The 115,343-nt window shown below is 33.7% G+C and carries 89 protein-coding genes and 2 riboswitches (2 of these 91 cut by a window edge); of the genes, 54 read left to right on the top strand and 35 right to left on the bottom strand.

The features are described 5' to 3' along the window. Positions 1-189, bottom strand: partial view of a rod shape-determining protein gene (locus BUE10_RS06280; RefSeq protein ID WP_007804822.1) — the beginning only. 840 nt of this gene lie to the left of the window's left edge; only the first 189 of its 1,029 coding nucleotides appear in the window; the start codon lies at positions 187-189; the stop codon falls past the left edge of the window. A 57-nt stretch (positions 190-246) separates the two neighbouring features. Further along, positions 247-1,773: a bifunctional phosphoribosylaminoimidazolecarboxamide formyltransferase/IMP cyclohydrolase gene (gene purH / locus BUE10_RS06275; protein ID WP_073483393.1), complete on the bottom strand. Its 1,527-nt coding sequence runs from the start codon at positions 1,771-1,773 to the stop codon at positions 247-249. A 165-nt stretch (positions 1,774-1,938) separates the two neighbouring features. Between purH and BUE10_RS06270 the strand changes: the two genes are divergently transcribed. Together BUE10_RS06270 and BUE10_RS06265 are read left to right on the top strand one after the other, a co-directional pair. After that, positions 1,939-3,186 (top strand): ABC transporter permease, encoded by a 1,248-nt coding sequence (locus BUE10_RS06270; protein ID WP_073483391.1) that lies wholly within the window; start codon positions 1,939-1,941, stop codon positions 3,184-3,186. Between the two features lie 88 nt (positions 3,187-3,274). Beyond that, on the top strand, positions 3,275-4,162 hold the full coding sequence (locus tag BUE10_RS06265; protein ID WP_073483390.1) for a cupin-like domain-containing protein: 888 nt from the start codon (positions 3,275-3,277) through the stop codon (positions 4,160-4,162). 39 nt (positions 4,163-4,201) lie between these two features. Here the strand turns inward: BUE10_RS06265 and BUE10_RS06260 are convergent, their stop codons facing one another. From BUE10_RS06260 to BUE10_RS06235, 6 genes are all read right to left on the bottom strand, one after another. After that, complete coding sequence (locus tag BUE10_RS06260; protein WP_073483388.1) at positions 4,202-4,786, bottom strand: hypothetical protein; 585 nt, start codon at positions 4,784-4,786, stop codon at positions 4,202-4,204. Positions 4,787-4,873: 87 nt separating this feature from the next. Beyond that, positions 4,874-5,266: a helix-turn-helix domain-containing protein gene (locus BUE10_RS06255; protein WP_073483386.1), complete on the bottom strand. Its 393-nt coding sequence runs from the start codon at positions 5,264-5,266 to the stop codon at positions 4,874-4,876. A gap of 266 nt (positions 5,267-5,532) precedes the next feature. Beyond that, positions 5,533-6,147 (bottom strand): hypothetical protein, encoded by a 615-nt coding sequence (locus tag BUE10_RS06250; protein WP_073483383.1) that lies wholly within the window; start codon positions 6,145-6,147, stop codon positions 5,533-5,535. Positions 6,148-6,231: 84 nt separating this feature from the next. Continuing rightward, positions 6,232-7,086, bottom strand: coding sequence for an acetyl-CoA carboxylase, carboxyltransferase subunit beta (gene accD, locus BUE10_RS06245; protein WP_026728501.1), 855 nt, complete (start codon positions 7,084-7,086; stop codon positions 6,232-6,234). Between the two features lie 111 nt (positions 7,087-7,197). Then, the gene (fbaA, locus tag BUE10_RS06240) at positions 7,198-8,265 is read right to left on the bottom strand and encodes a class II fructose-bisphosphate aldolase (protein WP_035645669.1); all 1,068 of its coding nucleotides are present in this window, start codon (positions 8,263-8,265) and stop codon (positions 7,198-7,200) included. A gap of 60 nt (positions 8,266-8,325) precedes the next feature. Then, positions 8,326-10,899, bottom strand: a complete 2,574-nt coding sequence (locus BUE10_RS06235; RefSeq protein WP_083597982.1) for a translocation and assembly module lipoprotein TamL — start codon at positions 10,897-10,899, stop codon at positions 8,326-8,328. 38 nt (positions 10,900-10,937) lie between these two features. Here BUE10_RS06235 and BUE10_RS06230 point away from each other — a divergent pair, with 38 nt between their 5' ends. Then, complete coding sequence (locus BUE10_RS06230) at positions 10,938-11,666, top strand: TrmH family RNA methyltransferase (protein ID WP_073483382.1); 729 nt, start codon at positions 10,938-10,940, stop codon at positions 11,664-11,666. A gap of 9 nt (positions 11,667-11,675) precedes the next feature. On the opposite strand, the gene BUE10_RS06225 is transcribed toward BUE10_RS06230, so the two are convergent. From BUE10_RS06225 to BUE10_RS06210, 4 genes are all read right to left on the bottom strand, one after another. After that, positions 11,676-12,398: a type IX secretion/gliding motility protein PorT/SprT gene (locus BUE10_RS06225; RefSeq protein WP_073483380.1), complete on the bottom strand. Its 723-nt coding sequence runs from the start codon at positions 12,396-12,398 to the stop codon at positions 11,676-11,678. A 1-nt stretch (position 12,399) separates the two neighbouring features. Further along, positions 12,400-13,131: a bifunctional demethylmenaquinone methyltransferase/2-methoxy-6-polyprenyl-1,4-benzoquinol methylase UbiE gene (gene ubiE, locus BUE10_RS06220; RefSeq protein WP_073483378.1), complete on the bottom strand. Its 732-nt coding sequence runs from the start codon at positions 13,129-13,131 to the stop codon at positions 12,400-12,402. Between the two features lie 576 nt (positions 13,132-13,707). Then, complete coding sequence (locus BUE10_RS06215; protein WP_073483376.1) at positions 13,708-14,190, bottom strand: dihydrofolate reductase; 483 nt, start codon at positions 14,188-14,190, stop codon at positions 13,708-13,710. A gap of 12 nt (positions 14,191-14,202) precedes the next feature. Then, complete coding sequence (locus BUE10_RS06210) at positions 14,203-14,547, bottom strand: 2TM domain-containing protein (protein ID WP_073483374.1); 345 nt, start codon at positions 14,545-14,547, stop codon at positions 14,203-14,205. A 240-nt stretch (positions 14,548-14,787) separates the two neighbouring features. Between BUE10_RS06210 and BUE10_RS06205 the strand changes: the two genes are divergently transcribed. Beyond that, entirely contained in the window at positions 14,788-15,084 is a 297-nt protein-coding gene (locus tag BUE10_RS06205; RefSeq protein WP_056207766.1) for an isoamylase early set domain-containing protein, read from the top strand. A gap of 39 nt (positions 15,085-15,123) precedes the next feature. Here BUE10_RS06205 and BUE10_RS06200 read toward each other — a convergent pair whose 3' ends face one another. The 4 genes from BUE10_RS06200 to BUE10_RS06185 form a co-directional block, all read right to left on the bottom strand. Beyond that, positions 15,124-15,975: a thymidylate synthase gene (locus tag BUE10_RS06200; RefSeq protein WP_073483372.1), complete on the bottom strand. Its 852-nt coding sequence runs from the start codon at positions 15,973-15,975 to the stop codon at positions 15,124-15,126. Positions 15,976-16,092: 117 nt separating this feature from the next. Continuing rightward, on the bottom strand, positions 16,093-16,716 hold the full coding sequence (locus BUE10_RS06195) for a bifunctional nuclease family protein (protein WP_053470070.1): 624 nt from the start codon (positions 16,714-16,716) through the stop codon (positions 16,093-16,095). 162 nt (positions 16,717-16,878) lie between these two features. Then, entirely contained in the window at positions 16,879-17,847 is a 969-nt protein-coding gene (locus BUE10_RS06190) for an electron transfer flavoprotein subunit alpha/FixB family protein (RefSeq protein WP_073483369.1), read from the bottom strand. 152 nt (positions 17,848-17,999) lie between these two features. Beyond that, positions 18,000-18,746 (bottom strand): electron transfer flavoprotein subunit beta/FixA family protein, encoded by a 747-nt coding sequence (locus BUE10_RS06185; RefSeq protein WP_042566128.1) that lies wholly within the window; start codon positions 18,744-18,746, stop codon positions 18,000-18,002. Positions 18,747-19,249: 503 nt separating this feature from the next. Between BUE10_RS06185 and BUE10_RS06180 the strand changes: the two genes are divergently transcribed. From BUE10_RS06180 to BUE10_RS06160, 5 genes are all read left to right on the top strand, one after another. After that, entirely contained in the window at positions 19,250-20,227 is a 978-nt protein-coding gene (locus BUE10_RS06180; RefSeq protein WP_056207778.1) for a pyruvate dehydrogenase complex E1 component subunit beta, read from the top strand. A gap of 70 nt (positions 20,228-20,297) precedes the next feature. Continuing rightward, positions 20,298-22,799 carry a DUF5686 and carboxypeptidase-like regulatory domain-containing protein gene (locus BUE10_RS06175; protein WP_073483366.1) on the top strand — a complete coding sequence of 834 codons (2,502 nt, stop codon included), beginning with the start codon at positions 20,298-20,300 and terminating at the stop codon, positions 22,797-22,799. A gap of 252 nt (positions 22,800-23,051) precedes the next feature. After that, positions 23,052-23,651 carry a DNA-3-methyladenine glycosylase family protein gene (locus BUE10_RS06170; RefSeq protein ID WP_073483363.1) on the top strand — a complete coding sequence of 200 codons (600 nt, stop codon included), beginning with the start codon at positions 23,052-23,054 and terminating at the stop codon, positions 23,649-23,651. A 132-nt stretch (positions 23,652-23,783) separates the two neighbouring features. Beyond that, positions 23,784-24,314, top strand: coding sequence for an inorganic diphosphatase (locus BUE10_RS06165; RefSeq protein ID WP_053470077.1), 531 nt, complete (start codon positions 23,784-23,786; stop codon positions 24,312-24,314). A 113-nt stretch (positions 24,315-24,427) separates the two neighbouring features. Continuing rightward, a complete protein-coding gene (locus BUE10_RS06160; RefSeq protein WP_073483361.1) occupies positions 24,428-26,980 on the top strand; it encodes a sodium-translocating pyrophosphatase in 2,553 nt (850 codons plus the stop codon). A 665-nt stretch (positions 26,981-27,645) separates the two neighbouring features. On the opposite strand, the gene BUE10_RS06155 is transcribed toward BUE10_RS06160, so the two are convergent. After that, a complete protein-coding gene (locus BUE10_RS06155) occupies positions 27,646-28,260 on the bottom strand; it encodes a deoxynucleoside kinase (protein ID WP_053470079.1) in 615 nt (204 codons plus the stop codon). After that, positions 28,260-29,063, bottom strand: a complete 804-nt coding sequence (locus BUE10_RS06150) for a hypothetical protein (RefSeq protein ID WP_073483358.1) — start codon at positions 29,061-29,063, stop codon at positions 28,260-28,262. The genes BUE10_RS06155 and BUE10_RS06150 overlap by 1 nt, the downstream gene beginning before the upstream one ends. Positions 29,064-29,295: 232 nt before the next feature. Between BUE10_RS06150 and BUE10_RS06145 the strand changes: the two genes are divergently transcribed. The 3 genes from BUE10_RS06145 to BUE10_RS06135 all read left to right on the top strand — a co-directional run bounded on the left by BUE10_RS06145 (position 29,296) and on the right by BUE10_RS06135 (position 35,304). Continuing rightward, positions 29,296-30,183, top strand: coding sequence for a GLPGLI family protein (locus BUE10_RS06145; RefSeq protein WP_073483356.1), 888 nt, complete (start codon positions 29,296-29,298; stop codon positions 30,181-30,183). Between the two features lie 89 nt (positions 30,184-30,272). Then, positions 30,273-32,960 carry a carboxypeptidase-like regulatory domain-containing protein gene (locus tag BUE10_RS06140; protein ID WP_073483354.1) on the top strand — a complete coding sequence of 896 codons (2,688 nt, stop codon included), beginning with the start codon at positions 30,273-30,275 and terminating at the stop codon, positions 32,958-32,960. Positions 32,961-33,051: 91 nt separating this feature from the next. Next, positions 33,052-35,304, top strand: a complete 2,253-nt coding sequence (locus BUE10_RS06135) for a hypothetical protein (RefSeq protein ID WP_073483352.1) — start codon at positions 33,052-33,054, stop codon at positions 35,302-35,304. Positions 35,305-35,364: 60 nt separating this feature from the next. Here the strand turns inward: BUE10_RS06135 and BUE10_RS06130 are convergent, their stop codons facing one another. Together BUE10_RS06130 and metK are read right to left on the bottom strand one after the other, a co-directional pair. After that, positions 35,365-37,131: a DUF4153 domain-containing protein gene (locus BUE10_RS06130; protein ID WP_073483350.1), complete on the bottom strand. Its 1,767-nt coding sequence runs from the start codon at positions 37,129-37,131 to the stop codon at positions 35,365-35,367. Between the two features lie 136 nt (positions 37,132-37,267). Beyond that, positions 37,268-38,518 carry a methionine adenosyltransferase gene (gene metK, locus BUE10_RS06125; RefSeq protein ID WP_073483348.1) on the bottom strand — a complete coding sequence of 417 codons (1,251 nt, stop codon included), beginning with the start codon at positions 38,516-38,518 and terminating at the stop codon, positions 37,268-37,270. A 533-nt stretch (positions 38,519-39,051) separates the two neighbouring features. Between metK and BUE10_RS06120 the strand changes: the two genes are divergently transcribed. The 11 genes from BUE10_RS06120 (at position 39,052) to BUE10_RS06070 (ending at position 52,952) form a co-directional block, all read left to right on the top strand. Then, the gene (locus BUE10_RS06120; protein ID WP_073483346.1) at positions 39,052-41,898 is read left to right on the top strand and encodes a TonB-dependent receptor plug domain-containing protein; all 2,847 of its coding nucleotides are present in this window, start codon (positions 39,052-39,054) and stop codon (positions 41,896-41,898) included. Between the two features lie 569 nt (positions 41,899-42,467). Then, positions 42,468-42,656 carry a hypothetical protein gene (locus tag BUE10_RS06115; RefSeq protein WP_073483344.1) on the top strand — a complete coding sequence of 63 codons (189 nt, stop codon included), beginning with the start codon at positions 42,468-42,470 and terminating at the stop codon, positions 42,654-42,656. An 87-nt stretch (positions 42,657-42,743) separates the two neighbouring features. Beyond that, entirely contained in the window at positions 42,744-44,048 is a 1,305-nt protein-coding gene (locus BUE10_RS06110; RefSeq protein ID WP_073483342.1) for an O-acetylhomoserine aminocarboxypropyltransferase/cysteine synthase family protein, read from the top strand. Positions 44,049-44,325: 277 nt separating this feature from the next. After that, positions 44,326-45,414, top strand: a complete 1,089-nt coding sequence (locus tag BUE10_RS06105; protein WP_073483340.1) for a homoserine dehydrogenase family protein — start codon at positions 44,326-44,328, stop codon at positions 45,412-45,414. 543 nt (positions 45,415-45,957) lie between these two features. Further along, positions 45,958-46,158 (top strand): hypothetical protein, encoded by a 201-nt coding sequence (locus BUE10_RS06100; protein ID WP_073483338.1) that lies wholly within the window; start codon positions 45,958-45,960, stop codon positions 46,156-46,158. Positions 46,159-46,347: 189 nt separating this feature from the next. Beyond that, positions 46,348-46,456, top strand: a riboswitch (SAM riboswitch). Between the two features lie 78 nt (positions 46,457-46,534). Beyond that, the gene (locus BUE10_RS06095) at positions 46,535-47,518 is read left to right on the top strand and encodes an alpha/beta fold hydrolase (RefSeq protein ID WP_234984718.1); all 984 of its coding nucleotides are present in this window, start codon (positions 46,535-46,537) and stop codon (positions 47,516-47,518) included. Position 47,519: 1 nt separating this feature from the next. Beyond that, positions 47,520-49,934: a bifunctional aspartate kinase/homoserine dehydrogenase I gene (thrA, locus tag BUE10_RS06090; protein ID WP_073483334.1), complete on the top strand. Its 2,415-nt coding sequence runs from the start codon at positions 47,520-47,522 to the stop codon at positions 49,932-49,934. A 74-nt stretch (positions 49,935-50,008) separates the two neighbouring features. Then, positions 50,009-50,440 carry an OsmC family protein gene (locus BUE10_RS06085; protein WP_073483332.1) on the top strand — a complete coding sequence of 144 codons (432 nt, stop codon included), beginning with the start codon at positions 50,009-50,011 and terminating at the stop codon, positions 50,438-50,440. A gap of 119 nt (positions 50,441-50,559) precedes the next feature. Then, complete coding sequence (locus BUE10_RS06080) at positions 50,560-51,732, top strand: trans-sulfuration enzyme family protein (protein ID WP_073483330.1); 1,173 nt, start codon at positions 50,560-50,562, stop codon at positions 51,730-51,732. Between the two features lie 175 nt (positions 51,733-51,907). Further along, entirely contained in the window at positions 51,908-52,408 is a 501-nt protein-coding gene (locus BUE10_RS06075; RefSeq protein ID WP_073483328.1) for an RDD family protein, read from the top strand. A 133-nt stretch (positions 52,409-52,541) separates the two neighbouring features. Further along, positions 52,542-52,952 (top strand): RrF2 family transcriptional regulator, encoded by a 411-nt coding sequence (locus BUE10_RS06070; RefSeq protein ID WP_012023576.1) that lies wholly within the window; start codon positions 52,542-52,544, stop codon positions 52,950-52,952. 117 nt (positions 52,953-53,069) lie between these two features. On the opposite strand, the gene BUE10_RS06065 is transcribed toward BUE10_RS06070, so the two are convergent. Beyond that, positions 53,070-53,852, bottom strand: coding sequence for a sulfite exporter TauE/SafE family protein (locus BUE10_RS06065; RefSeq protein WP_073483326.1), 783 nt, complete (start codon positions 53,850-53,852; stop codon positions 53,070-53,072). 299 nt (positions 53,853-54,151) lie between these two features. Between BUE10_RS06065 and BUE10_RS06060 the strand changes: the two genes are divergently transcribed. The 17 genes from BUE10_RS06060 to BUE10_RS05980 all read left to right on the top strand — a co-directional run bounded on the left by BUE10_RS06060 (position 54,152) and on the right by BUE10_RS05980 (position 77,307). After that, a complete protein-coding gene (locus BUE10_RS06060; protein WP_073483324.1) occupies positions 54,152-55,039 on the top strand; it encodes a sulfite exporter TauE/SafE family protein in 888 nt (295 codons plus the stop codon). Between the two features lie 22 nt (positions 55,040-55,061). Continuing rightward, positions 55,062-55,775 carry a phosphoadenylyl-sulfate reductase gene (locus BUE10_RS06055; RefSeq protein ID WP_255369092.1) on the top strand — a complete coding sequence of 238 codons (714 nt, stop codon included), beginning with the start codon at positions 55,062-55,064 and terminating at the stop codon, positions 55,773-55,775. A 256-nt stretch (positions 55,776-56,031) separates the two neighbouring features. Then, positions 56,032-56,931 carry a sulfate adenylyltransferase subunit CysD gene (gene cysD / locus BUE10_RS06050; RefSeq protein WP_035645595.1) on the top strand — a complete coding sequence of 300 codons (900 nt, stop codon included), beginning with the start codon at positions 56,032-56,034 and terminating at the stop codon, positions 56,929-56,931. 126 nt (positions 56,932-57,057) lie between these two features. Further along, positions 57,058-58,302 (top strand): sulfate adenylyltransferase subunit 1, encoded by a 1,245-nt coding sequence (locus BUE10_RS06045; RefSeq protein WP_073483320.1) that lies wholly within the window; start codon positions 57,058-57,060, stop codon positions 58,300-58,302. Positions 58,303-58,466: 164 nt separating this feature from the next. Next, a complete protein-coding gene (locus BUE10_RS06040) occupies positions 58,467-60,557 on the top strand; it encodes a HEPN domain-containing protein (protein WP_073483318.1) in 2,091 nt (696 codons plus the stop codon). Continuing rightward, positions 60,550-61,323, top strand: coding sequence for a uroporphyrinogen-III C-methyltransferase (gene cobA, locus BUE10_RS06035; RefSeq protein ID WP_073483316.1), 774 nt, complete (start codon positions 60,550-60,552; stop codon positions 61,321-61,323). Before BUE10_RS06040 ends, cobA begins: the two co-directional genes overlap by 8 nt. Before the next feature lie 129 nt (positions 61,324-61,452). After that, complete coding sequence (locus BUE10_RS06030) at positions 61,453-62,034, top strand: precorrin-2 dehydrogenase/sirohydrochlorin ferrochelatase family protein (protein ID WP_073483315.1); 582 nt, start codon at positions 61,453-61,455, stop codon at positions 62,032-62,034. A 153-nt stretch (positions 62,035-62,187) separates the two neighbouring features. Beyond that, the gene (locus tag BUE10_RS06025; protein ID WP_073483313.1) at positions 62,188-63,240 is read left to right on the top strand and encodes an NAD(P)/FAD-dependent oxidoreductase; all 1,053 of its coding nucleotides are present in this window, start codon (positions 62,188-62,190) and stop codon (positions 63,238-63,240) included. Between the two features lie 317 nt (positions 63,241-63,557). Further along, positions 63,558-63,674, top strand: a riboswitch (SAM riboswitch). A 379-nt stretch (positions 63,675-64,053) separates the two neighbouring features. Then, positions 64,054-65,058, top strand: a complete 1,005-nt coding sequence (locus tag BUE10_RS06020; protein ID WP_073483311.1) for a homocysteine S-methyltransferase family protein — start codon at positions 64,054-64,056, stop codon at positions 65,056-65,058. Between the two features lie 149 nt (positions 65,059-65,207). Then, positions 65,208-65,642 carry a hypothetical protein gene (locus BUE10_RS06015; RefSeq protein ID WP_073483309.1) on the top strand — a complete coding sequence of 145 codons (435 nt, stop codon included), beginning with the start codon at positions 65,208-65,210 and terminating at the stop codon, positions 65,640-65,642. A gap of 236 nt (positions 65,643-65,878) precedes the next feature. Continuing rightward, positions 65,879-68,554, top strand: coding sequence for a methionine synthase (gene metH / locus BUE10_RS06010; protein ID WP_073483307.1), 2,676 nt, complete (start codon positions 65,879-65,881; stop codon positions 68,552-68,554). A 168-nt stretch (positions 68,555-68,722) separates the two neighbouring features. Continuing rightward, positions 68,723-69,679, top strand: a complete 957-nt coding sequence (gene metF / locus BUE10_RS06005) for a methylenetetrahydrofolate reductase [NAD(P)H] (protein WP_073483305.1) — start codon at positions 68,723-68,725, stop codon at positions 69,677-69,679. 127 nt (positions 69,680-69,806) lie between these two features. Then, positions 69,807-70,460 carry a class I SAM-dependent methyltransferase gene (locus BUE10_RS06000; RefSeq protein WP_073483303.1) on the top strand — a complete coding sequence of 218 codons (654 nt, stop codon included), beginning with the start codon at positions 69,807-69,809 and terminating at the stop codon, positions 70,458-70,460. 126 nt (positions 70,461-70,586) lie between these two features. Next, positions 70,587-71,810, top strand: coding sequence for a dicarboxylate/amino acid:cation symporter (locus BUE10_RS05995; RefSeq protein ID WP_073483301.1), 1,224 nt, complete (start codon positions 70,587-70,589; stop codon positions 71,808-71,810). A 117-nt stretch (positions 71,811-71,927) separates the two neighbouring features. Beyond that, positions 71,928-73,322 carry a pyridoxal phosphate-dependent decarboxylase family protein gene (locus tag BUE10_RS05990; protein WP_073483298.1) on the top strand — a complete coding sequence of 465 codons (1,395 nt, stop codon included), beginning with the start codon at positions 71,928-71,930 and terminating at the stop codon, positions 73,320-73,322. 296 nt (positions 73,323-73,618) lie between these two features. Next, on the top strand, positions 73,619-75,985 hold the full coding sequence (locus tag BUE10_RS05985; protein WP_073483295.1) for a TonB-dependent receptor: 2,367 nt from the start codon (positions 73,619-73,621) through the stop codon (positions 75,983-75,985). Positions 75,986-76,062: 77 nt separating this feature from the next. Then, positions 76,063-77,307, top strand: coding sequence for a DUF4374 domain-containing protein (locus BUE10_RS05980; protein ID WP_073483293.1), 1,245 nt, complete (start codon positions 76,063-76,065; stop codon positions 77,305-77,307). A 687-nt stretch (positions 77,308-77,994) separates the two neighbouring features. Here BUE10_RS05980 and gldA read toward each other — a convergent pair. Further along, the gene (gldA, locus tag BUE10_RS05975) at positions 77,995-78,891 is read right to left on the bottom strand and encodes a gliding motility-associated ABC transporter ATP-binding subunit GldA (protein ID WP_073483291.1); all 897 of its coding nucleotides are present in this window, start codon (positions 78,889-78,891) and stop codon (positions 77,995-77,997) included. Positions 78,892-79,038: 147 nt separating this feature from the next. On the opposite strand from gldA, the gene BUE10_RS05970 reads away from it, so the two are divergent. After that, positions 79,039-79,617 carry an outer membrane beta-barrel protein gene (locus BUE10_RS05970; protein WP_073483289.1) on the top strand — a complete coding sequence of 193 codons (579 nt, stop codon included), beginning with the start codon at positions 79,039-79,041 and terminating at the stop codon, positions 79,615-79,617. Between the two features lie 377 nt (positions 79,618-79,994). Here BUE10_RS05970 and metE read toward each other — a convergent pair whose 3' ends face one another. After that, entirely contained in the window at positions 79,995-82,316 is a 2,322-nt protein-coding gene (metE, locus tag BUE10_RS05965; protein ID WP_073483287.1) for a 5-methyltetrahydropteroyltriglutamate--homocysteine S-methyltransferase, read from the bottom strand. Between the two features lie 157 nt (positions 82,317-82,473). Here metE and BUE10_RS05960 point away from each other — a divergent pair, with 157 nt between their 5' ends. Both BUE10_RS05960 and BUE10_RS05955 read left to right on the top strand, forming a co-directional pair. Then, positions 82,474-82,935, top strand: a complete 462-nt coding sequence (locus BUE10_RS05960) for an Lrp/AsnC family transcriptional regulator (protein ID WP_029271860.1) — start codon at positions 82,474-82,476, stop codon at positions 82,933-82,935. A gap of 248 nt (positions 82,936-83,183) precedes the next feature. Continuing rightward, entirely contained in the window at positions 83,184-84,530 is a 1,347-nt protein-coding gene (locus BUE10_RS05955) for a deoxyguanosinetriphosphate triphosphohydrolase (RefSeq protein ID WP_073483284.1), read from the top strand. A gap of 71 nt (positions 84,531-84,601) precedes the next feature. Here the strand turns inward: BUE10_RS05955 and BUE10_RS05950 are convergent, their stop codons facing one another. From BUE10_RS05950 to BUE10_RS05935, 4 genes are read right to left on the bottom strand one after another with little or no spacing between them, the layout of a single operon-like run. Continuing rightward, complete coding sequence (locus BUE10_RS05950; RefSeq protein WP_073483282.1) at positions 84,602-85,603, bottom strand: DUF3078 domain-containing protein; 1,002 nt, start codon at positions 85,601-85,603, stop codon at positions 84,602-84,604. A 36-nt stretch (positions 85,604-85,639) separates the two neighbouring features. After that, on the bottom strand, positions 85,640-87,427 hold the full coding sequence (locus tag BUE10_RS05945) for a 1-deoxy-D-xylulose-5-phosphate synthase (protein ID WP_073483280.1): 1,788 nt from the start codon (positions 87,425-87,427) through the stop codon (positions 85,640-85,642). A gap of 52 nt (positions 87,428-87,479) precedes the next feature. Continuing rightward, entirely contained in the window at positions 87,480-88,127 is a 648-nt protein-coding gene (locus BUE10_RS05940) for a hypothetical protein (protein ID WP_073483277.1), read from the bottom strand. Further along, the gene (locus tag BUE10_RS05935; protein ID WP_073483275.1) at positions 88,127-88,960 is read right to left on the bottom strand and encodes an energy transducer TonB; all 834 of its coding nucleotides are present in this window, start codon (positions 88,958-88,960) and stop codon (positions 88,127-88,129) included. The genes BUE10_RS05940 and BUE10_RS05935 overlap by 1 nt, the downstream gene beginning before the upstream one ends. A gap of 61 nt (positions 88,961-89,021) precedes the next feature. Here BUE10_RS05935 and BUE10_RS05930 point away from each other — a divergent pair, with 61 nt between their 5' ends. From BUE10_RS05930 to pbpC, 3 genes are all read left to right on the top strand, one after another. Beyond that, positions 89,022-89,465: a nucleoside deaminase gene (locus tag BUE10_RS05930; RefSeq protein ID WP_073483273.1), complete on the top strand. Its 444-nt coding sequence runs from the start codon at positions 89,022-89,024 to the stop codon at positions 89,463-89,465. Between the two features lie 169 nt (positions 89,466-89,634). After that, positions 89,635-95,313 carry an alpha-2-macroglobulin family protein gene (locus tag BUE10_RS05925; protein ID WP_073483271.1) on the top strand — a complete coding sequence of 1,893 codons (5,679 nt, stop codon included), beginning with the start codon at positions 89,635-89,637 and terminating at the stop codon, positions 95,311-95,313. Positions 95,314-95,467: 154 nt separating this feature from the next. Further along, entirely contained in the window at positions 95,468-97,843 is a 2,376-nt protein-coding gene (gene pbpC / locus BUE10_RS05920; RefSeq protein WP_073483269.1) for a penicillin-binding protein 1C, read from the top strand. 310 nt (positions 97,844-98,153) lie between these two features. On the opposite strand, the gene BUE10_RS05915 is transcribed toward pbpC, so the two are convergent. Next, entirely contained in the window at positions 98,154-99,698 is a 1,545-nt protein-coding gene (locus tag BUE10_RS05915) for an Rne/Rng family ribonuclease (protein WP_053470125.1), read from the bottom strand. Positions 99,699-100,113: 415 nt separating this feature from the next. After that, positions 100,114-100,404 carry an HU family DNA-binding protein gene (locus tag BUE10_RS05910; protein WP_007805026.1) on the bottom strand — a complete coding sequence of 97 codons (291 nt, stop codon included), beginning with the start codon at positions 100,402-100,404 and terminating at the stop codon, positions 100,114-100,116. Positions 100,405-100,543: 139 nt separating this feature from the next. Between BUE10_RS05910 and mutY the strand changes: the two genes are divergently transcribed. The 4 genes from mutY to gldD are packed head-to-tail and all read left to right on the top strand — an operon-like array spanning position 100,544 to position 103,947. Further along, positions 100,544-101,590, top strand: coding sequence for an A/G-specific adenine glycosylase (gene mutY, locus BUE10_RS05905; protein ID WP_073483267.1), 1,047 nt, complete (start codon positions 100,544-100,546; stop codon positions 101,588-101,590). 36 nt (positions 101,591-101,626) lie between these two features. Next, positions 101,627-102,067 (top strand): single-stranded DNA-binding protein, encoded by a 441-nt coding sequence (locus BUE10_RS05900; protein WP_073483265.1) that lies wholly within the window; start codon positions 101,627-101,629, stop codon positions 102,065-102,067. 23 nt (positions 102,068-102,090) lie between these two features. Beyond that, complete coding sequence (locus tag BUE10_RS05895) at positions 102,091-103,386, top strand: gliding motility-associated protein GldE (RefSeq protein ID WP_073483263.1); 1,296 nt, start codon at positions 102,091-102,093, stop codon at positions 103,384-103,386. Further along, positions 103,387-103,947: a gliding motility lipoprotein GldD gene (gldD, locus tag BUE10_RS05890; protein ID WP_073483260.1), complete on the top strand. Its 561-nt coding sequence runs from the start codon at positions 103,387-103,389 to the stop codon at positions 103,945-103,947. A gap of 58 nt (positions 103,948-104,005) precedes the next feature. Here gldD and BUE10_RS05885 read toward each other — a convergent pair whose 3' ends face one another. Next, a complete protein-coding gene (locus BUE10_RS05885) occupies positions 104,006-104,383 on the bottom strand; it encodes a heavy-metal-associated domain-containing protein (RefSeq protein ID WP_073483258.1) in 378 nt (125 codons plus the stop codon). A gap of 101 nt (positions 104,384-104,484) precedes the next feature. Here BUE10_RS05885 and BUE10_RS05880 point away from each other — a divergent pair, with 101 nt between their 5' ends. Continuing rightward, a complete protein-coding gene (locus BUE10_RS05880) occupies positions 104,485-105,351 on the top strand; it encodes a DMT family transporter (protein ID WP_073483255.1) in 867 nt (288 codons plus the stop codon). Between the two features lie 283 nt (positions 105,352-105,634). On the opposite strand, the gene BUE10_RS05875 is transcribed toward BUE10_RS05880, so the two are convergent. Continuing rightward, positions 105,635-107,683 (bottom strand): M16 family metallopeptidase, encoded by a 2,049-nt coding sequence (locus BUE10_RS05875; RefSeq protein WP_073483252.1) that lies wholly within the window; start codon positions 107,681-107,683, stop codon positions 105,635-105,637. Between the two features lie 12 nt (positions 107,684-107,695). Then, positions 107,696-109,018 (bottom strand): M16 family metallopeptidase, encoded by a 1,323-nt coding sequence (locus BUE10_RS05870; protein WP_073483250.1) that lies wholly within the window; start codon positions 109,016-109,018, stop codon positions 107,696-107,698. A gap of 275 nt (positions 109,019-109,293) precedes the next feature. Here BUE10_RS05870 and rplU point away from each other — a divergent pair, with 275 nt between their 5' ends. Together rplU and rpmA are read left to right on the top strand one after the other, a co-directional pair. Beyond that, positions 109,294-109,734 (top strand): 50S ribosomal protein L21, encoded by a 441-nt coding sequence (rplU, locus tag BUE10_RS05865; protein WP_053472561.1) that lies wholly within the window; start codon positions 109,294-109,296, stop codon positions 109,732-109,734. A 24-nt stretch (positions 109,735-109,758) separates the two neighbouring features. Continuing rightward, complete coding sequence (rpmA, locus tag BUE10_RS05860; RefSeq protein ID WP_012023622.1) at positions 109,759-110,019, top strand: 50S ribosomal protein L27; 261 nt, start codon at positions 109,759-109,761, stop codon at positions 110,017-110,019. 392 nt (positions 110,020-110,411) lie between these two features. Here rpmA and BUE10_RS05855 read toward each other — a convergent pair whose 3' ends face one another. Further along, positions 110,412-113,168, bottom strand: a complete 2,757-nt coding sequence (locus tag BUE10_RS05855) for an AsmA family protein (protein ID WP_073483248.1) — start codon at positions 113,166-113,168, stop codon at positions 110,412-110,414. A 53-nt stretch (positions 113,169-113,221) separates the two neighbouring features. After that, the gene (locus tag BUE10_RS05850; RefSeq protein ID WP_053472563.1) at positions 113,222-113,803 is read right to left on the bottom strand and encodes a MiaE family protein; all 582 of its coding nucleotides are present in this window, start codon (positions 113,801-113,803) and stop codon (positions 113,222-113,224) included. A gap of 113 nt (positions 113,804-113,916) precedes the next feature. On the opposite strand from BUE10_RS05850, the gene BUE10_RS05845 reads away from it, so the two are divergent. Further along, a complete protein-coding gene (locus BUE10_RS05845; RefSeq protein WP_073483245.1) occupies positions 113,917-115,161 on the top strand; it encodes a glycosyltransferase in 1,245 nt (414 codons plus the stop codon). On the opposite strand, the gene BUE10_RS05840 is transcribed toward BUE10_RS05845, so the two are convergent. After that, positions 115,158-115,343: the 3' portion of a helix-turn-helix domain-containing protein gene (locus BUE10_RS05840; RefSeq protein WP_083597978.1), read on the bottom strand. It continues 690 nt past the right edge of the window; 186 of the gene's 876 nt are visible here — the last part of the coding sequence; its start codon lies beyond the right edge, outside the window — the gene reads right to left on this strand; its stop codon occupies positions 115,158-115,160. The two genes, BUE10_RS05845 and BUE10_RS05840, sit on opposite strands and share 4 nt — an antisense overlap.

Genomic DNA, 115,343 nt, shown 5'->3' with positions numbered 1-115,343 from the left:
GATGTTTTCATGCGTTTTACCTTGCATCATGTTGGCTTCCTTACCAACAGCAATGATTTTGCCTGATATTCTATCACGTGCAACGATTGACGGACTATCAATAACAACTTTATCATTATGAATGATTAAAGTGTTTGCGGTACCAAGGTCTATCGCAATATCCTCGGTCATGAAATCAAAAAATCCCATAAGTTTTTTAGGGGTTTAAAATGTTATAAAATAATTTATCGAACAAAGTTAAACAAATTAATGTTTAAAATGACGTGTTCCTGTAAATACCATTGCAAGATTATTTTCATTGCAATAATTTATGCTTAATTCATCTTTTATCGAACCTCCCGGCTGAATTACTGCGGTTATTCCTGCTTTTTTAGCTAATTCTACACAATCCGGAAATGGGAAAAATGCGTCACTTGCCATTGAAGCTCCAGTTAAATCAAATCCAAAAGCTTTTGCTTTGTCAACTGCTTGAACTAAAGCATCAACTCTTGAAGTCTGACCTGTACCAGATGAAATTAATGTTCCGTTTTTTGCAAAAACAATGGTATTTGATTTTGTATTCTTGCAAATTTTTGATGCAAAGATCAAATCTTCGATCTCCTGAGCAGTAGGTTCTGTTATTGTAACGGTTTTTAAATGCTCTTTATTATCTGTAATATTATTTCTGTCCTGAATTAACAAACCATTAAGACATGTTCTAACTTGTCTTGAAGGTAATTCAACTTCATTTTGAACTAAAATAATTCTGTTTTTCTTTTCTTGTAAAACAGTAATCGCTTCATCATCATAATTTGGAGCAATTACAACTTCGCAGAATAATTTGTTGATTTCCTGTGCTGTAGCTAAATCAATTTTAGTATTTGAGATCAAAACACCTCCAAAAGCAGATGTAGGATCACAAGCCAAAGCTGCTAAATAAGCTTCGCTGATGGTTTTTCTTGACGCTAAACCACAAGCATTATTATGTTTTAAAATAGCAAATGTTGGTCCGTCAGTTTTAAATTCAGCAATTAAGTTAACTGCAGCATCAACATCCAATAAGTTGTTGTAAGATAACTCTTTTCCGTGAACTTTTTTGAACATAGCGTCAAAATCTCCAAAGAAAAATCCTTTTTGATGTGGGTTTTCTCCATATCTTAAAACCTGTCCGTTATCAATACTTTCTTTGTAGATTGTTTCATCTGTATTGAAATAGTTAAAAATAGCACCGTCATAGTGAGATGAAACGTGGAACGCTTTAGTCGCTAACAATCTTCTGTTTTCAAGAGTTGTAGCACCATTTTGCTCTGTAATTAAATCTAAAAGTAAGCTGTATTCGTTAACCGAAGCAACAATTACAGTGTCTTTGAAGTTTTTTGCACCGGCACGGATTAAAGAAATTCCGCCAATGTCAATTTTTTCAATAATATCTTGTTCGCTTGCACCAGAAGCAACTGTTTTTTCAAAAGGATACAAATCAACAATTACTAAATCAATCTGAGGGATGTCAAATTCTTTCATTTGCTGCACATCACTTTCATTATCCTGACGATTTAAAATTCCGCCAAAAATTTTCGGATGTAAAGTTTTTACCCTTCCGCCAAGAATTTCAGGGAAAGAAGTAATGTCTTCAACAGGAACTACCGGAATTCCTAGGTTTTTAATAAAATCTTCTGTTCCTCCAGTTGAGTAAAGTGTTACGTTTTGTTCGTGTAATTTTCTAACGATTGGTTCTAATCCATCTTTCGAAAAAACAGATATTAACGCTGATTGTATTTTTTTAGTTGTGCTCATTGTGTAGTTATGATTTTCAGACTGCAAAAGTAGTTTTTTTATATATTATTTTAAAAGAAATTAATGTAACATTCTCTTAAAAAAATCTACTGATGAGTAAGTTAACTTTTATTAGGTTTTTGTTTTTAAATTATTGAATTTTACTTTATTGAAAAATACTATTATATGCTTCTTTATTTAAGATTATTAAAAGAAAGTCTGAGTTTTGCCATAAATGCTTTGCGAAATAATAAACTGCGTACATTATTGTCACTGCTTGGCGTTACAATTGGTATTTTTTCAATAATTGCCGTTCTGGCCGCAGTTGATTCTTTAGATAAAAAAATCTCTAAAGATTTGAGCAGCTTAGATAAAAATACGATTTATTTAATGAAATATTGCTTTGGTCCATCTGAAATTCCACAATGGAAGAGAGAACAGTTTCCAAATGTAAAATACGATGAATATGTAGGATTGAAAAATTCTATGAATAATACAGATCAGGTAGGTTATCAGCTTTTTGTAAATCATGAAACTTTAAAGTACGATTCAAAAACGGTTGCCGATGTAAATATTGTTCCGTCTTCATTTGAAATGGTAAATATTGACGGATTAAGTTTTGATAAAGGTAGATTTTACAATGAATCTGAATCAAATTCGGGAACCGCAGTTATAGTTTTAGGATATGAGATTGCTCAGGGTCTTTTTGGAGATATGGATCCAACGGGAAAAAATATTCGTCTTTACGGGCAGCGTTTTACTGTTATTGGAGTAATCGCAAAACAAGGAGCAGGATTTTTTGGAGACAGTAATGATACTTCGGTTTATTTACCCGCAAACTTTTTACGCCGAATGTATGGCGACAGCGATTCTATGACGCCGGTTATTGTTTTAAAACCAACAAAAGGTGTAGATATGGACGCTTACAAAGCAGAAGTTGCACAAAAACTGAGAGCCATTCGCGGAATGAAGGCGGGAGAAATGGATAACTTTTTTATAAATGTACTTTCTGGTTTTACTGATTTTATTGACGGTATTTTAGGTCAAATGAATGTAGTGGGATGGATTATCAGCGGATTTTCTCTTTTAGTCGGCGGTTTCGGAATTGCTAATATTATGTTCGTTTCGGTAAAAGAAAGAACGAATTTAATTGGGATTCAAAAATCATTGGGAGCAAAAAATCGTTTCATATTATTTCAGTTTTTATTTGAAGCCATAATTCTTTCTGTAATTGGTGGGATTATTGGTTTATTGATGGTGTGGGGAATTTCAATTATTCTAACAAAAGCGCTGGATTTTGAGTTTGTTTTAAGTTTAGGAAATATACTTTTAGGAACTGGTCTTGCGGCATTGATTGGATTGATTTCGGGAATTCTTCCAGCAATTTCTGCTGCTAATTTAGATCCGGTTGAGGCTATACGGACCGGGATGTAGTGTTATTTTTTGTAATATTTTACTTAAAATTTTGAAGGCGGGGATTATTTAAATATTTTTGGCAACATAGAATTTAAATGATAAAAAAATGAGCTTTATATTAAAACCCGTTGATGCTGTTGAGTCTATTTCCAGAGAAGATTTTAAAAAGAATTATTTAGGTAAAAGAAGGCCTCTTGTTATAAAAGGATTAACAAAAGACTGGCCTGCAAGAGACAAATGGTCAACTGATTATTTTAAGGAAATTGCGGGAGATATTGAAGTAAAGCTGGTTGACAATTCTAAAGCAGATCCAACTAAAGTAATTAATGCCTCTATCGCTAGTATGAAATTTGGCGATTATCTTGATTTGATAAAAAGAGAACCAACAGACTTACGTATTTTTTTCTTCAATCTTTTTAAACACAAACCCGAATTAGTTAATGATGTAAAAGTTCCAAAAGAATTAATGGGCGGCTTTATAGAAAGTATGCCGGCCATGTTTTTTGGCGGTTCTAAAGCGGTTACTTTTTTGCATTATGATATCGATCTGCCACATCTTTTTCATACTCATTTTGGCGGAAGAAAACATATTATCTTATTTGACAATAAATGGAAAAAGAGGCTTTATTGTATTCCAAATACAACTTATGCTTTAGAAGATTATGATGTTGCTAATCCTGATTTTGAAAAATTTCCTGCGTTAAAAGGAGTAGAAGGTTATGAAGTTTTTCTGGAACACGGAGATACTTTATTTATGCCAACCGGAATGTGGCATTGGATGCGTTATATTGATGGTTCTTTTTCGCTGAGTCTTCGTGCTTGGGATTCATCCATAACCAGAAAAATAGCCAGTGTTTGGAGTTTATTTATGCATGGAGCAGTTGATAGCGCTATAAAAATTGTTTTTAGAGAACGTTATGCGATATGGCGTGAAAAACTAGCTTTTAAAATTGCTGAGAAAGAATTGAAAAAGGATTTGAAAAAAGCGAGCTAATTTCGAAATTCATTATAAAAGAGAAATATTCTTTTTCTTTTATAATTTCGGTTTTTTGAATGGAAGTATTATTCTGTCTGGATTCCATTTAATATCTTCATAATTGTAAAATTCATTGTTTTTCTTGTATTTTAAAACCGTGTCTTCTTCTTGTGTTGTTCTTCTTGTAGAAAAAGATCTTAGTTGGTTTTCATTTAAATAAGAAAATAGAGTGTTATTTTTTATAGTATCATTTTGAGACGCAATTACAAGCATGCGTTTCATTTCATTTCTATTTGCAACATTTTGTTTTATAAAATCAACAATGCTATTATTTGGTACTTTAATTATTTCAATTGGTTTAATGTTGAAGAAATCTGGAATTGTATCTCTTTCAGATGGAATACAATGCCAAGGCGTATATTCTTTTTGATAAAAATAAAAATCGCCTTTTTGATCTATAATTATATTATTGTAAGAGTAAAATCCAGAAGGTGGAGGTGGAATATTTTTCTTTTTTAATTCATTTAATAATTTAATCTTTTCAATTGAAATTACATAGGGATTGTTTTCTTTCTCACTCTCTTTTGAATTGCAATTCAAAAGAAGCAAACAAACTGCAATACCAATAAAAATTCTCCTCATAAAACAGTATTTAAAATAAAGATATAAAAAAATCCCAAGAAGCAATTTCTTGGGATTTTTTATAGAATTTAATATGTTTTGAAAACCTTATTTTTCTTTTAATAATTTTTCTAAGTACTCAACTTTTTCTTTTTCTGCCTGAAGCATACGCTCTAAAAGTTCTACTACTTTATCTATTGGATTGAATGTACAATAATATGGACTCATTGTTCCATGTGCAAAACTATTGTCATAAAAACTATTAAAATAATTTATCATATTTTCTTCGGTAAAGTTTTTAATTGCTTCAACACTTACTCCAAGTGCTTTTGCTACTTCTGCAAGTTTTGCATCGTCTATGGTTTCGCTGTTTTCTATTGCAGAAACAGTTTGTTGTGATATTCCCAGAGCTTGAGCGAGAGCTTCCTGCTTCATATCTTTAAGTTCACGAATACGGCTTATTTTTCGTCCTATATGATTTGGTTTTGTTGCTGTGCTCATAGTTCAAAGATATTTATAATGCTTTAATAAAAATTGGTTTTGGTAAAAAACAAGTCCGTTTTAGTGCGATACATTTTTTAATAGTTCACTTGGGATAAAACTATTATTGCAAAACAAAAATACAATTTTTCAGACAAGTATTAATTAGTTGAGATTAAAATCGCAAGTCAAGAAAATTCCGTAGGAATTAAATATCGGTAGCAACGGAATTTATTCCGTTGGAAGTTGAAATGGTACATTTAGATGTTCCGTAGGAACTGTATATGTTATTTAGGTTTTTTTACAAATTTGACAAGTTCGGGAAATTTAATTTTTGTTTTATCCCATTTTATGTGTTCCGAGGAATAATAAGATTCGCTATCTCTCTTATATTTTAAAACAGTATCTTCTTCTTGAGTTGTTCTTCTGATGGCAATAAAATCTCGGTCTCTTTTGAAATAATTTAAAGATTTTTGTAAATCAAAAAACATCTTCGATTTCAATGTATCAGATTCTGATGCAATAAAAGTTGCATTTCGAAAGTTGTCTTTATAATTCAATTTTATAAATTCATAGAGGTTTTTATTTGAAATTTGAATTAAATCTTTGGGTTGTAAATTTATAAAATAAGGAATTGTGTCTGCATCTGGTGTTCCACATATAAATCCTATTCCTTTATTTTGAAAATAGTATGCTGTAGAGTCAGTGTTGATAATAAATGTATTTGTTCCATACACTAACCAACCAGGAATAGGAGGGGTTGGGGGAATGGTATCATTACCAGTAATTTTTCCTTTTCTGTCCTTAGGAATTATATAGGGAATATTTTCTCCTAAGCCTTCTTTCTTGGTACAATTCAAAAGAAGCAAACAAATCATAAACGCAATAAAAATTCTAGCCATAAAGAATGAGATTTAAAATAAAGATAAAAAAAAATCCCATCAGCCGAAGCAAATGGGATTTTATATGTTTTAGAAGTTTAAAAACTATCTAATATCATTATTCTGAATCAAATCGATATATAAATTGATTTTATCTTTTAATTCTTTTCTAGGCGTGATAAAGTCTAGGAAACCATGCTCTAAAAGAAACTCAGCCGTTTGGAAACCTTCCGGTAAATCTTTTCCTGTAGTATCACGTACAACACGAGGGCCAGCGAAACCAATCAAAGCGCCCGGTTCAGAAATATTGATGTCTCCTAACATTGCGTAAGATGCAGTTGTTCCACCCGTTGTTGGGTCTGTACAAAGAGAGATATAAGGTAATTTAGCTTCTGCTAATTGAGCTAGTTTTACAGAAGTTTTTGCTAATTGCATTAAAGAATAAGCAGCTTCCATCATACGAGCTCCACCAGATTTAGAAATCATAACAAAAGGCAGTTTGTTTTTGATCGCGTGATCAATACCTCTTGCGATTTTTTCACCTACAACTGCTCCCATAGATCCACCAATAAAGGCAAAATCCATACAGCAAATTACAAGTTCTCTTCCTTTAGATTTTCCTACTCCCGTACGTACAGCGTCTTTAAGATGAGTTTTTTCCATTACATCTTTCAATCTTTCTGCATATTTTTTTGTATCCACAAAATGCAGAGGATCTTTTGATGTCATGTTTTTATCTAACTCAACAAATTCGTTGTTGTCGAATAAAATTTCAAAATAGGTTGCGCTTCCAATTCGAACGTGAAAATCATCTTCTGGGCTTACGAATAAGTTTCTTGCTAATTCGTCTGCATCAATAATTTTTCCTGTTGGAGATTTGTACCACAATCCTTTCGGAACGTCCATCTTATCTTCTGTCGCGGTCGTAATCCCTTTTTCCTGTCTTTTAAACCAAGCCATTTTTTTAATTTTAGAATGTAGATTTTAAATTTTAGATTTTTCAATCTGAATTCAAAATTTAAATTTCAGGCTTCATTAGAAATCTGAAATCTAAATTCAAAAATCTAAAATTTAAAGTGTATTTACGTTATTTAAATCTGCAAAAGCTTGTTCAAGTCTTGCGTTGAATGTTACTTCGCTTTCACGAACCCATCTTCTTGGATCGTAATATTTTTTGTTTGGAGCATCAGCACCTTCTGGGTTACCAATTTGTGATTTTAAATAGTCAAGATTTTTAACCATATAATCACGAATTCCTTCAGTGTATGCAAACTGTAAATCAGTATCGATGTTCATTTTGATAACTCCGTAGCTAATTCCTTCTCTGATTTCTTCAAGTGTAGAACCTGAACCTCCGTGGAAAACGAAATCAACTGGGTTGTGTCCAGTGTTGAATTTGTTTTGAACGAAATCCTGAGAATTTTTTAAGATTTTTGGAGTTAATTTTACGTTTCCTGGTTTGTAAACACCGTGAACGTTTCCAAAAGCAGCTGCAATTGTAAATTTAGGACTTACTTTAGATAACTCTTCGTAAGCATAAGCTACTTCTTCTGGCTGAGTGTATAATTTTGAGCTGTCTACGTCAGAGTTGTCAACACCATCTTCTTCCCCACCTGTAATACCAAGCTCGATTTCTAATGTCATTCCCATTTTGCTCATTCTAGCCAAATATTCTTTACAGATTTCAATGTTCTCTTCGATTGGCTCCTCAGACAAATCGATCATATGAGAACTAAATAATGGTTTTCCTGTTTCTGCAAAATGTTTTTCAGAAGCATCTAATAAACCATCAATCCAAGGCAATAATTTTTTTGCACAGTGGTCAGTATGTAAAATTACAGTTGCTCCGTAAGCTTCTGCCAAAGTGTGAATATGTTTTGCTCCGGCGATACCACCAGCGATAGCTGCTTTTTCACCTGCGTTAGATAAACCTTTTCCAGCGTTAAATTGTGCTCCTCCGTTTGAAAATTGAATAATAACTGGCGCATTTAGTTTTGCTGCAGTTTCAAGAACTCCATTGATTGTGCTTGATCCAGTTACGTTAACTGCTGGTAAAGCAAAACCTTTTTCTTTTGCATAATTAAAAATCTCCTGAACCTGATCTCCTGTAGCTACTCCTGGTTTAATGTTGTGTGCCATTGTAATTTTTTTTATAGTTGTTTTTAGTTTTTAGGTTGCAAAAATAAGAATTAATTAGCATTAGAAAGGATAATTTATTCCAAAATTTAAAACCGAGTGCCCAAAATTGTATTCTTTAAACCATCTGTCGCCCTCGTCATGCGCCGGATTATAGGTCTTGAAGCCTAAATCTAAACGAATAACAAAAAAGCTTAAATCGTATCGTAAACCAAATCCTGAACCTAAAGCAATTTCATCTAAATCGTTTAAGTTGTTGAATCTTGCCTTGTCGTCAATCACATTATCGAACACATTCCAGATATTTCCGGCATCTGCAAAGAGCGCTCCTTTAACATCTCCAAAAATCTTAAAACGAAATTCGGCACTTAAAGCAATTTTCATATTGGCCTCGTTAAAATCGTTTAAAGCATTTGTACTTCCGGGACCAAGAGAGTAGGGCTGCCATGCACGATTATCATTTGATCCTCCTGAATAATAACTTCGTGAGAACGGAATATAATCTGAATTTCCAAACGGAACAGCGATTCCGAAAAAGCTTCTAACTGCCAGCACTTTTTCTTTTCCAAAATCCCAGTGTTTGATATAATCGAATTCGGTTTTTAAGTATTCAGAATATTCTAAATTAAAAATCGAATAATTCCCATTCGCATTTTTTTCCAATTTTGCAATGCTTGAAACGGCAGATAATAAGGTTCCTGCAGATTCTATTTTTGTTTTAAACTGATAAAAAGTATTATCGGCAAGGTCTTTTTTTGTTGTTTTGGTAAACGTATAACTTGTGGCAAGAATAAAATCATTCTCGGTCAAACGAACTCTTCTTTCCTCAATACTTTGCACATCTTTATATTCAGGGTCTCCTGGAACTAAAGCTGTGTTTCCTGTTAAAACGTCATTCGTAAAATTTGTAGTTCCAGTTGGGATCGTTAGGTTTTTTTGAGCTTGTTGCTCTGCTTCTTCTCCCCAGTTGGTAGGAACAGTGTTGTAATCCTTACCAATGCCATTTAATTCATCATAAGATGAGGTGTAAACATTAAAGTAATTATTCGGATTTAAATTTCGAACATATTGAGCGTTCAACAATTCTAGTTTAGCCGTATTATATCTTTTAGGTGACCAGTTGTACGAGATACCTCCGGTGAAATTTTCTTTATCTAAACCAATATTTTGCTGTTTCGAAAAACCAGATGTAATCGAAGTATAAGGAATCATCCTCTTCGGAATAATTTTTTCTGTTCCAAAAGGCAGTAAAATCCTTGGGAAATTAAGCTTTAAATCAAGTCCGTATTCTGAAACATTAAAAAAGTTATTGTTTGGATTCGCCATATCTTTTGATGAACCAATATTAGCTCTTGCCGAAATTTCTAATGTTTCAGCTCTGTTGAATACATTTCGAATAGTTTGAGAAATACTGGCCCCAATACCAAAATCCTGAATATTAGAGTGTGTTACATCCAGAGTTGCACCAAAACTGTATTTTTTCCTCGGAGTTAAATACACATTTGCAATTAAAGACTGTGCAGTCGAATCACGTTTGTCTACTTCATATTGTATAGATGGATAATTGAAAATTTTAAGATTGTTCAAATATCGAGAAGAAAGCGTTGTTCTTGTATCAGAATAAGTGCTTCCTTTATTAATAAAGATTGCATCTGTTATGGCACGAGGTTTATATTTTAGTTTTTTATAACTGTACAAGTTAAAATTATTGTACGTTGTGCTGTCGTTGATTTTGCTTTTTGAGTTGGCAGGAGAGTAATCAGTATAAATGTTTACATCGCTGATTTTGTATAATTTAAAAGGTTCTGTTCTGCTTGAATCTCTTTCCTGAATATTGTTGTTGTTGATTATTAAAGTTACATCGGCTTTATGTTTTTTACCAATCGTATCAATGTCAAAAGTTACGTATGTTGGCTGAAAAAAGTAAGCGCCGTGATTTCTGTAATAAGTTGTAATACGATTTTTTTCTTCCTCAAAATCAGTAGTTTTATATTGATTTCCTGATTTTAAAAATGAAGGATCAGTGTTTATTTTGTATAATGAATCGAGTGCAGGAGTCAATATTTTGGTTTTAATGGTATCCAAAATATAACCCGGTCCTGTTGTGATATTATAATTTATCTGCGCTTTTTTTCGGGCAATACTATCGATTGTATAATCTGTTGAAACATTAAAATAACCATTGTTGAAATAGTAAAATTTTAAACGCTGCAAAGATTTTTTAGTTCTGGCAGTGTCAATAATTACGGGTGGTTCACCAGTATTTTTTAAAAATTCGTGAATTCCTTTGTATAAAAAAGACTGACCAAGTCTGTCTACTTGTTTGGCCGATAATAGTTTCGCCTGGCGTTCGTATAAACCCGGATGATTTTTAAATTTTGCCTGATAAGTCGAATCCGGATTTAAGTTCGCTAGGTTGTATAAGTTTAAACGAAGTTTGTATCCTAATAAAGTACCGTTTGGTTTTTGGTACAATTGATTAGATGCATTTTCATCGTTTGTATTTTTTCCGTTTACAACAATATTATTTTTTACGAGAAGGTTTTTTCCATCTGGAACTCTTTTTACAGCATTACAAGCGCAAATAAGTATTGCTATTAGAATAAATGCTGTTATTTTTGTGGAATTATTTTTCAAGTGTTTTTTAATATTTAATTCAAAAGTACATTTATTTTATGGTTAGTAAAAACCAAATAAAGCTTATATCAGGCCTGCATCAAAAAAAACAGCGTTTTGCAAATCAATTGTTTTTTGCCGAAGGAGTAAAGGTAATTCAGGAATTGTTGCAATCCAATTTTGAATTAGAGCATTTATACACCACGCTAAATGATTTTGAAGAAGTTCAAACTGCAAAACGAACTCTTATTAATGAACAAGAACTGAAAAAAATAAGTGCTTTAACAACTCCAAATTCTTGTTTGGCAGTTTTTAAAATGCCTGTAGAAAATCAAATCATAAATTCTGGTTTAATTCTGGCGTTAGACGATATTCGTGATCCCGGAAATTTAGGGACAATAATGCGTCTTTGCGACTGGTTTGGAATCAAACAAATTGTCTGTTCAAAAGAAACAGTCGATATTTATAATCCAAAAGTAGTACAGGCCACAATGGGATCAATTGCCAGGGTAAACGTAAATTATGTTGATCTAAAAACTTTTATAAGTCAAACAAAACTTCCTGTTTTTGGAACTTTTATGGATGGAAACAATATTTATCAATCTAATTTACCACAAAACGGAATCATTATTATGGGTAATGAAGCCAATGGTATTTCGGCAGAAATTGAAAAAATAGTGACCAGCCGACTTACAATTCCAAGATTTGGAGAGCTGCAAAAAACCGAAAGTTTAAATGTAGCTACAGCAACAGCAATTATTTTAAGTGAATTTAAACGAAATAGTTAAGATTTTGTTTTAATGAAATGTGAAATTTATTAAAATAGCTCTCGATTTCATTGAATCTATATTATCCGTATATGGACTTACCGGATGTTCTGGAGTTACATTATCACGAATTAACTCGTCAGTAATACCAAACATGCCTCTAATAGAAGGAGAAAAGATAAAATACTCTGTAAAGAAATCAATTCCAAAACCTAATTCGTAAGCAGCTGTCCATTGTTTAACCCTGAATTTACCTTCAAAGTTATCATCGATAGAACTTGAGTTGCTGGATAAGTTCAAAGTTGTTGACATTCCGCCTACTAAATAAGGACGAATGTTTCCAGTTCTTAAAGATGAGAATTTTAATAATAACGGAAAGTGAATGTAAGTACTATTCACTTCTCGTAAATAATCTTTTTCCAAGCCTCCAACACCAGGGAAATATAAATCTCTTTTTGTATAGTATAAACCGGGTTCAAAACGCAAATTAATGTATTCCTGTAATCTTAAATCAGCAACAACACCCACGTTAAAACCAGTTGTTTTTTTTACCTGAATGTCTTCTTGAACTACATCTTTGTAATCAAATTTAAAATCAAAACTATTAAAGCCTAAATAATAACCGAAATAGACACGTTGTTTCTGCCAGTTTTCAAGGTTAATAATAGGATCTTTACTAAACATACTTTTAGCAAATTGAGAATATCCTTTTGTCGTTAAGACTAATAAAAATACGATTACAATTTTTTTCATACTATTTTTTAGATGCTGAATAAATGGTTGCTACACCAAAAGTTTGCGGCATTGCTACAACATCTATAAACCCAGTTTTTCTCAAAATATTGTTTAATGCTTCACCATAAGGAAAAGCCGCAGCAGATTCAGATAAATAACCGTAAGCTGAATTGTCTTTTGAAAACAATTTTCCAATAAGTGGAAGTATATTTTTGCTGTAAAATTTATATCCTTGTTTGTATGGTGTTTTATCCGGAACAGAAGTTTCCAGAATTACAAAAACGCCGTTTGGTTTTAAAACTCGTAAAATTTCGGCAAAGCCTTTTTCTAAATGTTCAAAATTACGTACGCCAAAACCTACCGTAATCGCATCAAAATAATTATCCTCAAAAGGGATATTTTCAGAATCGCCTAAAACTAAATCAATAACATTCGAAAGCTTTTTTTCTTCGACTTTCTTTTTTCCAACTTCAAGCATTCCGGCCGAAATATCAAGACCAATAATTTTTTCGGCATTAGTTTTAGCCATTAAAATAGCCAGATCGCCAGTTCCGGTAGCGATATCAAGGATAACGTTTGGTTTAGAGTCAGAAACTATTTTCAATACTTTTTTTCTCCATTTCGTATCAATACCAAATGAAATTACACGGTTCAGATTGTCGTAGTTCCCAGAGATGTTGTCAAACATTTGGGCAACCTGCTCTTTCTTACCTAAAGAAGAGTCTTTATATGGAGTTATTTTCTCAGACATTATTATAATTTACGCAAATATAAACAATCTAGTTTAACTGTAATTGAGTTTTTTAAATTGTCAATTAAATGTTTTAGAGGATGCATTCAATCCTTTTTTTGGACTTGCTTAAGCATCACCAAAAGTGGGTATTTTTAAAAAATCACCAAAAGTGGGTATTGTGTCCGGCTGATTTTATACCCAACTTTGTCAAAGTAAAAATGATGAAATTTTAATGATTGATAGTTTCACATTGACTTAATCAGATGGCCGCTTTTTTTGCACTGGCAGTCATTTGTTCAAGTGGTAGTTTTTAAAGTGTTGTTCTTGGGGGAATACTATTTTAAAAAGTGCGAAGTACGTTCTTAGGATTAAATTTGTTTTTGGAAATTTTAATTTTCTTGCCTTTAATATCTTAGTGGTATTTGTTATTAAAGGCGTTTTTGAGACTTGTTCTCAATTAACATTAAATGTTATTCATTATTTCAAATGTCTTTTTTCCATTTGAGATTTTTACAAAAACTATTTCTTGAGCGAGTCAAGACTAAAAGTCAATCGTTTTTAAAAAACATCCTCCAAAAGAGGGTGTTTTTTTATTTATTTTCGAATGTAAGTTTCATAAGTATAATCATAAAGATGTTTTTCATCTTTAAAATTTTCTTCAGATTCTACTAACTGCCATTCACTCTTACTGATTTTAGGAAAAAAAGTATCAGCCTCAAAAGTGTGGTGTACTTTAGTAATTTCAATTATATCCGTAAAAGGTAAACCCAGGTTGTAGATTTCTCCACCGCCAATGATATATGAATCTTCCTCTTCAGGACACAATGCAATAGCTTTTTCAATGCTGTCTACAACAATACATCCTTCCGGATTATAATCTGTTTGACGAGTTATGACAATATGTGTGCGGTTTGGTAAAGGTTTAGGGAAACTTTCAAAAGTTTTTCTCCCCATAATAATATGATGATTAGTTGTCAGTGATTTAAATCTTTTAAAATCATTGGGTAAATGCCAGACTAAATCATTGTTTTTTCCCAGAGCATTATTTTCGGCAACAGCCGCTATCATTATAATCATGTTGTGTTTTAACTAAATTTTATTCTCGGTGTCTTCGTTTATTTTCGATTCTAATTGGCTGATTCTCTTTTGCTGTAAAGCAACAAGACGGTCAATTTGCTCTCTTTCCCATTTTTTATTCATAAAACGATCTGTTATATAGACTTTTATGAAATGTAAAATAAAGATAAAGAGCCAGATCGTAATACCCCAAATACACCAGTTTTGAGTTGCTCCTTCGCCAAAACCAAAAAATTTATTAGCAATAAATAAAAATAAACTTCCTAAAAGGAAAAGAACAAAATGAAAATATAAGACTTTTTTTTGCCTTAATCGTCTTCTGGCATACTCGTATTGTTCGTGCACTTCTTTTTCCATAAGATATAAATGAGACTATAAAGTTAAAATTTATTTTCAAAAAACTACATATTTTGATCTCAGAATATTTCCTGCAAAATCTGCCGTGAATTAGAAATGTGAAAAATATCGTACATTAAATTACATATCTAATTAAAATAATATACTGTTTTTGTTATAATCATAAATCGATTATAGTGCTGTCGAATGTTCAGATGAAATTATGTAATTTTATTGTAGAAATCTAAAAACTAAATAGTTATGTCTTTGAAGAAACAATTTATTAAAACGAAACCAGTAGTTAAAGTTACATTTTCAATAGATGCCAAAGATGCTGATTCGGCAGCAGTAGTTGGAGATTTTAATAACTGGAATGTAGAAGAAGGAACGTTAAGCAAGTTGAAAAACGGAACTTTTAAAGCTACTTATGATTTGGTTAAAGACGCGATTTACGAATTTAAATACGTAATCGACGGTACTTATGTGAATGATCCTGAAGCGGATTTTTACAAATGGAATGATTACGCCGGAAGTGAAAATGGTGTTTTAGTTGTATAAAAAAATCCGCTTGAAAATTTTCAGCGGATTTTTTTATAATTATACAGCAACACTTCCTTTTATTGCAGGATGCGGATCATAATCTAAAAGTGTAAAATCATTAAAATCAAAATCAAAAATGTTTTTAATCTCCGGATTTAAAATCATTTTTGGTAATGGTTTTGGTTCGCGGGTTAATTGCAGTTCTAATTGCTCAAAATGATTATTGTAAATGTGTGCATCACCAAAAGTGTGAATAAATTCACCTGGCTCTAAATCGCAAACTTGTGCAATCATCATTGTAAATAATGCATAAGAAGCGATATTAAAAGGAACTCCCAAAAAGATATCGGCACTGCGCTGATACAATTGGCAGGATAATTTTCCTTTTGTTTCTCCTTTTTCTAAATCTGGAGCTGCAACATAAAATTGAAAAAATGCATGACAAGGAGGTAAAGCCGCTTTGTTGTTGGCAACATTTTCTTCAAATGATTTTTTAGTATCTGGCAAAACCGAAGGATTCCATGCAGAAACGAGCATTCTTCGGCTGTTTGGATTTGTTTTTAATTCGGTAATTAATTCAGAAATCTGATCGATTTCTTCACTGTTCCAGTTTCTCCATTGATGTCCGTAAACAGGTCCTAAATCACCATTAGAATCTGCCCATTCATCCCAGATTTTTACTCCGTTTTCCTGAAGATATTTTATATTAGTATCACCTTTTAAGAACCAAAGCAATTCGTAAATGATCGATTTTAAATGTAATTTTTTGGTCGTAACCATTGGGAAACCTTCACTTAAATCAAAACGCATTTGGTAACCAAAAACACTTTTTGTTCCGGTTCCGGTACGGTCTCCTTTTTGATTGCCGTTTTCTAAAACGTGCTTTACTAAATCTAAGTATTGTTTCATTGTTGCTTTAGGCTTTAGGCTTTAAGCTTTAGGCTTTTTCCTAATGCTTTCAGCTTGTTTTTTTATGTTTTGTGCTTTAAGCTTATTGCCTAAAGCTTAAGGCTTACAACCTTAAAATTATCTTTTCGAGATTTCGTCTCTGATTTTTGCTGCTTTTTCGTAATCTTCCTGAGAAACAGCCTGATCTAAAAGTTCGTTTAGTTCTTGCAAACTGTGTTTTGCGTAAACGTCACCAGATTGATTTGTTTCTTCTTCGTGACCAAAAGTTTCAGGATTAGAAAGTACATCGTCAATTTCCTGTGAACCCTGATCAGAATCTGAAGTGTTTGATTTTAGATAAATTCCGGCTTTGTCCAAAATGTTTTTATAAGTAAAAATTGGAGCGTTAAAACGCAAAGCCAAAGCGATTGCATCAGAAGTTCGAGCATCGATAATCTCTTCGATTTTATCTCTTTCGCAGATTAAACTCGAGTAAAAAACACCGTCAACTAATTTGTGAATGATAACTTGTTTTACAACTATGTCAAATCTTTCAGCAAAGTTTTTAAATAAATCGTGTGTTAACGGGCGTGGTGGTTTTATTTCTTTTTCTAAGGCAATAGCGATCGATTGGGCTTCAAAAGCACCAATAACGATAGGTAATTTTCTTTCACCATCAACTTCATTCAAAATTAAGGCATAAGCGCCATTTTGAGTTTGACTGTATGAAATTCCTTTTATAGATAATTTAACTAGACTCATATATGTTTGTAAAAAAGGCACTTAGCGCCTCATTTTAATGATTTTTTGATTGGAAAATAAAAGTGCAATTTTAATCAAAAAATATGGAACAAAAAAGCTGCCTATAAACAAAGATACAATATCTTGTTTTTAGGCAGCTATATTTTTGAAGAGAATTTTTAATTAAGAATGTTGCGCTTTAAAAGCTTTTAATTTCTCTGTTAATTTAGGAACAATTTCAAAAGCATCGCCAACAATACCATAATCTGCAACTTTAAAGAAAGGAGCTTCAGGGTCATTATTGATTACTACTTTTACTTTTGAAGAGTTAATACCTGCAATATGCTGAATAGCTCCAGAAATACCTACTGCAATATATAAGTTTGTTGCAACTGGTTTTCCTGTTTGTCCAACGTGCTCGCTGTGAGGTCTCCATCCTAAATCTGAAACTGGTTTAGAACACGCAGTCGCAGCGCCTAAAACAGCAGCAAGATCTTCGATTAATCCCCAGTTTTCAGGGCCTTTTAATCCACGTCCGCCAGAAACTACGATATCAGCATCAGCGATAGAAACTTTTCCGGTTACTTTTTCTACAGATTCTACTTTTACGCCAAAATCATTGTCTCCAATTATTGGGTTAAAATCTTCTTCAGATGCAGATCCTGCACTTTCGAAAATTCCGTAAGAGTTTTTAGCTAAACCAAGAACTTTTACATCTGTAGAAATTTCTGTAATGTTGAAAGCTTTGTTTGAAAAAGCATTTCTTTTTACCTGAAAAGGTGAAGTGCTAATTGGTAATCCAACAACATTTGATGCAAAACCAGCATTTAAAGCTACTGCAACTAATGATGAAAGGTAAATACTGTCTGTTGTAGAAGAAAGTAAAACTACTTTTGTTCCTTCTTTTTCAGCAGCTTGTTTAATTACATCGGCGTAAGCCTTAGCAGTAAAGCCAGCTAATTTATCGTTGTTTACTTTTAAAACTTTATCAACTCCGTATTTAGACAATTCGCTTACGTCGCTAATGTTTACAGTTAAAGCTGTAACAGTTGTGCCTAAAGACTCAGCTACTTTTTTTGCGTAAGAAGCTAATTCGAAAGCTACTTTTTTAAATTTTCCTTCTGCAGATTCTGCATATATTAATATTGACATAACAATTTTAGATTTTAGATTTTAGATTTCAGATTTTTTGAAAATTGAAATCTAAAAATGATTCTTATTTCAGATTAAATGATTTTTGATTTGAATGAGGAAGATTTTAGAGCTGTGTTCAATCAGCAATCTAAAATCTAAACTCTACAATCTTAAATCACTTTAGCCTCGTTGTGTAATAAATTAACTAACTCATCTAAATTATCTGCAGAAATTAATTTCACTGCTGATTTTGGAGCTGGTTTTTCAAATTTCACCGCTTTTGTATTTACAGGAGCATCAACTGGCTCAAGAATAGTTAAAGCTTTCGTTCTTGCTGTCATAATTCCTCTCATGTTTGGGATACGTAAATCTTTTTCTTCAACAAGACCTTTTTGACCACCAATAATTAAAGGAAGGGTAGTGCTTACAGTTTCTTTTCCACCGTCGATTTCACGAACCGCTTTTACATTATTTCCATCAACAGTAAGAGATGTACAAGAATTTAAAAAGTTAGAACCTAAAATCCCTGCAATCATTCCAGGAACCATTCCACCATTATAATCAAGAGATTCTTTTCCTGCAATTACAAGATCGTATCCACCATTTTTAATTACTTCAGCTAATTGTTTTGCAACAAAAAATCCGTCAGTTGGGTTTGCGTTTACACGAATTGCTTCGTTTGCACCAATTGCTAATGCTTTACGCAATGTTGGTTCAGTATCAGGACCACCAACGTTTACAACTGTTACATTTGCACCTTGCTGCTCTTGGAACCAGATTGCACGTGTAAGTCCAAACTCATCATTAGGATTAATTACATATTGTACACCATTGGTATCAAATTCTGAATCACCATTGGAGAAGTTAATTTTTGAAGTAGTATCAGGCACATGGCTGATGCAAACTAATATTTTCATAAAGTATATATTTTGAATTTGTAATATGCTTTTACAAATTTAGAATTTAATTTGGAATAATTATACTATGCATGCATAATATTTTTTAAAACTATTACGATTTCGAAGATTATGTGTTTTGAGGTGGTTTTCATCGGAATCTTAAAATGAAAAAGCATTCATTTTGTCTGATTGTTAGGAATTTTGCAATTTTTGAAGATTAAACAATGGTTAAAGTTTAGGCTCATAAATACTAATTTTTGAATTTTCCCGTTCTTATGAAAGAATTTCGGAGAAACAGGAATTAAACAAATAGAGTAAAGTTTGTCAAAAAAATGGATTTGGCAAATTAAGTGTGGGTCACACGTCTATTATATCGATTTCGTAAATATCACAATAATATTTAAAAAGTTAAAAGCTAAAGAGAGAAAGAACTTCGTGCGATTTTAAATTCAATTTATGCTTTTAAGTTATTTAAAATATTTATTTTTGCTCTTCAGAAAATTCAACATACAATATAAAATATGAGAACAATACAATTTAGAGAGGCCATTTGTGAAGCGATGAGCGAAGAAATGCGTCACGATGAATCCATATATTTAATGGGCGAAGAAGTTGCAGAATACAACGGAGCATACAAAGCTTCAAAAGGAATGCTTGCTGAGTTTGGTGAAAAAAGAGTAATCGATACTCCAATCGCTGAGCTTGGTTTTACAGGAATTGCAGTAGGTTCTGCAATGAATGGTAACAGACCTATTGTAGAATATATGACTTTCAACTTCTGTTTAGTTGGTATTGATCAAATTATAAATAATGCTGCTAAAATGCGTCAAATGACTGGAGGACAATTTAATGTGCCAATCGTTTTCCGCGGACCAACTGCTTCTGCAGGGCAATTAGGAGCAACTCACTCACAAGCTTTAGAAAACTGGTTTGCAAACACTCCGGGTCTTAAAGTTGTTGTACCTTCAACTCCTTATGATGCAAAAGGACTTTTAAAATCTGCAATTCGTGATAATGATCCTGTAATTTTTATGGAATCTGAGCAAATGTATGGTGACAAAGGTGAAGTGCCAGACGGAGAATACACAATTCCATTAGGAGTTGCTGATATTAAACGTGAAGGAAAAGATGTAACAATTGTTTCTTTTGGAAAAATCATCAAAGAAGCTTTTATCGCTGCTGATGAATTAGCTAAAGAAGGAATTTCTTGTGAGATTATTGACTTAAGAACAGTTCGTCCTATGGATAAAGATGCTATTCTTAAATCTGTTAAAAAAACAAACCGTTTAGTAATTCTTGAAGAAGCTTGGCCATTTGCAAGTATTTCTTCTGAGATCACTTATATCGTTCAGGAGCAAGCATTTGATTTCCTTGATGCGCCAATTCAACGTATTACAACTGCAGATACTCCTGCGCCTTATTCTCCAGTATTATTAAAAGACTGGTTGCCAAATGCAGGTGATGTAGTAAAAGCAGTTAAAAAAGTGTTATACAAATAGTACACATTTAGAATACTCATAAAACTTCATCATTCACAGTTAATTGATGAAGTTTTTTTTTGCCCAGACAATGAAAAGAATAATTTTACTCAGCCTATTTTTTGTATTCGCATTTGCGGCTATTGCTACTGCACAAACGAAAGTGAGTGGAATTGTTTTAGATAAGTCTAATCAGCCGATACCTTTTGCAAATGTTGTTTTTAAAGGTTCAAACACCGGAATCGTTTCCAACGAAGATGGCCGTTTTTATCTCGAATCCCCTAATACTTATACCGCTTTATTGGTTAGTTCTGCCGGATTTTCAGATAGAGAAGTTCCTTTAGAAAAAGCAGTCAATTACGATTTTAAAATTGTTTTGAGTGAACCTCAGGCATTAAACGAAGTTGTAATTTATACCGGAAAAACATCAAAAAAGAATAATCCGGCGCTTGATATTTTGAGGAAAATATGGGAAAGAAAACGTAAAAACGGACTTTACCAATTTAATCAATATGAAATGCAGAAGTACGAAAAAGTCGAGTTCGACATGAACACGATTGATAGTGCTTTCATGAAAAACAAACTCTTTAAAGGAATGGAGTTTGTGTTTAATCATGTTGATACTTCAGATGTTACCGGAAAAACGTATCTGCCAATTTTTATCAACGAATCAGTTTATGATGTTTACGGAGATAATAAATTAAAGAAAGTAAAAGAAAATATTACGGGAAATAAAATGTCTGGTTTCAACGGAAATCAGCAGATTTTGGCTTTCGTAAAAGATCTTTATTCAGATTATAATATCTACGATAATCACCTTAAATTTTTTGATAAAAGTTTTACAAGTCCGCTTTCAAAAACCGGAATTGATGTTTACAATTACGTATTGAAAGACAGTGCTTTTATTGATAAAAAATGGTGTTTTAATATTGTTTTTTATCCGAGGCGTAAAAACGAATTGACTTTTAAAGGAGATTTTTGGGTAAACGATACCACTTTTGCGATCAAGAAAATTAATATGGGCGTTACTAAAAGTGCCAATATTAACTGGGTAAAAGATATTTATATCGAACAGGAATTTGAAGTAGAAAACGATTCTGTTTTTCTATTGACCCGCGATTATATGATGTCTGATTTTGCTTTAAATAAAAAAGAAAAATCAAAAGGGGTTTATGGAAAACGAACGACCTTATTTCGAAACCATAAATTCAATATTCAAAAACCGGAGAAATTCTATAAAGAAGAAGTCAATTTTATAGACAATGCGGTCTATGAACGACCGCCGGAATTTTGGGAAGAAAATCGTTTTGAGAAATTAAACAAAGATGAAGCAGGGATTTATAAAATGCTCGATACTTTGCAGACGGTCAAGCGATTTAAGCAATTGTATAATCTCGTCTCCATTTTAGGAAGTGGTTATATTGAGTTTAAAAACTTCGATTACGGACCTATTTTCTCCACATTTGGATATAATGAAGTCGAAGGTTTAAGGCTGAGAGTAGGAGGACGAACTTATTTTGGGCCAAACGATCCTTGGCGTATACAAGCTTATACAGCTTACGGATTTGATGACAGTAAATTTAAATACGGAGTTTCTGGAAAATGGATGGTCGACAAGAAAAAACGTGTTATTATTTCTGGAGGAAACAGGCGTGATATTGAACAAATTGGTGCCAGTTTAACCACAACAAATGATATTCTTGGACGAAGTTTTGCGTCTTCTGCTTTGTTTACATCGGGTAGCAACGGAAAATTGACCAACATTAATTTGAGTAACATTTCGGTAGAAATGGAACCTAAAAAGAATTTTGTTGTTCAGGCAGGGTTTTCTTATCGAACATTAGAATCGGCATCAAAAACATTTAGTTTAGATTATTATACAACTTTGCCAACTGCAGCAGATCCGATGGGAGTTGTAAAAAGTGATGTAAAACAATCAGAAGCCAATATTCAGTTTGAATATATGCCAAACCGTAAAACTATTGGTTACGGAGTTGAGAGAGATTTAGTTGACAGTCCATTTAGTCATTTCTTTGTTAACTTTAGTTACGGTCTAAAAGGTGTTTTTGACAGTGATTTTGCATATGAAAAAATACAGATATTCTATAAACAGCCTATTATTATTGGGCCTTTAGGAAGATCAAACATTATTTTAGAAACAGGAAAAACATTCGGAACAATTCCGTTAGGATTAATGAGTGTGATTCCGGGTAACCAGACTTACTTTACAATTGAAAACACGTTTAGTAACCTTAATTTCTATGAATTCGTTACTGACCAATATACAACGTTGCAATGGAATCATGATTTTGGAGGAAGATTGTTCGCCAGAGTTCCATTTATGCGAAAACTAAACTGGAGAGAATTTGTTGGTATTAAAGCTGTTCATGGAACTATTTCTAAAGCAAATCGTGAAATAAATGCTTCGGGATTACCATATAACGCTCCAGAAAATGTGTATTGGGAATATAACGCCGGAATTGGAAATATCTTCAAAGTTTTCCGCATTGATTTCTCGTGGAGAGGAAGTTATTTAAACATGCCGGATGCTGCCAAATTTGCTGTAAAAGGATCTTTCGGATTCTATTTCTAATTATATTAGGTACAAAGAATCAAAGTTACAAAGTCGCAAAGGTTTAAATTCTTTGTGGCTTTTTTTATGTTTAGATATCTTTTTTGCCCACAGATTTTACGGGTTTATGCTGATAAGCGCAGATTAAATAATTGCAGATCGAAAAAAAATCTGCTTAAACCTGTTTTAATCTGTAAAATCTGTGGGCAAAAAACTTTGTGTTTCTGTCTTTGCGAGATTTTTATTTAATTTTGATACAGACTTAAATAACTTATGCAAGAAGCTATCGATTTTCTAACCAGTAAAAATCCAATATTTCAGGAAATAATCGAAAAATACGGGCTTCCGCCAATACCAAAGCGTCCGCAGGGTTTTGAGACTTTGGTATTATTAATTCTTGAGCAGCAGGTTTCTATAGATTCGGCGAAAGCCACATTCTTAAAAATAAAAGCCTATACAACCTGCAATCCTGAAACGATGGCAATTTTGGCAGATGAAGAATATAGAAGTCTTGGCGTAAGCCGTCAAAAAACAAAATACATCAAGATTTTGTCTGAAGCGATTTTAAACAAAGAATTAGATGTAGAAAGTCTGGCGTCAAAATCGGCAAAAGAAGTTCGCGAAGAATTAATCAAATTAAAAGGAATCGGAAACTGGACAATTGATATCTATTTAATGTTCTGTCTTCAAGAGCCGGATTTGATTCCGCTGGGTGATATTGCAGTCATAAATACGATCAAAGAATTGCTGGATATTCATGACAAACAAGAGATGGAAATCCATGCAGAACAATGGAGTCCGTACCGATCTTATGCGACATATTTGCTATGGCATTATTACCTAAATAAGCGAAATAGGAAAATTACATATTAACTGTCTGTTATATAAAAAGAAAAGTATATTAATTAATGTATAAATACAGAGATTAATATACTTTTTTCATTGTAAAAAAGGATTGTTTAGTTACTTTTGCAGTCGAAATTATAGATATAATAAAAAACGAAAATGACCGCAGACAAACTAACAACTTTCGATGTATTAATCGAAATACCAAGAGGAAGCAGAAATAAATATGAGTACGATTTTGAAATCAAAAGAATGCGTTTCGACAGAATGTTATTCTCTTCAATGATGTACCCTGCAGATTATGGATTTATTCCTGAAACTTTAGCACTTGACGGTGACCCTCTTGATGTATTGGTTTTAGTAAACGAACCAACTTTTCCTGGATGTGTTATGGAAGTAAAACCAATTGGTGTTTTCCACATGGCAGATGATAAAGGACCAGACGAAAAAATTATTTGTGTACCAGTTTCAGATCCAATCTGGAATTCATTAAATGACCTTTCAGATATTAATGGACACTTATTGAAAGAAATCGAGCATTTCTTTCAGGTTTACAAAGATCTTGAAAACAAACAAGTAGATGTAGAAGGCTGGGGAGATGTAAACGAAGCATTTGCAATTATTGCTGAGTGTACAAAGCGTTTTAACGATATTGAAAACAAACCAGAGGGATTATTTAGTATTAAATAATTTATACCCTATTTTATTATAAAAAAAGCAATACTGCCGTCAGGAGTATTGCTTTTTTGTTTAAATTCGTTTCAGTTAGATTGTTGACTATTAACCAAAACCATTAATATATTATGAATGCATTTATGATTTACCTGCCAATTGTCATGGCAGTTTTAGGATTACTTTTCATGGGAATAAAAAGGACTTGGGTTTTAAAACAAGACGCCGGAGACGGTAAAATGAAAGAGATTTCAGATTACATCTACGAAGGAGCCTTAGCCTTCTTAAAAGCCGAATATAAACTATTAACCATCTTTGTTATTATTGCAAGTTTAGCTTTGGCAGGAATTACTTTTATTCCGGGTGTAAAAACACATTTATTGATCGTAATTGCATTTATTTTTGGCGCATTATTTTCAGCTTACGCAGGTAATATAGGTATGAAAATCGCAACCAAAACAAACGTTAGAACAACACAGGCAGCACGTACAAGTTTACCACAGGCACTAAAAGTATCTTTTGGCGGCGGAACCGTAATGGGGCTGGGCGTTGCAGGTCTTGCAGTTCTGGGTTTAACTACTTTTTTTATAATTTTCTTTAATTTATTTTCTGACGGAGTTTGGAAAGATACTGAAACAATGACGATTGTTTTAGAAACGTTAGCCGGATTTTCTCTTGGTGCAGAATCAATCGCATTGTTTGCCAGAGTTGGAGGCGGAATTTACACTAAAGCAGCCGATGTTGGTGCTGATTTAGTTGGTAAAGTAGAAGCCGGAATTCCGGAAGATGATCCAAGAAACCCTGCAACAATTGCAGATAACGTTGGAGACAATGTTGGAGACGTTGCCGGTATGGGAGCCGATTTATTTGGTTCTTATGTAGCAACAGTTCTTGCTGCAATGGTACTAGGAAACTATGTTATAAAAGATATGGGCGGAAGTATCAATGACGCTTTTGGCGGAATTGGTCCAATTTTACTTCCAATGGCGATTGCCGGTTTCGGGATTTTATTCTCCATTATCGGAACAACTTTAGTAAAAATTTCAGATGACAATGCAAAAGAAGCACAAGTTCAAAAAGCATTAAATATAGGAAACTGGGTTTCGATTGTTTTAACAGCTGTGGCTTGTTTCTTTTTAGTAAAACATATGCTTCCTGAAACCATGCAGATGACTTTCTTTGGAGAAGGATCAAAAGACATTTCATCATTGCGTGTTTTCTATGCAACATTAGTTGGATTAGTTGTTGGTGGAGCTATTTCATCCGTAACAGAATATTATACAGGATTAGGAACAAAACCAGTTTTGGCCATTGTTCAAAAATCATCTACAGGAGCGGGAACAAACGTAATTGCAGGTTTAGCAACGGGAATGATTTCGACTTTCCCAACTGTATTATTGTTCGCTGGTGCGATCTGGATTTCATATGCTTTGGCAGGATTTTACGGAGTTGCTTTAGCAGCTTCTGCAATGATGGCAACAACAGCAATGCAATTGGCAATTGATGCTTTCGGGCCAATTTCTGATAATGCCGGAGGAATCGCCGAAATGAGTGAATTACCAAAAGAAGTTCGTACAAGAACCGATATTTTAGATTCTGTTGGAAACACAACTGCAGCAACCGGAAAAGGTTTTGCAATTGCTTCTGCAGCCTTAACTTCATTAGCCTTATTTGCCGCTTATGTAACGTTTACAGGAATTGACGGAATCAATATCTTTAAAGCGCCAGTTTTAGCGATGTTATTTGTCGGTGGAATGATTCCGGTGGTTTTCTCTGCTTTAGCGATGAATTCTGTTGGAAAAGCAGCGATGGATATGGTGTATGAAGTTCGTCGTCAATTCAAGGAAATTCCGGGAATTATGGAAGGAACCGGAAAACCGGAATACGGAAAATGTGTTGAAATTTCTACAAAAGCAGCTTTACGCGAAATGATGCTTCCGGGAATTCTAACAATTGGTTTTCCAATTGCAATTGTACTTTTAGGAAAATTAGTTTACGCAGATAACAATCAGTTAATTGCTGAAATGTTAGGAGGATATATGGCAGGAGTTACGGTTTCTGGAGTGCTTTGGGCAGTTTTTCAAAACAATGCCGGAGGAGCTTGGGACAATGCTAAAAAATCTTTTGAAGCCGGAGTTATGATCAACGGCGAAATGACTTATAAAGGTTCTGATGCACACAAAGCTGCCGTGACCGGAGATACAGTTGGAGATCCGTTTAAAGATACATCTGGGCCATCAATGAACATTTTGATTAAATTAACTTGTTTGATTGGATTAGTTGTTGCACCAATTTTAGGTGATGGACATTCTGAATCAAATATTGCAGGAAAAGCTTCTTGCTGTGCAAAAACTGAAATGCATGCAGGAGGAATTTCTAAATGCGGAGATTTATCAGGAATGACAAAAGAAGAATGTATTAAAATGTGCAAAGAAAAAGGCTGTACTGAAGAAGAAACAGCAAAATGCTTAGCGCATTTTGATAAAACCGGAAAATATCAAAAAACAGATTGTTTCGATACAAGTAAATATGAGAAAAAATCTGTTCGCGTTGATCTAAGAAATGACAACGGTAAAACTAGAGGAACTGTAACTAAAACTGAAAACGGAAAAACAACTACAGAAGTTTACGAAGGAACAGAAGAAGAAGTTGAAGCGAAAATTAGCGCAGCAACTGCTAAATAAAAATAGCTTTGTCAAAGTTTCATAAAAACGAAAATGCCTCTAAATAATTTTAGAGGCATTTTTTATTTAGTGAATTTCGAATTGAGTAAGAAACTTGATTCTTTGGTATAGTCCCTACGGGACAAATTCTAGGTGGTGCAATAATGTTCTACCGATATGTAATCTCTACGAGATATATACTTTTAGGAATAAAATATTCATAAAGAATCATTTCGTTTGGTATAATCCCTACAGGACAAATGTTAGGTGGTGCGATAATGTTCTACCGATATGTAATCTCTACGAGATATATACTTTTAGGAATAAAATATTCATAAAGAATCATTTCGTTTGGTATAGTCCCTACGGGACAAATATTAGGTGGTGCGATAATATTCTACAGATATATAATCTCTACGAGATATATCATTAGGAATTAAATATTTGATAAAAGGATCAAGGAATAGAAATAGAGAATCATACTCCTTTAGGAGTTAAATATCGGTAGAAAAAATAAAAAAGAGTTGGAATAATGTCCCGTAGGGACTATACATTACGATTCAATCTAAAAAATATTAAATAATAATCCTGGCTTTAAATTTTTGAAAAGTCTCATAAAACAAAAATGCCTCTAAAATTATTTAGAGGCATTTTTTTATTTCGTGCAAATCTGTGAAATTCGTGTTTTAAAATAATCCGTTAAGCTCAGCATCAATTCTATTAATGATGTTTCCTAAATCTTCAGGATTATCAACAAAATTTATATTATCAACATCTATAATCAATAATTTTCCTTTAGTGTAAGTCTGAATCCATGCTTCATATCTTTCGTTCAAACGGCTTAAATAATCGATCGAAATAGAGTTTTCGTATTCGCGTCCGCGTTTGTGGATTTGTCCAACAAGATTAGGAATAGAACTTCTTAAATAAATCAATAAATCAGGCGCTTTTACCAAGGATTCCATTAATTCAAACAAAGACGTGTAATTTTCAAAATCACGGCTTGTCATCAATCCCATTGCATATAAATTGGGAGCAAAAATATGCGCATCTTCATAAATCGTTCTATCCTGAATGATTTTTTTACCGCTTTCGCGAATTTGCAAAACCTGACGAAAACGACTATTCAGGAAATAGATTTGTAAATTAAACGACCAGCGTTCCATTTGATGGTAAAAATCGTCTAAGTACGGATTATCAACCACATCTTCATAATGAGGCTCCCATTTAAAATGTTTGGCTAATAATTTAGTTAATGTAGTTTTTCCTGCGCCTATATTTCCTGCTATTGCTATGTGCATTACGGTGTTACGATTTTATAATTTACAATTTCTTTAGTTGTAAAAATAGATAAAATTTGGTCTTTGTAATAGAATTTGTCAAACGTTTTTTCTAAAACTTCAATTTCAGAAATTGTGTTAGTATTTTCTCTCAAATACAATAAGTTAGCTTTGCTGAAAATGAATTTTTGAGAAGAAATTATTTCCATTTTATCAAAATCAGAAACATTGCCCAAACTTGAAATTTTTCCAAATATATCACATGAAAACCAATTGTTTTTTCTATCAATCCAATAAAAAGTATTAAAGTCGGTTTGGTAATATTTTATGCCTTCGGTTAACGGAATTGAAACCGTTTTGTATTCATTTTTTAAATAATCAAAAAGGCAAATCTGCTGATTCAGCGTATTAAAAATCCAAAGCTGATTTTGCGTTGACATCCCAATAGCGCTGACAACAATTGGATTTGTATTTTGCGAAAAATTAATTTCGGTCATTTTATTCAGCTGATTATCCAATAAAATAACAATGTTGAAATCTTCATAGAACAAAACAATTTTAAGCGGATTCTGAATATCAACTTTTGTAATATTTCCTAACGAAACATTCTTGTATTCAAAAATTTCACTTCCTTTTATTTTGCTAAAAACATTGTTCTTTATCTGATAAGAATATCCAAAAGAGTCGTAGCCAATAAATTCATCAGAATCAATTTTGAATTTTGAAATCACAGAAGCATTTACTTTTTGGCTTTGCCCAAAAAAAGTCGAAAACGAACACGCAATAAACAGCAGTAATAAAATTTGGCGCATTGTTTTACTCATAATAGTATAATTTCATAAGCCAAAGTACAAAAACTACGCTAAAGAATATCTTAAAATTAGTGTTTTGGCAGTTTTTCGAATTTAAACCTTTGTAAATTAGAATAGTCCTACAAAGAACCGATTTTGTCGATACCATTTTGGCATTGATATATTTAACTTTCAGTATTTTAAAATTAGTAATAAATTTGAATGTAAGTTTTACAAGACTTCACAATCTTTTAAATATAACCACATGAAAAAACTATCTTATTTACTCTTAATATTTGCTTTTACACAAGTACACGCCCAAAAAGATTTTCAGGGAATGGCTGTTTATGAATCTAAAACTCAGCCGCCTAAATTTGAAGGAATGCGAGCTGGAAATCGAGATATTACACCAGAAATGCAGAAAAGCATGGAAGAGCGTATGAAACAAATGCTGGAGAAAACTTTCATATTAAATTTTGATAAAACAGCTTCTATTTATAAAGAAGAAGAAAAACTCGAAACTCCGGGACAGCAAGGCGGTTTTCGTGTTATGATGAGTTCGATGATGGGGGGCGGTGGAACTTTTTACAAAGATGTGAAAGCAAAATCGTATACCGTTGATAAAGAATTTATGGGAAAAGAATTCCTCGTTGTGGATTCTCTGCCAAAATTAAACTGGAAACTAGAACAGGAAACCAAACAAATTGGCGGTTACAATTGTTTTAAAGCAACGGCTGTTAAAGAAGCCAGCAAAACTGATTTTAGAAACTTCAGACCAAAAAATAAGGATGAAAAAAAGGATGAAGCCAAAAAAACATCCGGAGAGACAAAAACTAATTTTGAAGACAATTTTGAAATCCCGAAAGAAATCACCGTTACCGCTTGGTATACGCCGGAAATTCCGGTTAATCAGGGGCCAGAAAATTATTGGGGATTACCGGGTTTGATTTTAGAAGTAAACGATGGAAAAACAGTGATTTTATGTTCTAAAATTGTTTTGAATGCTAAAGAAAAAGTCGAAATAAAACCATCTAAAAAAGGGAAAGTAGTTTCTCAAAAAGAGTACGACGAAACGGTAATTAAGAAAATGGAAGAATTTAGAGAAATGAACCGCGGACGTACTTCTGGTCCTGCAATGCCAATGGGAAGATAAAATTTATAAAATTCCAAATTTCAAATTTCAAATCCCAAAATTGCTTCGCCCGTTCGCTTTCGCTCGGGTCAACTTCCAATATTCTGATAATGAATAAGACACTTTTTTTATTTGCCTTACTTTTTACTTCTATATGCTTTTCTCAAAGTGTTCGTTTCGATGGATTTATTCAGGATGAACAAAAAAATCCGTTGGAGATGGCCAATATTATGGCAGTCAACAATGCTACAAAAGCAATGGATTCATACGGAATTACTAATGATAAAGGAAAATTTCAATTGACTTTAAAACCAAATGCTTCCTATACAGTTAAAGTAAGTTATCTGGGAATGAAATCTAAAGAAATTGCCATTTCGACCAAAACGGAAAATATCGTTCAAAACATTGTTATGGACGGCGCGGGAATTGAACTCGAAGGAGTTGAAATCGTTCGTGAAATGCCCGTTTCTATAAAAGGCGACACTATTGTTTACAACGCCGATTCGTTTAAATCAGGAACCGAAAAAAAGCTTGAAGATGTCCTGAAGAAACTTCCGGGCGTTGAGGTAAATGCCGATGGCGAGATTGAAGTTGAAGGAAAAAAAGTTAGTAAATTAATGGTTGAAGGAAAAGATTTTTTTGACGGAGATACCAAACTGGGCGTTAAAAATATTCCTGCCGATGCCATTGACAAAGTTCAGGTTTTAAGGAATTACAACGAAGTAAGCGCTTTAAAAGGTCTTGAAAACGATCAGGAAAATGTGGCGATGAATATTAAACTGAAAGAAGGTAAAAAGAACTTTTGGTTTGGAGATGTGACAGCCGGAATTGGCGTTGCAGAACTTGACAGCCGTTATATTATAAATCCAAAGCTATTTTATTACAGCCCGAAATACAGCATTAATTTAATTACCAATTTTAATAATATTGGAGAACTGCCTCTTACGGCGCAGGATTATTTTAAGTTTACGGGCGGATTTAAAAATATGATGAAAAAAGGCGGAAGCTCTTTTAATGTATCATCAAATGATTTAGGAATTTCGGTTTTAAGAAACAATCGGGCAAAAGAAATTGAAACCAAATTTGGCGCAACAAACTTCTCTTATTCTCCAACAAAAGCATGGAATATAAGCGGTTTCGGAATTCTTTCGACTTCAAAAACAGATTTAGAAACCAAATCACAAACCACGATTTTAGATTCTGGAGATCAGCAGAAAAGAGACGAATTAACGCATCAAAAAAACAATTTGGGATTGTTTAAATTAAGTTCAACTTATAAGCCAAATGATAAATTTCAGTTTGATTATGATATTCTGACCAAATTATCAAAACAGGAAGAAGATACTGATTTACTTCGTGAACAAGTTGTAAATAAGATTCCTGACTCAGAAACTATTTTTACAACTAAGAAACAAGATCCAACTTCGGTTAATCAAAATTTGAGTTTGTATTATACACAAAGCGAAAAGAATATTTTTGCTTTTGAAATGCAGCATTTATATCAGGACGAAAATCCATTTTATAATGCCAATCTGCGAACACTTCCTTTCAATTTGTCAGGATATATTCCAGGTCAGAATCGAAACGATTACAATCAAGATCGTTTTGTTAAAACCAATAAATTAGACGCAAAATTGGATTACTATTATATGGTAACGCCAAAAAGCAATTTCAATGTTACAGTAGGAAATACCTATTCATATCAAAATTTCAATTCTCATATTTTTCAAATGTTGGACAATGGGGACAGAAATGACTTAACGAATACAGAAAATAACAATGATGTAGATTATCGTTTTAACGATGCGTTTTTAGGATTCCATTATAAAATTCTAACAGGAAAATTTACTTTGACGCCTGGAGTTAGTCTGCATTCTTATCAAATGAGAAACGGACAATTGGGTTCAAATTATTCGCAGAGTTTCACTAAAATACTGCCAGACTTTTTTGCTTTATACCAAATCAAAAAATCAGAAACATTGACATATAATTTCTCTTTGACAAATGATTTTACCGATATTAATCAATTGGCGGCTGGTTACGTTTTGTCAGATTACAGTAGTTTATTTCGTGGAGATCGTACTTTAGAAAATGCAACTTCGCAAGTACATTCGCTTCGTTATTTCAAATATAACATGTTCAATTTCGAGAATATTTTCGCCAATGCAACGTATACAAGAAAAGTGGATGCGATTAAAACAGAAGCTAATTTTGATGGAATTAATCAATCTTCAGTTCCATATAATTCCAATTTAGCCGATGAAACTTTCTCTGGAATGGGAGCTTACGGGCGTTCGTTTTTAAAGAATTACAAAGCCTCAGTAAATGGAAGTTTGAACTGGTCAAAGTTCAATAACATTCAAAATAATGAACAAAGAACAACTGAAAGTTTTGTGCAAAGTTATACCGTTAAAGCTTCTACAAATTATAAAAACCTGCCGAATATAGAGTTTGGTTATAATCTTTTGGTGAATAAATACAGTGGTTCTACATTTTATACAGACAAACCTTTTGTAAAATTAGATTATTACTTCCTGGATAGTTTTTCTTTCGTGTCAGAATATGAATTCTATCATTATTATAACGGAGATAAAACGGTGGACAACGAATATGATTTTTTAAGCGCCAGTTTAATTTATCAAAAGAAAAACAGCAAATGGGAATATAAAGTTTCGGCAACAAACTTATTAAATACAACATATCTTAACGACGATAGTTTTTCGCAATTCTCTACAAGAGTCTCACAATATACTGTACAGCCGCGATACATCATATTTTCGATGAAATATAATTTATAGTATTTTAATTACAATCATTTGCGTTTTCCTGCCGGGTTTAAGTAAGAATCAAATATCTTTGTGTTTAATATTAACAACCAAAATTTAAATTATGCGCAATTTTATTTGGAGTTTATTACTATTTACTTCTGGAATTTTTATGTCTTTTTCTCAAACAAAAAGCATAGAAAAAGGTACTTACTTATCTACAAACAAAGGTCAAAAAATCAAACTAAACTTATTAGACGATAATAAATACGAACTGGTTTTTTATACGGGAGGTTACGAAATTAAAGGCGATTCGTTAGTTTTTATTAAAAAACCAAACGCAGAAAACAGATTTGATCTGTCGTTTGTTACTGATAAAAAAGCAAAAAATATCAAGATTAAATTTTTAGATCCTTCGTATTATTCTTTTTATATAGGAACTCAAAATGGTACAGAAGAAATCCAGTATCAAAGACTTTCGGATATAAAAACTAAACTGGACCCTGAATGGGCAAAAACAGATTTAGAATTTGAAATCGATAAAGCAGATTATTTATACTTAGTTTATGAGGAATATGATGGAAATAGCCATGTGGAAAAATATGCTTTACCAAAAGATATTGCTGAAATAACGATTAATTACGAACTGGAAGTTTTAGGCGATTTAAAACTTGCCGGATTTTATGACAAGAAAACAAATGAATTAAAAATCTCTGAAAAAGGAGGGAAAAATCCGTTGGTATTTCTAAACGAAAAAGAGCCGCAGCCCGTAAAAAAATCAAAAGTTACACCTCTTGAAAATCAAACCGTTTCAAAATGGACTTATCCGGGTAAAGTTGATTATTTAAATGAAGATTTTGGAACCGGAGTTGCTGTTGATACAGCTTCTGCGGCTGTGGTTGATTATGCAGTTGATTCTAATGTTGTAAAATTTGATTTTAAATTAAAAATCGAAAACAATCTTAAAAAAGCAATTGAATCTACTAAAGGGGCAAGTACAAATAAGTATTTGGTTGTTTTAGCAAATAGCAAAAATAAGTCAGCAAAAGAAAGTTTTGATGCTTTTGTAAAAGATCAGGAAACGCAGACTGGATATAATATGTACGAAGCATATAATCCGCAATATGATGTTTATAATTATTATCTGGCTGGAGCCGATGATAAAAAATGGTTGAAAAACAATAAAATTACAAACGATCCGAGTGTATTTGTTTTAAACGGAAACGGAGATGTATTAGCGGTTGCAAAATCTGATTTAGCAGACAAATCATATCACTTTAATTATTATGGAGATCTTTACAGAAAACTTTTGCGTGCAGATGCTTTTGTAACGATTGATAAAATTTTTAAAAACAAAAAAGCAGCCGACGCAGATTTGATCAGAGCTTTTAATAGAGCTTCGGTTTTAGAATCTTCGTATGATTATGATTCAGATTATGTTGTTACAGAAGATAATCCTACGGAATTTACGATAACAAAAACAGCTGTAGATAAAAAAGAGATTGCTCAAACCTGGAAAAAACTAATCGAAGCACATCAAAAAGACGCAAAACCAAACTTGTATTTGGTTGAAACTATTGTAAAAGAAATCAAAAACCAAGGTTTTACAAAACAGCTTTTTAATGAAGACAGAATCTTAAACGATACAGATTATTTAGCAATTGATTATCTTTTAAAACATTCTGACGCAATTGAAGCTGAACGTACAGCATTCAATAATAAAGAAGGAGAAATACATGTTTTAGGAAATGTAGTTTCTGAAATTTCTTCTGCATTACAGCAAAACACTTATGTTTCTCAGGAAGGAACTTCAGGAGAAGTAAATAAAGAGAAAAATATTTCGATTTATAAAAAGGTCATTGCTTTAGGAAAAGGAAACTTTGAATCGTACCGAAACTATTTTGATTATTTAAGCCAAATTGAAGATAAAGACGGTTCAAATACGAATTTCCTAAAAGACTTTAGCAGTTATTTCGACTCCAACTTAGCCTCAGAAAAAGGAAGCCCAATTGAAAAATTAGACGCTATATATTCTTCTTTAGATCCAACTTCAAGTTATTCTTATGACGGATGGAATTCATTTAAAGATTATCATTCAAACCTTTGTAATTCTACGGCATGGAATGTTGTTTTAAAACCGCAGAATGCTTCTTTTATAAAAAGTGCTATTGTTTGGTCAGAATACAGTTTGGTAGTAACAAAAAACAATCCGTATTATTTAGATACTTTGGCACAGTTATATTATAAAGACGGTCAAAAAGAAAAAGCAATTGTAACGCAGAATTTGGCAGTAAAATATTTAACGCCAGAAGTTGAAGAAGTAACGGCAAGCGATATAAAACAAACGCTTTCAAAAATGCAAAATGGAACGTATTAAAGTTCAAAATTTATAAAAAAGGAAACCCGACAAAACTTAAAATCTTGTCGGGTTCTTTTTTTATTTTTTAATTGCTACCATTACTTTGATCTGGTAATTTTCAGGTGTTTTTTTGTTGTTTTCAATATCCCCATTTGCACTCAAATAAGTTAGTAAAATAGTGTATTTTGAATTCTCAATTCGCTGTTCAATTTTTTTGTCTGAGTTATTGTTAGTAAAACCAGAAGATGAATTGATGAAATCGTTTATTTTCAGCGGAATAATATCTTGATTGATTATTAAATCCTGACCATAATCTCTAGCTTTCGATTTAATAGAATAAATAGTTTTATCAATAGTTAAACAGCTTTTACATTCGTATGGACTGTTTTTATATAAAACGATTATGAAATCATAGCCGTGTATATCTACTATTTCATCAGGATCTTCATAGAAATAATAATTAAAAATATCGTCAGCATCATCTTTTCGGTCATATTTGGATCGATATTCATAACCTAAGCTTTCCATAATCTTATATGATCCGGGATCTTTGTCTTTTTTATATAACGCATCTAATTTCTTATCTGCATACGGAAGCATATCTTCAAGTGTATAATTTCGATCTAAAAAATCAACGATACTGCTTAATTCCTGTTCTTGTTCAAAAGTCAATTTTTTCTTTTCAGTTTTTTGCAGATAACTTTCAAATCGGGATAATTGACTGTATTTTGAAACAGAACTGGCACTTTGCGGCCCCACAATAGAAAACAATCCGGCAAGGCACATACTTATAGGAATGAATTTTATTTTTGGATGTTTGGAAATTAAAAAATAAGCCACAACAACTGCCAGCCAAATTGATAACAATAAAACATAATAACGTTTGTGCGTAAATCCGTAAAGATTGATTCGGTATAAAATCGCCCAAAACAGCAATACCAACAACGGAATTAATAAGAAATAAAACCAGCGATTGAAAGTTCGCATCCATAAATTGCCATTTTCATTTGCAATAGGATGAACGAGTAAAAAAGAAAGGATTCCAACAATAGCAAACGCCAAAACCAGATAAGAAACCCAGCCGACAGGAAGTGAAAGCGTGATAAGGATTTTGGTTTCGTAACAAATCAAAATCACTAAATAAATGCTTATTAAAGGTAATAAAACAAACTGAGTGAAATTTTTAAGTCCTTTAGGATAATTTAAACGAAGCGGATACTCTTTACTATTGGTTTCAGGAACCCCGCTTAAAAAGAAAATGGTATTAAAAATTCCGGCAATAGTAAAAAATAAATATCCATAGATTTTATCATCCAATTTTACTTTAAATAATTTATCTACAGCTAAAATAGCCAAAGCTAAACCCGTATAAAGAACAATACTGTACAAGCCGGAAGTTAGTATGCGTAAAAAAAGCTGTTTGTTAAACTCCCAAAACTCTTCCTGATTATAAGTTCTTGGTAAAAAACCTGCAAAAGAAACCAGTAAATGCAAAGTAAGGCTGAATACAAAAAACTGCTGCGCTTCAACATCTGAGATTCTTTCTCCAAAATTAAATACAAAAGCGACTAATGGTACACTAACCAATATACTAACTACAAACCGGATTATACCGTTTTTGTGTTTTGCAGCAAAAAACAAACTTGCAGAAACAAACCATACAAGGCACAATGAGCAGCTCATAATGGCTTTTATATAGAATTTGTCATCATATATGCGATCTTGTCTAATAAATAAAATAGCGAAAACAGTACCTAAAATAGCGGTTATAGTTTCTAAAGGAAATCTCAAAACAGTTTTTAGCGTCGCATTTAGAACGTTTTGTAACGAAGGAAGTTTACTCATTTTTTGGTCAGTTATTTTGTACTAAGAAAAGCAAATACAACCACATAAACAAATAAAAACCCCGAACTCTAAACGAATAGAATTCGGGGTAATATATATAGTAAGATTAAAAAAAATTAATCGTATCAGCTATGAATTACAATCCAAAAGCAGCTTTTACTTGGTCAACAAAATCAAGTTTTTCCCATGTGAACAATTCAACAGTAACTGTTTTTTCGTTTCCACCTGGAGCAGAAAAAGTTTTAGTAACCGTTTCTGGTTTACGTCCCATGTGTCCGTAAGCAGCAGTTTCACTATAAATAGGGTTTCTTAATTTTAATCTTTGTTCGATAAAGTAAGGACGCATATCAAAGATAGCTTCTACTTTTTTAGCGATTTCACCGTTAGTTAAGTTTACTTTAGAAGTTCCGTAAGTTTCAATGAAAATACCCATTGGCTGAGCAACTCCAATAGCGTAAGAAACCTGAACTAAGATTTCGTCAGCAACACCCGCAGCCACTAAGTTTTTAGCGATATGACGCGTTGCATAAGCAGCACTTCTGTCTACTTTACTTGGATCTTTTCCAGAGAATGCACCACCACCGTGAGCACCTTTTCCACCGTAAGTATCAACGATGATTTTTCTTCCTGTTAAACCAGTATCTCCGTGAGGTCCTCCAATAACGAATTTTCCTGTTGGGTTAATATGGTAGTTGATTTTATCGTTGAATAAATGAGCGTGAGTTGGGTTTTTAGCGATAATTCTTGGAATAAGAATTTCGATAATATCTTTTTTGATTTTAGCAAGCATTACAGCTTCTTCATCAAAATCATCATGCTGGGTTGAGATAACAATCGCATCAATACGAGTTGGTTTGTTATCGTCGCTGTATTCTAAAGTTACCTGAGATTTAGCATCTGGACGTAAATACGTGATTTCCTTGTTTTCACGTCTTAAAATAGCTAACTCTTGTAATAATTTATGAGATAAATCAAGAGCTAGAGGCATGTAGTTTTCAGTTTCGTTTGTAGCGTAACCAAACATCATTCCCTGATCTCCTGCACCTTGCTCTTCTGGCTTAGCTCTGTCAACACCTTGGTTAATGTCTGCAGACTGCTCGTGAATTGCTGAAAGAATTCCACAAGAATTTGCTTCAAACATATATTCACTTTTAGTATATCCAATTTTACGGATTACCTCACGTGCAATTTGTTGTACATCAAGATAAGTATTCGATTTTACTTCACCTGCTAAAATAACCTGACCTGTAGTAACTAGAGTTTCACAAGCTACTTTTGAGTCAGCATCAAATGCCAGAAAGTTATCAATTAAAGCATCCGAAATTTGATCTGCAACTTTGTCTGGATGCCCTTCACTAACAGATTCTGACGTAAATAAATAAGCCATAATAATTTATTAAATTAACATTAAGCGAGGAAAAGTAATTGCTGAAAGTGCTAAAGGAGAATTCCTGCTTTAGCATTTTTTACTACCGAAATCTTGGTTTCGGTATTCATAACGAATTATTTCATTATGAAGAGGTTGCAATCAGTTCAAATTTTTCCTCTGTATTCGCGTGCAAAGGTATAAAACCATTTTGATTTGCAAATTAAAGTTCAACTTTTTTTATTTTTTATAGCAGAAATTTAACAGTAATATACTAATTTGATAGGGTAATAGAAAATATTTTTGTTTTTGTTTGGTCAGTTAAAAAATAGTTCGCACATTTGCCTTGTTAAAATAAACAGAACAAAATGAAATTTACAGTTTGCAATATGATGTCTTGTAAGATGCCGGAATTATCCGCAGAGACTCTATTGTAGTTATTTTTCAACAACATATATAGAACCTCTGCCAGCCGCAGAGGTTTTTTTTTGTTTAAAACCGAAAATAAACTGTAAATCCTTTTAAGCCAAAAACAAATTAATCAGTAAAAAGAAATGAAAAAAAATGTACTAATCGTTTTAGGTCTTTTGACATTTTCAGGTCTGTATGCCCAGGATAATAAAACTGAGCAGGATACTTTAAAGAACAATGAACTGTCGGAAGTTACCGTAATTGGAACTCGTAATAAAAATAGAGTAAAAACAGATGTGCCGGTTCCGGTTGATGTTTTTAATATTTCTGAAATAACAAAAGGAGCACCGCAAACCAGCGTAACTCAAATTTTAAATTATGTTGCGCCATCTTTTACCAGTAACGCAACATCAACTGCAGATGCAACAGATCACGTTGATCCGGCACAATTAAGAGGTTTAGGCCCAGATCAGGTTTTAATTTTAGTAAACGGAAAACGAAGACACACCAGTGCTTTAGTAAACATAAACGGATCACCTGGAAGAGGATCTGTAGGAACAGATTTAAATGCGATTCCATCTTTTGCCATTGAAAGAATCGAAGTTTTAAGAGATGGAGCTGCGGCACAATACGGTTCTGATGCCATTGCCGGAGTAATTAATATTGTATTGAAAAAGAATGCTAAATATCTTTCGGGAGGAATTCAATACGGAACTAATTTATCTTCTGGATCCAATAATTTTAAAGGCGGAGCCGATGGACAAACCGTGCAAGTCGATTTAAACTACGGGACATCATTAGGTAAACCGGGAAGTTTCTTGAATGTTACCGGAACAGCCGTAACAAGACAAGCAACAAGCCGTGCAGGAATTAGAAATAACGGAATTTTTAATGCCTACAATGCTGTAGAAAACAGAGCGGCTCAAAATGGAGTTCAGATCAATTCGCTTTTTAGTAATATTAATACGACTCCAAATTCGGCACAAATTATAAGCTCGATACAGCAATATGCTCCGCAGGTAAGTTATTTTACGCCGGCACAGCAAACCGCTATTTCATCTGCAACAACAATTACGCAATTGCAGACTGCACTTAATTTTGATGTTACTAATAATGAGTTAGCATACAGAGGACAAGAAAGAGCGGACTATAATATGAGTGTTGGTCAGTCAGAACTGGCTTCGGGACAAGCGTATTATAATGCAAAATATCCTTTAACAGAAACAACTTCATTGTATTCATTTGGTGGAGTTTCTTATAGAGATGGTAAATCGTATGCTTTCAACAGACTTCCAAATGGTTCTGGAACTTTCACACAAGTGTATGAAAATGGATTTTTACCAGAAATCGAATCGGGAATTTTAGACGCTTCTGCAGCACTTGGAGTAAATACACAATTATTTGGATTTGATACAGATTTGAGTTCAAACCTGGGAACAAACTCTTTTAAATATGATGTAAACAATACGATCAATGCAACTTTGGGCGTAAATTCTCCTTCTAGTTTTGATGCCGGAAAAGTTTCATTTTTACAAAGTACAACCAATTTAGATTTCAGCAGAAAATTTGATTTTCTTGCAGGTTTAAACGTTGCTTTTGGTGGTGAATTCAGATATGAAAATTATCAAATTAAACAAGGAGAAGAAGCTTCATACGGATTATATGATGTAAATGGAACTTTAGTTTCGGGAGTTTTACCAACTACTTCACCTTTAATTGTTACTGATTTTTTTGGAAACAAACGTGGAGCAGGAGCACAGGGATTTTCAGGATTTCAGCCTTCAGATGCTAAAGAAAGAGACAGACGAAGCGGTGCAGCTTATATTGATTTAGAATTAAATGCAACCGAAAACTGGCTGTTAAACGGAGCTGCACGTTATGAAAACTATTCAGATTTTGGAAGTACAGTTACTTTTAAATTGGCTTCTCTTTTAAAACTAAACGATAATATCAACTGGAGAATTTCTGGACAAACAGGTTTTAGAGCGCCATCTTTACAGCAAAAATACTTTGAAGCAAGTTCAACTCAGTTCATTAACGGATCTCCATATCAGGTTGGATATTTTACAAATGATTCTCAGGCAGCAAAAAGTATTGGTGTAGAAAACCTAAAACCAGAGAAATCAAAAAGTATCAGCACAGGATTTACATTTAAAATCCCGGAAGCCAATATCACAATCGCAACCGATGCTTATTTTACAAGAATCAACGACAGAATTGTTTTGTCTGGACAATATGCAAGACCTACAGATGCGCAGATAAATGCCGCTACATCGCAAACACAAAAAGATGCCTTGACATTGTTTCAACAAGCATTTGATTTGAAAGGTGTAGAAAGAGCTTCGTTCTGGACAAACGGAATTGACTCTGAAACGAAAGGAATTGATGTAGTAATTTCTCAAAAATACGATGTAATTCAGGATTTTGTAATCAGAAATGATTTTGCTTTAAGTTATAATCAAACAAAAAGAGTAGGAGATTTACATATTCCGCAGTCTATTGTTAATGCAGGTGGAGATCCTTATATATATTCATTTTTTCCTGAATCAAGCCGAGTTTATTTAGAAGAAGCAATTCCGAAATTGAAAGCGAACTTAACTACAACTTTCAGTATTAAAAAACTGGATATTTATTTAAGAAACAGTTATTTCGGAAAAGTAACGGATCCGGGAGCAACTGATGTTAATTTAGATGGATTTGCTTCTGTATACGAGCATCCGGAATACAGCGCAAAATTAGTAACTGATTTATCTTTCGGATATCAAATCAACGAACATTTTAGAGCGACTGTTGGGTTTAATAATATAGGAGATGTTTATCCGGACAGAAATAATCCTTCAACTCCGGCTTTCACCAATACAACTCCAACTTTATCTCCGGCACCAAGTACAGACTTGACAAATGCAAATCAGTTTGCATATTCAAGAGCCGTATCGCAATTTGGATTAAACGGAAGATTTGGATTTGCTCGTTTGAGCTTTAAATTTTAAGCAAAAAGAATAGACCACAGATTTTACGGATTAAACGGATTGACACTGATTTTTTTTGAATCAATGTTATTCTATAAAACAGGCCACAGATTTTACTGATTAAACGAATTAGCACTGATTTTTTAAATCAATGTAATCTTTTTAATCTGTGGCTAAAGTTTTGAACTGATGTAAATAATAGGTTTAGTATTTACATTAAATAAAAAAGAAACCCGTGTCAATCCGTTTAATCTGTAAAATCTGTGGTCAATCTTAAAAAAGGAAGCCAGTATTTACGCGACCTATAAAAATTTTAATGTTAAATATAAAAATTTTATTTGGCAGTTAAATAAATAAATATTACATTTACTCTATCGAATTAGTCGAGTTTAAAAAAGAATTAAATTTTAAATTAAAATGAAAACAATAGCAAGAAATAATATGATGTGTTGTAGTATGATGCAAATGTGCATCCAACCTTGCTGTTGCCAAAAGTGAAAGATAAAATCTTTGTTATAGTTAACCTATAAGCCCTTTTGGTCGCCATCCGAAAGGGCTTTTTTCATTTCCACACTTTAAATTTTAAAATTATGAAGACATTAAATTCAATCGCCATAGAGTATTTATTGAGAAACGATTCTCAAACAAACAATAATAGATCAGAAGAGATAACAAAAGAAGTTATCAGAATAAAAACGGAGCAAGATAGAAAAAGTCAAAAATCATTACTGTTTCAAATGTATGATCTTGAAATAGAAGGAGAATTTCCTTTTGCATAAATCAATTGACAATTTCAATTTCAAAAATCAATTACAATTCACAATATCAATATATCGTATTAACAATATTTAAAAAACTAAGAAATCATGAGTACACAAAAATTTGCAACAAACGCATTACACGCAGGACATGATGTAACTAAGAATTCAGGAACAAGAGCAGTGCCAATTTACCAAACATCATCATACGTATTTAATAACGCAGATCATGCTGCCAATTTATTTGGTCTTGCCGAAGCCGGATTTATCTACACCAGATTAAACAACCCAACAAATGATGTTTTAGAACAACGTCTTGCGGCTCTCGAAGGCGGAATTGGAGCTGTAGTTACAGCATCTGGAGCATCGGCAATTTCAACAACATTTTTGACTTTGCTAAGAACCGGTGATCATATCGTAGCCTCAAACAGTTTATACGGCGGAACATACAATTTATTGAGTGTAACATTACCCCGTTTAGGAATTACAACCACTTTTGTAGATCCTTCAAAGCCTGAAAACTTCACTAAAGCAGCAAAAGAAAATACCAGAGCGTTCTTTGTAGAATCACTGGGGAATCCAAAACTGGATGTATTAGATTTAAAAGGAATTTCGGCGGAAGCCAAAGCATTCAAAGTGCCATTTATAGTAGATAATACAGTTGCGACACCTTATTTATTAAACCCAATTAAATATGGTGCCGATATTGTAATTCACTCCTTAACAAAATATATTGCCGGAAACGGAACTTCATTAGGAGGCGCGATTATCGATGCTGGAACTTTTGACTGGTCTAACGGAAAATTCCCTGAATTTACAGAACCTTCTGCAGGATATCACGGATTAGTATATCACGAAGCTTTAGGAAATGCGGCCTTTATTGCAAAAGCAAGAATCGAAGGATTACGTGATTTTGGAGCAGCTTTAAGTCCATTTAATGCTTTCCAGATTATTCAGGGACTAGAAACCTTACCTATCCGAATTAAAAAACACAGCGAAAATGCTTTGGTTCTGGCCGAATGGTTAGAAAAACAAGATGAGGTGGTTTGGGTAAATTACCCAGGTTTAAAATCAAGTAAATATTATGATTTAGCGAAACAATATCTTCCTGAAGGCCAAAGCGGCGTGATCACTTTTGGACTAAAAGGAGGCTTTGATGCTGCTAAAAAAGTGGTAGACGAAACAAGATTGTTCTCACTTCTGGCTAATATTGGTGATACAAAATCGCTGATTATCCATCCGGCAAGTACTACGCACCAGCAATTGTCTGAAGAAGAACAATTAGCTACAGGAGTTTCAAAAGATTTAGTCCGACTTTCTGTTGGAATAGAAGATGTTGAGGATTTAATTGCCGACTTACAATCGGTTTTTGAAAGCGTAACTCAGTCACAGTACAGTATTAATAAAAATTAGGTTTTTTTGTTTTTTGTTTGAAAAATTGCCTTTAGCAGCGTGAGTTCTGCTAGAGGTGATTTTTTATGAAAAAAGATTTCACCATATAAGTAATATAAGTTCATTTAGTAGAGACGCACAGCAGTGCGTCTAATCGATGCACCGATGTAGAGACGCACAGCAGTGCGTCTAACTCGAAAACACAGGACGTCAAAAATTATAAACGTTGATAAATTAAATGAACTTATATAACTTATATGGTTTACTAAATATAGATATGTTTTAAAAAATTAAAATTATGTCAAAGCTTAAAATAAATATTATCCTTTTTGGAATTGGGAATATAGGAAGTACATTAATCAATCAGATTATCGAAAGTCAGGAGTTTTTTCTGCAAAGTAAAAATGTCGATTTTCACTTTCCGATAATTACTAATTCAACCGTTGCCTTTTTCGAGAAAGAAGGCGTTGGATATGCATGGGAAACCAATTTTAGAGAATTGGCCGTTCCTTTTAGAGTCGAAGATATTATCGAATTTGCAAAAGAAAACGAATTCGAAAATCTAATCGCCGTCGATGCAACCGCAAGTGATGAACTTATAGGTCATTATAATACGTTGATCGAAAACGGATTTAACATTGTTGCTGTCAATAAAAAGGCAAATACACTTCCAATTGATCTTTATAAGCAGCTTAGAGAAAATCTTAAAAAGTACGACAAAGAGTTTTTGTATGAAACCTCAGTCGATACCGGTTTTCCTGTTTTGCAGACTTTAAGGGATTTGTATTTCTCCGGAGAAAAAATTACCAAAATAAGAGGCGTATTTTCAGATAATCTGAGTTATGTTTTCAATCGTTTTTCTGCCGAAGAAAATTCTTTTTCTTCTATTTTAAAAGATGCGAGCCTTCTCGGATTAATGCGTTCTACATTTAAGGAAGATTTATCTGGAAATGATACGGCTAAAAAACTGTTGATTTTAACCCGTGAAATAGGAAAAGAATTCGAACTCTCTGATATTAAAATTAATCCGCTTATAGGAGAAGAACATTTAGAGAAAAACGGAATTCTTAATAAAGAAGCCATTGACCGATCGTTTAAAATTGCCAAAATAACCCAGAAAGACAATCATGTTTTAAGATATATTGGAGAATTTGATGTCGAGAACAATACATTAGAAGTCAAATTAGTGTCAGAACCTGTCACATCAGCCATTGGACAATTAAAAGGTTCCGATTCTATTTTTGAAATTTATACCCAATCTTATGCCAATACGCCAATTGTACTTCAAAGTGCATCGCCATGCAAACAGGCCATTTCAAGAGGTTTAATAACAGATATTTTAAAAGTAGCTGAAAAGATTAAAAATAAGGAAGCAGTCTGGTTATAAGTGGTTGTAATATTAGTAGTTCTTTGACAGATTGAAACTAAAAGTAAAGTTATTTTTTTTGTAAGATTATACCTCTTTTGGCTCAGATTGTAATTTTGTAGGATGTTTTTTAACGATAAAAAGCTGTTTTTTAACGTTTTTTAAGAAAAAATAGGGTTTTGTAACTTGGAATATTGAAAAAATATTCGCACATTTGTAAGACAAGTAAGATCTGGTAAAAACAGATGATTAATTGTTAAAATAAATATAGCTTTTAAGATCCTAATCACATCTAAAAAAAAGCTTTTAAATAAAAGTAAATGCAAGATTTTTTTAAAATAACAGTCAAATCGCAAATGAATAAGTCCCTACAGATGAACATGATGTTTAATGTCGCACGTATTTGTGTACACGTCTGTTGATACTAAAAGTATATATAAGTTCTATAAAAACTTAAACCCTTTTGGTATTAAAATCCAAAAGGGTTTTTTTATTCCATTTGGCAGCATAACAAAGAATTAAAGGAAACATAAAGATTACAATAACTAACTTAAACTTAATAATATGAGCGCAATAACTTACTTAAGAAAAAAACTTTCAGGGTTCAGAAGTGCAAAAGCTGAAAGAAACAACCCGCCGCCTGTAAATGAATTAATCCACCCAAGTTTTGGTGTAACTGAAACAGATAAAAAAGCGGAGAAAAAAGCACCAAATTCATTATTGTTTTTGATGTATTCAAAAGAAAATGAAACCCTTTTCATCTAACTTGAAAAGCAGCCATAAAATAGGTTAAAACCTGCATGACTTTACTGGGCATAATGTTCGGTATTTTTGTGCGTACAAAAGTTTCTGATTGAATTATGTTTAAGAAATTGAGCAATCAGTTTCATTAAAATTTGTTAGTTTAAGAAATTAGTAGTTAATTTGCACCGTTAAGTTCAAAAACGTATTGAAATGTTATAAAGAAAGGAGGAGGGATTAGACCCGATGAATCCTTAGCAACCCTTCGTTAATTCGAAGAAGGTGCTGCATTCTACCACGCCCAAACGTGGAAAGATAACAACAAGAATTTTTCTAGTTTCAACTCTAGACTTTCTTTCTAATATTTCCACATACAAATCAATAATAAATAGATTTGAAATTGGAAAATATACCAAGTCCCATTATAATTCAAGATTTCATCACCGAAAGTGGTGTGCTGTATTCGTCGTTACCGTTAAGCTTTACACTTTCCGGGAAACCGCTTTATACTGCCCCAATTGTTTTGGTAAATCACGCCTTAACTGGAAACGCTCAGGTTACCGGTGAAAACGGCTGGTGGAATGATTTAATAGGCGAAGCAAAAACCATCGATACCAATCAATATACTGTTCTGGCGTTTAATGTTCCCGGAAACGGAAACGATTCGTTTATAATCGAAAATTATCAGGATTTTACAACCAGAGATATTGCCAGAATCTTCATCAAAGGATTAAAAGCTTTAAGTATTGAGCAGGTATTTGCCATTATTGGCGGTTCTGTTGGCGGTGGAATTGCCTGGGAAATCCTGGCTTTGGAACCAAACATTACAGAACATTTAATTCCTATTGCAACCGACTGGAAATCGACTGACTGGATGATCGCAAACTGCTTTCTGCAAGAGCAAATCTTAAACAATTCTTCAAAACCAATTGAAGATGCCAGAATTCACGCCATGTTGTGTTACCGTTCACCGGAATCATTCAAAGAAAAATTCCAGCGTACCATTAATCAGGATCTTTTGATTTTTAATATTGAAAGCTGGCTGGCACATCACGGAAAAAAACTACAGCAGCGCTATCAATTAGCATCATACAAATTGATGAACCAGCTACTTAAAACCATAGATATTACCAGAAATAGTGCCGATTTCGAAACGTTAATATCCAAATCAAACGCCGCGATACATATCGTGGCAATCAATTCAGATTTATTTTTTACACCAAAAGAAAACCTGGAAACCTACAATGAATTAAAGAAATTTAAAAACAATGTTTTTTACAGCGAAATTGATTCCGTTCACGGACATGACGCTTTTTTAATCGAGTACAAACAATTAGATCATTTACTTGCCGATATTTTTAAGGCAGAAACAATAGCAAAATAAAATGAAAATATTAAAATTTGGTGGTAAATCATTATCAAACGGAGAAGGACTTAACAAAGTAATTTCAATCATTACGGATAAAGTAAATCAAGGTGAAAAAATTGCCGTGGTCGTTTCTGCACGCGGAAATGCGACAGATGAATTAGAAGATATTTTAAGAATTGCTGCCAAAAACGGAAACTACAAACCGCTTTTAGAAAGCTTTAAAGCATACCAAACTTCAGATTATCCGAAAGTTGATTTATCTGAAGAATTTAATATTTTAGATAAATTATTCGAAGGAGTAAGCCTTATTGGCGATTACAGCAATAAAATCAAAGATCAGATTTTGTCTAAAGGCGAATTGCTTTCGGCTAAATTATTAACTTCAATTTTAATTGAAAAAGGAATTCCTGCCAATTTCGTTGATACAAGAGAATTATTAAAAACCGATTCTAAATTTGGTGACGCTCAGCCTTTGGAACAACTTTCTAAGAAAAACGTTATCAATTATTTCAAATTGCATAACGGTGAAACAGTAAATATTGTTACGGGTTTCATTGGTTCAAACAACAACAACGACACGACAACTTTAGGAAGAAATGGAAGTAATTATACAGCTTCGTTAATTGCTAATTATCTGGATGCCGAAGAACTTCAAAACTTTACACACGTTGACGGAATTTACACAGCAAATCCTGATTTGGTTGCCGATGCTAAAAAAATCGAATATTTATCATTTAATGAAGCAAACGAATTAGCGAATTTTGGAGCAACAATTCTGCACGCCAAAACGATAATTCCATTATTAGAAAAAAATATTCCGCTTCGGATTTTAAACACATTCAATCACGAAAATCATGGAACTTTAATTACTTCAAATTCTCAAAAAGAAGGAATTAAAACACTTTCTGTTTTAGAAAATGTTTCTCTTGTAAACCTTGAAGGACGCGGATTACTTGGGAAATCTGGAGTTGATGCCCGTATTTTTAAAGTAATGGGTGATCACAACATCAGCGTAAGCATTATTTCGCAAGGTTCTTCAGAAAGAGGAATCGGATTGGTTGTAGCTAAAGAAAAAGCAACGCTTGCAATGGTGGAATTAGAAAAAGAGTTCGAAAACGACTTTTATTCTAAAGATGTAAACCAGATCACGGTAACAGATAATGTATCGGTAATTTCGATTATCGGGCAGGATTTAAGCACATTCCACAAACCATATACAGCATTAATCAAAAACAAAATAGTTCCCATTTTATTCAACAACACCGTTACAGGTAAAAACGTGAGTTTAGTTGTCAAGAAAGAAGAACTAAACAAAGCCTTAAACGTAATTCACGGAGAGATTTTTGGAGTTTCTAAAAAAATCAATATAGCCATTTTCGGTCACGGATTAGTGGGTGGAACTTTGATTAATCAAATTTTAGAATCGGCTTCTTCAATTGAAAAGCGTAAAGATGTTAAGCTGAATGTTTTTGCAATTGCCAATTCTAAAAAGCTTCTTTTAAATAAAAATGGCGTAACTTCAAGCTGGAAAAACGACATTGAAACTAAAGGTGAACCGTATACAATCAAAGATATTATCGCTTACGCAAATGAGTATCATTTAGAAAACTTAATTGCGATTGATAATACGGCAAGTGCATCATTCGTAGAAAATTATGTTCCGCTTGTAGAAAGCAGTTTCGATTTAATTTCTTCAAATAAAGTGGCCAATACATTAACGTATGGTTTTTATAAAGAATTGAGAAAAGCTTTGGCAGAAAACCAAAAGAATTATTTATACGAAACTAATGTTGGCGCAGGTTTACCATTAATTGATACGATTAAATTACTGCATCTTTCTGGTGAAAACATCACAAAAATTAAAGGAGTTTTTTCTGGAACATTGAGTTATTTATTTAATAATTTCTCTGCAAAAGATGTTCCGTTTAGCGAAATTCTAAAAGAAGCAATTGATAACGGATATACAGAGCCAGACCCGCGTGAAGATTTATGCGGAAATGATGTGGGAAGAAAATTATTGATTTTGGCAAGAGAATTAGATTTGCAAAATGAGTTTGAAGAGATCTCAATTCAAAACCTGATTCCGGAACATTTACGTGAAGGAAATGTTGCTGATTTCTTAACCAAATTAAAGGAATTCGATCCAATTTACGAGAAAATAAAAGCCGACCAAAAACCAAATCATGTATTAAGATACATTGGTGAATTGTCTGGTGATTTACAAAATGATAAAGGAAATCTAGAAGTAAAATTAGTTTCTGTTCCTTCAGACACAGCTCTTGGCGGTTTAAAAGGTTCTGATTCTTTCTTTGAAATTTACACAGAATCTTACGGAGATCGTCCAATTGTTATTCAGGGAGCTGGTGCAGGCTCTGCGGTAACGGCAAGAGGGGTTTTTGGAGATATTTTGAGATTATCTGATAAAGGATAATTGATTTTAGAATTTAGATTGCAGAGTTTAGATTTTTGATTTGAACTCAAACAAATAAAAAAAAGAAAAATAACATGAAAGTAACTTTGAACAGAGTAAATGACGCTTTTCATTTTAAACTTAAAAATGAACGCGGACATGTAGTTGATGTTGACAGCAGAGCTGAATTTGGCGGAAGCGATTTAGGGGCGAGTCCGATGGAGTTGGTATTAATGGGCGTTGCAGGATGTAGCGCAATTGATATGATTTCAATTTTGAAAAAGCAGCGCCAGGAAATCACTTCTTTTAACGCTGAGGTTGATGGAACACGCGTACAGATTGATGAAGCTAAACCTTTTAAAGAAATCGATGTGGTTTTTTATTTAGAAGGCGATATCAATCCAGAAAAAGCACAACGTGCCGCACAGCTTTCTTTCGAGAAATACTGCTCAGTTGCCAAAACTGTAGAACCAACAGCAACAATCAATTACAAAGTTGTTTTAAACAACATTCAATTAGAAAATTAGTCAATTTGAGAATTAGAGAATTCTTTGGGCTAACTATTAAATAATGAAAGATTATTTCGCGAAACTCTGTGATCACTTTGTGAAACTCTGCGAAATAACTCTTTTAAACACACAACATAATGAATATAGAAGAATTTGGTTTTGAAACTAAAGCCATACGTACACATTTAGAAAAAACGCAATTTCAGGAACATTCGACTCCTTTGTATTTATCATCAAGTTTTATATTTGAAGATGCAGAGGACATGAGAGCTTCTTTCACGGAAGAAAAAGTCCGCAATATTTACTCCCGTTTTAGCAACCCAAATACAACAGAATTTGTAGACAAAGTTTGTGCAATGGAAGGTGCTGAAGCTGGTTATGCTTTTGCAACCGGAATGGCTGCCATATATTCTACGTTTGCCGCATTGTTAGAATCTGGAGATCATATTGTTTCTGCAGGAAGCGTTTTTGGATCAACGCATGCATTGTTCATGACGTATTTTCCAAAATGGAAAATAGAAACTTCTTATTTTGATATCAATAAACCGGAAACAATTGAAAGTTTTATTAAACCAAATACTAAAATTCTATATGCTGAAACACCAACAAATCCTGGTGTAGATGTAATTGATTTAGAATTGTTAGGTCAAATTGCGAAAAAGCATAATTTGATTTTAATCATTGACAACTGTTTTGCTACGCCATATATTCAGCAGCCTATTAAATATGGAGCGCATTTGGTAGTTCATTCGGCAACAAAATTAATAGACGGACAAGGTCGTGTTTTAGGAGGAGTTGCAGTTGGAGATGCAGAGTTAATTCGTAAAATATACTTGTTTTCAAGAAATACAGGGCCGGCAATGTCGCCATTTAATGCGTGGATTTTGTCTAAAAGTTTAGAGACTTTGGCTGTTCGTGTAGACAAGCATTGTGAAAATGCTTTAAAAGTGGCTGAATTTTTAGAAAGCCATCCAAACGTAAACAGTGTGAAATATCCATTCCTGAAATCACATCCAAAATATGAAATTGCCAAAAAACAAATGCTTCTAGGCGGTAACATTATTGCGATTGAAATTAAAGGCGGTCTTGAGGCAGGAAGAAAATTTTTGGACAAGATTAAATTGTGTTCTCTTTCGGCAAATATTGGTGACGTAAAAACGATTGTAACACATCCTGCATCAACAACGCACAGTAAATTATCTGAAGAAGATCAATTAGCAGTTGGAATCACACAAGGTCTGGTTCGTGTTTCTGTAGGTTTAGAAACAGTAGCAGATGTAATTGCTGATTTAAAGCAGGCGCTGGATTAAATAATTTTAGATTTTAGACTTCAGATTTTAGATTATATAATGACGATTTTTGACTGTAAATTTATTACTGTTAAAAATCGTCATTCTTTTTTGATGGTTATTTGGGTAAAAAATATATTTTTGTTTTCGTTATAATTTAAATCTATAATAATCAATTTAATAAACCAAACAAACCATGAGCAACTCTACTTATATTCTTGATGAAAAATTATTGGCATCCGGCGGAAGTCGATTTGTAAACTATATTTTAGATATAGTTGTAATCCTTGCTTTAATTTTTGTTATTTCTTTGATGATTGCTTTTTTAGGAAATTTTTTGGGCTGGAATGATCTTTTGTACTGGCTTGGTAATTTGAGTGATTTTGAAGGACAGTTAGTTTTTATTGTTATTTCTGTTTTTTATTATTCATTGTCAGAAGGTCTTTTTGGAAGATCACTTGGGAAATTTGTAACTGGAACTGTTGTAGTAGATGAAAATGGAGAAAAACCTTCTTTCGGAACGATCTTTAAGAGATCATTATGTCGACTAATTCCTTTCGAAGTTTTTTCTTTTTTAGGAAGCAGAGGCTGGCACGATTCAATTTCTGATACTTATGTTGTCAATAAAAAAGATCTGGAGAAAGAAGTAAAACTATTTCACGAATTCAATTTAATAGGAAACACCGAACTAAATTGATAGAATAAGTAGAATATAATTCTGTACTGTTATTTTTCTCATTTAAAAAGCCTATTTTTGTTGCAGAATAATATGAAGCTTGTTTATTTTAGAAATAATCTAAAATTTACAGTCTGAAATCTAAAATTTAAAGATGCTTTCAAAGAAAACAAAATACGGAATTAAAGCTTTAACCTATTTAGCCAGACGAGAAAATAACGAACCTGTACAAATAGCGGAAATTGCAAAAAGTGAACATATTTCGATAAAATTTCTGGAAAGTATTTTATTATTATTGAGAAATTCAGGGTTTCTTGGAGCTAAAAAAGGAAAAGGCGGCGGATATTATCTGATAAAAGATCCAAAAGATATCAGTATGGCCAAAGTGTACCGAATTCTTGAAGGACCAATTGCATTGCTGCCATGTGCAAGTCATAATTTCTACGAAAAATGCGATGACTGCGATGATGAATCTACCTGTGCAGCACGACGTTTAATGACAGAAGTAAGAGATAATACACTTAAAATATTAGAAAGCAACTCGTTGGCAGATATTGCATTTTAATTTTTCACCATATAAGTTATATAAGTTCATTTTAGTAGAGATGCACAGCAGTGCGTCTAAATTTAAACGATGATAAATTAAATGAACTTATATAACTTATATGGTGTGAAAAATATTTTAAAAAATCAATTTATATCCTGCAAGGAAAAGCATTACAGCGATAGCATTTCTAAGAAATAAGTCCGGTACTTTTCCACTTAAACTACTACCGATATAAATTCCGGGAAGAGATCCTAATAATAATTGCCCTAATAACGCTAAATCTAAATTTCCCATCGAAGCGTGGCCAATTCCTGCAACTAAAGTCAACGGAACAGCGTGAGCAATTTCAGTTCCTACCAAACGAGGCGTTGGTAAAAGCGGATAAAGGAAAAATAAAGTTACCGTTCCTAAAGCGCCGGCTCCAATTGAAGTTAAAGTTACAGTAGCTCCCAGTAAAATTCCAATTCCTACAGTAAGCATATTTTGAGTATGACTTTCGCTATGAAATTTATCTCCAGCATGTTTTTGAGAAAACTTTAAAATTCTGTTTTTAAATATAATAGCAATTGATGTGAATAATAGGGCCCAGCCTAAACTGTATTTAATTACACGATTAATAGTTTCAATATCAGTTTTAATACTATTTAATATACATAAAGTCACTAAGGCAGCAGGAATACTTCCTAATGTGAGCCAGCCGGTAATTTTCCAGTTTATATTTCCCTTTTTATTATGTACAAATACACCTCCGGCTTTAGTAAAAGCGGCATAAAGTAAATCTGTTCCCACAGCGGTAGTTGGTGGAATATTAAAAAATAATAAAATTGGAGTCATCAAGGAACCACCTCCAACGCCAGTCAATCCAACAATAAAACCTACTACTAAACCTGCAATTACAAGACCTATTTGAAAATCCATACAAAAAATTTGTCGCTAAAATAACGACATTTTTATAATTATCCTATGGAAATTGTAGAGATTAAGATATATTTATATAACCAAACATTTCAGAGGAATATATTGTTTAAATATGATGTTATAAGGTATTATTTGTGAAATTAATTCAATTATTTGTTTCAACGTGATCCAGAGGAAGTTAAAGGTTTAAAAAAACGAGAATATTTGTTTTGATTTTTAGAAATAAATAGTATTTTTGCAAAGTAATCTATTAACCCGATAGGGTAATAGGTTTTGAAAACAAATTCAATCATTTTAATATGGAAAGAGAACTGAAAATAAATACTGCCGATTCTTTTAAAGAAAAGCTATGGATTGGAATTCCTGTTGTTTTACTAGTAAGTTTATTAACTGTATTAATATACAATCATCACGCTGAATTTTCGTGGAATGGATTTGTAGAAGGATTTAATGAAGAATTTTTAGTGTTTTTTGCCATTGGAGTTTTCGCTCAATTAGTTGACGGAACTTTAGGAATGGGTTACGGAGCAACTTCAACTTCATTTTTATTAGCTTATGGAGTTCCGCCGGTTGTAAGCAGTACGGCAGTGCACGTATCTGAAATGTTTACAACAGGAGCATCGGCACTTTCACATCATAGATTTGGGAATATCAATAAAAAACTGGTAAGACATTTATTAATTCCAGGTGTTTTAGGTTCAATTACAGGAGCTTATTTATTATCGGATGTTATTAATGGAGATGTTATTAAGCCGTTTATTGCAGTTTACATGATTATTTTGGCAGTTGTTATCATTAGAAAAGCATTGAAAAAAACAATTGTTAAGAAAAAAACGAAAAGATTAGGCGCTTTAGCTGTTTTTGGAGGTTTTATGGATTCTGTTGGCGGCGGCGGCTGGGGACCAATCGTAACTTCAACATTATTAGGAAGAGGAAGAAATCCGAGATATACAATTGGATCAGTAAATGCAGCGGAGTTTGCAATTTCATTTGCAAGTGGTATTACTTTTATGCTTTTTGGAGGAATTCACGGCTGGCAGGTAATCATCGGATTAATTTTAGGAGGAGTTATTTCAGCGCCATTAGCAGCTTATTTGGTAAATAAAATCAAAAGAAAGCCAATGATGGTTGCGGTGGGAATTCTAATTATATTATTGAGTTTAAAAACATTATCTAAATTATTATAATTCTTTAGATACGGAGAAAGAGATTATGAGTGCGAATATTGTACAAGAATTATTAGAGAAAACAAAAGATTTTTCGCTGGATGAAACCTTAGTTTTTTTAGCAGAAGAATTTCCGGGAAAAGTAATTTTTTCCACTTCTTTTGGACAGGAAGATCAGGTAATTACAGATTTTATTGCAAAAAGTAATACTGATATTGCCGTTTTTACTTTAGACACAGGAAGATTGTTTCAGGAAACTTACGACGTTTTTCACAAAACATTAAAAAAGTATAAAAGACCTATTGAAGTTTTTTTTCCAGAAGCGACTGCGGTAGAAAATCTTCTAAAAGAAAAAGGACCAAACAGCTTTTACGATTCAGTTGAAAACAGAAAAGAATGCTGTTTTATTCGAAAAGTAGTTCCGTTAAGAAAAGCTTTGGCAGGAAATTCAGTTTGGATTACAGGTTTAAGAGCCGAACAATCAGAAAACAGACAAGATTTACACTTGTTTGAATATGATGGAAACTTCGAAATCATAAAATTCAATCCGTTACTAAAATGGACTTTAGAAGAAGTTGAAACGTATCTGCAAGAAAACAATGTTCCGCAAAATGCTTTACACAAACAAGGTTTCGTAAGTATTGGCTGTGCGCCTTGTACAAGAGCCATTTTTCCAGGCGAAGATATCAGAGCCGGAAGATGGTGGTGGGAATCGAGCCATAAAGAATGTGGTTTACATAGCGCTAAGAAGGAATAAGTCTAGACTTTTAGAAGCAAGAAGCTAGAGACAAGAATATAGAGAATAGAATAAAGAATATAGATTTAAAGTTCCGAAGGAACGATTCATATTGTAGCGCCGGATTTTAATCCGGGGAGAGATAGGGGAAGAAATTTATATTTTATGGGTTTTAACCCGATGAAGAATAAAGAACAGAATAAATAGCGTAAAGTTTTAGAGTAACTCACAACTTAAAACCTGAAACTTGAAACTAAAAAATATCAAACAAAAAACAATGAGTTCAGTATTAAAAACAAACGCTTTAGAGAGTGAAGCGATATACATTTTCAGAGAAGTAATTTCACAGTTTGACAAACCGGTTTTACTTTTCTCAGGAGGAAAAGATTCTATAACATTAGTGCGTTTGGCGCAAAAAGCATTTTTCCCTGCTAAAATTCCGTTTCCTCTATTGCACGTTGATACGGGACATAATTTTCCTGAAACAATTGCTTTCAGAGATAAATTGGTGGAAGAATTAGGTTTGGAGTTAATCGTTCGTAATGTTCAGGATGCTATTGATGAAGGAAAAGTAGTTGAAGAAACCGGAAAATATTCTAGTAGAAACAGCCTGCAGACAACAACACTTTTAGATGCAATCGAAGAATTTAAGTTTGATGCTTGTATTGGTGGGGCGCGTCGTGATGAAGAAAAAGCAAGAGCGAAAGAACGTATTTTCTCTGTTCGTGATGATTTCGGACAATGGGACGAAAAAAATCAAAGACCTGAGTTGTTTGATATTTTGAATGGAAAAATTGAAAATGGACAAAACGTTCGTGTTTTCCCAATTTCAAACTGGACAGAATTAGATGTTTGGAGTTATATCGAAAAAGAACATATCGAGATTCCTTCAATCTATTTTTCACATAAAAGAAAAGTTTTTTTGAGAGACGGTTTAATCTGGTCGCATTCTCCTTTTGTGTACCAAGAAGAAGACGAACAAATCGAAGAAAGAATTGTTCGTTTCAGAACCGTTGGAGATATGAGTTGTACGGCAGCAGTTGAATCTTACGCAGCAACAATTGAAGAAGTTGTAGGCGAAATTAGAGAATCAACAATTTCTGAAAGAGGAGCCAGAATAGATGATAAACGTTCTGAAGCTGCAATGGAAAAGAGAAAACAACAGGGATACTTTTAATTCAATTAAAAATTGAGAATTAAAAATTAAGATCAAGAAAACAAAAAATACAGATTTAAATTTTAGACAAAGTTTTTCAACTTGAAACTTGAAACAAAAATTTAAACCTGAAACAAAAAATACAGAATGGAAGTTTTAAAAATAGCAACAGCAGGAAGTGTAGATGACGGAAAAAGTACTTTGATTGGGAGATTATTGTATGATACAAAATCATTGACGACTGATAAAATAGAAGCAATCGAAAAAAGCAGTAAACAAAAAGGATACGATTATCTTGATTTTTCTTTGGCAACTGATGGTTTAGTAGCAGAAAGAGAACAAGGAATCACGATTGATGTTGCGCACATTTATTTTTCGACTGCAAAGAAAAGTTACATTATCGCCGATACTCCGGGTCACGTAGAATATACAAGAAACATGGTTACAGGAGCTTCGACTTCTCAGGTTTCTATTATTTTAATTGATGCCAGAAAAGGTGTTATCGAGCAGACTTACCGTCACTTTTTCATCAATAATTTATTGAGAGTAAAAGAGGTAATTGTTGCCATCAACAAAATGGACTTAGTAGATTACTCAGAAGAAGTTTTCAATAAAATCAAAGCTGATTTTCAGGCATTAAATGCAAAAAGTACTTTCAAGGAACAAAATGTAAGTTACATTCCTTTAAGTGCAATCAACGGTGGAAACGTGGTTGATAAATCAGAGAATATGCCTTGGTATGACGGACAAACTGTATTAGAACATTTAGAAGGATTGCATGCTTCTGATGTTTTTGAAGCAGGAAAAGCACGTTTTCCAGTTCAAACCGTTATTCGTCCAAAAACGGAAGAATACCATGATTTTAGAGGTTATGCAGGAAAATTATACGGAAACTCAATCAAAGTTGGAGATGCTGTAACGGTTCTTCCATCTTTAACAGAATCAAAAGTATCTAAAATTCACTTTTTCGATAAAACATTTGATGAAGCCGTTGCAGGTTCTTCAATCACAATTGAATTAGAAAATGATATCAATGTAACGAGAGGCGATATGATTGTAAAATCAAGCGAACTTCCAAAAATTGAAAAAGACATTACCACAACAGTTTGCTGGATGGACAGTAAAAAACTGGTTCCGGGAACTAAATATTTGGTACAACACAATACAAACAGAGTTTTAGCAAAAGTAGAAAGCATTAAAAATACAATTGCAACAGATTACTCAGGAACGACAGAAGCTTCACAATTAGCAATCAACGAAATTGGAGAAGTAACGATCAAATTAAGCAAACCGTTATATTTTGATTCATACAACGAAAACAAATCAAACGGAGCTTTCATCTTAATTGATACAGCAACTAACACAACAGCAGGAGTAGGATTTATTCGCTAGTTTCACTGCTGTAAGCAATAAGCTTTAGGCTGTAAGCTTTTAGCAAAAAACGAAGAATCAAGGTTTGTAATAAGCTTAAAGGTTATTGCCTAAAGCCTAAAGCAAGAAAACACAAAGTTAATAAAGCTTAAAGCGTATAGCCTAAAGCCTAAAGCGTAAAAGAAATGGAAAGTTTTAGAACAGAAATAGAAAATCCGGTAGTTCAGAAGGAGATTATCGAATTAGAAAAAAAGATTCACTTATTCCGCGGAGGAAAAATTGATGATGAGCGTTTTCGTAGTCTTCGTTTAGCGCGTGGGATCTACGGTCAGCGTCAGGAAGGCGTTCAGATGATTCGTATCAAACTGCCTTATGGTAAAGTTACCAGTGAGCAATTAGTGCGTATTACACAAGTTTCTGATGAATATTCTACAGGGCGTTTGCATATTACAACACGTCAGGATATCCAGATTCACTACGTAAGTTTAGACAGAACACCAGAACTTTGGGCAGATTTGGCTAAAGACGATATTACGCTTCGTGAAGCTTGTGGAAACACAGTTAGAAATATTACAGGAAGTGAATTAGCTGGAGTTGATGTAAACGAACCATTTGATGTTTCGCCTTATGCACACGGACTTTTTCAATATCTACTAAGAAACCCAATTTGTCAGGAAATGGGGCGTAAATTCAAAATTTCGTTTTCTTCTTCAGACGAAGATACCGCTTTGAGTTATTTACACGATTTAGGATTTATTCCGAAAATTAAAGACGGACAACGCGGATTCAAAATCATGTTTGGTGGAGGTTTAGGATCTCAGCCGGCGCATGCCGAATTGCTTTCAGAGTTTGTTCCGGTAAACGAAATCATTCCAACAGCAGAAGGAATCATCCGTATTTTCGATAGATATGGTGAGCGTGCAAAAAGAATGAAAGCGCGTATGAAATTCTTAATCAAAGAAATGGGAAGAGATGTTTTCCTTGATTTGGTTGAACAAGAGAAAAAAGCCATCGCTTTTGAAACATACGAAATTGATACAACCGCTTTTGATGGTCCAATTACAGAACCAGTATTAGAAGTTCCGCAAGTTACAATTGAAGATACTGCAGCTTATGAAGCGTGGAAAAAATCGAATGTAATTAAGCAGAAACAAGACGGTTATTACGCTATTGGAATCAAAATTTTATTAGGAGATTTTTATACTGATAAAGCAAGATTATTAGCCGCTTTAATTAAAAATTACGGAGCAAACGAATTACGTTTTTCATTGCGTCAAAATATTGTAATACGTCACATAAAAGAAGAGAATTTGCCTTTCTTTTATCAGGAATTAGCCAAGTTAGACTTTGTTCAATTGGGGTATAATTCTACAGGAGATATTACGGCATGTCCGGGTACTGATACTTGTAATTTGGGGATTGCAAGTAGTACCGGTATTGCAGAAGAATTAGAAAGAGTTTTAATTGCCGAATATCCTCAGTATTTAAACAACCACGAAATCGAGATTAAAATTTCGGGCTGTATGAATGCCTGCGGACAACATAATATGTCTGCAATTGGATTCCAGGGAATGTCTATCAACTCAGGAAAACTGGTTGCTCCAGCATTGCAGGTTTTATTAGGCGGAGGAAGATTAGGAAACGGAGCGGGACGTTTTGCTGATAAAGTAATTAAAATTCCAAGCCGTAGAGGCCCAGATGCATTACGTACCATCTTAAATGATTTTGATGCGAATTCAAATGGAGAAAAATTCCTTAATTATTATGATGCAAAAGGAGAGAAATATTTCTATGAAATTTTAAAACCTTTCGCAGACGTAACCAATTTAACAGAAGCTGATTTTGTAGATTGGGGTAATGCAGACAATTACGTAAAAGCAGTTGGAGTAGGAGAATGTGCCGGAGTTGTGATCGATTTAGTAGCGACATTATTGTTTGAAGCGAAAGAGAAATTACTATTGGCTCAGGAATCTTTTGATAACCAAAAATGGTCAGATGCTATTTATCATGCTTATGCAGGATTTGTAAATGGAGCAAAAGCATTGTTATTGTCAGAAAATCAAAAAACAAACCATCACGCAGGAATTGTAGATTTGTTTGATACTGTTTTTGTTGAAAATAATAAAATCGAATTAAACTCAACTTTTAAAGACTTGGTTTATCAAATCAATAAAAATGAACCATCAGAAGTTTTCGCTAAAGATTATATTGCTCAGGCAGTAGTTTTCTTTGATAAAATCGAAACATTCAGAGCTCAGGAATTAGAAAATGCTTAATATAAAACCCAAAATAACTTTAGTTGGTGCAGGTCCGGGTGATCCTGATTTACTTACGCTAAAAGCTGTAAAAGCATTGGCTGAAGCTAATGTGGTTTTATACGACGCTTTGGCCAACGAAGAAATTCTGGATTACGCGCCAAAAAATGCCATCCGAATTTTTGTTGGAAAAAGAATCGGAAATCATGCTTACACGCAAGATCAAATCAATCAATTGATTGTGGATAATGCACTGACATACGGAAACGTAGTTCGATTAAAAGGTGGAGATCCATTCATTTTTGGAAGAGGAAGCGAAGAAGTAGAATTTGCAGAAAGTTTCGGAATAGAAACTATCGTAGTTCCCGGAATTTCGTCTGTAGTTGCTGTTCCTGCAAGCCAAGGAATTTCAATAACAAAACGTGGCGTTTCAGAAAGTTTTTGGGCAATTACCGGAACAACTTCTGATAGAAAATTATCTTCAGATGTCGCTTTGGCAGCGCAATCTTCTGCAACTGTTGTGATTTTGATGGGAATGCACAAATTGCCTCAAATCATCGATTTGTTTCAAAAAGAAGATAAAGGAAATTTGCCCGTTGCAATCATCCAAAACGGAACAACAGCAGATGAAAAAGTTGGAGTTGGAACAGTTGATTCGATTCTAAATATTGTAAAAGAAAAAGAATTAGGTTCACCCGCAATTATTGTTTTAGGCGAAGTTGTCCGCGAAAGCAACAAATTAAAAGGATTTTACGAAGAATTTCTATCAAAAGAAGTTTCAAGATAAAGTTCCGAAGGAACGATTCATATTGTAGCGCCGGATTTTAATCCGGGGGAAACAATAAACATTGCAATATTAGATTTTCCTAATGTTCAACAAAATCATCTAATTTTGTTTAGATGAAATTAAATTAAAATGGAACAAAACGAATTATATCCAATATTTCTAAAACTTCACAATCTGAATGTTTTAATTGTGGGTGGAGGAAATGTAGGTCTGGAAAAGCTTTCTTTCTTGCTAAAGTCAAGTCCAAATGCAAATGTTGAGGTAGTGGCAAAAGAATTTCATTTAGAAATTAAAGTTTTAGCAGAAAAACATCCTTCGATAAAATTGACAAAATCGAAGTTTAAAAAGAAAATGCTCGAAAAGCGTCACATGGTAATTGCCTGTACAGACGATTTGAAAGTGAATAAAAAGGTTTACGAATTGTCGAGAAAGCGTTATTTGATTTGCAATATTGCCGATACGCCAGATTTGTGTGATTATTACTTAGGCGGAATCGTAACAAAAGGAAATGTAAAAATTGCTATTTCGACCAACGGAAAATCGCCAACAACGGCAAAAAGGCTTCGGGAATTTTTTGAAGAAGTAATACCAGAAGATATCAATCAAATGGTTGAAAACCTCAATGAATATCGTAAAACCTTAAAAGGTAATTTTGAAGAAAAAGTGAAGAGAATGAACGAAATAACCGATTCATTGAAGAATAAAGAATAATAAAAAAGTTCCGAAGGAACAATTTATATTGTAGCGTCGGGTTTCAACCCGATGGATGAACGAGGAGAAATGAATAATGATAAAAATCATTGTCAGGAGAATAAATTATTCGTTTCTTTGTATTATTAAGAATGATTATAAACAACAAACATAATGATTAAAACAGATATACTTATAATTGGAGCAGGCCCAACAGGTTTATTTGCCGTTTTCGAGGCAGGATTGTTAAAATTAAAATGCCACATTTTAGACGCTTTGCCTCAGCCAGGTGGACAGCTTTCAGAATTATATCCTAAAAAGCCTATCTATGATATTCCAGGTTTCCCAGAAGTTTTAGCCGGAGATTTAGTCGATGGTTTAATGGAGCAAATTAAACAATTTGAGCCAGGTTTTACCTTAGGAGAGCGTGCAGAAACAATCGAAAAACAAGAAGACGGATCTTTCATTGTAACTTCAAACAAAGGAACTAAATTTCACGCGCCAGTTATCGCAATCGCTGGAGGTTTAGGAAGTTTTGAGCCTCGTAAACCACTTATCGAAGATATCGAGTTTTATGAAGATAAAGGAGTAAAATACTTCATCAAAAATCCAGAGAAATTCAGAGACAAAAGAGTTGTTATTGCAGGAGGAGGAGATTCAGCATTAGACTGGAGTATCTTCTTGGCAAACGTAGCTTCAGAAGTAACTTTAATTCACAGAAGAAACGAATTTAGAGGGGCTTTAGATTCTGTAGAAAAAGTACAGGAATTAAAAACAGCTGGAAAAATCAAACTAATTACTCCGGCAGAAGTTATCGGAATTAACGGAGCAGAGCACGTTGAATCATTAGATATCGAAGAAAACGGAGCACATCGTAAAATCGAATGTGACTACTTCATCCCACTTTTTGGATTAACACCAAAATTAGGTCCAATTGGTGATTGGGGATTAGAAATCGAAAAAAATGCCATCAAAGTAAACAATGCATTAGATTACCAAACGAACATCCCGGGAATCTTTGCCATTGGAGACGTAAATACATACCCAGGAAAATTAAAGTTAATCCTTTGCGGATTCCACGAAGCAACTTTAATGTGCCAGGCTGCATACGGAATCATCAATCCAGGTAAAAAATATGTATTGAAATATACAACGGTTTCTGGTGTAGACGGTTTCGACGGAACTCGTAAAGAAGCTCCAAAAGCGGTTGTGAAGGCGATTGTTTAAGTTTCTGAGACTCTAAGATTTTATATACAAGCTCAAACTTTTAGTTTGAGCTTTTTCATTTTATTATGCATTGATGTTTTAAGAAATCTACATAAAATATAGCTAGTGGTTTCAACCACTGGAACGCAATCCATACACAATCAATGATTACAATACGAAAAGAATTATCACAATGCCTTTCCCGTGGTTGAAACCACGGGCTATGTTTGAAAAACAGTATTCAATTTTAAAATCTTAGAACCTCAGAACCTTAGAAAAAAAACATTTGCAAATCGAAAGCCTATTTCATACCTTTGCACTGTTCTTAAAATTATTGTCAGTTATCACGAAAGGCGGAGGGATAGACCCGATGAAACCTTAGCAACCCTTTATCATAAAGAAGGTGCTAAATTCTACTTTATACGACATTTTCCAGTATTAAAGATAGATAACACAAATACATACTCGTATTTCTCAAAACTTTTCCTGACAACTTATAATATTTACTGAAACAGATTCTGTATCAGGAGCGAATCATTGGCGCATTTTTGCAGTCAATAGTTCCCGCTTTACGTTGCAATCTTTTGCTTTTTTAAAGGAAAAAATCAAAAGGATTTCCACTTCAAACGGAGTTCACTGAACTCCTATGAAAATAGAAATTAAGTGAAGTAATCGGGGCTAATGAGCCAGCAATAGTGCACTTTTGGAATTAATGTGAATAAAAAATATCGAAGGTTAAACCCGACAGGTTTCAAAAACCTGTCGGGTTTAAATAGAGCCTTTAAATTATAATTAAAAAAGCTTGGTGCCTTAGTGCCTTAGCGGCAAAAGAATATGGCAATTACGATAAAAGAAGCAATAAAAAAAAATATCCTAATCCTTGACGGAGCAATGGGAACAATGTTGCAGCGCTATAATTTCTCAGAAGAAGATTTCAGAGGAGAGCGTTTCAAAGATTTTCCGCATCCGTTAAAAGGGAACAACGATTTACTATCCCTAACACAACCACAAGCGATCCGCGATGTTCATGCTGCTTACTATGAAGCCGGTGCTGACATAGTAGAAACCAATACCTTTTCAGGAACGACAATCGGTATGGCCGATTATCACATGGAAGATTTGGTTTACGAGTTAAACTACGAATCGGCAAAAATCGCAAGACAAGTAGCCGATGAGTTTACCGCTAAAAACCCGAACAAACCACGTTTCGTAGCTGGTTCAATCGGACCGACAAACCGTACAGCAAGTATGTCGCCAGATGTAAACGATCCAGGTTACAGAGCAGTAACGTTTGACGATTTACGAATTGCGTACAAAGAGCAAGTAGAAGCCTTAATGGATGGTGGCTGTGATTTACTTTTAGTAGAAACGATTTTCGATACTTTAAATGCAAAAGCGGCACTTTTTGCAATCGAAGAAGTAAAAGAAGAACGTAATCTTGATATTCCAATCATGGTTTCAGGAACGATTACAGATGCATCTGGAAGAACACTTTCAGGACAGACTGTTGAAGCGTTTTTGATTTCAGTTTCGCATATTCCGTTATTAAGCGTAGGATTCAATTGCGCTCTTGGAGCCGATTTGTTGAAACCGTATTTAAAAACATTAGCGCATAATACAAGTTTTAATGTTTCGGCGCATCCAAATGCAGGATTGCCGAACGCATTCGGGCAATATGATGAAACACCAGAACAAACTCAAGCTTTCATTAAAGAATATTTAGATGATAATTTAATCAATATTATTGGAGGTTGTTGTGGTACAACTCCGGATCATATTAGATTAATTGCTGAAGTTGCGAAGGATTATAAGCCTAGAATAGCACCAGTTATTGCGTAAACGTTTCCTGCAAGGTTTCCAAAACCTTGTAGGTATGATTTTGTTTACGAATAAAAAGTAGAAACCTACAAGGTTTTGAAAACCTTGCAGGTTGAATTGAAATTAAAATGTTCGGAAACAACAGAATTTATTCGATTGAAAATTAAAAAGTGGAAGAAAATAAAAGAGATATAGATAAAATCAAGGGATTTGCAGGAATAGCTCTGATAGCACTAATATTTTTGGTTAGTATTTTTTCAAATAAGAATGAAAAGAAGTATGATGAACACGATAAAAATTTAAAAGGAGAAACAATAGGGCTTACAACTAGAGTCAAATATCACAGAAAAACTAGGTCTTTGAGATATTATTTTTATACAAATAAAAAAGTTTTAGCTGAGGTTACTATTGATTATGGACATGTAAATAAGTTTTATAAAGTAAAATACGATTTAGACAACCCAGAAAAAAACTATATAGTTTTAGAAGAAGAATTACAACCTGATTCAATTTCATTAGTTAAAGCAGGATTTACTAAAACTAAATATTATGTATATGATGCAGGAGTAACTTGCAAATATATAGAGCATTCAAAATGGAAATAAATGTTCCGTAGGAACAAATGGCTGGTAGCATTGCGTGAGGGATAGAAGCGGTTAGCCCACAGCCTGACGAAGGAAGAGCGAGGACTATTAGCGGATAGCTCGACCCGGAGGGACACGCCCAAATTAAAATATAGAAAACAAATATACCTGCAAGGTTTTTAAAACCTTGCAGGAAAGAAATAAGAATAAAAAACTTAGAACCTTAGCATCTTAGGATCTTAGTAACTTTAAAAAAAATGACAGAAAAAAGAAGAGACCTTGTATTATCAGGATTAGAACCATTAATTATTACGCCGGAAAGTGTTTTCGTAAATGTTGGTGAGCGTACAAATGTAACAGGTTCAAGAAAATTCCTAAGGTTAATCAAGGAAGAGAAATATGACGAGGCGCTTGATATTGCAAGACAGCAGGTAGAAGGTGGAGCACAGATCATTGATATTAATATGGATGAGGGAATGCTTGACGGTGTTACTGCAATGACTAAATTTTTGAATTTAATTGCTGCAGAACCAGATATTTCGAGAGTGCCGATTATGATCGACAGTTCGAAATGGGAAATTATTGAAGCTGGTCTGAAAGTAGTACAAGGAAAAAGCGTTGTAAACTCGATTTCATTAAAAGAAGGAGAAGAAGCTTTTGTTCACCACGCGCGATTAATCAAACGTTATGGAGCTGCGGCAATTATCATGGCATTTGACGAAGTAGGTCAGGCCGATAATTTCGATCGTAGAGTGGAGATTTGTCAGCGTTCGTATGATATTTTGGTGAACAAAGTAGGTTTTCCTCCTCAGGATATTATTTTCGATTTGAATATTTTCCCCGTTGCAACCGGAATGGAAGAACATCGCTTAAACGCTTTGGACTTTTTTAGAGGAACAAAATGGGTTCGCGATAATTTACCTCACGCGCATATTAGCGGTGGAGTAAGTAACGTTTCGTTTTCTTTTAGAGGAAATGATCACGTTCGTGAAGCCATGCACTCTGTGTTTTTATACCATGCGATTAAAAATGGAATGACGATGGGAATCGTTAATCCGGAGATGTTGACGATTTACGATGATATTCCGAAAGATTTATTAGAACACGTTGAAGACGTAATTTTAGATAGACGCGACGATGCGACAGAACGGCTTTTAGATTTTGCTGAAAATGTAAAAGGGGAAGTAAAGAGCGATGAAAAAGCCGTTCAGGAATGGCGTTTTGGAACGGTTCAGGAGCGTATTACGCACTCATTGGTAAAAGGAATTGATGCTTTTATTGAAGAAGATGTTGAAGAAGCACGTTTGGCAGCGACAAAACCAATCGAAGTTATCGAAATCAATTTGATGACGGGAATGAATGTAGTTGGAGATTTATTCGGAAGTGGAAAAATGTTCCTGCCTCAGGTTGTAAAATCGGCTCGTGTAATGAAAAAAGCGGTGGCTTATTTACTGCCTTTTATCGAAGCAAGTAAACAAGCCGGAGATAAACAAGGAAACGGAAAAATCCTGATGGCAACTGTAAAAGGGGATGTTCACGATATTGGTAAAAACATCGTTTCAGTGGTATTGGCTTGTAACAATTACGAGATTGTAGATCTTGGTGTTATGGTACCTCCGGAAAAAATTATTGCTGCGGCGATTGAGCATAATGTAGATATCATAGGTCTAAGTGGACTGATCACGCCTTCGCTTGATGAAATGGTTTACTTAGCCAAAGAATTAGACAAACAAGGAATTAAAATCCCGATTATGATTGGCGGAGCAACAACTTCGCGTGCGCATACGGCCGTGAAAATCGCGCCGCAATACAGAGAAACTGTAATTCACGTAAACGATGCATCGAGAGCGGTTACTGTTGCAGGAAATCTGTTAGATCATAACCGAAAAATATATGCGGCGGATATTCGTGCAGAATATGATTCTTTTAGAGAAACATTTTTAAATCGTTCAAGAGATAAAAACTTCCTGACGATTGAAGATGCCCGTAAAAACAAATTACCATTGGATTGGTCTGAATATACGCCAACTAAGCCAAAAGTAATTGGAAAACAAACCATAGAAATAGAACTGGATGTTTTGGTTCCGTATATTGACTGGACACCATTTTTTCAAACTTGGGAATTGCATGGAAAGTTTCCTGCAATTTTAACGGATGAGATTGTGGGAGAGCAGGCAACTTCTGTTTATAATGATGCTAGAGAAATGTTAAACACTATTCTAGCTCAGAAAAAACTAAAAGCAAAAGGTATTTACGGAATTTTCCCTGCGAATCAGGTTGATGACGACGATATCGAATTGCGTGATGAAAACGGAAAAGTTTTGGAGAAATTCTTAACGCTTCGTCAGCAGTCACAAAAAACAAAAGGAGCACCAAATATAGCTTTAGCCGATTTTATTCTGCCAAAAGAAAGCGGAATAGAAGATTACATGGGAGCTTTTTGTGTAACCACAGGTTTTGGTGTAGATGAATGGGCAGCGGAATATGAAGCTAATTTAGATGATTATAATTCGATTATGGTAAAAGCGCTTGCCGATCGTTTTGCTGAGGCTTTCGCCGAATATCTTCACGAGAGAGTTCGTAAGGATTTTTGGGGTTATGATTCAGAAGAATCTTTAACCAACGAAGAATTGATTAAAGAAAATTATAAAGGAATTCGTCCGGCTCCGGGTTATCCGGCTTGTCCAGATCACTTGGAAAAACCAACTATCTGGAAACTTTTAAATGTAGCCGAAGAAATTGGAGTGACCCTGACAGAAAGCATGGCGATGTGGCCGGCTTCATCAGTTTCTGGATATTATTTCGGAAATCCAAAAAGCAGATATTTTGGACTCGGAAAAATAAAAGAAGACCAAGTAGTAGATTACGCTAAACGTCGTAATGTTCCAACTGATTATGCCATGAAATGGTTAAATCCTAATATAGCAGATTAACAAAAAGTTTCAGGTTTCAGGTTTAAAGTTTCAAGTTCTCTACAGCAACTTGAAACCTGAAACTTTAAACTTGAAACAAAATAAATTATTGATTTACGTTTTTTGATTTCAGATTTTTTACACGAACTAAAACTCAAAATTCATAACTCATAATCCATAACTTAAGAAATGAAAGTAACAGAGCATATAGAAAACGCCAAAGGAAAAACATTATTCTCATTTGAAATTATTCCGCCTCAAAAGGGGAAAAGTATTCAGGAATTATACGATAATATCGATCCGTTAATGGAGTTTAAACCGCCGTTTATTGACGTAACAACGTCTCGTGAAGAGTATATTTACATTGATCGCGGTAACGGACTTTTGGATAAAAAACTGACTCGTATGCGTCCGGGAACGCTTGGAATCTGCGCTTCTATAAAACATAAATACAATGTAGATACCGTTCCACATTTGCTTTGTGGCGGCTTTACGCAGGAAGAAACCGAATATATGCTGGTTGATTGTCAGTATTTGGGAATCAACAACGTAATGGCACTTCGCGGCGATGCGATGAAAGACGAACAATCTTTTGTGCCAAAAGCTGGGGGAAATCATTATGCGATTGATTTAGTACGACAAATCAACGATTTAAACTGCGGAAAATATCTGCATGAAGTGATGGATATCGATAATAAAGCTGATTTTTGTATTGGTGTTGCAGGTTATCCTGAAAAACATTTAGAATCACCATCTTTACAATCAGATTTAAAAAGATTAAAAGAAAAAGTTGACGCAGGGGCAGATTATGTGGTAACGCAAATGTTTTTTGACAACTCAAAATATTTTGCCTTTGTAGAAAAAGCAAGAGAAATGGGAATCACAATTCCTATTATTCCTGGAATTAAACCAATTGCGGTTCAAAGACATTTACAAGTTTTGCCACAGATTTTCAGAATCGATTTGCCGGAAGATTTAATCGATGCAGTTGATAAATGCAAAAACAACGCTGAAATCAAACAAGTTGGAATCGAGTGGGCGATTCAACAATCATTAGAATTAAAAGCTGCCGGAGTTCCGTTTTTACATTATTATTCAATGGGTAAATCTGAGAATATTCGCCAGATCGCGAGTCAGGTTTTTTAAGGTCATTGCGAGGAACGAAGCAATCTCACGCTGCATATTTTTGTTAGTGCGGTTGCTTCGTTCCTCGCAATGACAAACGAAGCTTGGAATTTGGATTTTTTTAATTTGGAATTTAACTTTTGCAATCATGAAACAAGAAGAATTACAAGCCATAGCCTCTCAATTAAAACATCCATCGGGAGAAAAAGGAATCGAAATGGCGAATATGATGAACGAAACGAACATCAATATGACCCGTCATTCGATTCAAAATCTCAATATATCCAAAGAGAATAAAATTCTGGAATTAGGTCACGGAAACGCTGGCCACGTAGAATTTTTATTCGAACAAGCAGAAAATCTGAAATATTACGGATTGGAAATGTCGGAATTAATGTTTCAGGAAGCGCGCCAAATAAACAGAAATTTTGTCTCTCAAAAACAAGCTTTCTTTTCATTGTATGACGGAAATAAAATTCCGTTTGAAGATGAATCTTTCGATAAAATATTTACTGTAAATACCATTTATTTCTGGCAGGAACCTGAGAAATTGCTTTTAGAAATTTATAGAGTTTTAAAGCCAAATGGTAATTTCTGCTTAACATTTGCTCAGGAAGATTTCATGAAGCAATTGCCTTTTACACAATTTGAATTCGAATTATACAGTACTGAAAAGGCTCAGCAATTAATTGAAAAAACGCCTTTTAAAATTGTTTATACTGAAAGTCAAACAGAACAAGTAAAAAGCAAAACAGGCGAACTTGCCGACAGGGTTTTTACTACGATTGTTCTGGAAAAATAGTTTTTTGCCACAGATTAAAAGATTTAAAAGGATTTTAATCTGTGGCAAAAAAGAATTAATTCTTGCATTTTTTTGAGTACTTTCATTCTATATTATTAACCTTTCTGAATATAATCCTCTACAATTATGGAAGTTAAAAAAATCAATTTTCTACAAAATTACAGCAGTATACTTTTACTTCTTGGAGGTATTATAGTTGGGAGTATTTTTGGATTAGTGTTTGGAGAAAAAGTTTTGGTAATAAAACCGCTTGGTGACATTTTCCTGAATTTACTTTTTACCGCTATTATTCCACTTATATTTTTCACGATTGGTTCTTCCATTGCTAATTTGGAAAGAACAGAAAAACTAGGAAAACTGTTTGTGATTATGATTCTGGTTTTTTTGGCAACGATTCTTATTTCAGGAATTGTAATGATTTGTGCTGTGTATCTTTTTCCAATTCATCAGGATATAGCCATTACCAAAGTTCCATTTGAAAAGATTGAATCAGGATCAGCTGGAGATCAAATTGCGAAACTACTTACGGCAAATGATTTCTTCGAACTATTGTCGCGAAAAAGTATGCTGGCGTTGATTATTTTCTCCTTTTTAATTGGCTTTGCAACATTGCAGTCGGGAGAAAAAGGAAATGCTTTTAAGAGCTTTCTGGATTCCGGAAACGAGGTTATGAAACAGCTATTAAACATCATAATGAAATTTGCGCCAATTGGTTTGGGAGCATATTTTGCTTATCAGGTTGGTATTTTTGGTCCGCAGTTGTTTGGAGTTTATGCAAAACCTATGGCAGTTTATTATGCGGCCTGTATTTTCTATTTCTTTGTGTTTTTTAGTTTATACGCACTAGTCTCTGGCGGAAAAAGAGCTTTTAAAGTTTTTTGGAGCAATAATATCACGCCTTCATTAACAGCAGTTGGAACTTGCAGCAGTATTGCAACGATTCCGGCAAATCTGGATGCTGCACAAAAAATGGGAATCCCGTCGCATGTTCGCAATTTGGTTATTCCGCTTGGTGCACCTTTGCACAAAGACGGATCGAGTATGTCATCCATTTTAAAAATAACCTTTTTGTTTGCTATGTTTGGCAAAGATTTTACAGATCCAATGACTATTCTTCTAGCTTTAGGAATTACTGTAATAGTTTCAATAGTCGAAGGAGGAATTCCAAACGGAGGTTATATTGGCGAAATATTGGCCATTACCGTTTACGGTTTCCCAATGGAACAAGCACTTCCAGTTGCTATGATTTTGGGAACTTTGGTTGATCCAATTGCTACTTTACTCAATGCAAACGGTGATGTAATCTGCTCGATGATGGTTTCGAGATTCTCCGAAAAAACCAAGTGGTAGCTTCGGTATAAAAATTTTCCTCTCAAAAATAATTCTTAAAAACAACTTTATCTCGCATGTAAAGGCTTCGACTTCGCTCAGCCTGACAATGACGCTGATCAAATAACTTATGTAAATATGAACACAATACTACAAGACGATCTAAACGATTTAGAAAATATCTTAGAAAAAGCAAAACAACAAGGTATCGATTTTCTTAATAATCTTGAAAACATTCCAACATCCAATACCAATAAAATTGATCCCAAACGAGATTTAAACGAGTTAGGTTTAGGCTCAGAAAAAGCTTTAAAAGAATTTAATGAAAGACTAGCGCCTTTATTAGTTTCGTCTCCAGGGCCGCGTTATTGGGGATTTGTAACGGGAGGATCAACTCCGGCTTCTATTGTTGGTGACTGGCTGGCAACAGTTTACGATCAAAATACACAATCGATAACATCACAAGGAGGAAATTCTGCTTTAATAGAATTTGAAACGATTAATCTATTATTGCAATTATTAGAACTTCCAGACTCTTTTTTGGGCGGATTTGTAACGGGGGCAACAATGTCAAATTTTACCAGTTTAGCTGTTGCGAGACAATGGTTTGGAAAACAACTTGGAAAGGATTTTGCTAAAAACGGAATTTCAGAAACCATACATATTTTAACTGCAACGCCGCATTCTTCTTCCATAAAATCATTATCGATGTTAGGAATTGGAAGTCAGAATTACACCGTAGTAAAAACAGTTGAAGGCAATCGTGAAGCAATTGATATTGCTGATTTAGAATTGAAAATTAAAGAATTAAACGGAAAACCTTTTATACTAATTTCAAGTGCCGGAACTGTAAATACTGCAGATTTTGATGATTTTGAAGCTATTTCAAATCTAAAAGAAAAATACAATTTCTGGTGGCACGTTGATGGTGCTTTTGGAGGTTTTGCCGCAACTTCAGAAAAATACAAACATCTTGTAAAAGGCTGGGAAGAAGCAGATAGTATTACAATTGATTGTCATAAATGGCTTAATGTCCCTTATGAAAGTGCTTTTTATTTAATTAAAAAAGAACATGTAAACCTGCAGATTGAAACATTTCAGAATTCGAATGCACCATATTTAGGAAATCCGCTGGAGAATTTTAATTATTTAAATGTTCTTCCTGAAAATTCACGTCGTTTGAGAGCACTGCCGGTTTGGTTTTCATTAGTAGCTTACGGGAAAGAAGGTTTTTGTGATATTATCGAAAAGAGTACTTCATTGGCACTTCATTTTGGAAATGCCCTTATTGAAGACGGCAACTTTGAACTTTTGGCTCCAATTCGATTAAATAATGTTTGTTTTACTTTAAAAGGAGACGAAAATCAAGATAAAGTGAGCGAGTTTTTAACCAAACTAAATGATACGGGAACCGTTTTTATGACGCCGACTGTTTATCAAAATAAAAAAGGAATCCGGGCTTCATTTGTAAATTGGCGAACAACAAAAGATGATATTAAAATAGTTTTAGATGAAATGAAACTGCTTATCTAAAAAAGCAATAAAAACTTTTTTACAAGTCCTGCTAACTTCGGTTAGCAGGACTTTTTTTATGGGGTTTGTAAGGTTTTTAATGATTTAAACATTGTGATTTTAACTTATTTTCAATTTTATTTAATAAAAACTTAAATCAATATTAATTAAATCTTAAGAATTGATAGATTTTTTTATTGATATTTTATTTTAATGGTTAATTTTGTTCTTATTTAGAATAAATAAAAATAAATTTGTTTTTATTTGTGTTTGTATGTTAATTTTGTGCCAAATTTAATTTAAATCAAATTAATATAATGCAAATAAATAGACTGTTAATCCTGATTTTATTGTTCTTCATTTCGCCTCAGGGTTTCTCACAAAATAGCAAAGTAAACTTAAGTGGTGTTGTTTTAGGAAATAATGGAAAACCTGCTGAAGGTGTTTCGGTGGCATTAAAAGGCACATCTTATTCAACTTTAACAAACGAAAAAGGAGAATTTGAAATTAGTGCTGTACCAGGTAACTATACTTTATCGATTACTTATGTTGGCTATAAATCAAAACAAACCAAAATAAATCTGGACCAGTCTAAAACAATTTCGGCAATCACTATCGAAGAGGATATGGCTGCTCTAGATGAAGTTCAGGTTAAAGGAAAATCAAAAGTGCAGCGCGTTCGGGAAGAAGCTTTTAACATTACGGCAGTTGATTTGAAACAGCTTTATAATACTTCTGCCGATTTAAATCAGGTTTTAAATAGAACTACCGGAGTTCGTGTGAGAGAAACAGGAGGAATGGGTTCTGCTTTTAATTTTTCGTTGAACGGTTTTTCCGGAGATCAGGTTAAGTTTTTTATGGACGGAATTCCATTAGATAATTACGGCCCATCTTTTACATTGAATAATATTCCAACAAATATGGCGGAAAGAATTGATGTTTATAAAGGGGTTGTACCAATTGAATTAGGAGGTGATGCTTTAGGAGGTGCAGTAAATATTGTAACAAATAAAAATGTAAACAGATATATTGATGCATCATACAGTTATGGATCTTTTAATACTCATAAGGCTGCATTAAATACACGTTTTACCAGTAAAAATGGTTTTGTAACCAATCTTAATGCTTTTTTAAATTATTCTGATAATAGTTATAAAGTCGAAGCTCAGGTTCCAGATCCTATAACAGGACTTTTTGGACCACCGGAAGATTTGAAACACTTTCATGATGGTTACAAACAAGCAACTGTTATAGCAGAAGTAGGAGTAAAAGACAAAAAATATGCAGATTACTTGTTAGTTGGTGTTACTGGCAGTGCAAACAAAAAGGAAGTACAACAAGGGCCTACTATGTTTAGAGTTGTTGGTGATGCTTTTGAAGACAGCCACAATTTTGTTACTTCATTAAAGTATAAGAAATCAAATTTGTTTACTAAAGGATTAACGGCAACTTGGGCAGCATCTTACAACATAGCAGAAGAACGCAAGGTTGATACTTCATCCAGAAGATTTACATGGAGAGGAGTGCGTACAGACGTGCCGGCTTACAATAGTTCAGGAGAAATTAATACTGTTAAAACTTTAATGGTTTACGATGTAAAATCTCTTCAAAGTAATGCTAATTTAAAATATGAATTAGATGAGAATAACACATTTGCTCTAAATTATACTTATGTAGGATATAAGCGTAAGGAGGATAACGAATATATAACTACAGACAAACCAACAAAACCATTTTTGAATAAAAACATTGTAGGTTTTTCATATAGTTTATCGGCGTTTGAAAAAAGACTGTCTTTTACAGCTTTTGGAAAAATGCTTGATTTAAAAGGAGAAGTGACAACAGATCCGGGTACAACTTCAGAAAAGGTAGTCAAACCTTCCTTTAACAATTTTGGTTATGGCAGTGCCGCAGCTTATTTTTTAATTCCTGAAACGTTACAGGTTAAAACATCTTTTGAGCATGCTTACAGGATGCCATCAGCACTTCAATTATTAGGAGATGGTCTTAGAGTAAGTCCAAGTCCAAATCTTCAGCCGGAATCTAGTGATAATTTTAATTTTGGATTTTCATATAAAAATGCTGCTGTGATACATTCTTATGGAGCAGAAGCAAATTTTATCTACAGAAGAGCTGATGATTTTATACAAGACAGGCAAGATCAAAGCAATCCATCAAAAAGTAAAGCGATTAATTTTAAAAACATACAAGTAACCGGGGTTGATGGAGTTTTGCATTATGGCTACAAAGACTGGCTGGTTTTAGATTTAAACGCAACTTATCAAAAAACGGTTAATAAAGACGCAACGGTTTCTCCGGGTACCAATCAGGTTAATTATTTGTATAATAAGCAACTAGCAAACGTGCCAATTTTGTACGGTAATGCCAACTTAGGATTTAATTTCAAAAAAATTGGGTTCGAAGATGACTTCCTTACCATTAATTTATTGACAAATTACTCCAGCAGCTATTATTTAAGAAATCCAAATCTTGGAGAAACAGGAAAAAAGGAGATTCCAGAACAGCTTTTTTATTCTGCATCTGTAGCTTATTCACTTAAAAACGGACGATATAACATTGCATTAGAATGTTATGATATTACAGATGTCAACTTATACGATTATTTTAATGTGCAAAAGCCCGGGCGATCATTTACATTAAAACTTCGTTATTTCTTCATGTAATTTTTCTAATACTATATAAAAATTAATTCCAGAAACAGTTGAAGTTGCTGGTACTACTAAACTAAATTTAAATAATTATGAAAACACTTAAAATTAAAAATCTATTAGCAGTTATGCTAATGTCAGTTACTATATTTTCATGTAGCAGTGAAGATTCTAATACAGATGAACCGGTAACGTTAAGTAAATATGTTATTGGTTACCAAACTGATACCTGGAATGAAAACTACATGTGGAGCTTTAGTTCAATAGACCAGTTAATGACCGGAACTATAGACATGAATGGAAAAGGAATTGAACAAGGCGGTTCGTACATTCCAATTGCTAATACGATGTTTGCAATGGATAGTGAGGCCGAAGGTTCTGCACCATTTTCATTAAATGCTGCCGGAGCATTAGTGGCCGGAAGTCGTGTTTTTATCGAATCTCCGTATGCTTATGGTGTTACCGAAGATAATAAATTATTAATTGTTGGCGCTTCATGGGAAGGCGCAAGTTCAAACAATGAATTAATTGTTTATGATCCTGTAAAACAATTTATTACAAGTCGTAAATTTAACGATTTTGCAACTACTACAGGTCGTTTTGATTTCCCAACTGGTGTAACAGTAGTTGGAGATAAAGTGTTTGTATCTGTATTTAACAGAGATGCAAGTGATGACTGGCAGATAGATCAAAAGCAAGCTTACATTAGAGTTTATGATTACCCATCTTTAACTTTCGTAAAAAGAATTGCCGATCCTCGTACAACTGCAGTTGGTATGTATTATACTAACACGGGTATTATACGCACAGATTCAGGAAATATTTATACTTTCTCTTCAAATGCTAAAGCTGGAGGTTATGCTGTAAAAGAAGATTCTCACTCTGGAATTCTTCGTATTAATAAAGGACAAACAGATTTTGATGCTTCTTATTTCTTCGATCTTCAGGAAAGCACTCTTAACGGAAAAGTACTTGCAGCTTATCCAATTGGAGGAGAAAAAGCATACATCGTTTATCTTCCTGCTGCAGACGATACTGTAGAATGGGGATTCTTACGTCATTATACCTTTAAATTTAAATCTGCAATTATCGACTTACCAACTAAAAAAATAACTGCGGTAACAGGATTACCTGGACACGCTGGTGATAACTATTTTGGTATAGGAAGTTTATTTGTTGAAAATGGAAATGCTTATAAAGCTTTTGTAACAAATGATGAAGTTCGTATTTACAAAATTAATTTAGAAACCGGAGCTGCAACTGCTGGTGCAAAAATAACTGGTGGTGGAACTGATATTTCGGCTATTACTAAATTAACGTATACGCCTCAATTATAATAAAATAGGTTAAAACTTTCTGTTTTAATTTCATATATAACCATATAATCAACGTCATTTACGGACTTGATTATATGGTTTTTTAATAATAACAATTTCATTTTAGAATTACAAAATGTCTATTATTACTTGAAAACACTAAAATCAAATATCATTTCAGTGAAATAAAAAGAGCCTGTCTAAAATTAGCAGGCTCTTTTCTTTCAAAAAAAAATAAAAAACAAAAAAAACAAGTTCAAGGGATTTAAATTCTATATGTAAAGACTGATACATTCATTATGGTTAAAATGTTCTTCATTTCATTTTAGGCTTTTGATGTGTAAATAGGCTTATGTTTTATTGCAAAACAATTTGTTCAATTTTATGAGAAAGCTTTTCTAAAAAGCTTTCTGTTTGATTTAAAATTGAAATGAAGAAACTTTTTATATAGGAGTATAGAAATGACATAATGCTGATATTATAATTTTACATTGGCAAATATAATATTATTTATAACAAGTCTAAATAAAAATAGTTAAAAATTGCATGATAAATTGTCAAACGTTTGATAACGAGTAAATAATGTTTGAAAGAGAAGGGAATTATGAAGAGAAACAAAGATTCTTAGAATAAAAAAACCGATTTATTCCTAAAAATAAATCGGTTTTAATATATCTGATACTGTAAACCGCGACTGCGACTGAAAATTTACTTAGTAATTTCTCTAAAAACAGCTTCCAGGTTTTTATTTTTCTGATTTAACTGTAATGTTTTTAAACCATTTTCAGTAGCAAAGTCGAAAATTGCAGGGCGCATGTCTTTTTCTGTAACAAAAGTTAGTTCCCAAGTCATGTCATGCGTGTTTTTGTACGAAGAAATGTTTTCTAATCTGGCTAAAAGCTGTTCTTCTACCTTATAATCAAACTCTACTTCAATAACTTGCTCTTTGTTTGCAGCAACTAAATGGTCTAATTTATTATCGGCAACAATTTGTCCTTTGTCAATAATTATGACACGATCGCAAATTGCTTCGACTTCCTGCATAATATGTGTCGATAAAAAAATTGTCTTATCCTTACCAATATTTTTGATTACATTTCTAATTTCCATTAACTGATTAGGATCCAGACCTGTAGTTGGTTCATCCAAAATCAAAACATCAGGATTGTGAAGTAAAGCATTCGCAAGACCAACGCGCTGGCGGTATCCTTTTGAGAGCTGGCTGATCTTTTTATGGCTTTCCGGTGTCAGTCCTGTCAGTTGAATTACCTCTTCAATTCTTGACTTCGGTACTTTATATACATCGGCATTAAAAGCCAAATACTCACGAACATACAAATCCAAATATAACGGATTATGCTCTGGTAAATATCCTATCGACTGCTGCACTGCTTTTGCGTTTGTCATGACATCGTGGCTATTTACAAGGGCTGAGCCGCTGTCGGCAAGTAAATAAGTGGTCAAAATTTTCATTAAAGTAGATTTTCCGGCTCCGTTGGGACCAAGAAATCCTACGATTTCTCCTTTCTCAATTTTAAACGAAATTTCATTTAAAGCTTTTTGCTCTCCGTAACTTTTTGATATACTGTTTACTTCTATCGACATGACTTTTTATTTGCTACAAAAGTAAACAGAAATAGTCTCGATTGCTAAAATTTATCTTTTAAAGTAATTATAAAAAATTAAACAGCGCCCAGTATTCACGGCATCGTTATTGTTAAAGGAATGCTAAATTAAAATAAAACCCAAATTATGAAAAAAATTCTAGTGATGGCTGCATTGGCTATCTGCAGTTTTGCAAACGCTCAAAAAGGAACAATCTTAGTAGGTGGAAACATCGGATATTCTTCTGAAACGGTTGACTATACAAATTCTGAAACAAAAAACAATCAATTCAGTTTTTCTCCTAAAGTTGGTTACCAATTTCACGATAACTGGACTGTTGGAGGTGAATTTACTGTAGCTTCTTCAAAAAATGACCAGGGAGTAAACGAATACAAAACAAATGATTTCAAACTTGGAGCATTTGTACGTTATTCTGTGCCATTGAACCAAACTTTCTCAGTATTTGCAGATTTAGGAGCTGGTTTCCAAAATAGAAAAGAGAAAGATTATGTTGGAGCAAATTACACAAAATATAAAGCAGACGGAATGTATGTTGGTATTACTCCGGCTCTTTTCATTAACATGAAAAAAGGTTTTGGTTTAAACTTCAGTATTGGTGGTTTAGGATACGATACATTAAGCTATGATAACAATGGTCCAGATGTTAGTAATTTCTACTTCAACTTCGGACAAACATTTAACATTGGAATTTCTAAAAACTTCTAATCTTAAATTATATATTCAATTTCAGAAAAGCACTCCAATTTGGGGTGCTTTTTTTATTGATAAAATCCCATTGAGTGTATCCTTTGCGCATAAGACGCACTGCGGTGCGTCTCTACGATATGTTTTGTGTTGATTTTTCTTTGATAATCATACACGTATTTTGTTCTGTAGAGATGCACTACAGTGCGTCTACGCAACGAATATCGAATAAAACATTTTATATTAAGCGTATTGTTCGCCAAGATTTTTTGAAAACAAAAAGTCTTCTGCTTAAAAAAAATAATGCCAACAAAAGTGAAGTCGAAACTAAATCATAACTAATTCTCGACTCCACTAAGCTGACATAAAAAACAAAAATATATCTAAAAAGGAAACTATTAATTTACAGGATTTTCAACCGCAGCTCTCATTTCCTGAGCCGCTGCAACCATTTCGATTAAAGCTTTTTTAGTTTCATCCCAATGACGTGTTTTTAAACCACAATCAGGATTTACCCATAATTGATCTACAGGAATCACAGCCGAAGCTTTCTCTAATAAACGAACCATTTCTGCGCTCGAAGGCACACGCGGTGAGTGGATATCATAAACCCCAGGTCCAATTTCGTTTGGATATTTAAAGTTGGCAAAAGCATCTAAAAGTTCCATTTGCGAACGAGAACATTCAATTGTAATAACATCCGCATCCATATCGGCAATGTTTTGAATAATGTCGTTGAATTCACTGTAACACATGTGCGTATGGATTTGAGTATCATCATTTACACCGCTTGCAGAAATTCTAAAAGCTTTTACAGCCCAGTCTAAATATTTCGCCCATTCTTCTTTTCGCAATGGTAAACCTTCACGAATTGCAGGCTCATCAATTTGAATAATTTTAATTCCCGCTTTTTCTAAATCCACAACTTCATCACGAATTGCCAATGCAATTTGTGTACAAGTTTCAGAACGAGGCTGATCGTTACGTACAAACGACCATTGTAAAATTGTTACTGGTCCAGTAAGCATTCCTTTTACCCATTTTGGCGTTAAAGACTGCGCATATTTAGACCATTTTACCGTCATTGGGTTTGGTCTTGATACATCACCGTAAATAACCGGAGGTTTCACACATCGGCTTCCGTAACTTTGAACCCAGCCATTTTTTGTAAAAGTAAATCCGGCTAATTGTTCACCGAAATATTCCACCATATCATTACGTTCAAATTCTCCGTGAACCAGAACATCAATTCCGGTTTCTTCCTGAAAACGAATCGTTGCTTCGGTTTCTTTTTCGATTAAATCATTGTATTGTTCTGTAGTTAATTCACCTTTTTTGAATTTCGCTCTCCAGCTTCTCACTTCAGCCGTTTGAGGGAAAGAACCAATTGTTGTTGTTGGAAATAACGGAAGATTCAACGCTTCAATCTGGCTTTTTCTTCTTGCTGCAAAAGCACTTTTACGTTTATCATCAGCAGCTGTAATTCCGGCAACACGTGCTTTAACTTCGTTATTATGAATTAATTTTGAAGTTTTACGGTTTTCATTTGCAATTACATTTCTTTCGTAATCAACAGAAGTTTTAACATCAACTTCTCCTGAACTAATTTGTTTTAAAAGAACAATTTCATTGATTTTCTGCTTCGCAAAAGCAAGCCATTGTTTGATTTCAGGCGTTAAAGTCTGATCGTTTGTTTCTAAATCTAAATCGCAAGGGCTGTGGATTAAAGAGCAAGAAGGCCCAACTAAAACTCTGTCTTTACCTAAAACATCAGTTGCTTTTTTGATTAATTCTAAAGATTTTTTGAAATCATTTTTCCAGATATTTCTTCCGTCAACAACTCCTAATGAAAGATTTACGTTTGAAGCTAGTTTTCCGGATTCTAAAATATCATCTAATTGAAGCGGACAGCGAACTAAATCTAAATGGAATGTATCAACTGGTAAAGCCAAAGCTGTTTCTAAGTTTTCTCCGAAACAATCAAAATAATTCGCTAAAATGATTTTAAGTTTTGGGAAACGAATATTGATTTCGTTATAAACCTGCGTAAAAGTATTTCTTTCTTTATCCGTTAAATTTAAAGCTAAGAAAGGTTCGTCAAGCTGAATATATTCTGCTTTTTCTGCTTGTAATTTTTCGAAAATTTCGAAGTAAACAGGCAATAAAGCGTCAATAAGATCAATTCGGTTAAAACCTTCTTCTTTTTCTTTTCCTAAAAGTAAATACGAAATTGGCCCAATTAAAACTGGTTTTGTTGCAATTCCTAAAGCATTTGCTTCTTTAAATTCATTGATTATTTTTTCTGAAAACAATTCAAATTTTTGGTTCTTTGTAAATTCAGGAACAATATAATGATAGTTTGTGTCGAACCATTTTGTCATTTCCATTGCTACAACATCCTGACCTTCTTTTTGTGCGCCTCTTGCCATTGCAAAATACAAGTCAAGAGATGAATTTTTTCTTGCGAATTCGTGGTAACGCTGCGGAATTGCACCAACTGTCAAAGTCAAATCCAAAACCTGATCATAAAAAGAAAAGTCATTCGACGGAATTAAATCTACTCCGGCTTGTGATTGTAAATGCCAGTTTTTGATACGGATTTCTTTTCCGGCATCGATAAGTTCATCTGCCGAAATTTTTCCTGCCCAATACAATTCGCTGGCTTTTTTTAATTCTCTGTTGCTCCCGATTCTTGGATAACCTAAATTATTTGTTTTCATTTTGATTTCAGTATTTTTTACTGAACAAATTTATTGTATTAGATTTTATAACTTATATTTGAGATTTATTTCAGTAAAATGTGTTTTAAAAGTGATTTTAAAAAGATTTTATTACTGTGAATATCTTTTAAATGAACCTTTAGCCGTAAAAAAAACTATGGAAAACCTCGATAAAACCGATTTGCTGATACTGAAACACCTTCAGGAAAACTCAAATATCAACACAAAAGACCTCGCAAGTAAATTATTTCTTACTGTAACGCCAGTTTATGAACGAATAAAAAGGTTAGAAAGAGATGGTTTTATAACAAAGTATGTCGCATTACTTGACAGGAAAAAAATGAACCGCGGCATGACGGTTTTTTGCAATGTCCGTTTAAAAGAACACGCCAAAAACGTGGGAAGCAATTTTGTAAAAGATATTGTAGCACTTCCTGAAATTATAGAATGTTATAATATTGCCGGCGATTACGATTTTATGCTAAAAATTCTGGTACAGGATATGGCTAGTTATCAAGATTTTGTAATGAATAAATTGTCGACAATAGAAAACATCGGAAATACAAACAGTATTTTTGTAATGGGAGAAATAAAACACAGCACCGCATTAGAGTTTTAATATTATTTTGCCACAGATTACACAGATTATAATGATTTTTTTTTAGATTTTTTGCCACGAATTTCACGAATTTCCACAAATCATTGTGCTTAAATTAATTCGTGAATTCGTGGCGAACAAAACATCTAATCTTTTAAATCAAATTAATCTGCGTCCTATTTTTATTTAATATTATCCTAAAATAAAATGTATTTTTGACCTTTAGATCCTCAATCTAAAATCAATAATCTACAATCTAAAATAGAAAAATGAACTGGGAACAACTTTTATCATTAAAACGTCAGGGCGATACAAGCAAAAGATTACGTGTAGAACAAGATGATACACGATTAGGTTTTGAAGTTGATTACGACCGAATTATTTTTTCGGCTGCATTTCGTTCTCTGCAGGATAAAACCCAGGTAATTCCGCTTTCTAAAACAGATTTCGTACATACCAGATTAACACACAGTTTAGAAGTTTCTGTTGTGGGAAGATCTTTAGGGCGTTTGGTAGGTAAAAAAATCATCGAAAAATACCCTTATTTAAAAGAAATTCACGGTTATCATATGAATGATTTTGGGGCAATTGTGGCCGCAGCTTCATTAGCGCATGATATTGGGAATCCGCCTTTTGGGCATTCTGGTGAAAAAGCAATTGGCGAATATTTTTCTACCGGAAAAGGGTTAAAATACAAAGATAAACTAACAGCAAAACAATGGCAGGATTTAATTGATTTTGAGGGAAATGCCAATGGATTTTCGGTACTAACGGCAAGCCGCCCGGGAATTGAAGGCGGACTTAGGATTTCATATGCAACATTAGGTGCTTTTATGAAATATCCGAAAGAAAGTCTTCCGAAAAAACCAACCAATAATATTGCTGATAAAAAATACGGTTTCTTCCAGACAGATAAAGCTTTTTTTGAAGAAGTGGCCGAAGATATGGGAATGATCCCAAATAAAGAAGAGGGCGATATTGGTTTTGAAAGACATCCTTTAGCCTATCTTGTTGAAGCTGCGGATGATATTTGCTACACTATTATTGATTTTGAAGATGGAATCAATCTTGGTTTAGTTTCTGAAGATTATGCTTTAGAATACTTAATCAAATTAGTAAAAGACAATATTGGAGTTGCCAAATATAAATTGTTAGAAACAAAAGAAGACAGAATAAGTTATTTACGTGCCTTAGCAATTAACGCTTTAATTAATGATGCTGTAGATGTTTTTGTCGAAAATGAAGAAGCAATTCTAGCTGGAAATTTCCCTTTTGCTTTAACCGATAAAAGTAAATACAAAGCGCAGATGAATGATATCATCAACTTAAGTGTTGAAAAAATCTACCAAAGCCGCGAAGTTATTGAAAAAGAAATTGTAGGGTATCAAATCATTCAAACCCTGCTTGATAAGTTTATCACAGCATTCAATAATAAATATGAAGGAACAGCATCAAATTACGATAAGCTAATCCTGAAAATGCTGCCAGAAAAACATCATTTAGAAAAAGGCAATTTATATGAGCGCCTGCTTCATATTTGTCATTATGTTTCACTTTTAACGGATGGGAATGCATTAGAATTATACGAAATGATTCAGGGAAGAAAAAAGAATTAATTTTCAAATTAGATTATAAAAAAGTGCCTGTAAATATTTACAGGCACTTTTTTTATAAAATGAATTTTTATTTATTGAAAAGCATAAACTAAACCAACTCCAAGAACCTGACGTAATTGCGCTCGTGGTCCGTCGTTAACCTGTGAAGTACTTCCGGTTACAGGATCGACAACATCTTTTTTAGTTTTAATATCGTCGTCATATACTAGGTGAACACCAATATTTGCTTTTACATAAGCGTTTACAACAAGGTCTAAACGTGTGTCGTAATCAACATCGACATTTCCAAATCTGTTTAAATAGTCAGTATATAAGCTTAATCTGTTTTCGTAAAAAATGTTTTTAAAGATTTCGCTTTTCATATATCCGGTAAAAAGAATACCAAATTCCGCCTTTACTTTCTGCCCTTCCTCAACTAAAATTTGATTATTAGGATCTAAAGGATCTGTCATATAAACCGCTTTTTTAACACCAAAAGAACCTTGATTTGCCAAGTATTGATCTAATACCAAAGTAGTTTTTAACGTAATAGGAGAGAAGTAAAAAGTCCTGTTTTTCTTTTTGTTTGAATTCTCAGCTCCCGCTCCCAGAAAGATATAAGCTGGTGCAAAAGGCTTAGAGATTGCAATATCACGATTTGGATAATTGTAACCGTTTGTAAATTGTGTATTGAAGTTGAACTTAGCAGAATAATACCAGTTTGAAACAGTATCTTTTCTAAAACCGTATGTTGAGTTTAATAAAACAGCGTCATCCGTTTTTCTAAGTTCCGTTCCGTCCTGTTTGTTTAAACCATATTTAACAATAAGCTCGTTAACCCATTTATGATTTCCTTTTGCGTAAGTTCGTCCAAATTCGCCTTTAAATAAACCAGAAATAGAACTTGTTCCCCCCGCACTCCAGTTCACAAAAGCGATCTCTGAAATATCAAAACCTAATTGATTTTTTTTAGTCCAGTTTGAAGGCAGTTTTGGTAATTGATTTGGATCTAAAGTCGTCTGTATAAGCTGTGCAAAGTTTTTTGAAGTACACAGTAACAACAAAAGCAAAAGGGTAGAACGTAATAATTTCATTAGGCTTATTTTTGTATTTTTGGTGTTGCAAAATAATTATTTTACACCGTTTGAAAAAAGTTTTATTAAAGATTTAACGTCAATTTCACACAATTGTTGTAGCTGCAGCACGCTTCCATGCTCGATAAACTGGTCAGGAATGCCTAAGATTTTGATCTTATTTTTGAAGTTATTTGCAGCAGCAAATTCTAAAACAGCACTTCCAAATCCGCCTTTTTTTGCACCATCTTCTATCGTAATTATATTTTCAAAAGTTGAAAAAATAATATCTAACATTATGATATCCAATGGTTTAATAAAAGAGAAGTCATAATGCGCCAGCTCATCTGAATTAGAACATTGATTTATAGCTTCGATTACATTATTTCCAATTGCTCCTGTAGATAAAATGGCCGTTTTTGTACCTTTTTTTAAGCAGTTTCCTTCGCCAATATTAGTTTTTTCGTAATGTCCGAAATTTTCTACTTCCCAGTTTTGTAAGACACCGCGTCCTCTTGGATATCGAATCGCAATAGGATGATTTAAGCCTAATTGTGCCGTATATAAAATGTTTTGAAGCGCAATTTCATTAATTGGCGCATAAATAATCATGTTCGGGATAGAACGCAGATAAGCAATGTCAAAAACACCGTGATGCGTTGCACCGTCTTCGCCAACTAAACCGGCTCTGTCTAAACAAAAAATAACGGGTAAATTTTGCAAAGCCACGTCATGAATAACCTGATCGTAAGCGCGCTGTAAAAAAGTTGAATAAATGTTGCAATAAACGATCATTCCCTGAGTTGCCATTCCGGCAGCAAGAGTTACAGCATGTTGTTCTGCAATTCCCACATCAAAAGCACGTTCCGGCAGTTCATCCATCATAAATTTTAAAGAACTTCCGGATGGCATTGCGGGTGTGATTCCTATTATTTTTTCGTTCTTTTTGGCTAAATCTAAAATAGTTAAGCCAAAAACATCCTGATATTTTGGTGGAAGATTTTCTTCTGATTTTAAATGAATTTCTCCCGTTGAAGCATCAAATTTTCCGGGCGCATGATATTTCACCTGATTTTCTTCTGCTTGCTGCAAACCTTTTCCTTTTGTAGTTACAATATGAAGAAATTTTGGCCCTTTAATCTTTTTTAATCGGTTTAATTCTTTGATTAAAGTTGGAAAATCATGGCCGTCAATTGGGCCGGAATAATCAAAATTCAGAGATTTTATAATGTTATTCTGCTTCGGATTTTTTCCGTTTTTAACAGCAGTCAGATATTTTTTTAAAGCGCCAACACTTGGATCAATCCCAATCGCGTTGTCGTTTAAAATTACAAGAATATTAGCATCGGTAACTCCGGCATGGTTTAAACCTTCAAAAGCCATTCCGCTTGCGATAGAAGCATCGCCGATAACCGCAATGTGCTGTTTGTCAAAATCGCCTTTTAGTTTAGAAGCAATCGCCATTCCCAATGCTGCAGAAATAGAAGTAGAAGAATGTCCTACTCCAAAAGTATCATAAATACTTTCCGCTCTTTTTGGGAAACCCGAAATTCCTCCAATTTGTCTGTTAGTATGAAAAATTTCCCTTCTTTCAGTTAAAATTTTATGTCCGTATGCCTGATGGCCAACATCCCAAACCAATAAATCTTCGGGCGTATTAAAAACATAATGCAAAGCAATTGTCAGTTCGATTACACCTAAACTGGCACCCAAATGCCCTTCTTTTACAGAAACCACATCAATAATAAACTGGCGTAATTCCTGAGCAACCTCAGTAAGCTGCTCTTCTTTTAAAAGACGTAAATCGGCAGGATTGTATATGTTCGAAAGTAAATTGCTTTTCATTGTAAGGTAAAAAGCAAATTTACGGTTTTAAATTTAATTTTTTCGCTGAGTGCTATTTCAATAAAATAGGCACAGAATATTGCATCTTGATTTTTTTTCCGTTGGATTCACCCGGCTGCCATTTCGGACATAAACTTAAAACTCTTATAATTTCTTTTTGCAAAGGTTCTTCAACTGCTGGAGAACATTCAAGAAAAGATACACTGCCGTTTTTTTCTACTGCAAATGCCAGATTAAGATTCAGTTTCCAATAACTTACGTTTTCAGGTTTTTTAAACTCTTTCATAAAAAAGCTGTGAAATTGGTCAATCCCGCCTGGGAATTCGGCATTGATTTGAGTTGGAGATTTTTCAGCAATTTCTTCGACTCCTTTTTTTGAAGGAATGCTTGTTTTTTCTAATTTTGGAGATGATGTTTTTTCTGATTTTAGATCGTTGTTTTCTTTTTGTTTTACCAACTTATCGTGATCATTTTTTTGCGGAGATGATATTTTAACTGAATTCTTATTTGTTGGAGTTTCGTTTATTATAGCCGATTTTGCTGCAGAAGGGTTTGAAACAGTTTCAACTTTTTCAGTTTTTTGTTTCTTTTCGTCTTTGTTTTGACAGCTGAACAACATTGTCCCGATAGTGGTAAACAACATAGACAGCAATAATCTGTAATATAATGGTTGAGTGATTATTTTATGTTTTCTTTCCATTATTTAATTGTAATTGGTAAAGTGTAAGAGGAACGAACAATGGCATTATTTCGTTTTCCCGGAATCCAATTTGGAGCTGTTTTTAAAACTCTAATAGCTTCTTCTCCTATTTCTTTCGGGGTATTATTAACGATGTTGAAATTACTCAAACTGCCATCTTCTTCTATAACAAATAGGATAGATATTTTTCCCTTAAACTTTTCTGTTTTATTTGGGGCAACATAATTTTTGGCGAAAAACTCATGGAATTTTTTCATCCCACTTTCTGGAACAGGTGAAGCGTCCAAATCTGTTGAATTATATATACTGTGATAATGAAAACTCCCTGTTTGAATAGAATTAGGAGGAATCAGATCTCCCATTATAATTCTCTCTCTGGCTTTTTTTGGTTTTGCTTTTTTAGCTTCGATTTCATGCCCATAACAGGAGGAAACATCTTCACTTTCATCTTGATTTTGTGTGGTATTGTCAACAATTTCGATTCTATCAATTTTGTTTTTGTTGCCATCTTTATCTGCACAGCTAAACAAAGTAGTTCCCATTGCAATAAACAAAGCCAGCAAAAACATTTTATGATATTTTGTTTGTGTGTATAAAACCCGACTCGGAATTTGAATTGTAATGGTTTCTAATTGCGAATTTTTAAATCTTCCGCAAATTCTTTCATTTTGATTTTGAATGAAAAAATGCTGAATTTCATCAGGAAGCATTGATGTAAAATCAACAACCGTTTTAGAACAGCTCAAACAAAAACGTCCATTTCCATCTGGAGTCATTTTGTTCCAGTTTTCACCACAAGGTTTTGGAATCGTTATTTTATGTTTTTCTTCCATATTCAAATATCAAAAAATAAATGTAATAAAAAATAAGTTCTAAAATCCTATTTTTGCAATTATGGAAAACCCTTTCACCGACGAATATTTCATGAAAAAAGCCCTGCAGGAAGCCGAAGAAGCTTTTGCAAAAGGCGAAATTCCTGTTGGAGCCATTATTGTTGTGGCCGATAAAGTAATTGCAAGAAGCCATAATTTGACAGAATTACTTAATGATGTAACGGCTCATGCCGAAATGCAGTCGATAACCGCAGCTGCAAATTTTCTTGGCGGAAAATATTTAAAAGACTGTACGCTTTATGTAACGCTTGAACCTTGCCAAATGTGTGCGGGTGCTTTGTACTGGAGTCAGATTTCGAAAATCGTTTTTGGCGCACGCGACGAACAGCGTGGCTTTATCAATATGGGAACAAAACTTCACCCAAAAACAACTGTAGTTTCTGGCATAATGGCTAATGAAGCCGCAGATTTAATGAAGCGTTTTTTTCTTGAAAGGCGTAAATAATAGATTAAACTTCAACAAAAGTTAAATAATTATTGCTAAAGAATTTTCTTCTTAAAGAATCAAAAAATACGTTACTTTTATTGTAATTTAATTTGTGTTTTGCTGTTAAGACTTTAAACAGCAGACAGTGTTAAATTACTAACTTGTTAACCATTAACTCTAAATAAAAGTGAAAGCAAAAGGTTTAGTTCTCGTATTTTTTGTGTTTTTTATTTTTCAATCCTGCGGCAGAAAATCGGCTGCAGATTTCAATTCAGATTTTTCATTATTTAAAGAGTACATAACCAGCTTTACAAGCGGAATCGTTTCCTCCGATTCTGATATCCGAGTCGTTTTGGCCTTCGATAAAAATGATTGGAAACCCAATCAAGAGTTAGACGACGATTTGTTTGATATTTCACCAAACGTTCACGGAAAAGTAGTAGCACTTTCTACCAATACAATTGCTTTTATTCCTGAGAAAAAATTAAATCCGGGAACAGAATATCAGGTTACTTTAAACTTAGATAAGCTGACAGCAATTCCAAAAGAAAAGGAAAAAGACCTTTCTAAATTCAACTTTACAGTTAAAACAGTTAAGCAGGATTTTACCATAAATACCGGCGATATTCAATCGTACAGTAAAGAATATCAATATTTAAACTGCGTTTTAAAAACAGCAGATAAAATTGATCTTGAAACTGCTCAAAAACTGGTTGAAGCCAAGCAAAAAGGAAATAATCTTAAAATTAAATTTGAGAAAACGTCTGGTCCTGCAAAAGAATTCCGTTTTATAATTGACAGCATTCAGCGTTTTTCTGAAGCTTCAAATTTGGAAATTATATATGACGGAAATGATTTTGATATCGATCAAAAAGGACAAATCGATTTCCCGATTACAAGTATAAACGAATTTAAAATTATAAAAGTTGAAGTTCCCGATGGAAGCAATCAATCGGTTTCAATTAATTTTTCTGAACCTTTAGAAAAAGGACAGGATTTTGCCGGATTGGTTTCGATTCAGAACACCAACAACCTAAAATTTTCTACACAAGGGAATTTACTAAAAGTATATTTTACAAACGAAAATGCTCCTAAAAAAGAGGAACCAGCTCCAGTTGTTGTTGAGGAAGAAACGGCAGAAGTTACCGTTGATTCTGCTGCAGTTGCTGTCGATTCAGCCGCTGCTGTTGTTGAAGCTCCGGTAGAAGATATAGTGGAAGTTGTTCCCGATGAAGAGCCGGAACAAGTGATTACCGGAGAATTGCTTCTCGAAGTTTTTCAGGGAATTGAAAGCCAGTATGGCAAAAAAATGGAGGCCAATTATTCTGAAAAAATCTCTTTTGATCAGATAAAACCAAGCGTACGTTTCGTTAAAAACGGAACAATTCTGCCAAGTTCAAATAATTTGAAGCTGAACTTTGAAGCCGTAAATTTAAGTGCCGTTGATGTAAAGATTTATAAAATTTACAAAAACAATATTCTGCAGTTTCTTCAATATAACGAATTAAACGGCGCGCAAAACCTCAAAAAAGTGGCGCAGCCTATTGCGAAAACCACACTTAATTTAAGGGAAAGTACGCTCGTAAATCTAACGAAATGGAATACGTATGCCTTAGATTTATCTAAAATTATAAAACCAGAACCGGGAGCGATTTATAGAGTTGAGTTTGAATATAAAAAGAAATATGCCCTTTATAAATGCGAAACATCAGACGGAAATCAGGATGAAACAGAGGAAGAAGAAGTTGATGAAAATGATGTAAACTACAGCGGAAACTCATACGATGATTATTACTATGATGATTATGAATGGCGAGAAAGTCAGGATCCTTGCTCTGGATCGTATTATTATAATGCGAAAATTGCAACGAATATTCTGGCTTCAGATTTAGGGGTTATTGCGAAAAGAGGCGAAAATAAATCGTATTTATTTGCTGTAAATAATATTGTAACGACAGAACCAGTTTCGAACGCAAGAGTTGATTTGTATAATTTTCAACAGCAAAAAATCGCAACACAAGCAACAAGCAGCGAAGGAATTGCTTCTTTCCAGCTGGATAAATTCGCCTATTTTGCAATTGTTAGCTTAGGCGATCAATCGACTTATGTGAAACTGGATGACGGACTTTCGTTATCTGTTAGTAATTTTGATGTTGCCGGCGAGACTTTACAAAAAGGTTTAAAAGGATTTATTTACGGAGAAAGGGGCGTTTGGCGTCCGGGAGATAATTTGTATTTATCTTTTATTTTGAATGATGCAGCAAATAAACTTCCGAAATCGCATCCGATAAAATTCAGATTAAACGATCCGAACGGAAAAACCGTTTATCAAACCGTTCAAAAAACGAATGATTTAAACCATTATGCCTTTATAGTTCCAACAAATCAAGATGCGCCAACCGGAAACTGGGAGGCGATGGTAAGCGTTGGAGGTGCTAAATTCTATAAGAGTATTAAAATAGAAACGATTAAACCAAATCGTTTAAAAATCAAAAATACCTTTACCAGAAAAACACTTTCATCATCTTATCCAAATACAGATAATCTGGAAGTAACATGGCTTCATGGTGCAATTGCCAAAAATTTAAATGTAGAAATGCAGGCTAAATTTTCGCAGCAAACCACAACATTTAAAGGCTATGAAAAATATACTTTTGATGATATGGTTCGTCAGTTTAGTACAGAAGAAATCAATGTATTTTCAGGTAAATTAAATGAAAGCGGAAAGGCTTCTGTAAATATTCAGCCAAAATTACAAGGTCAGGCACCGGGAATGCTTCGCGCTTCATTTATTACAAAAGTATATGAAGAAGGCGGGGATTTTAGTACCGATGTTATTTCGACAACTTATTCTCCATATAAAACTTATGTTGGAGTAAAATCGCCTGAATTGAATAAATATAACATGCTTGAAACCAGAACGAATAATCGTTTTGAAGTCGTAACGGTTGATGAAAACGGAAGACCAAAAGCAGTTCGAAATCTTGAAGTAAGAATTTACAAAGTAGATTGGAGATGGTGGTGGGATTCTTCAAGTGATAATTTGTCGAATTATAATTCATCGAACTCGACAACATCTTATAAATCTACAGTAATTAATACGGATTCAAGCGGAAAAGGAAGTTTTCAATTTGCTTTAACCGATGAAGAATGGGGACGTTATTTAATTCGTGTTGAAGATCCAAACGACGGACATGCAACTGCTTTAACCGTAAATATCGACTGGCCAATTTGGTCTGGAAAAACTAGAAACAGAGACGCTTCTACAGCTAATATGTTAGTTTTTTCTACCGATAAAAAGAATTATGCTGTTGGAGAAAAAGCGCAAATCTCTTTCCCTTCAAGCGAAGGCGGACGAGCTTTAATTTCTATAGAAAATGGTTCTCGCGTTGTACAAACACTTTGGGCAGAAACCAAAAATGGAGAAACAAAAGTCGAAGTTCCAATTACGGGAGCGATGGCGCCAAATGTGTATTTTAATATCACGTTATTACAGCCGCACGCATCGATTAAAAACGATTCGCCAATTCGTATGTACGGAATCGTTCCGATTGAAGTGGTGGATAAAAACACGATTCTGGCACCGACAATTAATATGCCTGATGTCTTAAAACCAGAACAGCCTTTTACAGTTAAAGTAGGCGAGAAAACTGGAAAAGAAATGACGTACACAATTGCAGTTGTCGATGAAGGATTGCTGGATTTAACTCGTTTTAAAACTCCAAATGCATGGGATAGTTTTTATGTACGTGAAGCATTAGGAGTAAAAACATGGGACGTTTACGATGATGTAATTGGCGCTTATGGTGGAAAAATAAACCAGATTTTCAGTATTGGTGGAGATCAGGATTTAGGAGGCGGAAAAGCTAAAAAAGCAAACCGTTTTAAACCAGTTGTATTGTATTATGGTCCGTTTAAATTAGAAAAAGGAGAAACGAAATCGCATCAATTAAAACTTCCAAAATACATTGGTTCTGTTAGAACAATGATTGTTGCCGGGGATGCTGCGACAAGCGCTTACGGAAGTGTAGAAAAAGCAACTCCTGTTAGAAGTCCGTTGATGGTTTTGGCTTCGCTGCCAAGAAAAATTTCGCCTTCAGAAAAAGTGACGATTCCGGTTACTGTTTTTGCAACTGAAAATAATATCAAAAATGTTTCTATTCAGATCAAAACAAGTAACGGATTAAAAGTTGTGGGAAGCGCAGTTCAAAAACTAAGTTTTGCACAGCCAGACGAAAAAATGGCGTATTTCAATTTGGTTGTAGGTTCTGCAACTGGAATTGCAAAAGTGCAGGTAATTGCAACATCTGGAAATGAGAAATCATCTTATGATGTTGAAATTGACATGACAAACCCGAATCCGGTTACGAGTACTTTTACAGATGTTATTTTGACTCCAAACAGTACAAAAACACTTTCGTGGAAAACATTTGGTGTTGCCGGAAGTAATAAAGCAAGATTAGAAGTTTCGTCAATGCCATCGATGAATTTGAACGGAAGACTGCAATACTTAATTCAATATCCACATGGTTGTGTAGAGCAGACAACTTCGTCAGTTTTTCCGCAATTATTTTTAAGTGATGTTGCCGATATTGATGCAAAACGTAAAGATATTATCCAAAAAAATATTGCAGCCGGAATACAGAGATTAGGAAACTTCCAGTTATCAAACGGAGGATTAACTTACTGGCAAGGAGGTACAATTGCAGACGATTGGGGAACTTCGTACGCCGGACATTTCTTGATTGAAGCAGAGAAAAAAGGATATGTACTGCCAATTAATTTCAAATCAAAATGGTTGTCTTATCAACAGAAAGAAGCGAAACAATGGCGTTTTGAACCTAAATATGGAAACGATCTGGCTCAGGCTTATAGATTATATACTCTAGCTTTAGCAGGAAATGCCGATTTATCGTCAATGAACAGATTACGCGAAACAAAATCAATTTCGAATGAAAGTAAACTTCGTTTAGCTGCCGCTTATGTTTTAGCCGGACAAAAATCGGCTGGACAGAATTTGTTACTAAAAACAAGTATTGATGGAGATTCAGACGGTTATAATTATTACTATTATGGTTCAGACGAGAGAAACCGAGCAATGGCTTTAGAAACGCTTCTTCTTTTAGATCAAAAGCAAAAAGCATTTACAACGGCGACAAAATTAGCCAAAGAAATGTCAGCAAATCAATGGATGAGTACACAGACAACAGCTTATTGTTTGTATTCAATGTCGAAATTTGCCATAAGTAACGGTCCAAAAGGAATCAATATCCAGTTTAGTAAAAACGGTAAAGGAGAAACTATAAACACGCAAAAAACAATTGCAGATCGTAGTTTGTCTGCTGCCAGCGGAACAAATAACATCACCTTAAAAAACCTTAAAAATAATACGGTTTATGTTCGTGTATTGAACACTGGAATTTTACCAATAGGAAATGAAAATGCTGTTCAAAGTGATGTTTCGGCAAGTATTGTTTTCAAAAACAGAAAAGGAAGTACTATTGATGTTTCAAGAATTAGTCAAGGAACAGAATTTATTGCTGAGGTTACAATTAAAAACCAAAGAAATGAAAGTATTCAAAATGTGGCGTTATCACAAATTCTGCCTTCTGGATTCGAAATTGTAAATACACGTTTCACAGATTACGGAGACGCAGTAAATAATATTGCCGATTATATTGATATACGCGACGACAGAACTAATTTCTATTTCGGAATGAAATCCAGAGAAACTAAAGTTTTCAGAATTCTGTTAAACGCATCATATCTAGGAAATTATTATTTGCCAGGTTTACAATGCGAAGCCATGTATGACAATACATTCCTGGCAAGAACAAAAGGATTCTGGGTTGAGGTTGTGAAATAAATTTATGGCCCACGGATTGCACGGATGAAACGGGTTTTCGCAGAGTAACTTAAAAATATCTGTGTTAATCCGTTTCACCCGTAAAATCAGTGGGCAAAAAAACTTTGCGAACTTTGCGATAACTTAGCGTCTTTGCGGTTAAATAATCATTACGTTGAAAAATAAACTTATAGCGTTTTTCCAACGCATCATAAATTGGATTAAAAGAAATAAAATAAAGTCAGCAATTGCATTTGTGCTCTTGCTGATTTACTATTTTTCCCTTCCCCGAACTTTATTCAAAGAACCTTATTCAACCGTAATTGAAAGTAAAGAAGGCGAATTACTCGGAGCTAAAATTGCCCGCGACGGACAATGGCGTTTTCCGGCGCAAGACAGCGTTCCTGACAAATTCAAAAAATGTATTGTTTATTTTGAAGACGAGTATTTCTACAAACATCCGGGATTTAATCCGGGCGCAATGGTAAATGCCTTTAAGCAAAACCGAAAAGCGGGTAAAGTAGTTAGAGGAGGAAGTACTTTAACACAACAAGTAATCAGACTTTCCCGAAAAGGAAAAAACAGAACTTATTTTGAAAAGCTTATTGAAATTATTCTCGCAACTCGATTAGAATTAGGATATTCTAAAAATGAAATCCTTGAAATGTATGCTGCTCATGCGCCATTCGGAGGAAATGTCGTTGGACTCGAAATGGCTTCGTGGCGTTATTTTGGAGTGCAGTCGAATCAATTATCTTGGGCAGAAAATGCTGTTTTGGCGGTTTTACCAAATGCGCCAAGTTTAATTTATCCGGGAAAAAATCAGATAAAATTACTAAACAAACGAAACCGACTTTTACTGAAACTGCATCAGGAAGGAATAATTGACAAGCAGACGTACGAACTTTCGATAGAAGAACCTTTACCTCAAAAACCGTATGATCTCCCTCAAATTGCACCGCATTTATTGCAGAGAGTGGCAAAAAGTGAAGAAGGAACACGAGTAAAAACGACGATCGATCATGCCTTGCAAAATCGTGTAAATCAAATTGCAAGATATTATTACAATCAATACAAGCAGAATGAAGTTCATAATCTGGCAATTTTAGTAATTGATGTTCAGAACAGAAATGTAATGAGTTATGTTGGAAATTCTCCAACAGATAAAGATCATCAAAAAGATGTTGATATTATTGATGCTCCGCGAAGTACAGGAAGTATTTTGAAGCCGCTTTTATATGGTGCAATGCTTGACGACGGCGAATTATTGCCAAATACTTTAGTGGCTGATATTCCAACGCAGATTTCAGGATATACACCGCAAAATTTTAATCTCACTTTTGATGGGGCAGTTCCGGCGCATCGTGCTTTGTCACGTTCGTTGAATATTCCGGCAGTTTTAATGCTTCAGGAATTTACCGTAAATAAGTTTTATGAAGAACTGCAAAAATTCAAGTTAAAGGACATAAACAAAACTCCTGATCATTATGGTTTATCGCTTATTTTAGGCGGTGCCGAAAGTAATTTGTGGGATTTATGTCGAACGTATGCAAATCTTTCTTCTACGGTTAATTATTACACTAAAAACAACGGAAAATACAGAACAAATGAATTTACGGAACTGAATTATAAAAACGATTTTAAGCCCGATTTTGGATCAGAAACGAATCAAAAGAATATTTTGGGTGCGGGATCAATTTGGTTAACGTATAACGCAATGGAAGAAGTGAACAGGCCGGAAGGAGACGAAGCCTGGAAATTTTATGACAGTTCGTTGAAAATTGCCTGGAAAACGGGAACAAGTTTCGGAAATCGTGATGCGTGGGCTATTGGAACAAATTCCAGATATGTAGTAGGAATTTGGGTTGGAAATGCAACCGGAGAAGGAAGACCAACTTTAACCGGAGTTACAAGTGCTGCTCCAATTTTATTTGACGTTTTTAATTTACTGCCAAGGCAAAGATGGTTTGATATTCCGTATAAAGATTTAGAAGAAGTTGAGGTTTGTCGCTTAAGCGGCTATTTGGCAAAAGAAAATTGTCCGAAAATTAAACAATGGGTTTCTAAAAAAGGAAAATCTACGGCGGTTTGCCCGTATCATAAAACCATTCATTTAGATAAAACAGAACAATTTCAGGTAAACAGCAGCTGCGAAAGTATCGAAAATATAGTAACAAAAAACTGGTTTGTACTGCCTCCTATAATGGCTTGGTATTACAAAAGCCAGCATATCGAATATCTGCCTCTGCCGCCATTTAAGGAAGGATGCGAAGGAACACAAACTAAAACAATGGATTTTATTTATCCAAAAGCAAACAGCAAAATCTATTTAACTAAAGATTTTAATAGTAAAGTACAGCCCGTAATTTTAAAAGTAGCTTATTCTGAAAGGGATAAAGAATTATTTTGGTACGTTGATGATGTTTATAAAGCTACCACAAAAACCTTTCACGAACTGCCAATTACACCAACAACAGGAATACATTATATTACAATTGTAGATGCTTCCGGAAACGAAATTAGACGAAAAATTGAAATTGTTAGAGAGTAAAATTTTAAAGATAAATCTCAAATTCTAAAAATCGTTTCGTTATAAAGCAATTGTGTGTCAGGCTGAGCGAAGTCGAAGCCCGCGTGCCAATTGGAGTGCCCTTCGACTTCGTTCAGGGTGACATTAGTATTCAAAATAACTTATTAAATATAGTTTTGAACATAAATTTTCGCCACGAATTACACAAATTAGTACAAATTAATTCGTGTTCATTCGTGTTCATTCGTGTAATTCGTAGCGAAAAGATTGCTTCGTTTCTCGCAATGACGCACAAAAAAACCGCCAGTCTCACGAAAGGCGGTTTTGATTTTTATTCTGAAATAACATTTCCTTTTTTATCATAGAAATGGTATTCTAAGTACGTGTAAGCGTCACGAGGTATGATTTTCACCCATTTCTTATGTTCAAAAAACCATTTTGAACGTAATGATGGAAAACCTTTGCTGAGGTATGCAGCCACAAACGGATGTGTATTAAGCACAACTTTATTGTGGGTTTTTAAAAGTCTTTCTAAGTCAGAGGTGATCTTGTCAATTATTAATATTGGCGCTTCAATTTCACCATTAACTTTATTTGGATCTTCTTCTCTAGTTTTTATATTAACTTCTGGTCTTACTCGCTGTCTTGTAATCTGGACTAAACCAAATTTACTCGGCGGTAATATTTTATGCTTTGCTTTATCGTCGCTCATTTCTTCTCGCAAGAAGTCGAACAAAACTTTCCTGTTTTCTGGATTAGACATATCGATAAAATCAACTACGATAATTCCGCCCATATCTCTCAGACGAAGTTGTCTGGCGATTTCTGCAGCAGCAATCATATTCACTTCCATGGCGGTGTCTTCCTGGTTGGTAGCTTTATTCGAACGGTTTCCGCTGTTTACGTCTATAACGTGAAGAGCTTCAGTGTGTTCGATGATAAGGTAAGCCCCTTTACTCATAGAAACGGTTCTGCCAAAAGAAGTTTTGATTTGTCTCTCTATATTGTATTTCTCAAAAATTGGAGTGTCATTTGATTGATAAAACTTAACAATCGATTGTTTCGAAGGTGCAATTTCTTGCAGATATTCCTTCGTTTGGTGGAACAACTCTTCATCATCTATTTGAATACCGCTGAAGGTATCATTAAATACATCTCTTAATATTGAAGAAGCTCGGTTAAGCTCTCCTAATACTTTTGATGGATGATGAGCAGTTGGTAATTTTTTACACATTGCAGACCATCTGCCAAGCAGGTTCTGCAAATCTTTTTCTAATTCGGCTACGTTTTTGCCTTCGGCTACTGTACGAACAATAACACCAAATCCTTTAGGTTTGATCGATAGAACAAGTTTTTTTAGACGATCCTTTTCTTTTTTGTCTTCTATTTTTTGAGAAATAGAAACACGGTCAGAAAAAGGAACTAGAACAATAAATCTTCCGGCAAGAGAAAGCTCAGCACTTATTCTTGGACCTTTGGTCGATATAGGTTCTTTAACTACTTGAACTAAAACAGATTGATTGGCACTTAAAATATCAGTAATGATGCCATCTTTGTCAATCTCTTTTTCAAACTGAAAGGTTTTTAGGGAGAAATCTTTTATTTTACCTGCGCTTACAAGTTTTATGAATTTCAGCTGAGAAGCTAAGTTTGGTCCTAAATCGTGATAATGTAAAAAGGCATCTTTTTCGAAGCCTACATTTACAAAAGCAGCATTAAGTCCGGCAACTGGTTTTCTGATTTTGGCAATAAAAATATCACCAACCTGAAAGTTGCTTTTCTCTTCTTCTTTGTGTAATTCAATTAGTTTTCCATCTTTTAATAAGGCAAAATCTACGGCTTCAGAACTAGATCTAATGATTAATTCTTTATTCACACTGTAAATTTTTATCTGTTTTTTCAGAAAATAGAATATAGAGAGAAGAGTATAGACTTAATAAAAAATCTAAAATCTGGAATCTAAAATCTAAAATCTTATCTACAGATGGATTAAACAATATTTTAACAGGTATTGAACCCGGGAGGGAAAGTTAAATTTCAATTTTTAAATTCCAAACTCCAATTAAATCAATATTGATTTCTTAATTTTTGGATTTTGGATTTTCTTTTTTGGAATTTTTGAAATTTCCCAAATTTCAATGAACGTTTAAAAAGAAAAAAGTAGTTTAAAACTACTTTTTCTTTTTGTGACGGTTAGCTCTCGCTCTTTTCTTACGTTTGTGAGTAGCTACCTTATGTCTCTTTCTTTTTTTACCACTTGGCATATCGTGTCAGATTTATGTTAATTAATATTATTTTGCTTCGTTGTTAGTTTTAACTCCTTCTACAAATACTTTTGCAGGTTTAAACGCAGGGATGTTGTGTGCTGGAATTTTGATTGTAGTGTTTTTTGAGATGTTTCTACCAGTTTTTTCAGCTCTGGTTTTTACAATAAAACTACCAAAACCTCTTAGGTAAACATTGTCTCCTGTTTCTAAAGAAGTTTTTACTTCTTCCATAAAAGTTTCTACTGTTGCTTGAACATCTCCTTTTTCAAGACCTAATTTCTCTGAAATTTTCGCTACGATATCTGCTTTCGTCATTTTCTTTCCTATTTTATTTATAAATGGTGTACTATTTTTTTGAGTTTGCAAATATAGGAATTAAAAAAATAATTAATCAAGCTAATTCGTTAAATTTTAATTACATAAACATTTACTTTTGCATTTTAAGGATTTAACGATGAATTTTTATAACACGCTGATAAAATGGTATTTACAAAACAAACGTGACCTTCCATGGCGAAAAACGGCCGATCCGTACCAAATTTGGCTCTCAGAAATTATGCTGCAGCAAACAAGAGTCGCGCAAGGAATGCCTTACTTTTTTGCTTTTACAGAGGAATTTCCTACAATTTTTGATCTTGCAAATGCATCTGAAGAACAAGTTTTAAAACTTTGGCAGGGATTAGGATATTATTCTCGCGCAAGAAATCTTCATAAAACAGCAAAATACGTCGCAGAGGACCTAAACGGAAGTTTTCCTCCTTCTTATAAGGAACTTTTAAATTTAAAAGGCGTTGGCGAATATACTGCCGCGGCAATTGCATCTTTCTCCTATAATGAAGCCGTTCCGGTTGTAGACGGAAATGTATTTCGTGTACTTTCCCGTTATTTTGATATAGAATCTGATATTGCACTTCCTGCGACAAAAAAAGAATTTACAAAACTGGCTTACGAATTAATGCCAAAAGATAACCCGGCAATCTTCAATCAGGCGATAATGGAGTTTGGTGCCCTGCAATGTGTTCCTAAAAGCCCTAATTGTTCTGAATGCGTTTTTAATGATAGCTGTTTAGCGTTGCAAAAAAAGAAAGTCGATTCTCTGCCTGTAAAGTCTAAAAAAGTAAAAGTGACAAACCGTTTCTTTAATTATTTGGTTTTAGAAGATATTTTGGGAAACACTATTATTCAAAAAAGAACTGCAAAAGGAATCTGGCATAACTTATATGAGTTTCCTCTTTTTGAAAGCAGTGAAATTGCAGGTTTTAACACTATTTCAGCAATAGCACAAAATGATATGTTTTCTTCCTATACTATATTAGGTATAGAAGAATGCAGCGAAGCGACCGTAATTCATAAGCTTTCGCACCAGCATCTTCATATTCAATTTTGGAAAATAAAAATTAATCAAGTGCTCGAAAACGGAATTGATTTGAAAACTTTAAAAAGTTTTCCTTTTCCAATTGTATTGTATAATTTTATAGAAAAGCAAGAAATAAATTGCTAAAAAAATGTATCTTTGGTAGAAATACCACTATTAATTATGAATGGAACATTAAATAAGGTTATGCTTATTGGTCATTTAGGCGATGATGTAAAAATGCATTATTTTGATGGAGGGAACTGTATTGGACGCTTTCAGCTTGCTACCAATGAGGTTTATATTAACAAAACGACCAATGAAAAAATAACATCTACAGAGTGGCATAATTTGGTTGTGCGTAATAAAGCTGCCGAAATATGCGAAAAATACCTTTCTAAAGGGGATAAAATATATGTTGAAGGCCGTATTAAATCTAGGCAATGGCAGGCTGAAGATGGTACGACAAAATATACAACAGAAATTCAGGTTACAGAATTTACTTTTCTGACTACCAAAAAAGAAACTGGAAATCATAAGCCAAGCCACGATCAGGAACCAGCAAAAAATACTAATTTTGATGCACCAAACGAAGGCTTGCCCATTAATGATCTGCCTTTTTGATTGTTTAACTAATCTTATGTAATTTGGACCCGGAGCCCAGTTTATTATTTACCACAATTTTAGACACCAATTTAATCATTGGTTTTGTCGGAATATTTATTTTGCTGTTTCTTTCAGCAATTGTTTCAGGTGCCGAAGTTGCACTTTTTTCTTTGTCTCAAAAAGATATTGACGACACCCTTCAGGAGAACCTTTCAAAAGGAAAAATTATTTCTGATCTTTTAGATAAACCCAAAAAACTTTTAGCGACCTTATTAGTGGCCAATAATTTTTTAAATATTGGAGTCGTTATTCTGTTCTCTTTCATTGGCAGAAACATTTTTGCAGGAGTTGAATCGCCTGTTTTAAAATTTATTTTAGAAGTAATTCTCGTTACTTTCCTGATTTTATTATTTGCAGAAGTTTTGCCAAAAGTTTACGCCAGCCGAAACAATATAAAATTTGCCAAACGTTTCGCTTATTCCATTTCTATTTTAGATAAATTACTATCACCAATAAGCTTGCCCATGCGCAGTCTTACTTTATATTTGCATAATAAATTAGGAAAACAAAAAAACAGCTTTTCGATAAATCAGCTTTCTCAAGCTTTAGAATTAACAGATTCTGAAGGAACATCAACAGAAGAGCAAAAAATATTAGAAGGAATTGTTTCTTTTGGAAATACAGATACAAAGCAGGTTATGAGTCCGAGGATTGATATATTTGCTTTAGAAATTACAGAATCATTTTCGGCCATTTGCCCTAAAATAATCGAGAAAGGATTTTCGAGAATTCCGGTTTATCGAGATAATATTGACCAGATAGAAGGCGTTTTGTTTGTTAAGGATTTATTACCGCATATTGACAAAGATAATTTTGGCTGGGCAACCTTAATAAGAGAAGCATTTTTTGTTCCCGAAAATAAAAAACTGGATAATCTATTAAAGGATTTCCAAAGCCTTAAAAGTCACCTCGCAATTGTGGTTGATGAATATGGCGGAACATCAGGTTTAGTTTCTTTAGAAGATATAATCGAAGAAATAGTAGGGGATATCAGCGATGAATTTGATGATGAAAATTTGAATTTCTCTCAAATCGATGAAAAGAATTTTCTTTTTGAAGGAAAAATAAATCTTAAAGATTTTTATAGAATTGTCGATGTCGACGAAGATATATTTGAATCTCATAAAGGCGAAGCCGAAACACTGGCCGGATTTATTTTAGAAATCCTGGGAAATTTCCCTAAAAAAGATCAAAAAATAGCTTTTGAAAACTGTGTTTTTACAATAGAAACCGTTGATAAAAAGCGTGTAAAACAAATAAAAGTAACAATAGAATAAATGTTTAAAAGAATAATTTCGGTTGCGGTAATTTTGCTCACATTAACAGTTGTAAGCTGTAAAGACGACGTTTTGCCAAAACCTGCAAGTTTCCTTAGGTTAGATTATCCAGAAGCCAAATATGTCAATTTTGAAAACAATTGTCCGTTTGCTTTCCAGATGAATGAAGATGCCGTTATTAAAGGTGAAAAAGACTGCGGATTTGCAATCACATATCCAAAGATGAAAGCTACGATTTATTTAACCTATAAACCTGTTCACGGCGATATTGAAAAGCTTTTAAAAGATGCTCAAAAACTAACTTACGAACACGTTATTAAAGCCGATGATATTTTAGAACAACCGTATTTAAACGCTGAAAAGAAAGTATACGGAATGTTTTATCAAGTGGATGGAAATGCAGCTACAAACTCTCAATTTTACGTTACAGACAGTACAAAGCATTTTATAACCGGATCGGTTTATTTTTATGCAAAACCAAATTTTGATTCTGTAATGCCGGCCGCGAGTTATATCAAAAATGATATGCAGCGATTGATGGAAACATTAAAATGGAAATAAGAAATAAAATAAAAGGCGTTCAAATTTGAACGCCTTTTTTTATGGAGAAATTTTAAACTTAAGATTTAAAATTCGAAACTTTATATGTTTTTCCGTCTCCGGTTTCTTCAACAATTTTAGCTAAAGACTGAAGGTTTTGAACCGTTTTGTCGAATGTAACAGTTGCTAATTTTTTATCAAAATCAACAGTTGCTTTTTCTACACCTTCTAAATTAGATAATTCCGTTTCAATAGTTTTAGCACATCCAACTGCGCAAGTCATTCCTTCGATATTGAAACTTGCCGTTTGTACGTTTTCGGCAGCAATTTGTTTGTGTTCTTTTGGCGTAGTTTTTTCAGCATTTATTACTGCTAAACTTTTATCTTCTTCTTTTTTACAGCTTACGAATACTAAACCAGCAATTGCTAATGAAGCTATGATTTTTGTGAATTTCATATTATAAGAATTTAATTTACTAATAATGTTCTTTGCAAAATTAGTAAAAATGAAGAGGCTAATTCGTAAAAATAGTACAAATTTGCAGTAAAATACTTTTTATGGATGCAAAACAATTAAAGTGGGCTTACTTGTTAGTATTGTCCTTAATTTGGGGAAGTTCTTTTATTTTAATTAAAAGAGGATTAGTAGGTTTAACCGCAGTTCAAGTTGGATCTTTCCGAATTATTTTTGCGGCCCTTTTTTTATTGATTGTTGGTTTTAAAAGCTTAAAAAAGATTTCTCGCCGCCAATGGAAATTTGTTGCGATAACTTCTTTTTTCGGAACTTTTACTCCGGCTTTTCTTTTTGCTATTGCCGAAACCGAAGTTGACAGCTCAATTGTAGCCATTTTAAATTCGCTTACGCCTTTAAATACCTTAGTTTTAGGAATACTTATTTTCGGAATCCAATTTCAAAAGCGACAGGTTTTAGGAGTTTTTGTTGGTTTAATTGGATGTTTATTACTGGTTTTAAGCGGAGCAGCATCGCATCCGGGACAGAATTATTATTATGTTATTTTGGTTGTTATTGCGACACTTAGCTATGCAATAAATGTCAATTTAATCAAGAAATATTTATCCGATTTAAACTCGCTTAGCATCACAACAGGAAATTTTGCCATATTACTTATTCCGGCGCTGCTCATTTTAAGTACAACCGATATTCCTCAAAGAATAAATCTTGAAGCAACACATCATTCGATTTTCTTCGTAATGATTTTAGGTATTTTAGGAACCGGAATTGCTAATGTTTTGTTCTTTAAATTAATTCAGATTTCATCTCCGGTTTTTGCAACTTCTGTGACTTATTTAATTCCAATTGTTGCTTTTTTCTGGGGATTATTAGATAACGAAATGCTTACGCCAATTCAGTTTTTTGGTGCTTTTATTATTTTAATTGGGGTTTATTTATCGGCTAAGAAATAAAAATAGTTATCAAGATTTAGTTTGTCACCCAGAGCGATCCCGAGGCTTTGGGAGAAGGGCGTGCCAATTGGAACGGGGCTTCGACTTCGCTCAGCCTGACAAAACAATGCATGGTAAATTATTTGCATGTCACCCTGAGCGAAGTCGAAGGGCGCAAAGAGCGTCGACTTCGCTTAGCCTGACAGAACAGAGCGTAAAAAAAAAGCTTTGTCAAAGTTTTAAACTTTGACAAAGCCTATGAGAAAAAATCTTAGAACCTTAGTATCTCAGAATCTCAGAACCTTTAAAGAAAGTCTGCCTCCGAAACTCCTTCATTAATCTTAATATCCGTCATTTTGATATCTAATTCAAAGCCTACATTTTGGACTAAATTAAAAGGAACTTTTACACCTTTTACTTCTCTGTAATCGTTGAAGTTTGTGATTTGTGTAACCGATTTTCCGTCTTGTTCACGAAGTTTTGATTTTGCAACTTTCAATCCAGATTTTACATCATAATAATGAGTTGTGTTGCCGTCTTTTATAGCATACGCATCACTTCCGTTAACTGGTTCAATGCTGTCTACTTTAAGGTCTGTTCTTTTTACTAATTGTAATTCTTCAAAAGGAGCCGCATTTGCTTTCATTTCTTTAAGATCATCGCCTTCAAGATTTTTACGTTTTCCTTGCTGTTCAATATAAGCACCTTTATCATTTACAACCTGTTTCATTAAATTCATAGTTCCCATAGAAAGAGAAATCATCATTTTTCCTTTAGAATCCAGTTTTGAAGTAAAAGTTAACGGAGCCGGAGCTTGAGGAACTTTTGTTGTTCCGTCCATATAAAGTGTTTTTACGGCAGTTACCGCTTTTTCTCCGCCAATGGCTTTGATGTAATTTTCGAAAACAGTTTTTGCTGTAATTCCTGCTGGAGCATCTTTTTTAACAGCTGGTTTTTCAATTGGATTTCCGTATTTATCAAAATAATAAATCGGAATTTGAAGTTTTTCTAAACCAGAAATCACATCAGAACCTTTTCCAACAACAACAATTCGCATGTTGTCAAGTAAAAAATATTTGTTTGCCACACGATAAATGTCATCAGCAGTTACATTTGTGATTGTCTGAATGTATTTTTCGTAGAAATCAGCCGGAAGTTTTTCTGTTTCAATGTTTAAAGCATAACGTGCCACAGCCTGCGGTTTTTCAACCTGCATTACAAAACGGCCAATATATCCTGCTTTTACATTTCTTAAAACCTCAGGATCTACTCTTTCAGTACGAACTCTTTTGATTTCTTTTATAAACTGAACAACAGCGCTGTCTGTTACCGCATTACGAACCGCAGATGAAGCCTTGAATTTGGTTACATATTTTCCGCTTCCAATGCTTGAATTTGCACCATAAGTCCACGCATGCTGCTCGCGTAAATTCATGTTTAAATAACTATTGAAATCACCTCCCAAAATTTGATTTGCAATAACAGCAGGGAAAAAATCAGGATCACTCATTTTTAAATTTATAGTATTTACCAACGAAATCTCTGATTGAACCGCATTTGGAACATCTACAAAATCAATTTGAAGTTTAGATGCATTTTCCGGATTTGGATAGGTGTTTTTTGGAGCAGCTTGTTTCTTCCATCCGCCAAAAAGTTTTTCTACAGCTGCTTTTGTTTCTTTGAATTTTACGTCGCCGATAACAACTAAATAAGCATTTTCCGGAACGAAATAAGTGGCGTAATTTTTTTGAACATCTTCAAGTGTTACATTTTTTACAGTTTCTTCAGAAAGGTATTCTCCGTTTGGATGATTTCTTCCAAAAGCTAAAACGTCAACAACACGATTTGCAATTGCCGGAACACTTTTTTCATCGGCTTTAAGCCCTTCTAATAATTTTGCTTTTTCTTTGTCAAATTCAGTCTGCGTGAAATTTGGCTGTAAAGCGCCTTCGGCTAAAAGCTCTAAAACGCGTCCAGAATATTTAGATAATGAGCTTGCAAAAGCACCTTGCGATGTAAAATTGATGTTTGCACCATAAAAATCAATTTCTTCATTAAAAGCTTCTTTCGAGGTTTTTTTAGTTCCGTTACCAATTAAACTGCTGGTTAATTCGTCAACACCTTTTTTGTTTCCTTCTGTAAAAGGGGCATTGTCCAGCGTAAGGTTAAAACTTACTCTGGGTAATTTATGGTTTTCGACAACCAGAACTTTCATACCGTTTGCCAAAACAAAGGTTTGAGGTTTTTTAATATTAACTACAGGCGGGTTTCCTGGTTTTGGTTGTGGACGATCTTGTGCTTGCATAATTCCAGTTAGGAATAAAATGATTAAAAATGTATATAAATTTTTCATGATTCGATATTCTTAGTTCTGAGATTTTGGGGTAGGAATGTAATCTAAAATTAATCGCTGGTTAGGATTTAGATACTTCTTAGCTACTTCTCTAATTTCTTCTCTTGTAATAGAATGGTAAATATCAATTTCGGTATTAATTAAATTTACATCTCCGTAAAGTAAATAATACGAAGCCAGGTTTTCTGCAATTCCTTCTACGCTTGCATTTGCATTCACAAAATTGTTATCGAATTTGTTTTGTAATTTTTCGTAATCTTTCTCAGAAATCAAATCGGTTTGAAGCTTTACGATTTCTTCATCCATTTCTTTTAAAATATCGGCTGTAGTATTTGGCGCCATTGGCAATCCATATAAAATATAGGTTCCGTAATCTTCCTGACTAAAACCAACGGCACCAATTTGAAGCGCCATTTTTTTATCGTCGACAATTTTTTTGTATAATTTAGAACTTTTTCCGTCGCTTAAATAAGATGAAATTAAATCTAAAACCCTAGCGTCTCTTGTTTTCATAGACGGCGTTCTGTATGAAGCCACAACCATCGGAATCTGAATGTTCGGATCTTCGTAAGTTGCTTTAATGGTCTGTGTAATTGGTTCTTCGGTAAAAGTTTGTTTTTTAACATCTTCACCTTTCGGAATTGGCCCAAAATATTTCTGAACCCATTCTTTAGCTTTCGTTTTATCAAAATCTCCTGCAATTACTAAAACCGCATTATTTGGCGTATAGAATTTTTTATTGAAGGCCTGAAATTCTTCAAGAGTTGCTGCATCCAAATCTTTCATAGAGCCAATTGTAGTCCAGCGATACGGATGATTTTTAAACATATTTTTTTTAACCTCCGGAAGAATGTTTCCGTAAGGCTGATTGTCGTAACGCATCCTTTTTTCTTCTTTTACCACTTCATTTTGCGTGTCAACACCAATTTTATTGATAATTGGGTGCATTAATCTTTCCGATTCCATCCATAAACCCAATTCTAAATTGTTTGATGGAAAAACTTCATAATAATACGTTCTGTCGTCAGAAGTATTAGCATTGTTAACGCCTCCATTTGCGGTAACGATTTTCATCCATTCGCCGCGTTTTATATTTTGAGTTCCTTCAAATAATAAATGTTCGAAGAAATGTGCAAAACCTGTACGATCCGGACGTTCGTCTTTTGAACCAACATGATACATTACAGAGGTAATAACCACGGGTGCCGAAGGATCGTTATGCAGAATAACATGCATGCCGTTATCTAAATTGTATTCTTCAAAAGCCACCTTTTGAGCATGAGCTACTCCGCCAAGCATTAGTGCTGCACTTAACATCATTATTGAATTTTTCATAAAGATTAATAAATTTAAATACCTACTAAAATAGTAGGTAGTCAAGAATTGATTATAGTTACATCAAAAATAACTTTTTTTAATTATCATTTAGAGGTTTATCTTTGTTTTGATTGCAATTTAACAATCTTTTACCTCTAATTGAGGATGAAGTTCTTTTAAAAAGCCTTGAAAAACAACGATTAAACTGCTTAAAATATTTTTACTATAAGAGATTGCACAGTAAATTTTTAGTTGTATATTTGCAACCTTAAAAATCAATAAATCAATTTGGTATGTATGCAATCGTAGAGATAGCAGGGCAACAATTTAAAGTAAGCAAAGACTTAAAGGTTTATGTTCACCGTTTAGCTAATGAAGAAGGTTCAAAAGTTTCTTTTGACAAAGTTCTTTTATTAGATGATAACGGAAATGTAACTTTAGGCGCCCCAGCTATAGAAGGTGCTTCAGTAGAAGCTAAAGTGTTACAACACTTAAAAGGTGATAAAGTTATCGTTTTCAAAAAGAAAAGAAGAAAAGGATACAAAAAAAGAAATGGTCACAGACAATATCTTACACAAATTGTAATTGAAGGTATTACTGCAGCAGGAGGAACTAAAAAAGCAGCAGCTAAAAAAGCGGTTGTAGCAGAAGAAGCAGCTACTGAAGAAGTAGAAGCTCCTAAAGTGAAAAAAGCAGCAGCTCCAAAGGCAAAAAAAGAAGCTACTAAAGAATAATAACAATATTTAAACTCATACGTCATGGCTCACAAGAAAGGTGTCGGTAGTTCGAAGAATGGTAGAGAATCAGAATCAAAACGTTTAGGCGTTAAGATTTATGGTGGACAAGCTGCTATTGCGGGGAACATCATCGTTAGACAAAGAGGTTCAAAACACAATCCAGGTGAAAATGTTTACATTAGTAAAGATCACACACTACACGCAAGAGTAGCTGGAGTTGTTAAGTTCCAAAAGAAAAGAGATAACAAATCTTATGTTTCTATTATTCCTTTCGAGGCATAATAATTAAAGATTTACTTTTTATAAAAAACCCGTTCTGAAAAGATCGGGTTTTTTGTTTTTAGTCATTGCGAGGAACGAAGCAATCTCACGTGCTAAATCAATTACTGATCATTGTTAGTGCGGTTGCTTCGTTCCTCGCAATGACAAGATTTGGTTTTTATTGTCAAGTTTGATAAACGTAAAGCAGATCTGACAGGTTTTTAAAACCTGTCAGGTCTAACTAGCATTGTCGAATTTCTTTATAGAGTTTCTTGTAGAGATTGCTTCGTTCCTCGCAATGACAAGATTGTAAAAAAAAAACTTTGTCAAAGTTTTAAACTTTGACAAAGGTCTATAAGATTTATTCTAAGCTAATAAGTCAGCAACAATTGGAATTTGAAAAATTGAAATTTCTATTCAGTGTCCTTTGTCTCCTCCAAATCCTCAGTTTTACGTCCCACTTTTACTTTAGGATTATCCTGAGTTCCAGTAACAGTTAACGGAATTCCGAATATTCCCAATGGAGGTAAACCTAAACGCATTTTTAAATTCAATTTTCCGTCTAAGCTTGTTGTTCCTTCAATTCTTGGTCTAAAGCCCGCAAACTTAAATTTAAAGCGTTCTACGGTCATAATATTGTTTTTGATCGTGCTTTTGATGTCTACTTTTGAAACATCAGGGTTTTTCATCGATTCAGAACTTGTTTGTTTGCTTACCGCATTAAACATTTTTAATCCTCGTACTTTTACATCTTTTACAGAAAGTACTCCACCGCCAACAAGCGAAGGATAAACAGGTTCCATCTTTCCGTTTAAGCGTCCTTTTAATTGGTAATCTAGGGAGACAATTCCTTGTGCTTTTTCGGCTGCACTTGCCATTTTTCTAAAAACCTCTATTTCATTGTATGCTCTTTTAATATCAAAGTCTGATGCTTTTATAGCGTAATCAAAATTTGCTTTTTGCGGCGTTACGGCCTGATAATTTGCATTCATAGCAACCTTACAGCCAATTAAATCAAATCCTGTATTTTGCATCGTCAATTTACCTTTGTTCATGGTTAAATGACCTGTTGCGTTTTGAAGATTTAACTTGTCGAAATTTACTTTTTGGGCATTTGCCAATAATTGTAAATTCAGGTTTGTTGGAATAATAATAACGCCGGTTTGTGCAGCTTCGGTTTTTGTTTCTGGTTTTGGAGCTGCATTTTTTGTTACAGAAGCATCAGCAGATGTATTCGACATAAATTCATCTACATTGATATATCGAGCCGAAACATTAAAAGAGCCTTTTAAAACCCCTGTATTTGTAGTTACATAGTTGAAAACATTCTGTAGATAACCATTCATTTTAAAATCAGATTGCCCGTAAGCGGCCAGGAAATTATTGAATGACATTTTATCCTGATTGATTTTGAAAATCCCTTCTTTGATAATGAATTTTTTAGGCAGATATTCTGATGCAATCCCAATGTTTCTTAACTCAAGCGTTCCTTTGTTGTACAATTTGCTGTAATTCCCTTTTTCGGCATCGCTTTGTTTTCCTTTCAAAACCAAATCTGCTTTTACGAAACCGTCCAGATCTAATCCTTTTTGAGAAAATACTTTATAGATTCTGTTTACATCTAATTCTCCTTTTGCTTTAATATCATAAGCTAAATCATTAAAATCACTCAAATCAGCTTCTACAAAAACAGGTTTTCCTTCAAAAGTAAATTGAGCAGGTTTTAGCTTTATTTTTAAATCGTCAAAAGTTCCTTTTTGATTGTCGATTTTAGATTTTATGGTAATATTGGTAATTGGGTTTGGATAATATTTTGTTTTCACATATCCATTTTCTAAATCAAAAACACCTTTTGTAACAGGGAAAAGTTTATTTTTTTGATCAAATTTCCCGTTTGCCTGAATATCTCCGGCTAAAGAACCTTTTAATTCTACATCTGGAATTCCAAGAGCTTTTGTTAGTTTGCTAAGATCAATTTTAGCTTTAAAATCGGCATTGATTTCTGGTGTGTTTGCACCTTTTACAAAGAATTTAGATTTTATATAATCCTTGTTAATACTTAAGGATAAGTTTTTAGCATCAACCGTTAAAAGATCAGGGTTTAAAGACGGAACTTTTGTTTTAACTTCAAAATTTAAATTAGAAACCGGAAACGCACTTTTGTTATAATTCACAAATCCGTTGTCGATTTTTACGTCAAGATTCAAATCTGGAGCAATATTCTGCGAGGTAATATAATCTCCTTTTAAAGTAAAAAGTAAAGTCGTATTTCCTTTTAATTCTGTTTTAGAAAGCCATGTAATGTATTTTGGCGGAAAAGCTGTAAATACATCGTACAAATCGCTGTTATCAGATTTAATTACAAAATCCATATTGTAACCATCTTTTAAAATATCGAATTTCCCTTTAAAATCGACTAAAAGCTGATTGATTTTTAAGTTATTCTGCTGGAAGAAAAAGGATAACGAGTTGATGTTTACTTTGGTAATTAAATCGGCATCAATTTTTTTATTCATTAAATACGGCTCATCTTCATAGATGATATTTAATTTTTCAATTTTTGCTTTTGAAGATAAATCGAAAACCGCCTTGTTCAAATCACCTTTTCCTAAATAATTAAAGCCTAAAGCATCAAAATGAACTTTTGTTGATTTGTCATCATAGATAATTTTACTGTTTAAAATCTCAATTTTTTCTAGTTTTAAAGCAGTATCTGTGCTGTCTTTTTTTTCCGTGGCTTTAGCCTGCGATTTGTAAATGTTGTAATTTGCTTCTCCGTTTGGATTTACTTTTACATTGATAAACGAATCTGACAAATAAATCTGGTCAATTTTTACCGATTTACTAAAAATCAAACTAGCTACATTTATTCCAAAAGAAACCTCTTTTGCCGTAATGAATTTTTCGTTTTTGTATGGCGCTGAACCGTTAAGACTCAAATTGTCTAAAGTTAAAGTCAGTGACGGAAAATGACGGAAAAACGAAACCGAAACATCAGAATAATTCAATTCTGCGCTTAGTCTTTCGTTGGCTGTTTTCTTGATCTGTTCTTTGATCTGATCTTCAAAAACGATTGGCGTTAAAAATAATAATGCTAAAATAACAGCGAAAGTTATCCCTAAATACTTCGCAATTTTGAATACGATTGATCTGGATTTACTTTTTTGCATAGCAATTTGTGGTGTTTAAATAAAAAAAATAGAGTAAAAAAAAGGAGTATAATTTATCCGTGAACGGTTTCTGATTTACCATAATTGGTAATGATAGAACCTTCATATTCAATCCATTCTTTCCATCGTTTATCGATGTCGATATTGTCCTGGTATTTTCTGGCAAATCCTAAAAAAGTAGTATAATGTCCGGCTTCAGAAATCATTAAATCGCGGTAGAATTTAGCTAATTCTTCGTCTTTTATGTTTTCAGAAAGTACTTTAAAACGCTCACAGCTTCGGGCTTCAATCATGGCTGAAAATAATAAACGGTCGCAAAGTGCATCGCGTCGGCTGCCGTCCTTTTTCATGAATTTAAAAAGCTCATTTACATAATGGTCTTTTCGTTCGCGTCCTAAAGTAAGACCGCGTTTTTTTATAACATCATGAACCATTTGTAAATGCTCCAGTTCTTCGCGGGCAATTACAAGCATTTCGGTTACTAATTCTTCTAATTCAGAGTTGTAAGTCACAATACTGATTGCGTTTGAGGCTGCTTTTTGTTCGCACCATGCATGATCAGTTAAAATTTCTTCAATATTTGACTCGACGATATTGACCCAGCGAGGGTCTGTAGCTAATTTTAATCCCAACATAATTTCCCAGCATTTAATTCTTGCAAAATTAGTGATTTTTATTACTAAAAGTCAGGAAATGTCGTGCGATTGCGCTCAAAAAAGCATTATTTTGTATGTTAAAATAAATAACGATGAATCAGATAAAAAAACTTCTCATAATTGGGTTTGTCTGGCCTGAGCCAAATTCTTCTGCTGCAGGCGGAAGGATGATGCAGTTAATTTCTATTTTCAAACAAAATGGATTTGAAATTACATTTGTAAGTGCGGCTTTAGACAGCGATTTTATGGTTGATTTATCTGAATTTGGAGTTGCCAAAAAAAGTATCGAACTCAATTCTGCCAGTTTTGATGATTTTATAACTGAATTAAATCCAGATGTTGTTTTGTTTGATCGTTTTATGATCGAGGAACAATTTGGCTGGCGCGTCACAGAAAACTGCCCAAAAGCAATTCGAATTTTAGATACCGAAGATTTACATTGTCTGCGAACGGCGCGCCAAAAAGCTTTTAAAGAAAATCGAAATTTTGAAATAGTAGATTTATTTTCTGAAGAAGTAGCAAAACGAGAAATCGCCAGTATTTTAAGATGTGATTTATCTCTGATTATTTCTGAATTTGAAATGAATATGCTGCAAGATGTTTTCAGAATAAATAAAGATTTGCTTTTCTATCTTCCTTTTTTGGTTGATAAATTATCTGAGAATGATCTTTCGAAATTACCTTCATTTGAAGATCGCAAGAATTTTGTTTTCATTGGAAATTTTCTTCACGAACCCAATTGGAATACGGTTCAATATTTAAAAGAAGCGATTTGGCCTTCAATAAAAAAAGATTTTCCGGAAGCTGTTTTAGAAGTTTATGGCGCTTATCCGTCGCAAAAAGTATTGCAATTGCATCAGTCTAAAAATGGATTTTTTATTATGGGAAGGGCAGAAGATGCAAATGAAGTGGTGAAAAAAGCACGAGTTGTTTTGGCGCCAATTCGTTTTGGAGCTGGTTTAAAAGGAAAATTATTAGAAGCGATGCAATGCGGAACGCCAAGTGTAACCACTTCAATTGGTTCAGAAGCGATGCATGCCAATTTACCCTGGAACGGATTTGTTGAAGATGATGCATCTCAATTTGCTAAAAAAGCAATTGAACTTTATCAGGATGAAAATCTTTGGAAAGAATCTCAAAAAAACGGCATTGTCATTATTAATGAATGTTATCAGAAGGATAAATATTCAGATGAATTAGTGTCTTTTGTAAATTCATTGTTGGTGGATTCCAAAAGTCATCGTCTTCATAATTTTATGGGGAATTTATTGCAGCATCACGCTTATAAAAGCGCGATGTATATGTCAAAATGGATTGAAGCTAAGAATAAAAATTAAGCTTCCATTTTTCCAAAACCTACCGTTTCACGATAAATTTGCGGCGAAACATCAGCATTTGTTTTAAAAAATCGGCTAAAATAATGTTCGTCGTCATAACCTAATTCATAAGCGATTTCTTTTACCGTTTTGTTGGTCATATACAATTCTCTTTTGGCTTCAATAATAATTCTTTCGGCAAT

Source organism: Flavobacterium sp. CF108 (assembly GCF_900129795.1).
Taxonomy (GTDB): domain Bacteria; phylum Bacteroidota; class Bacteroidia; order Flavobacteriales; family Flavobacteriaceae; genus Flavobacterium.
Note: the sequence above shows the minus strand (reverse complement) of the source record. Positions and strands in the feature narration are given on the sequence as shown.

Excerpts from the sequence above, each read along its gene's own strand:
- purH (WP_073483393.1), bottom strand. The coding sequence starts at position 1,773 with ATGAGCACAACTAAAAAAATACAATCAGCGTTAATATCTGTTTTTTCG.
- BUE10_RS06270 (WP_073483391.1), top strand. The coding sequence starts at position 1,939 with ATGCTTCTTTATTTAAGATTATTAAAAGAAAGTCTGAGTTTTGCCATA.
- BUE10_RS06265 (WP_073483390.1), top strand. The coding sequence starts at position 3,275 with ATGAGCTTTATATTAAAACCCGTTGATGCTGTTGAGTCTATTTCCAGA.
- BUE10_RS06260 (WP_073483388.1), bottom strand. The coding sequence starts at position 4,786 with ATGAGGAGAATTTTTATTGGTATTGCAGTTTGTTTGCTTCTTTTGAAT.
- BUE10_RS06255 (WP_073483386.1), bottom strand. The coding sequence starts at position 5,266 with ATGAGCACAGCAACAAAACCAAATCATATAGGACGAAAAATAAGCCGT.
- BUE10_RS06250 (WP_073483383.1), bottom strand. The coding sequence starts at position 6,147 with ATGGCTAGAATTTTTATTGCGTTTATGATTTGTTTGCTTCTTTTGAAT.
- accD (WP_026728501.1), bottom strand. The coding sequence starts at position 7,086 with ATGGCTTGGTTTAAAAGACAGGAAAAAGGGATTACGACCGCGACAGAA.
- fbaA (WP_035645669.1), bottom strand. The coding sequence starts at position 8,265 with ATGGCACACAACATTAAACCAGGAGTAGCTACAGGAGATCAGGTTCAG.
- BUE10_RS06230 (WP_073483382.1), top strand. The coding sequence starts at position 10,938 with ATGGTTAGTAAAAACCAAATAAAGCTTATATCAGGCCTGCATCAAAAA.
- BUE10_RS06225 (WP_073483380.1), bottom strand. The coding sequence starts at position 12,398 with ATGAAAAAAATTGTAATCGTATTTTTATTAGTCTTAACGACAAAAGGA.
- ubiE (WP_073483378.1), bottom strand. The coding sequence starts at position 13,131 with ATGTCTGAGAAAATAACTCCATATAAAGACTCTTCTTTAGGTAAGAAA.
- BUE10_RS06215 (WP_073483376.1), bottom strand. The coding sequence starts at position 14,190 with ATGATTATAATGATAGCGGCTGTTGCCGAAAATAATGCTCTGGGAAAA.
- BUE10_RS06210 (WP_073483374.1), bottom strand. The coding sequence starts at position 14,547 with ATGGAAAAAGAAGTGCACGAACAATACGAGTATGCCAGAAGACGATTA.
- BUE10_RS06205 (WP_056207766.1), top strand. The coding sequence starts at position 14,788 with ATGTCTTTGAAGAAACAATTTATTAAAACGAAACCAGTAGTTAAAGTT.
- BUE10_RS06200 (WP_073483372.1), bottom strand. The coding sequence starts at position 15,975 with ATGAAACAATACTTAGATTTAGTAAAGCACGTTTTAGAAAACGGCAAT.
- BUE10_RS06195 (WP_053470070.1), bottom strand. The coding sequence starts at position 16,716 with ATGAGTCTAGTTAAATTATCTATAAAAGGAATTTCATACAGTCAAACT.
- BUE10_RS06190 (WP_073483369.1), bottom strand. The coding sequence starts at position 17,847 with ATGTCAATATTAATATATGCAGAATCTGCAGAAGGAAAATTTAAAAAA.
- BUE10_RS06185 (WP_042566128.1), bottom strand. The coding sequence starts at position 18,746 with ATGAAAATATTAGTTTGCATCAGCCATGTGCCTGATACTACTTCAAAA.
- BUE10_RS06180 (WP_056207778.1), top strand. The coding sequence starts at position 19,250 with ATGAGAACAATACAATTTAGAGAGGCCATTTGTGAAGCGATGAGCGAA.
- BUE10_RS06175 (WP_073483366.1), top strand. The coding sequence starts at position 20,298 with ATGAAAAGAATAATTTTACTCAGCCTATTTTTTGTATTCGCATTTGCG.
- BUE10_RS06170 (WP_073483363.1), top strand. The coding sequence starts at position 23,052 with ATGCAAGAAGCTATCGATTTTCTAACCAGTAAAAATCCAATATTTCAG.
- BUE10_RS06165 (WP_053470077.1), top strand. The coding sequence starts at position 23,784 with ATGACCGCAGACAAACTAACAACTTTCGATGTATTAATCGAAATACCA.
- BUE10_RS06160 (WP_073483361.1), top strand. The coding sequence starts at position 24,428 with ATGAATGCATTTATGATTTACCTGCCAATTGTCATGGCAGTTTTAGGA.
- BUE10_RS06155 (WP_053470079.1), bottom strand. The coding sequence starts at position 28,260 with ATGCACATAGCAATAGCAGGAAATATAGGCGCAGGAAAAACTACATTA.
- BUE10_RS06150 (WP_073483358.1), bottom strand. The coding sequence starts at position 29,063 with ATGAGTAAAACAATGCGCCAAATTTTATTACTGCTGTTTATTGCGTGT.
- BUE10_RS06145 (WP_073483356.1), top strand. The coding sequence starts at position 29,296 with ATGAAAAAACTATCTTATTTACTCTTAATATTTGCTTTTACACAAGTA.
- BUE10_RS06140 (WP_073483354.1), top strand. The coding sequence starts at position 30,273 with ATGAATAAGACACTTTTTTTATTTGCCTTACTTTTTACTTCTATATGC.
- BUE10_RS06135 (WP_073483352.1), top strand. The coding sequence starts at position 33,052 with ATGCGCAATTTTATTTGGAGTTTATTACTATTTACTTCTGGAATTTTT.
- BUE10_RS06130 (WP_073483350.1), bottom strand. The coding sequence starts at position 37,131 with ATGAGTAAACTTCCTTCGTTACAAAACGTTCTAAATGCGACGCTAAAA.
- metK (WP_073483348.1), bottom strand. The coding sequence starts at position 38,518 with ATGGCTTATTTATTTACGTCAGAATCTGTTAGTGAAGGGCATCCAGAC.
- BUE10_RS06120 (WP_073483346.1), top strand. The coding sequence starts at position 39,052 with ATGAAAAAAAATGTACTAATCGTTTTAGGTCTTTTGACATTTTCAGGT.
- BUE10_RS06115 (WP_073483344.1), top strand. The coding sequence starts at position 42,468 with ATGAAGACATTAAATTCAATCGCCATAGAGTATTTATTGAGAAACGAT.
- BUE10_RS06110 (WP_073483342.1), top strand. The coding sequence starts at position 42,744 with ATGAGTACACAAAAATTTGCAACAAACGCATTACACGCAGGACATGAT.
- BUE10_RS06105 (WP_073483340.1), top strand. The coding sequence starts at position 44,326 with ATGTCAAAGCTTAAAATAAATATTATCCTTTTTGGAATTGGGAATATA.
- BUE10_RS06100 (WP_073483338.1), top strand. The coding sequence starts at position 45,958 with ATGAGCGCAATAACTTACTTAAGAAAAAAACTTTCAGGGTTCAGAAGT.
- thrA (WP_073483334.1), top strand. The coding sequence starts at position 47,520 with ATGAAAATATTAAAATTTGGTGGTAAATCATTATCAAACGGAGAAGGA.
- BUE10_RS06085 (WP_073483332.1), top strand. The coding sequence starts at position 50,009 with ATGAAAGTAACTTTGAACAGAGTAAATGACGCTTTTCATTTTAAACTT.
- BUE10_RS06080 (WP_073483330.1), top strand. The coding sequence starts at position 50,560 with ATGAATATAGAAGAATTTGGTTTTGAAACTAAAGCCATACGTACACAT.
- BUE10_RS06075 (WP_073483328.1), top strand. The coding sequence starts at position 51,908 with ATGAGCAACTCTACTTATATTCTTGATGAAAAATTATTGGCATCCGGC.
- BUE10_RS06070 (WP_012023576.1), top strand. The coding sequence starts at position 52,542 with ATGCTTTCAAAGAAAACAAAATACGGAATTAAAGCTTTAACCTATTTA.
- BUE10_RS06065 (WP_073483326.1), bottom strand. The coding sequence starts at position 53,852 with ATGGATTTTCAAATAGGTCTTGTAATTGCAGGTTTAGTAGTAGGTTTT.
- BUE10_RS06060 (WP_073483324.1), top strand. The coding sequence starts at position 54,152 with ATGGAAAGAGAACTGAAAATAAATACTGCCGATTCTTTTAAAGAAAAG.
- cysD (WP_035645595.1), top strand. The coding sequence starts at position 56,032 with ATGAGTTCAGTATTAAAAACAAACGCTTTAGAGAGTGAAGCGATATAC.
- BUE10_RS06045 (WP_073483320.1), top strand. The coding sequence starts at position 57,058 with ATGGAAGTTTTAAAAATAGCAACAGCAGGAAGTGTAGATGACGGAAAA.
- BUE10_RS06040 (WP_073483318.1), top strand. The coding sequence starts at position 58,467 with ATGGAAAGTTTTAGAACAGAAATAGAAAATCCGGTAGTTCAGAAGGAG.
- cobA (WP_073483316.1), top strand. The coding sequence starts at position 60,550 with ATGCTTAATATAAAACCCAAAATAACTTTAGTTGGTGCAGGTCCGGGT.
- BUE10_RS06030 (WP_073483315.1), top strand. The coding sequence starts at position 61,453 with ATGGAACAAAACGAATTATATCCAATATTTCTAAAACTTCACAATCTG.
- BUE10_RS06025 (WP_073483313.1), top strand. The coding sequence starts at position 62,188 with ATGATTAAAACAGATATACTTATAATTGGAGCAGGCCCAACAGGTTTA.
- BUE10_RS06020 (WP_073483311.1), top strand. The coding sequence starts at position 64,054 with ATGGCAATTACGATAAAAGAAGCAATAAAAAAAAATATCCTAATCCTT.
- metH (WP_073483307.1), top strand. The coding sequence starts at position 65,879 with ATGACAGAAAAAAGAAGAGACCTTGTATTATCAGGATTAGAACCATTA.
- metF (WP_073483305.1), top strand. The coding sequence starts at position 68,723 with ATGAAAGTAACAGAGCATATAGAAAACGCCAAAGGAAAAACATTATTC.
- BUE10_RS06000 (WP_073483303.1), top strand. The coding sequence starts at position 69,807 with ATGAAACAAGAAGAATTACAAGCCATAGCCTCTCAATTAAAACATCCA.
- BUE10_RS05995 (WP_073483301.1), top strand. The coding sequence starts at position 70,587 with ATGGAAGTTAAAAAAATCAATTTTCTACAAAATTACAGCAGTATACTT.
- BUE10_RS05990 (WP_073483298.1), top strand. The coding sequence starts at position 71,928 with ATGAACACAATACTACAAGACGATCTAAACGATTTAGAAAATATCTTA.
- BUE10_RS05985 (WP_073483295.1), top strand. The coding sequence starts at position 73,619 with ATGCAAATAAATAGACTGTTAATCCTGATTTTATTGTTCTTCATTTCG.
- BUE10_RS05980 (WP_073483293.1), top strand. The coding sequence starts at position 76,063 with ATGAAAACACTTAAAATTAAAAATCTATTAGCAGTTATGCTAATGTCA.
- gldA (WP_073483291.1), bottom strand. The coding sequence starts at position 78,891 with ATGTCGATAGAAGTAAACAGTATATCAAAAAGTTACGGAGAGCAAAAA.
- BUE10_RS05970 (WP_073483289.1), top strand. The coding sequence starts at position 79,039 with ATGAAAAAAATTCTAGTGATGGCTGCATTGGCTATCTGCAGTTTTGCA.
- metE (WP_073483287.1), bottom strand. The coding sequence starts at position 82,316 with ATGAAAACAAATAATTTAGGTTATCCAAGAATCGGGAGCAACAGAGAA.
- BUE10_RS05960 (WP_029271860.1), top strand. The coding sequence starts at position 82,474 with ATGGAAAACCTCGATAAAACCGATTTGCTGATACTGAAACACCTTCAG.
- BUE10_RS05955 (WP_073483284.1), top strand. The coding sequence starts at position 83,184 with ATGAACTGGGAACAACTTTTATCATTAAAACGTCAGGGCGATACAAGC.
- BUE10_RS05950 (WP_073483282.1), bottom strand. The coding sequence starts at position 85,603 with ATGAAATTATTACGTTCTACCCTTTTGCTTTTGTTGTTACTGTGTACT.
- BUE10_RS05945 (WP_073483280.1), bottom strand. The coding sequence starts at position 87,427 with ATGAAAAGCAATTTACTTTCGAACATATACAATCCTGCCGATTTACGT.
- BUE10_RS05940 (WP_073483277.1), bottom strand. The coding sequence starts at position 88,127 with ATGGAAAGAAAACATAAAATAATCACTCAACCATTATATTACAGATTA.
- BUE10_RS05935 (WP_073483275.1), bottom strand. The coding sequence starts at position 88,960 with ATGGAAGAAAAACATAAAATAACGATTCCAAAACCTTGTGGTGAAAAC.
- BUE10_RS05930 (WP_073483273.1), top strand. The coding sequence starts at position 89,022 with ATGGAAAACCCTTTCACCGACGAATATTTCATGAAAAAAGCCCTGCAG.
- BUE10_RS05910 (WP_007805026.1), bottom strand. The coding sequence starts at position 100,404 with ATGACGAAAGCAGATATCGTAGCGAAAATTTCAGAGAAATTAGGTCTT.
- mutY (WP_073483267.1), top strand. The coding sequence starts at position 100,544 with ATGAATTTTTATAACACGCTGATAAAATGGTATTTACAAAACAAACGT.
- BUE10_RS05900 (WP_073483265.1), top strand. The coding sequence starts at position 101,627 with ATGAATGGAACATTAAATAAGGTTATGCTTATTGGTCATTTAGGCGAT.
- gldD (WP_073483260.1), top strand. The coding sequence starts at position 103,387 with ATGTTTAAAAGAATAATTTCGGTTGCGGTAATTTTGCTCACATTAACA.
- BUE10_RS05885 (WP_073483258.1), bottom strand. The coding sequence starts at position 104,383 with ATGAAATTCACAAAAATCATAGCTTCATTAGCAATTGCTGGTTTAGTA.
- BUE10_RS05880 (WP_073483255.1), top strand. The coding sequence starts at position 104,485 with ATGGATGCAAAACAATTAAAGTGGGCTTACTTGTTAGTATTGTCCTTA.
- BUE10_RS05875 (WP_073483252.1), bottom strand. The coding sequence starts at position 107,683 with ATGAAAAATTTATATACATTTTTAATCATTTTATTCCTAACTGGAATT.
- BUE10_RS05870 (WP_073483250.1), bottom strand. The coding sequence starts at position 109,018 with ATGAAAAATTCAATAATGATGTTAAGTGCAGCACTAATGCTTGGCGGA.
- rplU (WP_053472561.1), top strand. The coding sequence starts at position 109,294 with ATGTATGCAATCGTAGAGATAGCAGGGCAACAATTTAAAGTAAGCAAA.
- rpmA (WP_012023622.1), top strand. The coding sequence starts at position 109,759 with ATGGCTCACAAGAAAGGTGTCGGTAGTTCGAAGAATGGTAGAGAATCA.
- BUE10_RS05855 (WP_073483248.1), bottom strand. The coding sequence starts at position 113,168 with ATGCAAAAAAGTAAATCCAGATCAATCGTATTCAAAATTGCGAAGTAT.
- BUE10_RS05850 (WP_053472563.1), bottom strand. The coding sequence starts at position 113,803 with ATGTTGGGATTAAAATTAGCTACAGACCCTCGCTGGGTCAATATCGTC.
- BUE10_RS05845 (WP_073483245.1), top strand. The coding sequence starts at position 113,917 with ATGAATCAGATAAAAAAACTTCTCATAATTGGGTTTGTCTGGCCTGAG.